The sequence below is a fragment of the Sphaerisporangium aureirubrum genome (assembly GCF_042658925.1).
In the GTDB taxonomy this organism is placed as follows: domain Bacteria; phylum Actinomycetota; class Actinomycetes; order Streptosporangiales; family Streptosporangiaceae; genus Sphaerisporangium; species Sphaerisporangium aureirubrum.
This window is the reverse complement of record NZ_JBHSRF010000022.1, coordinates 1-115343: the sequence shown is the minus strand read 5'-3', so window position 1 is coordinate 115343 and position 115343 is coordinate 1. Positions and strand designations below refer to the sequence as shown.

The 115343-nt window shown below is 71.5% G+C and carries 99 protein-coding genes and 1 tRNA gene (1 of these 100 running past the window's edge); 30 read left to right on the top strand and 70 right to left on the bottom strand.

Annotation, left to right across the window (positions count from 1 at the left end; genetic code table 11):
• On the bottom strand, positions 1 to 251 hold the 5' portion of the coding sequence (locus ACFP1K_RS17330; protein WP_380754002.1) for an ATP-binding protein. Its footprint begins 199 nt before the window's first position; the window shows 251 of its 450 coding nt (coding positions 1-251); the start codon lies at positions 249 to 251; its stop codon lies off the left edge, out of view.
• 237 nt (positions 252 to 488) lie between these two features.
• On the bottom strand, positions 489 to 1268 hold the full coding sequence (locus ACFP1K_RS17325) for a SigB/SigF/SigG family RNA polymerase sigma factor (protein WP_380753999.1): 780 nt from the start codon (positions 1266 to 1268) through the stop codon (positions 489 to 491).
• Positions 1269 to 1453: 185 nt separating this feature from the next.
• Between ACFP1K_RS17325 and ACFP1K_RS17320 the strand changes: the two genes are divergently transcribed.
• Entirely contained in the window at positions 1454 to 1861 is a 408-nt protein-coding gene (locus ACFP1K_RS17320; RefSeq protein ID WP_380753996.1) for an STAS domain-containing protein, read from the top strand.
• A gap of 56 nt (positions 1862 to 1917) precedes the next feature.
• Here ACFP1K_RS17320 and ACFP1K_RS17315 read toward each other — a convergent pair whose 3' ends face one another.
• Positions 1918 to 2640, bottom strand: a complete 723-nt coding sequence (locus tag ACFP1K_RS17315) for an ANTAR domain-containing protein (protein ID WP_380753993.1) — start codon at positions 2638 to 2640, stop codon at positions 1918 to 1920.
• 138 nt (positions 2641 to 2778) lie between these two features.
• On the opposite strand from ACFP1K_RS17315, the gene ACFP1K_RS17310 reads away from it, so the two are divergent.
• Complete coding sequence (locus ACFP1K_RS17310; protein ID WP_380753990.1) at positions 2779 to 4665, top strand: SpoIIE family protein phosphatase; 1887 nt, start codon at positions 2779 to 2781, stop codon at positions 4663 to 4665.
• Between the two features lie 155 nt (positions 4666 to 4820).
• On the top strand, positions 4821 to 6005 hold the full coding sequence (locus tag ACFP1K_RS17305; protein WP_380753988.1) for a glycosyltransferase: 1185 nt from the start codon (positions 4821 to 4823) through the stop codon (positions 6003 to 6005).
• 84 nt (positions 6006 to 6089) lie between these two features.
• On the opposite strand, the gene sthA is transcribed toward ACFP1K_RS17305, so the two are convergent.
• Positions 6090 to 7493: a Si-specific NAD(P)(+) transhydrogenase gene (gene sthA / locus ACFP1K_RS17300; RefSeq protein WP_380753985.1), complete on the bottom strand. Its 1404-nt coding sequence runs from the start codon at positions 7491 to 7493 to the stop codon at positions 6090 to 6092.
• A gap of 172 nt (positions 7494 to 7665) precedes the next feature.
• Between sthA and ACFP1K_RS17295 the strand changes: the two genes are divergently transcribed.
• Complete coding sequence (locus ACFP1K_RS17295) at positions 7666 to 8748, top strand: glycoside hydrolase family 16 protein (RefSeq protein WP_380753983.1); 1083 nt, start codon at positions 7666 to 7668, stop codon at positions 8746 to 8748.
• A 58-nt stretch (positions 8749 to 8806) separates the two neighbouring features.
• On the opposite strand, the gene ACFP1K_RS17290 is transcribed toward ACFP1K_RS17295, so the two are convergent.
• Positions 8807 to 9880, bottom strand: a complete 1074-nt coding sequence (locus ACFP1K_RS17290) for a PucR family transcriptional regulator (protein WP_380753980.1) — start codon at positions 9878 to 9880, stop codon at positions 8807 to 8809.
• 95 nt (positions 9881 to 9975) lie between these two features.
• Between ACFP1K_RS17290 and ACFP1K_RS17285 the strand changes: the two genes are divergently transcribed.
• On the top strand, positions 9976 to 10893 hold the full coding sequence (locus ACFP1K_RS17285) for a proline dehydrogenase family protein (RefSeq protein WP_380753978.1): 918 nt from the start codon (positions 9976 to 9978) through the stop codon (positions 10891 to 10893).
• A gap of 19 nt (positions 10894 to 10912) precedes the next feature.
• Positions 10913 to 12547 (top strand): L-glutamate gamma-semialdehyde dehydrogenase, encoded by a 1635-nt coding sequence (gene pruA, locus ACFP1K_RS17280; RefSeq protein ID WP_380753975.1) that lies wholly within the window; start codon positions 10913 to 10915, stop codon positions 12545 to 12547.
• 3 nt (positions 12548 to 12550) lie between these two features.
• Here pruA and ACFP1K_RS17275 read toward each other — a convergent pair whose 3' ends face one another.
• Positions 12551 to 14206 (bottom strand): thiamine pyrophosphate-binding protein, encoded by a 1656-nt coding sequence (locus ACFP1K_RS17275; RefSeq protein WP_380753973.1) that lies wholly within the window; start codon positions 14204 to 14206, stop codon positions 12551 to 12553.
• Positions 14203 to 14976 (bottom strand): cyclase family protein, encoded by a 774-nt coding sequence (locus tag ACFP1K_RS17270; RefSeq protein ID WP_380753971.1) that lies wholly within the window; start codon positions 14974 to 14976, stop codon positions 14203 to 14205. The genes ACFP1K_RS17275 and ACFP1K_RS17270 overlap by 4 nt, the downstream gene beginning before the upstream one ends.
• A gap of 203 nt (positions 14977 to 15179) precedes the next feature.
• Between ACFP1K_RS17270 and dhaK the strand changes: the two genes are divergently transcribed.
• The 3 genes from dhaK to ACFP1K_RS17255 are packed head-to-tail and all read left to right on the top strand — an operon-like array spanning position 15180 to position 17191.
• Complete coding sequence (gene dhaK, locus ACFP1K_RS17265; RefSeq protein WP_380753968.1) at positions 15180 to 16175, top strand: dihydroxyacetone kinase subunit DhaK; 996 nt, start codon at positions 15180 to 15182, stop codon at positions 16173 to 16175.
• Positions 16176 to 16181: 6 nt separating this feature from the next.
• A complete protein-coding gene (gene dhaL, locus ACFP1K_RS17260) occupies positions 16182 to 16817 on the top strand; it encodes a dihydroxyacetone kinase subunit DhaL (RefSeq protein ID WP_380753966.1) in 636 nt (211 codons plus the stop codon).
• Positions 16814 to 17191, top strand: a complete 378-nt coding sequence (locus ACFP1K_RS17255) for a PTS-dependent dihydroxyacetone kinase phosphotransferase subunit DhaM (RefSeq protein ID WP_380753963.1) — start codon at positions 16814 to 16816, stop codon at positions 17189 to 17191. The genes dhaL and ACFP1K_RS17255 overlap by 4 nt, the downstream gene beginning before the upstream one ends.
• Here ACFP1K_RS17255 and ACFP1K_RS17250 read toward each other — a convergent pair.
• From ACFP1K_RS17250 to ACFP1K_RS17230, 5 genes are all read right to left on the bottom strand, one after another.
• Complete coding sequence (locus tag ACFP1K_RS17250) at positions 17188 to 17655, bottom strand: hypothetical protein (protein WP_380753961.1); 468 nt, start codon at positions 17653 to 17655, stop codon at positions 17188 to 17190. The two genes, ACFP1K_RS17255 and ACFP1K_RS17250, sit on opposite strands and share 4 nt — an antisense overlap.
• A gap of 80 nt (positions 17656 to 17735) precedes the next feature.
• Positions 17736 to 22145, bottom strand: a complete 4410-nt coding sequence (locus tag ACFP1K_RS17245) for a DNRLRE domain-containing protein (RefSeq protein WP_380753958.1) — start codon at positions 22143 to 22145, stop codon at positions 17736 to 17738.
• 329 nt (positions 22146 to 22474) lie between these two features.
• Positions 22475 to 23080, bottom strand: coding sequence for a rhodanese-like domain-containing protein (locus ACFP1K_RS17240; protein WP_380753956.1), 606 nt, complete (start codon positions 23078 to 23080; stop codon positions 22475 to 22477).
• Positions 23081 to 23367: 287 nt separating this feature from the next.
• Positions 23368 to 24036: a pyridoxamine 5'-phosphate oxidase family protein gene (locus tag ACFP1K_RS17235; protein WP_380753953.1), complete on the bottom strand. Its 669-nt coding sequence runs from the start codon at positions 24034 to 24036 to the stop codon at positions 23368 to 23370.
• 95 nt (positions 24037 to 24131) lie between these two features.
• Positions 24132 to 24386 carry a Smr/MutS family protein gene (locus ACFP1K_RS17230; protein WP_380753950.1) on the bottom strand — a complete coding sequence of 85 codons (255 nt, stop codon included), beginning with the start codon at positions 24384 to 24386 and terminating at the stop codon, positions 24132 to 24134.
• Positions 24387 to 24743: 357 nt separating this feature from the next.
• On the opposite strand from ACFP1K_RS17230, the gene ACFP1K_RS17225 reads away from it, so the two are divergent.
• The 3 genes from ACFP1K_RS17225 (at position 24744) to ACFP1K_RS17215 (ending at position 29413) form a co-directional block, all read left to right on the top strand.
• Positions 24744 to 28052 (top strand): S8 family serine peptidase, encoded by a 3309-nt coding sequence (locus ACFP1K_RS17225; RefSeq protein WP_380753947.1) that lies wholly within the window; start codon positions 24744 to 24746, stop codon positions 28050 to 28052.
• Between the two features lie 99 nt (positions 28053 to 28151).
• Positions 28152 to 28484: a PadR family transcriptional regulator gene (locus ACFP1K_RS17220; RefSeq protein WP_380753944.1), complete on the top strand. Its 333-nt coding sequence runs from the start codon at positions 28152 to 28154 to the stop codon at positions 28482 to 28484.
• Between the two features lie 5 nt (positions 28485 to 28489).
• A complete protein-coding gene (locus tag ACFP1K_RS17215; protein WP_380753941.1) occupies positions 28490 to 29413 on the top strand; it encodes a hypothetical protein in 924 nt (307 codons plus the stop codon).
• Positions 29414 to 29480: 67 nt separating this feature from the next.
• Here the strand turns inward: ACFP1K_RS17215 and ACFP1K_RS17210 are convergent, their stop codons facing one another.
• Positions 29481 to 29984 (bottom strand): RICIN domain-containing protein, encoded by a 504-nt coding sequence (locus ACFP1K_RS17210; protein ID WP_380753938.1) that lies wholly within the window; start codon positions 29982 to 29984, stop codon positions 29481 to 29483.
• A gap of 166 nt (positions 29985 to 30150) precedes the next feature.
• On the opposite strand from ACFP1K_RS17210, the gene ACFP1K_RS17205 reads away from it, so the two are divergent.
• Both ACFP1K_RS17205 and ACFP1K_RS17200 read left to right on the top strand, forming a co-directional pair.
• Entirely contained in the window at positions 30151 to 33216 is a 3066-nt protein-coding gene (locus ACFP1K_RS17205; RefSeq protein WP_380753935.1) for a helix-turn-helix transcriptional regulator, read from the top strand.
• A 34-nt stretch (positions 33217 to 33250) separates the two neighbouring features.
• Positions 33251 to 33769: a GNAT family N-acetyltransferase gene (locus ACFP1K_RS17200; RefSeq protein ID WP_380753932.1), complete on the top strand. Its 519-nt coding sequence runs from the start codon at positions 33251 to 33253 to the stop codon at positions 33767 to 33769.
• Here ACFP1K_RS17200 and ACFP1K_RS17195 read toward each other — a convergent pair.
• A complete protein-coding gene (locus tag ACFP1K_RS17195; RefSeq protein WP_380753929.1) occupies positions 33766 to 35253 on the bottom strand; it encodes a hypothetical protein in 1488 nt (495 codons plus the stop codon). The two genes, ACFP1K_RS17200 and ACFP1K_RS17195, sit on opposite strands and share 4 nt — an antisense overlap.
• A gap of 308 nt (positions 35254 to 35561) precedes the next feature.
• On the opposite strand from ACFP1K_RS17195, the gene ACFP1K_RS17190 reads away from it, so the two are divergent.
• From ACFP1K_RS17190 to ACFP1K_RS17180, 3 genes are all read left to right on the top strand, one after another.
• Positions 35562 to 35750: a hypothetical protein gene (locus tag ACFP1K_RS17190; protein WP_380753926.1), complete on the top strand. Its 189-nt coding sequence runs from the start codon at positions 35562 to 35564 to the stop codon at positions 35748 to 35750.
• The gene (locus ACFP1K_RS17185) at positions 35741 to 35938 is read left to right on the top strand and encodes a DUF397 domain-containing protein (protein WP_380753923.1); all 198 of its coding nucleotides are present in this window, start codon (positions 35741 to 35743) and stop codon (positions 35936 to 35938) included. Before ACFP1K_RS17190 ends, ACFP1K_RS17185 begins: the two co-directional genes overlap by 10 nt.
• Before the next feature lie 163 nt (positions 35939 to 36101).
• Positions 36102 to 36818: a hypothetical protein gene (locus tag ACFP1K_RS17180; RefSeq protein ID WP_380753920.1), complete on the top strand. Its 717-nt coding sequence runs from the start codon at positions 36102 to 36104 to the stop codon at positions 36816 to 36818.
• Here the strand turns inward: ACFP1K_RS17180 and ACFP1K_RS17175 are convergent.
• Together ACFP1K_RS17175 and ACFP1K_RS17170 are read right to left on the bottom strand one after the other, a co-directional pair.
• Entirely contained in the window at positions 36815 to 37669 is an 855-nt protein-coding gene (locus ACFP1K_RS17175) for an SAM-dependent methyltransferase (protein WP_380753917.1), read from the bottom strand. The genes ACFP1K_RS17180 and ACFP1K_RS17175 overlap by 4 nt on opposite strands.
• Positions 37670 to 37812: 143 nt before the next feature.
• Positions 37813 to 38400 (bottom strand): putative glycolipid-binding domain-containing protein, encoded by a 588-nt coding sequence (locus ACFP1K_RS17170; protein WP_380753914.1) that lies wholly within the window; start codon positions 38398 to 38400, stop codon positions 37813 to 37815.
• Between the two features lie 144 nt (positions 38401 to 38544).
• Here ACFP1K_RS17170 and ACFP1K_RS17165 point away from each other — a divergent pair, with 144 nt between their 5' ends.
• On the top strand, positions 38545 to 39147 hold the full coding sequence (locus ACFP1K_RS17165) for a TIGR03086 family metal-binding protein (RefSeq protein ID WP_380753911.1): 603 nt from the start codon (positions 38545 to 38547) through the stop codon (positions 39145 to 39147).
• Here the strand turns inward: ACFP1K_RS17165 and ACFP1K_RS17160 are convergent.
• From ACFP1K_RS17160 to ACFP1K_RS17145, 4 genes are all read right to left on the bottom strand, one after another.
• Positions 39135 to 39947, bottom strand: a complete 813-nt coding sequence (locus ACFP1K_RS17160; RefSeq protein ID WP_380753908.1) for a maleylpyruvate isomerase family mycothiol-dependent enzyme — start codon at positions 39945 to 39947, stop codon at positions 39135 to 39137. The two genes, ACFP1K_RS17165 and ACFP1K_RS17160, sit on opposite strands and share 13 nt — an antisense overlap.
• A gap of 21 nt (positions 39948 to 39968) precedes the next feature.
• Entirely contained in the window at positions 39969 to 40175 is a 207-nt protein-coding gene (locus tag ACFP1K_RS17155) for a hypothetical protein (RefSeq protein WP_380753905.1), read from the bottom strand.
• Entirely contained in the window at positions 40172 to 40600 is a 429-nt protein-coding gene (locus ACFP1K_RS17150) for a CBS domain-containing protein (protein WP_380753902.1), read from the bottom strand. Before ACFP1K_RS17150 ends, ACFP1K_RS17155 begins: the two co-directional genes overlap by 4 nt.
• Positions 40601 to 40730: 130 nt before the next feature.
• On the bottom strand, positions 40731 to 41717 hold the full coding sequence (locus tag ACFP1K_RS17145; protein ID WP_380753899.1) for a cation diffusion facilitator family transporter: 987 nt from the start codon (positions 41715 to 41717) through the stop codon (positions 40731 to 40733).
• 140 nt (positions 41718 to 41857) lie between these two features.
• Here ACFP1K_RS17145 and ACFP1K_RS17140 point away from each other — a divergent pair, with 140 nt between their 5' ends.
• The 4 genes from ACFP1K_RS17140 to ACFP1K_RS17125 all read left to right on the top strand — a co-directional run bounded on the left by ACFP1K_RS17140 (position 41858) and on the right by ACFP1K_RS17125 (position 45253).
• The gene (locus ACFP1K_RS17140) at positions 41858 to 42352 is read left to right on the top strand and encodes a MarR family winged helix-turn-helix transcriptional regulator (RefSeq protein ID WP_380753896.1); all 495 of its coding nucleotides are present in this window, start codon (positions 41858 to 41860) and stop codon (positions 42350 to 42352) included.
• Entirely contained in the window at positions 42349 to 42795 is a 447-nt protein-coding gene (locus ACFP1K_RS17135) for a DUF6157 family protein (RefSeq protein ID WP_380753893.1), read from the top strand. The genes ACFP1K_RS17140 and ACFP1K_RS17135 overlap by 4 nt, the downstream gene beginning before the upstream one ends.
• A 140-nt stretch (positions 42796 to 42935) precedes the next feature.
• Positions 42936 to 43616: an LppX_LprAFG lipoprotein gene (locus ACFP1K_RS17130; protein WP_380753890.1), complete on the top strand. Its 681-nt coding sequence runs from the start codon at positions 42936 to 42938 to the stop codon at positions 43614 to 43616.
• Positions 43616 to 45253 (top strand): MFS transporter, encoded by a 1638-nt coding sequence (locus ACFP1K_RS17125; RefSeq protein ID WP_380753887.1) that lies wholly within the window; start codon positions 43616 to 43618, stop codon positions 45251 to 45253. The genes ACFP1K_RS17130 and ACFP1K_RS17125 overlap by 1 nt, the downstream gene beginning before the upstream one ends.
• A 28-nt stretch (positions 45254 to 45281) precedes the next feature.
• On the opposite strand, the gene ACFP1K_RS17120 is transcribed toward ACFP1K_RS17125, so the two are convergent.
• Positions 45282 to 45722: a VOC family protein gene (locus ACFP1K_RS17120; protein ID WP_380753884.1), complete on the bottom strand. Its 441-nt coding sequence runs from the start codon at positions 45720 to 45722 to the stop codon at positions 45282 to 45284.
• A gap of 245 nt (positions 45723 to 45967) precedes the next feature.
• Between ACFP1K_RS17120 and ACFP1K_RS17115 the strand changes: the two genes are divergently transcribed.
• The gene (locus ACFP1K_RS17115; RefSeq protein WP_380753881.1) at positions 45968 to 46615 is read left to right on the top strand and encodes a DUF1707 SHOCT-like domain-containing protein; all 648 of its coding nucleotides are present in this window, start codon (positions 45968 to 45970) and stop codon (positions 46613 to 46615) included.
• 636 nt (positions 46616 to 47251) lie between these two features.
• Here the strand turns inward: ACFP1K_RS17115 and der are convergent.
• From der to ACFP1K_RS17060, 11 genes are all read right to left on the bottom strand, one after another.
• Positions 47252 to 48676, bottom strand: a complete 1425-nt coding sequence (gene der, locus ACFP1K_RS17110) for a ribosome biogenesis GTPase Der (protein WP_380753878.1) — start codon at positions 48674 to 48676, stop codon at positions 47252 to 47254.
• A gap of 1 nt (position 48677) precedes the next feature.
• A complete protein-coding gene (cmk, locus tag ACFP1K_RS17105) occupies positions 48678 to 49334 on the bottom strand; it encodes a (d)CMP kinase (protein WP_380753875.1) in 657 nt (218 codons plus the stop codon).
• Positions 49335 to 49445: 111 nt separating this feature from the next.
• Positions 49446 to 50504 (bottom strand): prephenate dehydrogenase, encoded by a 1059-nt coding sequence (locus ACFP1K_RS17100; RefSeq protein WP_380754013.1) that lies wholly within the window; start codon positions 50502 to 50504, stop codon positions 49446 to 49448.
• 92 nt (positions 50505 to 50596) lie between these two features.
• Positions 50597 to 50956 (bottom strand): chorismate mutase, encoded by a 360-nt coding sequence (aroH, locus tag ACFP1K_RS17095; RefSeq protein ID WP_380753872.1) that lies wholly within the window; start codon positions 50954 to 50956, stop codon positions 50597 to 50599.
• A 49-nt stretch (positions 50957 to 51005) separates the two neighbouring features.
• Positions 51006 to 52961: a pseudouridine synthase gene (locus ACFP1K_RS17090; protein ID WP_380753869.1), complete on the bottom strand. Its 1956-nt coding sequence runs from the start codon at positions 52959 to 52961 to the stop codon at positions 51006 to 51008.
• 98 nt (positions 52962 to 53059) lie between these two features.
• Entirely contained in the window at positions 53060 to 53677 is a 618-nt protein-coding gene (gene scpB / locus ACFP1K_RS17085) for an SMC-Scp complex subunit ScpB (protein ID WP_380753866.1), read from the bottom strand.
• On the bottom strand, positions 53667 to 54554 hold the full coding sequence (locus tag ACFP1K_RS17080) for a segregation and condensation protein A (RefSeq protein ID WP_380753863.1): 888 nt from the start codon (positions 54552 to 54554) through the stop codon (positions 53667 to 53669). Before ACFP1K_RS17080 ends, scpB begins: the two co-directional genes overlap by 11 nt.
• Before the next feature lie 66 nt (positions 54555 to 54620).
• The gene (locus ACFP1K_RS17075) at positions 54621 to 55526 is read right to left on the bottom strand and encodes a ParA family protein (protein WP_380754010.1); all 906 of its coding nucleotides are present in this window, start codon (positions 55524 to 55526) and stop codon (positions 54621 to 54623) included.
• Between the two features lie 111 nt (positions 55527 to 55637).
• Positions 55638 to 56564: a site-specific tyrosine recombinase XerD gene (locus ACFP1K_RS17070; protein ID WP_380753860.1), complete on the bottom strand. Its 927-nt coding sequence runs from the start codon at positions 56562 to 56564 to the stop codon at positions 55638 to 55640.
• Positions 56565 to 56582: 18 nt separating this feature from the next.
• Complete coding sequence (locus ACFP1K_RS17065; protein WP_380753858.1) at positions 56583 to 57233, bottom strand: NUDIX domain-containing protein; 651 nt, start codon at positions 57231 to 57233, stop codon at positions 56583 to 56585.
• Positions 57230 to 58900 (bottom strand): CTP synthase, encoded by a 1671-nt coding sequence (locus ACFP1K_RS17060; protein WP_380753855.1) that lies wholly within the window; start codon positions 58898 to 58900, stop codon positions 57230 to 57232. The genes ACFP1K_RS17065 and ACFP1K_RS17060 overlap by 4 nt, the downstream gene beginning before the upstream one ends.
• Before the next feature lie 222 nt (positions 58901 to 59122).
• Between ACFP1K_RS17060 and ACFP1K_RS17055 the strand changes: the two genes are divergently transcribed.
• From ACFP1K_RS17055 to ACFP1K_RS17045, 3 genes are all read left to right on the top strand, one after another.
• Positions 59123 to 60019 carry an acyltransferase gene (locus ACFP1K_RS17055; RefSeq protein ID WP_380753853.1) on the top strand — a complete coding sequence of 299 codons (897 nt, stop codon included), beginning with the start codon at positions 59123 to 59125 and terminating at the stop codon, positions 60017 to 60019.
• Positions 60020 to 60113: 94 nt separating this feature from the next.
• The gene (locus ACFP1K_RS17050; protein ID WP_380753851.1) at positions 60114 to 60716 is read left to right on the top strand and encodes a DUF4126 domain-containing protein; all 603 of its coding nucleotides are present in this window, start codon (positions 60114 to 60116) and stop codon (positions 60714 to 60716) included.
• Positions 60717 to 60809: 93 nt separating this feature from the next.
• The gene (locus ACFP1K_RS17045; protein WP_380753848.1) at positions 60810 to 61397 is read left to right on the top strand and encodes a Uma2 family endonuclease; all 588 of its coding nucleotides are present in this window, start codon (positions 60810 to 60812) and stop codon (positions 61395 to 61397) included.
• 7 nt (positions 61398 to 61404) lie between these two features.
• Here the strand turns inward: ACFP1K_RS17045 and uvrB are convergent, their stop codons facing one another.
• The 11 genes from uvrB to polA all read right to left on the bottom strand — a co-directional run bounded on the left by uvrB (position 61405) and on the right by polA (position 78009).
• Positions 61405 to 63513, bottom strand: coding sequence for an excinuclease ABC subunit UvrB (uvrB, locus tag ACFP1K_RS17040; RefSeq protein WP_380753846.1), 2109 nt, complete (start codon positions 63511 to 63513; stop codon positions 61405 to 61407).
• Between the two features lie 49 nt (positions 63514 to 63562).
• A complete protein-coding gene (locus ACFP1K_RS17035) occupies positions 63563 to 64732 on the bottom strand; it encodes an SLC13 family permease (protein ID WP_380753843.1) in 1170 nt (389 codons plus the stop codon).
• A 114-nt stretch (positions 64733 to 64846) separates the two neighbouring features.
• Positions 64847 to 65449, bottom strand: coding sequence for a dephospho-CoA kinase (coaE, locus tag ACFP1K_RS17030; RefSeq protein ID WP_380753841.1), 603 nt, complete (start codon positions 65447 to 65449; stop codon positions 64847 to 64849).
• Positions 65442 to 65933: a GNAT family N-acetyltransferase gene (locus tag ACFP1K_RS17025; protein WP_380753838.1), complete on the bottom strand. Its 492-nt coding sequence runs from the start codon at positions 65931 to 65933 to the stop codon at positions 65442 to 65444. The genes coaE and ACFP1K_RS17025 overlap by 8 nt, the downstream gene beginning before the upstream one ends.
• A gap of 203 nt (positions 65934 to 66136) precedes the next feature.
• Positions 66137 to 67612: a 30S ribosomal protein S1 gene (rpsA, locus tag ACFP1K_RS17020; RefSeq protein WP_380753836.1), complete on the bottom strand. Its 1476-nt coding sequence runs from the start codon at positions 67610 to 67612 to the stop codon at positions 66137 to 66139.
• Positions 67613 to 67834: 222 nt separating this feature from the next.
• A complete protein-coding gene (locus ACFP1K_RS17015) occupies positions 67835 to 68977 on the bottom strand; it encodes a polysaccharide deacetylase family protein (RefSeq protein ID WP_380753833.1) in 1143 nt (380 codons plus the stop codon).
• Positions 68978 to 69088: 111 nt separating this feature from the next.
• The gene (locus tag ACFP1K_RS17010; RefSeq protein ID WP_380753831.1) at positions 69089 to 70333 is read right to left on the bottom strand and encodes a glycosyltransferase; all 1245 of its coding nucleotides are present in this window, start codon (positions 70331 to 70333) and stop codon (positions 69089 to 69091) included.
• 245 nt (positions 70334 to 70578) lie between these two features.
• Entirely contained in the window at positions 70579 to 72642 is a 2064-nt protein-coding gene (locus ACFP1K_RS17005) for a glycosyltransferase family 39 protein (protein ID WP_380753829.1), read from the bottom strand.
• Between the two features lie 339 nt (positions 72643 to 72981).
• Positions 72982 to 74472: a sensor histidine kinase gene (locus ACFP1K_RS17000; RefSeq protein ID WP_380753826.1), complete on the bottom strand. Its 1491-nt coding sequence runs from the start codon at positions 74470 to 74472 to the stop codon at positions 72982 to 72984.
• A complete protein-coding gene (locus ACFP1K_RS16995; RefSeq protein WP_380753823.1) occupies positions 74465 to 75202 on the bottom strand; it encodes a response regulator transcription factor in 738 nt (245 codons plus the stop codon). The genes ACFP1K_RS17000 and ACFP1K_RS16995 overlap by 8 nt, the downstream gene beginning before the upstream one ends.
• A gap of 104 nt (positions 75203 to 75306) precedes the next feature.
• Positions 75307 to 78009, bottom strand: a complete 2703-nt coding sequence (polA, locus tag ACFP1K_RS16990; RefSeq protein ID WP_380753820.1) for a DNA polymerase I — start codon at positions 78007 to 78009, stop codon at positions 75307 to 75309.
• A 69-nt stretch (positions 78010 to 78078) separates the two neighbouring features.
• On the opposite strand from polA, the gene ACFP1K_RS16985 reads away from it, so the two are divergent.
• Entirely contained in the window at positions 78079 to 78498 is a 420-nt protein-coding gene (locus ACFP1K_RS16985; RefSeq protein WP_380753817.1) for a PaaI family thioesterase, read from the top strand.
• 159 nt (positions 78499 to 78657) lie between these two features.
• Here the strand turns inward: ACFP1K_RS16985 and ACFP1K_RS16980 are convergent, their stop codons facing one another.
• From ACFP1K_RS16980 to ACFP1K_RS16970, 3 genes are read right to left on the bottom strand one after another with little or no spacing between them, the layout of a single operon-like run.
• Positions 78658 to 79461 (bottom strand): amino acid ABC transporter ATP-binding protein, encoded by an 804-nt coding sequence (locus tag ACFP1K_RS16980; protein ID WP_380753814.1) that lies wholly within the window; start codon positions 79459 to 79461, stop codon positions 78658 to 78660.
• Between the two features lie 4 nt (positions 79462 to 79465).
• Entirely contained in the window at positions 79466 to 80317 is an 852-nt protein-coding gene (locus ACFP1K_RS16975; protein ID WP_380753811.1) for an amino acid ABC transporter permease, read from the bottom strand.
• 4 nt (positions 80318 to 80321) lie between these two features.
• Positions 80322 to 81134: an ABC transporter substrate-binding protein gene (locus tag ACFP1K_RS16970; protein ID WP_380753808.1), complete on the bottom strand. Its 813-nt coding sequence runs from the start codon at positions 81132 to 81134 to the stop codon at positions 80322 to 80324.
• A gap of 204 nt (positions 81135 to 81338) precedes the next feature.
• On the opposite strand from ACFP1K_RS16970, the gene ACFP1K_RS16965 reads away from it, so the two are divergent.
• Positions 81339 to 81881 carry a DUF4352 domain-containing protein gene (locus tag ACFP1K_RS16965; RefSeq protein WP_380753805.1) on the top strand — a complete coding sequence of 181 codons (543 nt, stop codon included), beginning with the start codon at positions 81339 to 81341 and terminating at the stop codon, positions 81879 to 81881.
• 66 nt (positions 81882 to 81947) lie between these two features.
• On the opposite strand, the gene ACFP1K_RS16960 is transcribed toward ACFP1K_RS16965, so the two are convergent.
• The 5 genes from ACFP1K_RS16960 to ACFP1K_RS16940 all read right to left on the bottom strand — a co-directional run bounded on the left by ACFP1K_RS16960 (position 81948) and on the right by ACFP1K_RS16940 (position 90290).
• Positions 81948 to 85763, bottom strand: coding sequence for a type I polyketide synthase (locus ACFP1K_RS16960; RefSeq protein ID WP_380753802.1), 3816 nt, complete (start codon positions 85761 to 85763; stop codon positions 81948 to 81950).
• A gap of 84 nt (positions 85764 to 85847) precedes the next feature.
• Positions 85848 to 86888 (bottom strand): ketoacyl-ACP synthase III family protein, encoded by a 1041-nt coding sequence (locus ACFP1K_RS16955; RefSeq protein ID WP_380753799.1) that lies wholly within the window; start codon positions 86886 to 86888, stop codon positions 85848 to 85850.
• A 26-nt stretch (positions 86889 to 86914) separates the two neighbouring features.
• On the bottom strand, positions 86915 to 87193 hold the full coding sequence (locus ACFP1K_RS16950) for a phosphopantetheine-binding protein (RefSeq protein WP_380753796.1): 279 nt from the start codon (positions 87191 to 87193) through the stop codon (positions 86915 to 86917).
• The gene (locus tag ACFP1K_RS16945) at positions 87190 to 88257 is read right to left on the bottom strand and encodes a ketoacyl-ACP synthase III family protein (protein ID WP_380753793.1); all 1068 of its coding nucleotides are present in this window, start codon (positions 88255 to 88257) and stop codon (positions 87190 to 87192) included. Before ACFP1K_RS16945 ends, ACFP1K_RS16950 begins: the two co-directional genes overlap by 4 nt.
• 719 nt (positions 88258 to 88976) lie before the next feature.
• The gene (locus tag ACFP1K_RS16940) at positions 88977 to 90290 is read right to left on the bottom strand and encodes a cellulose binding domain-containing protein (RefSeq protein ID WP_380753790.1); all 1314 of its coding nucleotides are present in this window, start codon (positions 90288 to 90290) and stop codon (positions 88977 to 88979) included.
• A gap of 630 nt (positions 90291 to 90920) precedes the next feature.
• Between ACFP1K_RS16940 and ACFP1K_RS16935 the strand changes: the two genes are divergently transcribed.
• Positions 90921 to 91139 (top strand): hypothetical protein, encoded by a 219-nt coding sequence (locus tag ACFP1K_RS16935; protein ID WP_380753787.1) that lies wholly within the window; start codon positions 90921 to 90923, stop codon positions 91137 to 91139.
• 305 nt (positions 91140 to 91444) lie between these two features.
• Here the strand turns inward: ACFP1K_RS16935 and ACFP1K_RS16930 are convergent, their stop codons facing one another.
• The 6 genes from ACFP1K_RS16930 to ACFP1K_RS16905 all read right to left on the bottom strand — a co-directional run bounded on the left by ACFP1K_RS16930 (position 91445) and on the right by ACFP1K_RS16905 (position 97261).
• A complete protein-coding gene (locus ACFP1K_RS16930; protein ID WP_380753785.1) occupies positions 91445 to 92161 on the bottom strand; it encodes an ABC transporter ATP-binding protein in 717 nt (238 codons plus the stop codon).
• Positions 92151 to 92933, bottom strand: a complete 783-nt coding sequence (locus ACFP1K_RS16925; RefSeq protein WP_380753783.1) for an ABC transporter ATP-binding protein — start codon at positions 92931 to 92933, stop codon at positions 92151 to 92153. The genes ACFP1K_RS16930 and ACFP1K_RS16925 overlap by 11 nt, the downstream gene beginning before the upstream one ends.
• Positions 92930 to 94075: a branched-chain amino acid ABC transporter permease gene (locus ACFP1K_RS16920; RefSeq protein WP_380753781.1), complete on the bottom strand. Its 1146-nt coding sequence runs from the start codon at positions 94073 to 94075 to the stop codon at positions 92930 to 92932. The genes ACFP1K_RS16925 and ACFP1K_RS16920 overlap by 4 nt, the downstream gene beginning before the upstream one ends.
• Entirely contained in the window at positions 94072 to 95040 is a 969-nt protein-coding gene (locus tag ACFP1K_RS16915; protein WP_380753779.1) for a branched-chain amino acid ABC transporter permease, read from the bottom strand. The genes ACFP1K_RS16920 and ACFP1K_RS16915 overlap by 4 nt, the downstream gene beginning before the upstream one ends.
• 93 nt (positions 95041 to 95133) lie before the next feature.
• Positions 95134 to 96327, bottom strand: a complete 1194-nt coding sequence (locus ACFP1K_RS16910) for a branched-chain amino acid ABC transporter substrate-binding protein (protein ID WP_380753777.1) — start codon at positions 96325 to 96327, stop codon at positions 95134 to 95136.
• A gap of 343 nt (positions 96328 to 96670) precedes the next feature.
• A complete protein-coding gene (locus ACFP1K_RS16905; protein ID WP_380753775.1) occupies positions 96671 to 97261 on the bottom strand; it encodes an ANTAR domain-containing response regulator in 591 nt (196 codons plus the stop codon).
• Positions 97262 to 97310: 49 nt separating this feature from the next.
• Here ACFP1K_RS16905 and ACFP1K_RS16900 point away from each other — a divergent pair.
• Positions 97311 to 97383, top strand: a tRNA-Leu gene (locus tag ACFP1K_RS16900).
• 134 nt (positions 97384 to 97517) lie between these two features.
• Here ACFP1K_RS16900 and pyk read toward each other — a convergent pair.
• The 13 genes from pyk to ACFP1K_RS16835 all read right to left on the bottom strand — a co-directional run.
• Positions 97518 to 98951 (bottom strand): pyruvate kinase, encoded by a 1434-nt coding sequence (gene pyk / locus ACFP1K_RS16895; RefSeq protein ID WP_380753773.1) that lies wholly within the window; start codon positions 98949 to 98951, stop codon positions 97518 to 97520.
• Between the two features lie 316 nt (positions 98952 to 99267).
• Entirely contained in the window at positions 99268 to 100941 is a 1674-nt protein-coding gene (locus ACFP1K_RS16890) for a S8 family peptidase (RefSeq protein WP_380753770.1), read from the bottom strand.
• A gap of 239 nt (positions 100942 to 101180) precedes the next feature.
• Positions 101181 to 102665, bottom strand: coding sequence for a glutamate synthase subunit beta (locus ACFP1K_RS16885; RefSeq protein ID WP_380753767.1), 1485 nt, complete (start codon positions 102663 to 102665; stop codon positions 101181 to 101183).
• Between the two features lie 16 nt (positions 102666 to 102681).
• Positions 102682 to 107196, bottom strand: a complete 4515-nt coding sequence (gene gltB, locus ACFP1K_RS16880; protein WP_380753764.1) for a glutamate synthase large subunit — start codon at positions 107194 to 107196, stop codon at positions 102682 to 102684.
• A 273-nt stretch (positions 107197 to 107469) separates the two neighbouring features.
• Positions 107470 to 108132: a hypothetical protein gene (locus ACFP1K_RS16875; protein WP_380753761.1), complete on the bottom strand. Its 663-nt coding sequence runs from the start codon at positions 108130 to 108132 to the stop codon at positions 107470 to 107472.
• 7 nt (positions 108133 to 108139) lie between these two features.
• The gene (locus ACFP1K_RS16870; RefSeq protein WP_380753758.1) at positions 108140 to 108946 is read right to left on the bottom strand and encodes a hypothetical protein; all 807 of its coding nucleotides are present in this window, start codon (positions 108944 to 108946) and stop codon (positions 108140 to 108142) included.
• Positions 108947 to 108977: 31 nt separating this feature from the next.
• Positions 108978 to 110315, bottom strand: coding sequence for a prolipoprotein diacylglyceryl transferase (gene lgt, locus ACFP1K_RS16865; protein WP_380753755.1), 1338 nt, complete (start codon positions 110313 to 110315; stop codon positions 108978 to 108980).
• A gap of 11 nt (positions 110316 to 110326) precedes the next feature.
• Positions 110327 to 111094 (bottom strand): DsbA family protein, encoded by a 768-nt coding sequence (locus tag ACFP1K_RS16860; RefSeq protein WP_380753752.1) that lies wholly within the window; start codon positions 111092 to 111094, stop codon positions 110327 to 110329.
• 14 nt (positions 111095 to 111108) lie between these two features.
• Positions 111109 to 111741: a MauE/DoxX family redox-associated membrane protein gene (locus ACFP1K_RS16855; RefSeq protein WP_380753749.1), complete on the bottom strand. Its 633-nt coding sequence runs from the start codon at positions 111739 to 111741 to the stop codon at positions 111109 to 111111.
• Positions 111742 to 112018: 277 nt separating this feature from the next.
• Complete coding sequence (trpA, locus tag ACFP1K_RS16850) at positions 112019 to 112813, bottom strand: tryptophan synthase subunit alpha (protein ID WP_380753746.1); 795 nt, start codon at positions 112811 to 112813, stop codon at positions 112019 to 112021.
• Between the two features lie 33 nt (positions 112814 to 112846).
• Positions 112847 to 114034 (bottom strand): tryptophan synthase subunit beta, encoded by a 1188-nt coding sequence (gene trpB / locus ACFP1K_RS16845; RefSeq protein ID WP_449329154.1) that lies wholly within the window; start codon positions 114032 to 114034, stop codon positions 112847 to 112849.
• A gap of 53 nt (positions 114035 to 114087) precedes the next feature.
• The gene (gene trpC, locus ACFP1K_RS16840; protein ID WP_380753744.1) at positions 114088 to 114918 is read right to left on the bottom strand and encodes an indole-3-glycerol phosphate synthase TrpC; all 831 of its coding nucleotides are present in this window, start codon (positions 114916 to 114918) and stop codon (positions 114088 to 114090) included.
• 188 nt (positions 114919 to 115106) lie between these two features.
• A partial coding sequence (locus ACFP1K_RS16835) for a DUF2752 domain-containing protein (protein WP_380753741.1) occupies positions 115107 to 115343 on the bottom strand: 237 nt, incomplete at its 5' end.

Below are 115343 nucleotides of genomic sequence, written 5' to 3'. Positions count from 1 at the left end.
ACGCGGAGCCAGGCTTTGGCGGTGCCGTGGGTGACGGCGTTGGTGGCGACCTCGTTGACGGCCACCAGGTAGTCGCCGATGTCTTTCTCGGGCATACCGGCGCGGCGGGCCTGGAACGCGGCGAAGTCACGGACGTCCGGGAGGTCCCCGACCCGGAAGGTCATCTCCGAGACCGCGTTGCCGAACGCAAGCGGCCGGTCGGCCCCCCCGTCCACGCGGAAACGGGGAGGCGGGACCTGGTCCTCGTTCACCCGATAACCGCCTCCAAGAGCGATCAACCACGCTAGGGCGTGACCCCGATACCGCCCACGTACATCGACGAAGATACCTCCCCATACCGGAGCGCCTGTGAAGGTACCCTTCGCGTTACCCCTGCTCGCCGTTCAGTGCCCTGGATTCTGTTGGTTAATCGGGCGCCCGCCGCCGTTCAGTGCCCTGGATCCGGCCCTCTAATCGGACGAGGCCCGGATCCAGGGGAAACGATCTGGTCAGGCGGCGACGAGCTGGGTGCGGAGCTGGTCCAGCACCTTGCGCAGGATCCGCGAGACGTGCATCTGCGAGATGCCGAACTCGGCGGCGATCTCGGCCTGGGTGAGGTTGCCGTAGAAGCGCAGGAGCAGGATGTTGCGCTCCCGCTCGGGCAGCCCGTCGATGAGCGGCTTGACGGCCTCGCGGTCCACGAGGGTGCTGAGGTCGTCGTCCTCGTCGGGGATCACGTCGCCGAGCGCGGCGGCGTCGTCGTCGGCGCCCATGGGGGCGTCCAGCGACAGCGTGCTGTACGCGGCGGAGGCGTCCATGGTGAGGAGCATGTCCTCCTCGGAGATCCCCATCCGCTTGGCCAGCTCGGCCACGGTCGGGAAACGGCCGAGCTCCTGGGTGAAGTCGGCGACCAGGCGGTTCAGCTCGGAGCGGCGCTCCTGGTACAGCCTTGGTACGCGTACCGCCCAGGTGCGGTCGCGGAAGTGTCGCTTCACTTCACCTGTCATGGTGACCATGGCATAGCCTCTGAAGCTATGCCCGAGCTCGGCGTCGAATCCGTTGATCGCCTTCATCAGGCCGACGTAGGCCGCCTGAAGCAGGTCCTCCATGGGCTCGCCCCGGTGGAGGTACCGGCGGGCGATCTCGCGCGCCATGGGCAGGTGCATCTCGACGATCATCTCGCGGAGCCGGGTCCTGCGGGACTCGGTGGTGGCGGGCTCGGCGAGCTCGCGCAGAAGGTCCTCGGCGGTGACGTCGGTCTGGGGGAAGGTGCGGTCCTCGGCAGCCATTGCTGCTCTCCTCTTATGCCCTGCGGCGAGGCTGGACCGGCCCGAGATATGCAGAGCCGGCATCGCCTCGCGTACTACTGTCGAGACGAGGCCCTCTGCTGGACCTCGGATCCAGTATTGCCCGAAAATCAAGAGTATTGCTACCCCCCGGGCAACAGTAATGTTGCGATTGACCCCCGACGGGGGTGGCGCCATGCGCCAGGCAAGCGGCGAGGAGGCGCGTGGTGACCGTTCCAGACAGGGCAGGTGCAGCCCTGACCCTTGAGTCGAGGGTCGCAGAAGGGGTGCCCGTGGTTCTGGTGAACGGCATCCTCGACGCGACCACGCGTACGCAGTTCACCGACCGCCTGGCGGAGATCACCGACGAGCACGGCGCCGACCTGGTGCTCGATCTGTCCGGTGTCACGTTCATGGACTCGCGTGCCCTCGGCCTGATCGTGCACCACTGGCAGCGCACCATGGCCGCGGAGGGCCATTTCGCGCTGGTGGGCGTGCAGTACTCCAACTCGCGGGTGATGTGGGTGACGGGCCTGGCCCAGCGGCTCCCGCTGTACGACACACTGGAGGAGGCGCTGGCGGCCTTCCGGGGCTGAGGGCGGCCTCCCCCGCCGGGGCCGGGGCTTCGGAGCGAGGGCGGCCCGCCGGATGCTCAGGGCGCGGGCGCGGCGCCGCCGTGCTTGCTCTGGTGCTCGCTGACCAGCAGCCGCGCGAGGTCGGCCACCTTGACCTGGTGGTGCTGGGACAGGCGGCGCAGCTCGTCGAACGCCGCCTCGGCCGAGCAGCCGCTCGCGTGCATGATGATGCCCTTGGCCTGGTCGATCACCGACCGGCCCGCGAGGGCCTCCTGCAATTGCGCGGCGTCGGTGAGCACGTCGTCGTAATCGGAGATGTTGGCCAGCGCGACGGTGAGGTGCTCGGTGAACAGCGCCGACAGCGGGCCGGCCGAGGCGAGCGAGAAGGCGCCGGGCCGCACGGCGTACAGCCCGAGCAGCAGGATCGCGCCGTCGATGCGGATCGGCAGCACCAGCGTGGACCGCACGCCGTGCCGGACGGCGATGGCGGCGTAGCGCGTCCAGCGGCTGTCGAGCAGCACGTCGTGGATCAGCACGTCCCGGCCGGTGGTGAGCGCCTCGGCCGAGGGGCCCTCGCCGAGGGCCTGTTCGTGATCGACCAGCGCGATGAGGTCGCTGTGTGAGGCCGCCAGCATGAGGCGTTCGTCCCGCCGCAGCTCGACGGTGCCGCCGGCGCAGCCGGGCACGCCCACCGCCACGGCCGCGGTGATGCCCCGCAGGACGCTCTCGATCGACGTGCCCTCGGTCACGCGGCCGAGCGCGGCCAGATCGCGGGCGAGCGCCGGACTGAACATGGTCATCGTCTCCATACGCCGCTACCGCTTCCCTCGGTTGCCAGGTTAAGTCCCTGCGGCGGATGCTCGACGATGGGAGGGTGACGGTTGACGTACCGTCTAGCGGGGAGCCGCACCCCTCACAGCCGTACAAAGGACCCCATCTTGACCGACCCGACCGATCTTCCGGCCCTGGAACAGTCGCTCAGCGACCTGACCGAACGTATCGCGTCCCTGCGCGACGCGCGGGCGGCGTACCCGGACGACCCCGGCCCCACCGCGGACGCCGCCCTGACGGAGCTGGAACTCGCCCGTGACCTGCTGCAGACGGCGCTCGGGGGGTCCCGGCGCCGGCCGGGAGGCAAGGACAGCGGCGCCAACCGCGAGCTGAAGCTGCTGCGCACGCTCTACCGCGCGCTGCCGGTGTCGGTCGCCGTGCTGGACTCCGCGGGCACGGTGCGGCGGGTGAACGCCGAGACCGCCCGCCTGCTCGGCAGCCCGGACGGCTACCTCACCGGCCGCGCGTTCCCGCTGCTGGTGGACGTCTCCCGCCGGGCCGCGTTCCGCTCCCACCTGACGTCGGTGCTGCACACCGGCGAGCCGGCGGCGTTCCCCACCCGGCTGACCCACCAGGGCCGCGCCCACGACGTGCGGCTGGTGCTGACCCGGCTGCGCATGCCGGGCGAGCGGCAGGAGATGATCGCCGCGATCGCGCTGCCGATCGAGGTGCGGGTGCCGGACTCGGCGCGTGACGACGTCCACGAGCCGGGTCCCGAGGAGTCGGTGGTGGTGGCCGCGGCCCGCCGCAGGGAGCTGATGTCGCAGCTCACCCGCCTGCTGCTGGACGAGGAGAGCCTGAGCGAGCCGGTCGCGCTGATCAGGGCGGGACGCCTGCTGGCATCGCACACCGCCGACTGGGTGCTGGCCGACGTGGTGCGCGACGGCGTCACGCGGCGGTCGCTGGTCATCGGCCCCACCAACCAGCCCACGGGCCGCCTGGTCGGGGCCCTGGAGGGCATGGAGCCCGCCGCCGCGCCGCTGGTGGCCCGGGCGCTGACCGGCCAGGGCGGGGTGGTGCACGAGATGGTGGAGGACGACTCCCTGCTCGGCGCGCTGCCCGACGGCTCCCCCGTGCTGCACGCCATGCGGGCCGGTTCGGTGCTCAGCGTCCCCATCGTGGCGGGCGAGGAGACGCAGGGCGCCATCACGCTGGTGCGGCTGCGCGACCGCCCGCCGTTCGGCCTGGCCGACCTGGCGCTGATGGAGGACGCGGGCGCCCACATCGGCCTCGCGCTGCGCGCGCAGCGCATCTTCCAGGGCCGTTCGATGGCCGCCGACACGCTGCAGACGGGCGTGCTCCCCCGCACGGTGCCCGACATCCCGGGGTTCGAGGTCGCGGCGGCCTACCACCGGGGCGCGGGCCCGCGGGCGATCGGCGGCGAGTTCTACGACGTGTTCCGCATCAAGGAGGGCTGGGGTTTCGCGGTCGGCGGCGTGGTCGGCCAAGGCGAGGAGGCCGCGTCGGTGACCGCGATGATCCGCGGCGGCCTGCGGGCGCTCAGCGTCGCCGAGGGCGACCCGGGCGTGGTGGTCGCCCGGCTCAACGACGCCCTGGTGACGCAGGACACCGGCATGTTCGTCATGGTGGCGGCGGGGTTCGTCCGCACCGGCGGGCGCGCGGGACGGGTGCGGCTGGCCTCGGCGGGCAACCATCCGTCGGCGGTGCTGCGGGGGGACGGCGGGGTGCGGTTCACCGCGGGCGGCGGCATGCCGCTCGGCATCGAGACCGGCGCGGACTTCCCGGTGGAGGAGGTGGCGCTGGCGCAGGGCGAGACGCTGGTGCTGTACTCCGACGGGCTGGCCGGATCACGCGGCAGGGCCGGTCAGGCGGAGCTGGCGTACGGCGAGGGGCGGCTGACCGAGGTGCTGGCGCGCTGCACGGGACAGGCCGCCGCGGCCGTGGTCAAGGCGGTGGACGACGACCATCAGGCGTTCTGCGGCGGGCAGGTGCTGGACGAGACGACGGTGTTCGCGCTGCGCAGGATCCGCTGATCGTCGGTAGATGGTTTCCCGAATTTTTTTTCCGCAAAGGGGTTTGCAGCGCTCGGTAGATCGGTACACTCAGTCACGTATCTCTCCGTGCCTAAGACGCAGGCACAACTCAGAAGCACTTCGGCCGTCCTGGCCTGATTCCCCTGAGGTGTGCCGTGAAGATCGCCATCGTCTCCCTGCACGAGCTGCCCGCCGACATCCCGGCCATCGCCCGCGAGTTCCCCGGCGCGCACAAGATCACCCTTTACACCCGTCGTGACTCCGCCGACCGCAAGCAGCGCGTGAAGGCCTCCAACAAGGTCGTCGTCGAGTACATCCCGGCGGGTCCCCTGGAGGAGCTGGCCGAGCACGACCTGACGCCGCACATCGCGCAGTTCAGCGCCCACCTGGCGCAGCGGTGGCGCAAGGACCGCCCGGACGTGGTGCACGCCTACTCCTGGACCGGCGGCCTGGCCGCCGTCGCCGCCGGCGAGGGCCTCGGCATCCCGCTGGTGCAGAGCTTCCCCACCCTCGGCAGCTCCGCGCGCCGCCGGGCCACGGCCCGCAGCGCCGCCGCCGACCGCGCCACCGCCGCCCGGGTGCGGGTGGAGCGGGCGATCGGCCGCCGCGCCGACGCCGTGGTCGCCTCCTGCGCCGCCGAGGCCGCCGAGCTGATCAGGCTCGGGGTGCCGCGCGGGCGCATCGTGGTCGTGCCGCACGGCGTGGACGTCGAGCGCTTCCGCCGCCAGGGCCCCTCCGCCCCGCACGGCGAGCGGTACCGCCTGCTGCACGTCGGCCCGCTCACCCCCGAGGGCGGCGCCGCGGTGGCGATCCGCGCGCTGGACGGCATCCCCGACGCCGAGCTGGTCGTCGTGAGCGACCAGGGAGGCGACGAGGAGCACATGGAGCGGCTGCGCATCCTGGCCAAGGAGGCCGGGGTGGAGGACCGCGTCACGCTGCTCGGCCCCGTGCCGCCGAACTCACTGCCCAAGATCATGCGCGGCGCCGACATCGTTCTGTCCCTGCCCGCCACCGCCCCCGAGGGCAAGGTGGTGCTGGAGGCCATGGCGTGCGGCGTCCCGGTGATCGCCACCGCGGTTGGCGCGCACGTCGACTCGGTGGTGGACGGCGTCACCGGCCTGCTGGTCCGCCCAGGCGACCCGGCCACCCTGGCGCTGCGGGCGCGCCGCCTGCTCGGCGACCTGACCCGGCGCACGGCCATGGGGTTCGCGGGCGCCGACCGGGCACGCTCGCGGTACTCCCTGGAGCGCATCGCCCGCGAGCTGGTCCGGGCCTACGAGCACGCCACCGGTCAGGGTCAGCCCCCGGAGGCCATCGACGAGGAGTCCGAGGCCGCCTGACCCCCCGAACGACGAGAGGCCGCCGGGTCCTGGCCCGGCGGCCTCCGTCATGTCTGCGCCCTGGTCCGACGCCCCGCGGGCGGCTCACTCGGCGAAGCGCGCCATCCGGCGGATCTTGTTCATCGCGTCGAGGGCGGCCACCTTGTAGGACTCGGCGAGGGTCGGGTAGTTGAACACCGCGTCGACCAGGTAGTCCACCGTGCCGCCGCAGCCCATCACGGCCTGCCCGATGTGCAGCAGCTCGGTGGCCCCGGTGCCGAAGACGTGCACCCCGAGCAGGGCGCGGTCCTCCGGGGACACCAGCAGCTTCAGCATCCCGTAGGTGTCGCCGATGATCTGGCCGCGGGCCAGCTCCCGGTACCGGGAGACCCCGACCTCGAAGGGGATGTGCGACGCGGTCAGCTCGTCCTCGGTCTTGCCGATGAAGCTGATCTCCGGGATGGTGTAGATCCCGATCGGCTGCTGGTGCGACAGCGCCTTGATCGGCTCGCCGCACGCGTGGTGGGCCGCGATGCGGCCCTGCTCCATCGAGGTGGCGGCCAGCGACGGGAAGCCGATGACGTCGCCCACCGCGTAGATGTGCGGCACGGCGGTGCGGTAGTGCTCGTCCACCGAGATCCTGCCGCGGTCGTCGGCGGCCAGTCCGGCCGAGTCCAGGCCGAGCCCGTCGGTCATGCCCTGGCGGCCGGCCGAGTACATCACGGTCTCGGCGGGGATCTTCTTTCCGCTCTCCAGCACGGCGACGCAGCCGCGCGCCCGCCGCTCGACGGCGGCGACCGTCTCGCCGAACCTGAAGGTGACCGCGAGGTCGCGCAGGTGGTACTTCAGCGCCTCGACCACCTCCAGGTCGCAGAAGTCGAGCATGCGGTCGCGCCGCTCCACCACGGTGACCTTGGTGCCGAGGGCGGCGAACATGGAGGCGTACTCGATGCCGATGACGCCGGCGCCGACCACGACCATCGAATCCGGCACGCGCTCCAGCCGCACCATGCCGTCGGAGTCGACGACCGCGCGGTCGTCGAACTCGACGGTGGCCGGCCGGGCGGGCCGGGTGCCCGTCGCGACGATGATCTTGTCGGCGGTGACCTTGAGTTCCTTGCCGCGCTCGTCCACCACCTCGATGGTGTGCGGGTCGAGGAACCGGCCGAGGCCGTGCAGCACGGTGACCCGGTTGCGCGTCAGCTGGCTGCGGATCACGTCGACCTCGCGCCCCACGACGTGCGCGGTGCGGGTGGTGAGGTCGGCGATCGTGATCTCCTCTTTCAGGCGGTAGCTCTGGCCGTACATCTCACGCTGGTTGAGGCCGGTGAGGTAGAGCACCGCCTCGCGCATCGTCTTGGAGGGAATGGTGCCGGTGTTGATGCAAACGCCGCCGATCATGTCGCGTCGTTCGACCATCGCCACGCGGCGTTCCAGTTTGGCTGCCGCGATGGCGGCTTTTTGACCTCCGGGCCCGGAGCCCAGTACAAGAACCTCGAAATCGGACACAACGTTAAGTGTGCGGCTAACGACGGAATACGTGAAGCTGTGCGATCGGCCACCGGGTGAACAGCGGTTTTCGTATCGGCCACCGAAAGCGGCGCGGAGAATTCACCGCCGGGCTCAACACCGAATCGCGATACCACTGTGATCTGAGCGCGTCACTTGCTTTCATGGGCGCATGTCGATTCGTAGCGCACACGTGATCGTCGCGGCGGCGACGACGTTGAGCCTGTGCCCCGGCCCGGGGATCGACGGGCAGGACTCCGGCCGCCCCGCCGGCCGGGCGCACGCGAAGGAGGCCGCGCCGAGCTACCCGCCGCACGCGCCTCCGGTGTACGGCCGCCCGTGGGAGCGGCGGGGCGGGGAACGCGACCCCGGCACTCCCGACGAGCCGCCGCCCCCGGTGGGGGGCTGGATCCCCGGCGGCCCGCCCCTGTCGGGCTCCCCCGACCGCTGGCCCTCCCCGACGGGACGGCCGGCCTCCCCCTCCCCCCGCCGGACGCCCCCGGCGCCTCCCTCCGCGACCGCCGCGCCGTCGGCTCCCCCCTCCGCTCCTCCCCCGTCCGGCGGCCCCCCGCCCCAGGCCGACGCCACGTGGGGCACCCCCGTCCTCGTGGAGAACTTCGACGGCACCCAGATCGACCGGAGCCGCTGGGAGGTCTACCACTCCCCCGACGCCCAGGTGAACCCGCGCACCTCCGAGGCCACCACCGTCCACGACGGCACGCTGCACATGATCGGCGGCTTCTACGGCGGCAAGGACCTGTCCGGCGGCGTGGCCAACCGGCTCAGCCAGACCTACGGCCGCTGGGAGGTCCGCTTCCGCGGCGAGACCGGTGCCGGGTACTCCCTGGTCACGCTGCTGTGGCCGAGCAGCGACACCGGTGAGTACGCCGAGATCGACTTCGCCGAGGTCATCGACCCGACCCGGCAGACCGGCGGCATCTACGTCCACCGCGGCCAGGCGCCCCAGGCGCAGAGCCAGATGCGGGCCGACTTCACCAAGTGGCACACCGTGGCGGTCGACTGGCTGCCCGGCCGGCTGACGTTCTGGCTGGACGGCCGTCAGGTCTGGAACTACACCGGGCCGCTGGTCCCCGAGCAGCCCATGCAGCTGACCCTGCAGAACGACGTGGTGTGCAACGAGTGGTCGCCGTGCCGCAACGCCTCCACCCCGAAGACGGTCTCCATGTGGGTCGACTGGGTCCGAGTCTTCCGCGCACCGGGCGGCGCGGCCGGCGGCGGCGCGGCCCTGAGCTGACCGGTGCGGGCGGGTCCCGAGCAGCCCCGAATCGACCGGGGCCGTGCCTGGTTCGCGATCAGGCCCGTCCGGGCCCGCCGAGCAGCCCCGCGGCCTTCAGGGCCAGGTGCAGGGTGAGCCTGTCCTCGCCCCGGGCCAGGTCCAGGCCGGTCAGGCGCCCGGCCTTGGCGAGCCGGTAGTACAGCGTCTGCCGGTGCACCCCGAGCGCGCCCGCGGTCTCCCTGGCGCGCCCGCCGTGGTCGAGGTACTCCTCGACGGTGCGGGCCAGCTCGGCGTCCAGCGGCCGGGCCGGGGCGGCGAGGTCGGCCAGTTCGGCGGCCGACAGGCGCACCAGCAGGCGGTGCGCCCCGAGCGCGGCCCACTCGGCGACCGGCGCGAACGCGGGCACCCGCTGGGCCGCGCGCAGCGCCAGCGTCGCCTCGCGCCAGCTGCGCCACACCTCGTTCCAGTCGTCCCGGGGCGCGCCGACCCCGGCGGCCGTGCCGTACATCGCCTGGACGGCCTCGGCGACCGCGCGGGCCTGCCCGGCGGGGGCGAGCACGGCGGTGACCGGGTCCCCCGCGTCGGCGATCACGCCGCGCGGCAGCGTCCACAGCGGCACCACCCGTCCGTAGGCGCTGTGCACCGCCACGGCCGCCACCGGCAGGGGGAGGTCCAAGCCGGACGCGGCGCGCATCTCGGGGTCGGCCGACAGCAGGTCCCGCAGCCGGGCGCCGAGGTCCTGGCGGCTGCGCGCCTCCCTGGCCAGCGCCGCCGCGGCCCGCTCCACCAGCGGCGCCGCCCGCGCCAGCCGCTCGTCGTCCAGCTCCCCGGAGTCCAGCAGCCACAGGTACCCGTACGTCACCCCGCCGTGCCGCAGCGGCACGCACACCCGGGCCAGCACGCCGAGCCCCTTGTCGGCGGGGATGCGCACCGGCCCCGCGGCGGCGGCGATGCCGTACCCCTCGAAGTAGGCGCGCACCTCGTCGGAGGCCCGGCGGCGCAGGATGGACTCGCGCCGCACCGTGTCGATCTCGCCGTCGATGTCGCCGCTGTGCGCGGCGTAGGCGAGCAGCTGGAACGCCCGGTCCTCCAGGGTGGCCGGGGCGCCCAGGATGCGTGCGATCTCCTCCACGAGCTCCTGCAAATCCACAAGCGCCATTGTCATACATCTGTATGAACCGGGTAGCCGTGGAGCGTGGCGTCTGTCGATGGATGCCGCTGAACTGCGGATTTAGGCTGGTGAGCATGCTCGGTTCGGTTCTTCTCGCGGCGTCGCGCAGCCCTCTTGCCCGCCGCGCGGTCTCCGGTTTCCCGGTCACCCGGCACGTGGTGGACCGGTTCGTGGCCGGTGAGGACGCGGGGGACGCGCTCACGGCGGTCCGGCGTCTCACCGGCATGGGCCTGACGGTCACCCTGGACCACCTGGGCGAAGAGACCCGGGACGCCAAGGCCGCCGCCGAGACCGTCAAGGCGTACATCACGGTGCTGGACGCGTTCCGGCCGCTCGGGCTCGGCACGCGGGCCGAGGTGTCGGTCAAGCTTTCGGCGGTCGGGCAGGTGCTGGACGACGCCATGGCGCTGGACCACGCCAGGGAGATCTGCGCCGCCGCGCGGGACGCCGGCACCACGGTCACCCTGGACATGGAGGACCACACCACGGTCGACGCCACGCTGTCGACGCTGCGCGCCCTGCGCGCGGACTTCCCCGCCACCGGAGTCGCCGTCCAGGCGTGCCTGCGGCGCAGCGAGGGCGACCTGCGGGACCTCGCGCACGAGGGGTCGCGGGTGCGCCTGGTCAAGGGCGCCTACGCCGAGCCCGCGAGCGTGGCCTTCCGGCGCAAGCACGAGGTGGACAAGGCGTACGCCCGGTGCCTGCGCGTGCTGATGGAGGGGAAGGGCTACCCCATGGTGGCCACGCACGACGACCGGCTGATCGGCGTCACCGAGATGCTCGCCGACCGCGTCGGCCGGGAGCGCGACTCCTTCGAGTACCAGATGCTGTTCGGCATCAGGACCGACAAGCAGGAGGCGCTGGCCCGCGCCGGGTCCACGGTCCGCGTCTACGTGCCCTACGGCGACGACTGGTACGGCTACTTCATGCGGCGCCTGGCCGAGCGCCCGGCCAACGTCGCCTTCTTCCTGCGTTCACTCCGCTCCAAGTGAAGTCCAAGTGAGGTCTGCCATGGATGCCGTTAGCAACGTCCCGGTCCCGGCCAACGAGCCGGTGCACGGCTACGCCCCCGGCAGCGCCGAGCGGGCCGCCCTGGAGAGCCGCGTCAAGGAGCTGTCCGGCGCGGCCACCGAGCTGACCATGACCATCGGCGGGGAGCGGCGCATGGCGTCCGGCCCGCTGATCGACGTGGTGCAGCCGCACAACCACGCCCACGTGCTCGGCCGCACCGGTGACGCCTCGGCGGACGACGTGCGGTCCGCGATCGACGCGGCGCTGGCGGCGGCCCCCGCGTGGCGGGCCCTGCCGTTCGACGAGCGCGCCGCGATCTTCCTGCGCGCGGCCGACCTGCTGGCGGGGCCGTGGCGGGCGACGCTGAACGCCGCGACCATCCTCGGGCAGTCCAAGTCCGCCCAGCAGGCGGAGATCGACGCGGCCTGCGAGCTGATCGACTTCCTGCGGTTCAACGTGGCGTTCGCCCGGCGGATCCTCGCCGAGCAGCCGATCTCGTCGCCCGGCGTGTGGAACCGCATGGAGTACCGGCCGCTGGAAGGCTTCGTGCTGGCGATCACGCCGTTCAACTTCACCGCCATCGCGGCCAACCTCCCGGCGTCCGCGGCGCTGATGGGCAACGTCGTGGTCTGGAAGCCGTCGCCGACCCAGCAGTTCGCCGCGCACCACACCATGCGGCTGCTTGAGGAGGCCGGGCTGCCGCCGGGCGTCATCAACATGGTCACCGGCAACGGCGCCGGGGTGTCGGAGGCGGCGCTCACCCACCGCGACCTCGCGGGCGTGCACTTCACCGGCTCCACCCCGACCTTCCAGCACCTGTGGGCGACCGTCGGCGCCAACATCGCCGGGTACCGGAGCTACCCGCGGCTGGTCGGCGAGACCGGCGGCAAGGACTTCGTGGTGGCCCACTCCTCGGCCGACCCCGGTGTGCTGGTCACCTCGCTGATCCGCGGGGCGTTCGAGTACCAGGGCCAGAAGTGCTCGGCGGCGTCCCGGGCGTACGTGCCGCGGTCGCTGTGGTCGCGGATCCGCGACGACCTGGTGGGCACGGCCGAGTCGCTGACCGTGGGGGACGTGGCGGCCGACCTGTCCACGTTCATGGGCGCGGTGATCGACGCGCGGGCGTTCGCCAAGAACAAGGCGGCCATCGACCGGGCCCGCGCCACCGGGTCCGTCGAGGTGCTCACCGGCTCCTACGACGACTCCTCGGGGTACTTCGTGCGGCCCACGGTGCTGACCGGCACCGACCCGGCCGACGAGATCTTCGTGAAGGAGTACTTCGGGCCGGTGCTCGCGGTGCACGTCTACGACGACGACCGCTTCGAGGCGGTGCTGGACCAGATGGAGAGCGTGTCGCCGTACGCGCTGACCGGCTCGGTGATCGCCCGCGACCGGTACGCCGTCGAGAGGGCGTCCGAGCGGCTGCGCTTCGCCGCGGGCAACTTCTACGTCAACGACAAGCCGACCGGCGCGGTGGTGGGCCAGCAGCCGTTCGGCGGCGCCCGCGCCTCGGGCACCAACGACAAGGCCGGGTCGATCTACAACCTGATCCGCTGGACCAGCCCGCGCTCCATCAAGGAGACCCTCGCCCTCAAGCCGGTCACCGAGCCTTACCGGGGCGACGTCCCGATGTAGCGATCAGTGCCCGCGGAACGCCTCCTCCAGCCACCACGAGCCCCGGTCGGCGACGACCTTGGCGTGGATCAGGAGGGGGCGGTCGCGCGGGCCGTCCAGCCAGGTGGAGACCGGCCCCAGGTCGGCGGGCTCGGTGACGGTGACCGCGGCGCAGCCGAAGCCGCGGCCGATGGCGGCGAAGTCCGCCGGGGGGAAGCGCACCTGGTCCAGGGGGTGGCCGCCCGGGGCGAAGTGGTGGACCTCGGCGCCGTAGGCCTCGTCGTCGTAGATCACGATCACCATGGGCAGGCCCAGGCGGACGACGGTCTCCAGCTCGGCGGCGCCCATCAGTGCGCCGCCGTCGCCGAGGGCGGCCACCGGCAGGCGGTCCGGGCGGGCCAGGGCGGCCCCGACGGCGGTGGCCAGGCCCAGGCCGATCGACTGGAAGGCCTGGGTGAAGCAGAAGCCGTTCTCGTCGGGGACGGACAGGAACATGGACGGGTAGCCCATGAAGTTGCCCGAGTCCACCGACAGGACCCGCTCGGCGGGCAGCAGGTCGTCCAGGGCGATCGACAGCGTGCGGGGGTCCACCCGGCCGCCGCCGGTGGTGTCGGCGTACGGCACGTCGCGCCAGGCCACCTCGCGGGCGATCCGGGCGGCGAGCTCCGGGGTGCGCCGGCTCTCGGGATGGCCGGCCTCGTCCAGCAGGGCGGTGACGGCGCGGGCCGTGGCGGCGGTGTCGCCCGTCACGGCCAGGTCGGCGCGGTGGTGGGCGCCGATGGCCGCGGCGTCGAGGTCCACCTGGACGACGGTGGCGGACGGGTCGACCAGCGCGCCGTGCCGGGTGGTCCACATGTTCAGCGCGCAGCCCCAGGAGACCACCACGTCCGCGCCGCGGATCAGCTCGGCGGCCAGCGGTGAGGCGAAGCCGCCGCTGACGTCCAGGTTCCACGGGGAGCCGTTGAACAGGCCGCGGGCGACCGCCGAGGTGGCGAGGAGCGCCCCGGCCCGGTCGGCCAGCCCTTCTATCTCCCGCCTGGCGCGGCGGGCGCCGCGCCCGGCGATGAAGACCGGCCTGCGGGCGCCCGCCAGCACTTCGGCCAGTGCGCCGGCCGCCGCGGCGGACGGCTCGGCCGCGGCCTCTCCCCCGGGCGCGAACTCCCCGCTCACGGCCGGATGCGCGTCGTCCGGGGTGGATGCCTCCTGGCCCTGCACGCCGAGGGGCAGGTTCAGCAGGACCGTGCGGCGTCCGGTGGCGGCGAGGCGGTAGGCGCGGACGGCGTCGGCGACCGCCGTGGCGGGTGACTCCACGCGGGTCGCCACGGCGCCGACCGCCTCGGCCAGGGCGCTCTGGCCGATGTGGAAGTTGGAACGAGGCTCGGCGGCCTCGGCGGCCAGCACCAGCAGCGGGGTACGGCTCTTGGCGGCCTCGGTGATCCCGGTGAGCGCGTTGGTCAGGCCGGGGCCCTGGTGGACGGTGACCACGCCCACCTCGCCGCTCAGCCGGGCGTAGGCGTCGGCCATGGTGGCCGCGCCGCCCTCGTGCCGGGCGGCGACGAACCGGGCCCCGTGCTCCACCAGGGCGTTGGTCACGTGGAAGTTGCCGCTGCCGACCACGCCGAACACCGTCCGGACGCCCAGGCCCGCGAGGGCCGCGCCGACGGCACGTGCGACGATCATCGCTCGACGAGCGCCAGCACCCGGACCGGGCTGCCCGAGCCGCCCACGATGGGCAGCGGCGGCGCCACCACGACCGCGCCGGTCACCGGCAGCCGGTCCAGGTTGCGCAGCTGGGTCAGGCCGTACTTGCCCGCGCCGAGCAGGAACGAGTGGCACGGGAACGCGGGGTCGAAGGAGTGTGCGGCCCCCGCGTCGGTGCCGACCGTCTCCACGCCGAGCCCGGCGATCGGCGCCTCCTCGGCCAGCCACCTGGCGCACTCCACCGAGATGCCGGGGGTGTGCGGCCCGGTCTCGTCGGCGTTGAGGAAGGCACCCTGGTCGTGCGCGCGGGTGTCCCAGCCGGTGCGGTACAGCAGCCAGCCGCCTTCGGGGAGCGGGCCGTTGGCGCTCTCCCACTGCTTGACGTGCTCGATCTGGAGCAGGAAGTCGGGGTCGGCGGCCACCCGGCCGGCGAAGTCGAGCACGACGGCGGGGCCGACGAGGCGGGCGGGCGGCACCTGGGAGACGTCCTCGCCGTCCCGGCCGGTGACCCAGTGGATCGGGGCGTCGAAGTGGGTGCCGGTGTGCTCACCGGTGGTGATGTCGTTCCAGTACCAGGCCGGGCCGCGGTCGTCGTAGCGGCTGATCTCGGTGAGCCGGAACGGCACGGTGTTGCCGAAGGGCTCGGGCAGCATCAGGATCGGTGTGGCCTCGCTCAGCGGCGCGGTGAGGTCGACCACCTCGATCGCGCCGCTCCGGATGCCCTGGACAAGATCGCTCAACACCGACATGCACGCCTCCGCTTCGTGGTGACCCGCCCCGATCCTCCCGCGCGGACGGGATTCCCGCCACCATCCGGCGTCACTCGTGCATCATCGGCACCAACGCGGCTGCTTCCGGACACCGGGGCACGGTGCGCCCGGGTGCTTGCGGGATGCCGCGAACGGGGAGAGATTTGCCGGAGGACGACCGTTCCGGCCCGAAGGCGAGGTCTATGAAGAAGCTCATCAACGACGCGGACTCTGTGGTCACCGACGCCCTCGCCGGGCTCGCCGCCGCCCATCCCCGGCTGCTCGGCGTCGACCTCGCCACCCGGATCGTCTACCGCCGCCAGGGCGCGACACCCGGGAAGGTGGGGCTGGTGTCGGGGGGCGGCTCCGGCCACGAGCCGCTGCACGCGGGTTTCGTGGGGTACGGCATGCTGGGCGCCGCCTGCCCCGGTGAGATCTTCACCTCCCCGGTGCCCGACCAGATCATCGAGGCCACCACCCGGGCCGACGGCGGCGCCGGGGTGCTGCACGTCGTGAAGAACTACACCGGGGACGTGCTGAACTTCGAGATGGCCGCGGAGCTGTGCGCCGAGGAGGGCCTGGAGGTGGCCACCGTCCTGGTCAACGACGACGTGGCCGTGAAGGACTCGCTGTACACCGCCGGGCGGCGCGGCACCGGCGCCACCGTGTTCGTCGAGAAGATCGCCGGGGCGCTCGCCGAGTCCGGCGCGTCCCTGGCGGAGGTCGCGAAGGTCGCCGGGGAGGTCAACGCGCGCAGCCGGTCGTTCGGCGTGGCGCTGGCGGCGTGCACGGTGCCCGCGGCGGGCAAGCCGACGTTCGAGCTCGACGAGTCGGAGATCGAGCTCGGCATCGGCATCCACGGCGAGCCCGGCCGCAGCCGCGCGCCCGCCGCGCCGCTGCGCGAGGTGGTGCGGATCGCCATGGACGCGGTGCACGAGGACATGCCGCTGTCCGGCGAGGTGCTGGTGATGGTGAACGGCATGGGCGGCACGCCGCTCATCGAGCTGTACGGCGCGTTCGCCGAGGTCGCCGCGTACCTCGCGGAGAAGGGCGCTACGCCGGAGCGCAGCCTGGTCGGCAACTACGTGACCAGCCTGGACATGCAGGGCTTCTCGGTGACCGCCTGCCTGCTCACCGGCGAGCTGAGACGCCTGTGGGACGCGCCGGTGGAGACCGCGGCCCTGCGCTGGGGCCGCTGACCGCCCATGGACGCCGCGTTCTTCACCGCCTGGATGACCCGGACCGCCCTCGGCGTCGCCGCCGCCCGCGACGAGCTGACCCGCCTGGACGCCGCCATCGGCGACGCCGACCACGGCACCAACCTCGACCGCGGCTTCACCGCCGTCCGCGAGGCCCTGGCCACCCCGCCCGCCACCCCCCGCGAGGTCCTCACCACCGCCGGCACCACCCTGATCCGCAAGGTCGGCGGTGCCTCCGGCCCGCTGTACGGCACCGCCCTGCGCCAGATGGCCGCCCGCCTCCCCGCCACCGCCGAGGTGACGCTCGCCGACCTGGCGGACGCCCTGACCGCCGGGGCCGACGGTGTGCGCCGGCTGGGCGGCGCCGCCGAGGGCGACAAGACCATGGTCGACGCCCTGGCCCCCGCCGCCCGCGCCCTGGCCGCCGCCGCCGGCTCCGGCGCCACCACGGAGGAGGCCCTGGACGCCGCGCTGCGCGCCGCCGAGGAGGGCGCCCGGGCGACGATCCCCCTCCAGGCCAGGAAGGGCCGCGCCAGCTACCTGGGCGAACGCAGCGTGGGCCACATGGACCCCGGCGCGGCCTCCACCACCCTGATCCTCGCGGCCCTGCGGACGGCCTGCGCCGAGGCGGCGAAGCCATGACGGTCGGCATCGTGCTGGTGTCCCACAGCGCCACCCTGGCCGCCGAGGCGGTGGCCATGGCCGCTCAGTTCGGCGGCCCCGGCGTCCCCGTGGCCGCCGCGGGCGGCACCGACGACGGCCGCCTCGGCACCAGCGTCGACAAGATCGCCGCCGCCATCCGCGCCGTGGACCAGGGCAGCGGCGTCCTGCTGATCCCCGACCTCGGCAGCGCCGTCCTCACCGCCCGCGTCCTCGCGGAACCCGACTACATCGTCGTGGCCGACGTCCCGTTCATCGAGGGCGCCGTGGCCGCCGTCGTCATCGCCGCCACCGGCGCCGGCCTCCCGGCCGTGCTGGCCGCCGCCGAGGAGTCCAGGATCCAGCCCAAGTTCTAGCCCTGGGGCGGCCAGAACTGCAGGGTGAACAGGTCGGCGCGGTAGGCGTCGTCGGGGAAGCCGGGTTCGCGGGCGTTGACCAGTGGTTTCCAGCGGACGCGGAGGTTCCAGGTGGTGGCGGGCCGGCCCAGGTCGAAGGGGGTGCCGTGGTCGACGAAGCCTTCGGAGGAGCTGACCGAGGCGATGCGGCCCGTGGTGAGGTGGACCTCGCCGGTCCAGGTCTTCTGCCAGGTGGGGTCCCGCGGTGGGGGCGCGGTCCAGAGTTCGTAGCGGACGTAGGCCTGGGCGTCCCACTTGGCGTGCAGTGTCACGCCGTTCGGGCCGATGTCCATCCATTCGCCGGGACCGGGGGGCTCCACCATCCACGGGTCGGGCGTGTCCGGCGAGCCGTCTTCCTCGGCCCCCACGTCGTGGACGCCGCGCAGGTCCTCGACGGGCTCCTCGTCGGTGAACGCGGCGATCATCTCGGCGATCGGAGACCATCCTTTCCTCGGGACGGGGGACCCGGCCCGGAGTCGCCCGGGCCGGGTCCTGGTTCAGCTGGTCAGTCGAGGTCGACCCAGAACTTGTCCCAGGCGATCATCCGGTTGTTGTAGTACCAGGCCTGGAGCACGTTTCCGTACCTGCGGTTCTCGTCGCCGGGAATCAGTCTGACGGAGAAATTGTGCCGGGGTTTGGCGTACGCCGCGCCTTCCCAGGTGGACGCGAACGGGAACTCGTCGCACCCCTTTCCCTCCTTCTCCGCCTTGGGGATACTGGCGAACTCCTTCGTGCACGCCACTTGCGCCGACGCCTGGTTCGCCTTGCGGTCGAGCTCGTACGGCGTGCGGGTGATCGGTCTCTGCGGACTGCCGCCGGGGATGTTCTTCGGCCCCACGACGTCGGGGACCGTCCGTCCTCCCGGCAGCGGATACGTGACGGCTCCGGGGGTGAGCGCCAGCTTCACGTGGTCGTACATGTTGGGGAACGAGACGCCCTTGGGGTTCACGTCGTTCCTCGCCCACCTCAACGCCATCACGTTGTTCGTGTTGACGCATCCGCCTCCCTGCTTGTTGTGCCACCTGACCGCCGGCGACGTGTCGCAGCGCACCGTGTCGGAGTTCACGGAGCGGAAAGTGAAGAGCAACTGGTTGCGGATCGAGCTGGCGTGGGTGATCGTGCAGGTGCCGAGCCGGTGGTAGCCGTTCTGCCGGGTGGACCCGAAGCGCTCGGTGATCTGCCACTGCTGCGAGTTGGCCGCCCATTGGGCCGGGGTGTAGTGACCGGTCGCGCCGGTCGCCGGAGCCGACCGCGGGCAGGCGCCGGAGTTCCCGGGGCTGTCGGGGTCGCCGATCAGGGTGGTCATCGCGATCTGGGCGTCCGCCAGGATCCCGGACACCGAATCAATGAACAGGTGTTTGGTCAGCTCGAACTCGCGGCTCTGCTGTTCCGGGCGGACGCGGTACATCATCCGTCCCTTGACCTCGGAGATCTTCACCGGGCCCAGGTACTTGCGCCACGTCCACTTGATCATGCGGCAGTACGCGAAGCGGTTCTTCACGTACCCCTCGCGGCTCTTGGTCCGCGGGTCGTTGAGGCACTCGGTGTAGCCGACGTCGTTAGGAGCCGTGGGCCCCGTCGGCAGGACCGCGCGGAAGGCGTTCGCGTCGGGTGTCTCGGCGGCGGCGACCCGCGCCGGCCCGGTGGCGGGCGCCTTGCCGCCGTCGGCCGTGGCTCGTGCCCGTGCGGCGGAGCGCGCCTTGGCGGGGTCCGCCATGGCTCGCCGGGCGGTGAGCATGGACCAGGTGGTGAACATCCACGTGTGCGGCGTCATGACGTTGTTCGCCGTGTCGCGCGCGCCGCTGACCGTCACGTCGTAGATGCCGTCCAGCGGCTCGGACGGGGTGAAGGTCAGGACGGTGCGGGCGGCGTTCATCGTGGTGGTGCCGGCGACCTCCTCCTCCAGGATCCAGTCGTACAGCGACACCTGCGCGCCGGTGACGGCCTCGCTGAACCGCGCCGTCACCGCCACGTTGGACGGCACGTTCTCGGCCCCGTCCGCCGGGGTGACCTCGACGACGGCGGGCCGCGTCGTGTCGGGGCCGCCCGTGGAGGTCGGCGTGGGGGTCGGGGTCGGGCCTGATCCGCCGTCGCCGTAGGTGACGGTCAGCACGGGGCCCGGCTCGCCCGGCAGGTCCGAGCGGGAGGAGGCGTACCCGCGGTCGTACGCCGAGGCGGTGGACCCCTCGTCGACTCCGCGCAGCATCAGGCCCTGGTTGGCCGCGCCGCCCGCCCACGCCTTCACGATGTCGGTGACCGCCCAGCTCCAGCCGGCGCCGGAGGGGGCCTGGCCGCCGGAGCATCCGTCCGGATCACGGGCGGTGACCTCGCCGGTGGTGGTGCTCGCCGGCTTGTTGCCCCACGTCAGGCCGTTCACCGTCCAGGTGCCGGTGATCTGCTGGGCCTTGATGCCGGACGCGGCGGTGCCGCAGCCGTAGGACTCGTTGTTGTACAGGCTCAGCTCGGCGGCCGTGACCGTCTTGCCCGCCAGCGCGGAGGTGTCGAACTTCAAGTAGCTCCGCTCGAAAATCCGGTTGCTGCCGCTGCCGTAGACGCCCGCCCAGAGGGTGTCGCCGCTCGTGTCCTTGGTGCCCGCGCTGTCGATCCAGAGATTCGACTGCAGCGGCAGGGTGATCGTCTGCGAACCGCCGCCGCCCGGGTCCGGCGGCGGGCCGGTCTCCGGGCCGAGCAGTTTCAGCTGGTCGGCGTACACGGTGACCGGGGCCGCCGGGTCGACGGGGACGGTCAGCCTGATCTGCGCGGTGACCGCGTTCTGCGGCGGCGCGATCTCCTCCTCGGCGTCCACGGGCTGCCAGGAGCCGCCGGTCAGCTCGTGGTCCTCCACACTCGACCCGGCGAGGGTCCCCGCCGCGTCGAACCAGTCGACGCCGTACCGCACGGTGACGGGGCCGGACGCGTGTACCCGGCCGGTGACCGCGTACATGTTGTTCCACCGGACGGGGATGCCCGCCTCGGAGCGCAGCACCGTTTCGGTCGCCCCGGCCGCCGGGACCACCTTCGCGGACGCGGTGCCGTCATCGGCCTGTTCCACCGACCGTTCCAGGGTGCCGCCCGTGACGGTCCACGGTGCCGTACCGTCCTCGAAGGACGGGTTGGCGTTGAGCACCTGGTCCAGCGCGGGGTACGTGGGCTCGGGGTTCGGTGTGGGATCCGGGCCCGGGTCCGGCGGGCGGGGCGGGTCGGCCGCGCCCTCCTCCAGCTCGGCGTCCGTCAGGCCGGGCGGGATGTAGGCGTCGATGAGCGGGACCTCCGCCGAGACGCCCGCGGCGGCGGCCTCCTGCTGGGCCTGCTCCCAGGGGACGGCACGGGCGGGCGGGGTCTGGTCCTGGTAGACGTTGCCCGCGTCGGCGTACGCCTTGTCCTCGGCGTAGGAGTCGGGGAGGTCCTGGTCGGCGGGTACCTCGCGGCCGACGGTCAGGGTCTCGGCGGGGGTGTAGCTGATGATCAGCACGGGGCCGCGGGGGTTGCCGGCCGGGACGTCGTAGCCGCCGTACTCCGAGGAGCGGTACCAGCGCCAGTTGGTGGCGACCGACTCGCTGACGGCGGAGAGCTGGACGCCGTAGTCGCCGGCGCCGTCCATCCATGCCTGCACCATGGGCTCGATGGAGTACCAGAGTTCGCCTTCGCCCTCGGGGCAGCTCAGGCCGTAGGCGCCGCGGGTGGCGAACTGGCCGCTGGTGGTGACGGGCGGCTGGGAGTTCACCGTCATGTTGGCGATGTTCCAGTCGCTGGTGACCCGGCGGGCGACGACCCCGGCGGTGGCGGTGTCGGAGCAGGTGTTGGTGTCGTGGTTCCACAGGCGCAGGTCGGCGTTGTCGACCGTGCCACCCTCCAGCACCGTGCCCCGGATGTTGAAGCGGATGTACCCGCGCCAGGTGACCGATCCGCTGTTGGACTTGCCGGCGATGATCCGGTCCAGCCCTCTGTTGCTGGAGCTGTTGGGATAGCTGGTGCTGACGAAGGTGTCCCCGTCGATGCCGGTCCCGGTCCAGGTGTCCAGCGGCGCCAGCAGCGTCACCGGGTACGTCACGGCCGGGTCGGCGAGGAACGCGGCGTCCGGTTTGAGGGTGATCCTGCCGCCGTCCACCGCCACGGCGGCGTCGCCGATCCGCCCGGCGTCCGGCCGGGCCATGGCCGCCGCGTCCAGCAGCTGCGCGCCGGTGACCGGCGCCACCGTCTTGCCGTCCCCGCCGAGCAGGGCGGCCTTGCCCTTGGCGTCCTTGCCGTACTTCATGCCTTTCGGCAGGTCCACCGACATCGGCACGCTGAGCTTCCCGGCCGGCCGCTGCCTGATCACGATCTTCTGGGTGAACCCCGTGGGCGTCGCGGTCACCACCAGGTCGACCCCGGCGCCGTACGCGGACGCGTACACGGCGGAATTCCCGTTCAATTGCGGAACGGGAAGTCTTCCCGCCGGGAATATACTCGCCGCACCTTTCTCGCCGCCGATTTTGACGAGGGCTCCGTCCCCGCCCGCGGACAAAGCCAGCTCTCCCTGAACCGCCTTGGGCCGGACGATTCCGCCTTCCAGCACCAGCGTGGTGTCCACGGGTGTCCAGGAGCCATTCCTCCGCACCCGGATCGGGCTGGAATGCACCTCGCTGTACAGGGTCGTGCCATCGGGATTCGCGTAGGTCGTCGACGTCTCGGTCCGGTACGCGGGGATCTCCACCCGCCTGTTCAGCCGCTTCGCCTCCTGCTTGGCCGGCCCCGCGGGATCCAGGGGATCGACCCCCTGAACAGGCGTGGGACTCGGCGGCGGCCCCGCGGCCGCCGCTTCCCAGCCGACCCCGGTCAGCAGTGACGCCCCCACGGCGCCCGCGACCACCCCGGCCCAGACCCTCCTGGACCAACCCCCGGCGCCCGGAGGGACCAAGTTCTCGCTGCTGCTCACATAGCACCTCGAATCACATGAAATCCACCGGATTCGAGGCAAAGGTAGCCCGCGCACACAGAAACAGAAATGTGAAAATAATCACTAAAACAAAACCGGATCAGCGGGTAACGAAGAACGCTTGTTCACGATCCCCGCCGAAAACCCGCTCGCAACGCTGAAAATATGCCGATCGGCAAATACATCCGGCGGAAATAAATGTGCCGGATAACTATCCACACGTCAATAGGCCCCCCTTGCCGGATGCCAAGGGGGGCCTGGGTGGCGCGAGGGGACCGGCGTGTCAGCGAGTGATCGCGGTGACGGTGACGGCCTTGCTCGGGGCCGGCTCAGGCATCCGCCCCCGCCGGGGTGCGGCGCAGGCGGACGAGGGCGGCGTCGACGTCCACGCCGCCCGCCTGGTTGTAGGGGAGCTTGGACAGCAGCAGGCCCATGCCGCAGGTGTCGGTGAGGGCCGCGAACGTCAGGCCGGCACCGATGAAGGCGGCCAGGAACACGGCGACCGGCACCCAGAGGCTCGCCACGACCGAGGCCAGCACGATGCTTCCCGCGACGAGCCGCACCTGCCGTTCCAGCGTCCACCGCGGCCGGCCGCGGTCGACCGGTGCGCCGGAGGCGATCCAGGCGTTCATGCCGCCGTCCAGGACGGCGACGTCCGCCAGCCCGGCGTCACTGAGCGCCGACCGGGCCCGCTCGGCGCGGTTGCCGGTCTGGCAGATGAGCAGCATGCGGCCGCGGGCGTCGTTGACGATGCGCCCCAGGTGGGCGTTCACCTGGTCGAGGGGGAGGTTGACGGCGCCGTCGATGTGCGCGGTGTGGAACTCGGCCGGGGTGCGGACGTCCACGACGAGGACGCCGGGGTCGGCGGCGATCTGTGCGCGGGCCGAGGCGGGGTCGATGAGGGACAGGGAATTCGTGCTCCCGTTCAGCTCCATGACACCACGATACCCCCTATATCCTATAGGTAATAGGGGATATGTGGCCCGTCCATCGCGCAGCGGCCGGTCGCGGGTGGGCGGGTATCGTGGATGGCGAGGAAGCGATCGAACGCCTGAACGCCTTCGACCCGCGGGTGCCGCGCCAGGGGCGGGCACCACAGAGGCGGGTGCTGCGCACGGCCGACCGCTTCCTCGCCTTGTGCGTCGGCCGTGCGAATCCTCGTCTCGTACGCCGGTCGTGCGAATCCTCGTCTGGCACGCCTGCGGCGCGGGGCCTCGGCGGGCTAAGGGGTGTCGCCGGGGAGGGGGAGGCGTTCCGGCTGAACGTAGAGGGTCTTGGCGTAGCCGGGGCCGTAGTAGCGCTGGAGGTCTTCCAGGGATTCCGTGGTCTGCGGGAGGCTCTTGAGGATCTGGGCGTGGGGCGGGAGGGCGTCGGGGTCCCAGGTCTCGGGGACCCAGAGGTTGGAGCGCATGAAGGCCTTGGCGCAGTGGAAGAAGATCTGCTCGATCTCGACGACGAGGGCCAGGGCGGGGCGGTGGTTCTTGACGACCATCTGGTCGAAGAAGGGGGCGTCGCGGACCAGGCGGGCGCGGCCGTTGATCCTCAGGGTCTCCGTGCGGCCGGGGATCAGATAGATCAGGCCGACGTGGGGGTTCTCCAGGATGTTGAAGAAACCGTCGACACGGCGGTTGCCCGGGCGGTCGGGGACGGCGATGGTGTGGTCGTCCAGGACGAGCGTGAAGCCGGGCGGGTCACCCTTGGGCGAGACGTCGCAGGTGCCGTCGGCGCCGGCGGTGGCGATGAGGCAGAACGGCGAGAGGGACAGCCATTCCTTGTCGTTGTCGTGGAGGGCGGTCCGCTCCTTGGTCACGGCGCGGGGCACGGGGGCGCCGATCAGGTCGCGCAACTCGTCCTTGGAAGTGATCTCCTCGGTCTGGGGGATGACCGTCACGGCACGTCTCCATCCGGGTGGGGGCGGGGAACCACCTCCACCCTAACCGGGGCGCCGCCGGCGCAAATAGCCGCCCTCGCCAGGGGTTTCGCTGATCATTTCCACCGGAAGTAGACGAACAGGCGGCCGTGGTTCTTGGCGTCCTTGTCGATGCGGTGGTACAGGGCTTTGATCTCTTTCTGGTCCAGGAAGCGCAGCACCTTCTTCTTGAGCTGACCGGAGCCCTTGCCGGGGATGATCTCGACCTCAGTGGCCTTGATCCGGACCGCCTCCTGGATGATGTCGCGCAGGGCACGGTCGATCTGATCGCCCCGGTTGTAGATGTCGTGCAGATCGAGCTTCAGCTTCACCCGGCAGATTCTAGCCACCCCGGTTTGGAACGTTCTTCTAACTGCACCGATCACACCGATTAACCGGAACGTGTCCATATTTGGTCACATATTGCCGCAGTTCAGTCCTTGTCACGATCTAGGCGGCGACTGGCATCGCATCTAGACTCCCTCACGTGCTGGGTCGCTCATGGAGAGGGCGGCCACGCACGTGTCGCCCGACGGGGAGGGCGGGGTCATCTTCCCGTGCCCGTCGACGGGTGGCGACTCCTCCATGCCCTGGTGGCGGCGAGTCCCAGCGGCTCTCCAGGAGGTGTCGTGCCAAGCAAGCCCTTGCCCACTTTCTTATCCAGAACACGCCGTATGACGGCGGTGGGCGTGAGTCTCGTAGTCGTCGGTGTGATGAGCCCGGCCGCACCCGCGTCCGCGGAACCGACCCCGAGTCCCGCGACCGCCTCGACCAGCAAGTGGAAGGCGACCCCGCTCAGCGTGGCCGATGTCGTCCAGGGGGCCAAGTCCCCGAGCGGCAAGCTGGCCAAGAGCGACACGGCGCTGTTCAAGGCCACATCGACCAACCCCGTGAACGTCGTCGTCAAGCTCGACTACGACTCCCTCGCCGGGTACAAGGGCGGCCTGAAGGGACTGGAGGCCACCAGCCCGCAGGCGACCGGTAAGAGCCTTGACATAAAGAGCTCGGCCGCCAAGGAGTACACCAAGTACATCGAGGGTGTCGAGAACAAGTTCCTCGGCCAGCTGGGCGCGCGCGTCCCGGGCGCGCGGGCCGGCCAGAAGCTGCGCACCGTCTTCGGCGGCATCGCGGTACGGCTCCCCGCCAACAAGGCGGCCGAGCTGCTGAAGATGCCCGGCGTGGCGGCCGTGCAGGAAGACAAGATCCAGAAGCTCCTCACCGATTCCAGCGGGGACTTCATCGGCGCGCCCACCATCTACAACCAGCTGGGCGGCAAGGCCAAGTCCGGCAAGGGCGTCATCTACGGCAGCCTGGACTCCGGCGCCTGGCCCGAGCACCCGTCGTTCGCCGACCCGGGCACCCTGCCCGCCGTCCCGCCCACCAAGGACGGCACTCCCCGCGTCTGCGACTTCGGCGACAACCCGCTGACCCCGGCCACCGATGTCTTCGTCTGCAACCGCAAACTGATCGGCGGCGCGCCGTTCCTGGACACCTACAACGCCGTGTTCGGCGGCGAGGTGTACCCCGACAGCGCCCGTGACTCCAACGGCCACGGCACCCACACCTCGACCACCTCGGCGGGCGGGCCGGTCGCCAACGCCAACCCGCTCGGCATCAACCGCGGCCCCATCGCCGGCATCGCCCCCGCGGCTGCCGTGTCGGTGTACAAGGTCTGCGGCGCCGAGGGCTGCTTCCCGTCCGACTCCGCGGCTGCCGTCGCGCGGGCCATCCTGGACGGCGTCCGGGTGATCAACTTCTCGATCTCCGGCGGTAGCGACCCCTACAGCGACCCGGTCGAGCTGGCGTTCCTCGACGCCTACGCGGCCGGCGTGTTCGTCTCGGCCTCCGCCGGCAACTCCGGCCCCGGCGCGGCGACCACCGACCACCACAGCCCGTGGGTCACCACCGTCGCCGCCTCCACCCAGAGCCGGACCTTCCGCTCGACGGTGACGCTCACCGGCACCGGCGGCGCCACCGCCACCGTGTCCGGCGCCACCATCACCGCGGGCGTCCCCACCGCGACGCCGATCGTCTCGTCCTCGGCGGCGCCGTACTCCGACCCGCTGTGCCTCAGCACACCGCCGGCCGGCCTGTTCACCGGCAAGATCGTCGCCTGTCAGCGCGGCCCGAACCGCGTGCTGAAGGGCTTCGCGGTCAAGCAGGGCGGCGCGGTCGGGATGATCCTGTACAACTCCACCCCGCTCGACATCATGACCGACAACCACTGGCTGCCGACGGTGCACATCGACCAGCCGGACAGCACCACCCTGGTCAACTTCCTGGCGGCCAACCCCGGCGCGACCGCGAAGTTCGCCCAGGGCGCCAAGACGACGTGGCAGGGCGACGTCATCACGTCGTTCTCGTCGCGCGGCCCGGCCGGCGACTTCCTGAAGCCGGACGTCACCGCGCCCGGCCTGCACATCCTGGCCGGTGGCACCCCGACGCCGGAGTCCCCGCTCGAGGGCCCGCCCGGGAACCTGTTCCAGGCGATCGCCGGAACCTCGATGTCCTCGCCGCACGTGGCCGGAGCGGGTGCCCTGCTGTTCGCGCTGCACCCGGACTGGACGCCCGGCCAGGTCAAGTCGGCGCTGGAGACCACCGCCAAGACCGCCGGCGTGAAGAAGGAGGACCGGGTCACCCCGGCCGACCCGTTCGACTACGGCGGCGGCCGCATCGACCTGACCAAGGCGGGCGACCCCGGCCTGACGCTGGACGAGACCGCCGCGAACTACGCCGCCTCGGCGGCCGACCCGCTGAACCGGATCGACCTGAACGTGCCGTCGGTGAACGCGCCGACCATGCCGGGCATCATCACCGCCAAGCGCACGGTCAAGAACGTCACCAACAAGACGCTCACCTACACCGCCACCGGCAAGGCGCCGAGCGGGGCCAGCATCGTGGTGGTGCCGCCGCTGTTCACCGTCAAGCCCGGCAAGAGCGTCAACCTGACCGTGGCGATCACCGCTCCCGAGGTCCCCGACGGGCAGTACTTCGGGCAGGTGGACCTCAAGCAGGTCGGCGGCAGCCGTGACCTGCACCTGCCGGTCGCGTTCTTCCGCCAGGAGGGCGCGGTGCCGGTCGACCAGACCTGCGCCCCGAGCACCATCCCGAAGAACACCGGTGAGTCCACCTGCACCGTCACGGTGCAGAACACCACGCTGAACGACACCTCGGTCACCGCCCTGTCCACCCTGGACAGCAAGCTGCGCCTCAACAGCGTGACCGGTGCCACCAAGGTCGGCTCGCAGATCGCGACCGTCACCAAGGACCTGCCCGGCCGCCAGCCGGACCGGCCGGAGATCGCCCCGGGCACCAGCCCCGCCGGCTACCTCCCGCTGGACCTGTTCGGCATCACCCCGGTGCCCATCGGGGACGAGCAGGCGCTCAACTTCAACGTCCCCGGCTACGTGTACGCGGGCACGACGTACAACCGCATCGGCGTCACCTCCAACGGCTACTCGGTCGCCGGTGGGACGACGAGCGCGGCGGACGTCGACTTCATCCCGCAGACCCTGCCGGACCCGACACCGCCGAACAACACGCTCGCGCCGTACTGGACCGACCTGGACGGCACCGGGACGCCCGGCGTCTTCGCCGCCACGCTGACCGACGGCGTGGACACCTGGCTCGTGCTGGAATGGCGGGTCAACCTGTGGGGCACCAACAACCTCAAGGTGTTCCAGCAGTGGATCGGTGTCAACGGCGCCGAGGACATCACCTACACCTACGACCCGGGCAACCTCCCCGGCGACCCCGGCGCGGCCTACGGCCTGACCGTCGGCGCCGAGAACGCCGAGGGCTCGGCCGGTGACCAGATCTCCGGCCCGCCGGTCGAGGACTACCGCGTGACCAGCACCCCCGGCGCCCCCGGCGGCACGCTCACCTACACCATGAAGGTGAAGGGCGTTACCACCGGAGTCGGCTCGATCACCACCGCCACCTCCACTCCACAGGTGAAGGGCATCACCCTGGAAGTGGACAAGATAACCGTCCAGTAGCACGCCCAGGCGGGGCCGGTCACCGACCGGCCCCGCTTTTTGCCCTCTTGCTCATTCTCACTTAGTAAGTGAAACTGAGTACGAGCGGAGGGGGGAGCCATGGGCCGTCGCCAAGCAGAGCTGGGACGCTTCACCGACGTCGCGTTGCTCGTGCTGATCAGCCTGGCCGAGGACGCCAAGCACGGATACCGGATGATCCAGGACATCGAGGCGTTCTCCGGAACCGTCCTGGAGCCCGGCACGCTGTACGGAGCGCTGATGCGCCTGGAGGACCGCGACTGGATCGAGGCCCTGCCCATCGTCGACCGGCGGCGGCCGTACCGGCTGACCCCGGCGGGACGGGAGGCCCTCAGCGAGCAGCTCGCAACGCTGCGCCGGGTGGGCGAGACCGGCGTGAAGAGGATCGGGCCCGCGGCCCTGGGGCCGGCGTGATGGCCATGCGACGGCTCGCGGCCGTGGTGCTCCGGCTGTACCCCCGTACCTGGCGGGCACGCTACGGGGACGAGATGCGGGACCTGATCGCGTCGCGGCCCGTGCGGATCCACACCCTGGCGGACCTCGTCCTCGCGGCGGCCGACGCCTGGGCGCACCGGCGCATGATCACGGCCCCTGGCCGCCGGGGACCCGCGCCCGCGCCGTCCGCGCAGAAAGGGTCCATCATGATCTTCGTGCTGGGCACGTTCGCCCTGACGCTCCTCTGGAACCCCGGCATCCGGCACGTTCCCAGCCTGGACGGCGGGTGGGCGGCGGCCTCCGCCGCGGGACCGCTCGCCGACGTGCTGGCCTCCGTGGCGGCGGCGGCGTTCGACGCCGCCGCCTACCTCGCCGTCCTCGCGTTCCTCCCGCCCGCCGCGCAGGCCGTCGTGAACGCCGCGCGCAGGCCGCACCCGGCGACGGCCGCCGTGCTGCTGGCCGCGCCCTTCCTCGCCCTCGGCGCCCTCGGCCCGGTCTACCTGCAGATCAGCATGTCGCGCTTCGACGTGGGCTTCCCGGTGGGACCGCTCGGCAACGCCATCACAGGAGGCTTCTTCGCCCCGATGGTGATCGAGGTCGGCCTGTTGCTGTACCTGCTGACGCGGGAGGCGCCCGGACTGTCGTGGGGCCCGCGCCTGATGGCCTACATCCACGTGGCCTGCGCCGCTCTGATCGTGGGTGGCTGGGTGCCGTCCGCGGTGCTGGTCGGCATGGGCGCTCCGGGCGAGTCCGCCCGGTTCTTCACGACCGTCGCGGCGAGCGCCCTGTGCAGCGTCGCCATCGCTCTCGCGGGCGCCGCCGTCTCGCTGCGGTTCACCACCGCACGCCCGGCGGCGGCCCCGAGCCCGGCGACGGGACTGAGCGGCGGGGCCGGGCGGCAGGGCTGAGCGGCGGCGGGTGAACGCGGGAAGGGTCCCGCGGACGTCTCCGCGGGACCCTTTTCCGTTTGTCGTGTCAGCTGCCGAAGCCGACGAGCCACGACTGGTTGGTGCCGCCGTTGGGGTACCAGCCGATGACCGGGGAGCCCGCGCCGCCGTTGCCGCTGACGTCCATGTAGACCGCGCTGTCGGCGTTCCAGATGGCGTGGGCGGTGATGGAGTTGGGGGTCAGGTCGGTGTTCCAGAGCTGGTTGCCGGTGCCCTTGCAGCGCCACTGCACCAGCTGGGTGCCGGGGCCGTTGGTCTGGAGGCACTTGCCGCTGCGCTGGTTGACGATCTGGTACGCGGCGCCGACCGGCTGGAACGTCCACACCTGGTTGTTGCCCGACCGCGACCAGACGATGACGCCGGCGCCGTCGCCGGTCTGGGCGTGGTCGACGTCCAGGTAGAGGAACGGGTTGGACAGCGGCACCACCCGGATGGTGAAGGTGCTGGCCGCCTGGGCCGGGCCGGAGGTGGCGGCGAGCAGGGCCGCGACGGTCAGGGCGCCGATCGCCATGGCCTTTCCGATAACGCGCATTTCAGTTGCCCCCTTTGGGGTATTCCCCCGTGGTAGATGTGCTTGGCGTGTGAAATGAACGTTATTGAGTAAGGCAGGGCCGGCACTTCGGGCAGCCACCCTAATTAAGCCTTTTGTCATACCTCAGATCTGTACAGTGCGGTCCTTAGGGTGCCAGGGTGACGGCATGCGCGCGACGGTCGTCAGCCCGGTCTTCGTCGGGCGGCAGGAGGAGTTGGCGGTCCTGTCGGCGGCGGCGGCCGCGGCCCGGGCGGGGACCCCCGGCTTCGTGCTGGTGGGCGGTGAGGCGGGGGTGGGCAAGACCCGCCTGGCCGAGGAGGCCGCGTCGGCCGCCGAGGAGGCCGGGATGCGGGTGCTCACCGGTCACTGCGTGGAACTCGGCCCCGAAGGCCTGCCGCTCGCGCCGCTGGTGGACGCCCTGCGCGCCCTGACCCGGTCGGCGTCGCCCGAGGAGCTGAACCGCTGGCTCGGACCCGCCCGCGACCCGCTCTCCCCGCTGCTCTCCGTCGTCGAGCCGGTCGCCGGGCAGGGGACGGGACAGGCCGCGCAGCTGCCCGAACTGGTGCTCGGCATGATCGAGCGGCTCGGCGCGGCCCGGCCGCTGATGCTGGTGCTGGAGGACCTCCACTGGGCGGACCACTCCACCCTCGGCCTGCTGGCGTACCTGACCCGGGCGCTGCGCGACGTGCCCGTCCTGCTCGTCGCCACGTACCGCTCGGACGAGATCGACCGCAGGCACCCCCTGCGGCCGCTGCTGAGCGGGTGGGTGCGAATGCGGCAGGCGCGCCACCTGGAACTGCCGCGCTTCGGCCGCGTCGAGGTGGAGGTGCAGGTGGCGGCCATCCTCGGCCGTCCCCCCGGCACCGACACGGTCGACCTGGTCCTGGACCGCTCCGAGGGGAACGCGTTCCTCATCGAAGAGATGGTGGGGATCGTCCGCGACGGGGGCGACGCGGCGGGCCTGTCCCCCTCGCTGCGGGACCTGCTGCTGGTCCGCGTCGAGGCCCGCTCGGATACGGCGCGGCGGCTGCTGCGCGCGGTGTCGGTGGCCGGGCGGCGGGTGCCGGAACGGCTGCTCGCGGCGGTCGCGGGGATGGAACCGTCCGCGTTGTTCGAGGCACTGCGGGAACTGGTCGAGAACCACCTGCTGCTGGTCGACGAGGGCGGCCAGGGCTACGAGTTCCGGCACGCCCTGGCCAGGGACGCGGTGTACCACGACATGCTGCCGGGGGAACGGGCCGGATGGCACGTCGCGTACGCGCGGGCGTTGTCCGCCGACACGGGTCTCGCCGCCGAGCCGTCCGGCGTGCCCGCGGCGCTGGCGCACCACTGGCTCGCGGCGCTGGACCTGCCGGCCGCGCTGCCCGCGCTGCTCGCCGCCGCGGAGGCGTCGGCGGGGTACGCGCCGGCGGAGCAGCTCACGCATCTGGAGCGGGCGCTGGAGGTGTGGCCCCGGGTGCCGGACGCGGCGGAGCTGACCGGCACCGACGTCATCGAGGTGCTGGCGACGGCGGCCGAGGCCGCCCTGCGGGCCGGGTCGGTGGACCGGTCGCTGGCCCTGCTGAAGCAGGCGCTCGCCGACCTCGGCGAGGACGGCTCGGCGTCCCGGCGGGCGCTGCTCATGGAACGCCGCGCCCGCGCCCTGCGCGACCTCGGGCAGCCCGAGGAGGACATCGCGCTGCTGCGTTCCGCCCTCGCGCTGCTGCCGTCCGAGCCCTCCGAGTACGCCCACGCCGTGCTGCTGACGTCGCTGGCCCGGGCCCACCTCGCCGAAGGCATGTCCGAGCACGTGGCGGAGATCGCCGCGCGCGCCGTGGCCGTCGCCGCCGCGGTGGGCGCGCACGTCGAGCACGCCGAGTCCCTCGTCACGCTGGGCAGCGCGCAGGCGGCCCTCGGGGACACCGAGCCCGGCATGCGGATGATCGACGAAGGGCGGCGGCTCGCCGAGCGGATCGGGGCCGTGGAGACCACGATGCGGGCGTGGAACAACCACAGCGACCTGCTGGAGATGCTGGGCCTGCACCAGGAGGCGATGGACAGCGCCACGCAGGGGCTGAAGCTGGCCCGGCGGACCGGTCACACCCGCCACTCGGGCACCTACCTCGCGGGGAACCTGGTGGAACCGATGATGCGGCTCGGGCGGTGGGGGGAGGCCGAGCAGGCCATCGCGCAGGCGCTGCGCGGCGAGCCGGAAGGGTTGTTCGCCGCGACCCTGCTGGACCAGTCCGCGCAGCTCGCCGTGCTGTCCGGGCGGCGGGAGGAGGCCACCCGGATCGCCGGGCGCGCCGTGAGGCTCGCGAGCGGCTCCCGTGACCCGCAGTTCCACCAGCCCCTGGCCTTCACCCTGGCCGAGGCCCACCGCCTGGCGGGTGACCTGGACGAGGCCCTCGACACGGTCATGGACGCGCTCGCGGCGGACAACTCCCTGTGGCTCGGCCGCTACTCGTGGCCCCTGGTCTGGCTGGGTACCCGTATCGCCGCCGACCGCGCCCTCCTCGCCCACGCCCGCCGCGCCCCCGTCCCCTCCCCCGCCGACCCCCTGGCGTCCATCGCCGCCACCGTCCCCACGGTCACCACCCCCGCCCGCGGCTACGCCCTCCTCACCAAGGCCGAACGCACCCGCATCGTCCCCGGCCCCGCGTCCGGCGGCACCCCCACCTCTCCCGGCCCCGGCGGCGTGGACGGTCCTGACGGCACCCCCTCCTCTCCCGGCTACGTGGACGCTCCCGGCTCCCCCCTCGGCGGGCTCTGCCCGGAGTGGCAGGCCGCGGTGGCCGCATGGCGGGGGGCCGGGGAGCCGTACCTGCTGGCGTACTGCCTGTTCCGGCTCGCGGAGGCACTGTGCGCGGTGGGTGAGCGGCGCGGCGCGGGCGACGCGGCCGAGGAGGCGGCCCGGCTGGCCGGGGACCTCGGCGCGGCACCTCTGTCGGCCGACATCGGGGCCTTGGTCCGCCGCGCCCGGCTCGCCTTCACGCCGGGCGCGGCGCCCGCGGAGCCGCCCGCCGGGCCGTCCGCGGCGGATCCCCTGGAGCGGTTCGCGCTCACCGACCGGGAGCGGGAGGTGATCGTGCTGCTGGCCGACGGCCGGTCCAACTCCCAGATCGCCACGTCGCTGTTCATCAGCCCGAAGACGGTGAGCGTCCACGTCTCCAACATCCTCGCCAAGCTGGGCGTCACCGGCCGGGTCGAGGCGGCCGCCATGGTGCACCGCCTCTCGGGTCCCCACCTGTGAGAAGGCCCCGTCCGCGCCGGTAAGGTACCGAGCCGTGGCCGAGGGGATGTCGTTGTCGTTCAGCCGCGCGGGCGAGGGGGACGCCGCGGCACTGGTCGCCCTGCGGGACCAGGCCGCGCGGTGGCAGGCCGCCCGGGGCATCGTCCAGTGGCGGCCCGGTGACATGGGGCTCGGCCACTTCCTCAAGCGCATGGAACTCGGCGAGGTGTGGCTGGCCCGCGCGGACAGGGGCGCACTGGCCGGCGCCTGGGAACTGTGGTGGGACGACCCCCTGACCTGGGGCGCCCAGCCGCCGTCCGCCGGTTACATCCACCGCCTCATGGTCGACCGCTCCGCCGCTCCCCCGGGTTCCGGCCGGGTCCTGCTCGCCGCCGCGGAACGGCGTATCGCCGAGTCCGGCCGCACGCTGGCCCGCCTCGACTGCGCCGCGAGCAACGCCCGCCTGCGCCGCTACTACACCGACGCGGGCTACACCGAGGCCGGCGAGCAGCCCTTGCCCCGCGGCTCCCGCTACCCGGTCACCCTCTTCGAGAAGCGGCTGCGCGAGGGCTAGCCGGAGGACGGCGGCGGCGAGGAGACGGTGGGCTCGTCCGTCGCGCCCGTGGAGGGGGTGGACGTCCCCGCGGTGGTCGGGCTCGGCGCGGGAGTATCGGTGGTCGCAGGTGTCGGGGTGGGTGTATCGGTCGGCGTGTCCGTCGGGGTGAGCGTGCCGGTGGGTGTGGGCGACTCCGGCGGGGACGGCGAGGTCACCTGCCCGCAGCCCGCCCCTGTCGCGGGGTCCGGGGTGACGTCCCCGGTGGGCGTCACGTCCGGGCCCGGCGTAGCACCCGGGTCCGGGGTCGTGTCCGGTCCCGCCGTCGTACCCGGGTCCGTCGCCGCGCCCGGGTCCGTCGCCGTCGCCTCGGGAGTGGCGTCCGCCGTGGGCGGGCCGCTGGGAGAGGGCGCGGGGGTGGGGTCGGTGGGGGGCAGGCAGGCGGGTGGGAGGATCAGGAGCTCGGCCGGGTGCTGGAGCGGGGGGCGCGAGGGTGCCGGGACGGCGACGCATTTCTGCGGGACCTCGACGCCCGCCCTGGTGATGGCGATCGACCGGAGCCTGCTGTCCAGCGTTCCCGTCTGCAGCGAGCCGCCGAACAGGCTGTAGGCCAGCGCGTACTCCTGCTCCTGCGACGTCAGCGCGTACACCGCGCGCACCTTCGTCCCCGCCGTCTCCATCCGCCGCCACAGCGACTCGGCGGCCGAGGTCAGGAAGATCCCCGCGCCGTGCGCCACCGCCGGGAACGGGTTGACCAGCAGGTCCGGCCACGCCCGCTCCAGCAGCGCCGCGTTCCGGCGCACCCGCAGATCGAGGATGCGCGTCGTCTGGACCAGCTCGTCCCCCGCCCGCGTCTCGGTCACCACGCTGAGCTGCCGCGGAACCGTGTCCGCGTCGAACCGCAGCACGTAGGACACCGCCAGCGTGCCCTCCCACCCGCCCTTCAGCCCGAGCAGCGAGGGCCCGTTGCCACCGGACCCGGCGGCGATCGTCCCGCGCCACGCCCTGGCCACCGACATCCCGCTCCCCGGGTACACCGTCAGCTCGGCCGCCGTGCTCACCTCTCCCCCGACCCGCAGCCCGGCCAGCACCCCCACGCCGATCTCACCGGTCCCCGCGACGGTCGCCCCCAGCTCCACGGTCATCCGGTTCCACCCCGCCGGCGGCCACGTCCGGTCCAGCACCGCCCGCATGGCCCCCTCGTCAGGGCTCTCATAGATGAACCCCACCCGCGCTCCCCCCACCACCGACGCCTCCACCCCCCTGGTGAACTCGGTGGACCACCGCCCCGCCACCTGCGGCAACTTGACCCCCACCTGCGCCCCCGCGTACGCCCCACCCCCGAGCCCGTACGCCAGCGCCGCCGCGTACCGCGGCTTCCCACCCGCCGGATCCTTCAACATCGCGAACCCACTGGCCGCCGACAGCGCGACCGTCACCACCGCGGCCTTGAAACCGATCGTGTCACTGTCGACCTTGTTGCTCACCTGGCACTGAAACGCCATCACCTCAGGCTCCGCCGGCTGACACTCAGCAGGCGTCGCGAACAGAACAAGAGCCATCAGAAGTCGACCGGCGACACGTGGATTCACCCGTCCATGCTCCGGCCCACGACCGTGCCCCACATGAGTACCCGCATACTCAACACGCCACGGTCGGCACCTGGCGTCCCGGCCGACGACACCGGCGACACCGGGAATGGGGGGCGGCGCGGGGATGCGGTGGGGCGGCGGTGCAGGGATCCGGGATGCGGGGATGCGACAGTGCGCGTCGGCGTCGGCGTCAGTGCCTCGCCGGGATGATGGGTGCATTCATGATCGCCGAGCTGACGGACAACCGGCCGACGACCATTCATGTGGACTCTTCCGCCACCGGCCATGTCACAAGCGACCGCGACACCGTACTGTCCCTACAAAAGCGGTACGAAACGATACGGCTGTGGGCCCACCCCGAGCGCATATCTCTCAAGATGATCGAGGAAGCGAGGCAGGAATGGACGTGAGCGCCGCCCTTTGGCAAAAGTCATCATTCTCCGGCGGCAACGGCGGTCAGTGCGTTGAGGTCGCCACCAACCTCCCCCGCGTGATCGCCGTGCGCGACAGCAAGCATCAGAACGGCCTGGCGCTCCTCGTCGACCCCACCGAGTGGCAGGCCTTCGTGAGCAGCGTCAGGAGGGGTGAACTCGATTAACGATCCCGCGCGACGTCCGATTCGTCGCATTCGTTAACTACGAACCTTTCGGTCGTTTTTGTCGCTAATGACGTCTCCTGGAAAATGCCCTCATGGTCACGATATGTGCGGGAAGATAACCCGACTACTAGATCGAACCCGAGTGCGCAGACCTGGAGATTGAATGACGGCCCAGCAGATCCTCGGCATCGTCGCCTGCGTTCTGGTATTGGTCGCGGCAGGCATCTTCTTCGCCCTGTGGCGGAAACACCACCGGGCGGGAAATGGTACGAAGTTCTGGCAGTCAATGGAGCGACTTCAATTCGTGGTCGGAGTGATAACCGGGGGTACCGCCTTGGTTCTGTCCGTCGTCGCCCTCTTTCTGGCGACGGAGGCCGGTACAGCCCCTCCCCGGACGCCGGAGGCGGGGTCGTCCTCTCCGCCGGTGAGCGGTGCGCCGGGGGACCCGCGGGTGGTGCTGTCCGGACGTGGCTTCGCGCTCGGGCCGCCCTCGTCTTTTCCCAAGCCCGAGACGGACAAGATCGACCTGGACAGCGGGTACCGGGGATACGGCCCGATCGTCGAACAGTGGGGCGTGGACTCCCAGCCCGACGCGGGCGGCCGGACGGAGATCATCATTGAGGACACCCAGGTCCACACGTTCGACTCCGACGAGCGGACCGTGGCGCTCCTCTCCCGGGGTGAGCCGGGAGACTACGCCTCCTGCAAGATTGCCCTGGCCCGGGAGGACGGCCGTGTCGCCCGCGTCTCCCTCGGCGATCTCGGGGTGGGGTCGCGGATGTGCGTCAGCACCGACGAGAAGAGAGTCGCGCTGGTCACCGTCGACGCCGTTTCCAGCGGGCCGGTCCTGACGATCAGCTACACGACCTGGGCCGGTTAGGGCTTGCGGGCGAGGCCGCCGACGATCGTGTAGTAGGTGGAGCCCTGGTGGACGAGGTCCTCGGGGTCGGGGCGCCATTCCGACAGCGGGACGAGGCCCGGGTCGACCATCTCGAAGTCGCCGAAGTAGGCCTGGATCTCGTCCTGGGTGCGCCAGCGGCCGGTGCCCAGTTTCTCGTTGCAGATCCGCTCGGATTCGAGGACCTGCTTGGAGACCTCGGGGTGCGCCTCGCCGGGGTTGAAGAAGTGGGAGACCGCCAGGTAGCTGCCCGAGGGGAGGATGTCGCGGAAGCGGGCGGCGATGCCCTCGGGGTCCTCGTTGTCGCCGAGGTGGTGCAGGATCGCGAAGAGCAGGAGGCCGACGGGCTCGTCGAAGTCGATGAACGCCTGGACCTTCGGGTCGTTCAGGATCGACTCCGGCTCGCGGATGTCGGCCTGGATGACCGTGGTGGTGTTGTTGGTGGCAAGCAGGGCCCTGCCGTGCGCGAGCACGATCGGGTCGTTGTCGACGTAGACGACGCGGGTAAGCGGGTCGACGGCCTGGGCCACCTCGTGCACGTTGCCCTGGGTGGGCAGGCCCGATCCGATGTCCAGGAACTGGCGGATGCCCGCCTCGGCGGTGAGGTGGCGGACCACCCGGCGCAGGAAGCCGCGGTTGGCGTGACCGGTTTCCGCGGCATTGGGATCGATCTTGAAGACCATCTCGGCGATTTCCCGGTCGACGGCGAAGTTGTCCTTGCCGCCCAGGAAGTAGTCGTAGACGCGCGCGATGCTCGGCTTCGAGGTGTCGACCTCGGGGGGGATGCGGTCTTCAGACTTCGTCCAGCTCCAGTCTTGCCCTGCTCCAGACACCGGCTGTCCCTGTAAATAGTCTTCCAGCGAACGGAATCCACACCATAGTAGATCTTATCCCCCGGGTGACCCGAAGAGGATTTTTGCAGCACCGGGTCATGACTACGGGTCAGGACAAATGTGTTGGTTCATATCGAACCATGTCATATCGCACGCACGGCTATGCCGGGATAGTCCAGCACCAGGCCGGATTCGTCGTAGGTCAGGCGGCAGGCGAAGCCGAACGCCGGGGAGAAATAGTCGTAGCGCCGGCCGGGGTCGGCGGTGCGGACGTACTGCTGCTCCAGCCGCTCCACGGTGAGGTCCAGGGCTCGCACGTAGGCGGCGGGGGCCTGGACCTCGGCGCCCACGGGGAGGGTCAGGCGGTGGACGGGGAAGGTGTTGGTCATGGCGGAGGACTCGAGGTCCACGTCCAGGCAGCCGTCCAGGTGGGGGGCGTGCTCGCCGTTCACCCGCCAGCGACCCTCGCCGTCGGACTCCAGGATGGTGTGCCGGGTGCCGGTGGAGGTGCGGCAGGTGACGTGGGCGGTGCGGGTGGCCCAGGCGGGGGTCAGGTCGATGCGGTACTCGACGATCCAGGTGTGGCCGTCCTCGACCGCGGTGGTGCAGCCCTCGACGCGGTGGCCGCCGGGCAGCGGGTGGAAGTAGGCCACCTCGAAACCCGTGCGTGCGTCCAGGTGCCGCCAGGCGGCGGTGAGCGGGGGCGGGGCGAAAAGCGTGGTGCCGGTCATCTCCTGATGCTGCATGGAACTCGGGGGAAGTGCGGGCCGTCGTTGCCGGGCATGGAAACCGTTCCGTACGGTGCCCTCATACGATCATCATCACTCCGTCCGGGTTCGCGGCGTCGGAGCGGTTTCCAAGGAGAGGACGAATCCATGATCGATCTGGGGCCGGCGGCGCGGGAGATCGTGCGGCTGCTGGACGGGGTGGGCGACGACCTGACCGGGCCCACGCCGTGTCCGGGCTACTCGGTCGCGGCGTTGCTCGACCACATCATGGGCCTGTCGCTGGCCTTCGCCTGGGGAGCGCGCAAGACGCCGCACGAGGAGCGGGAAGGCGACGTCTCCGCGCCGGGGAAGGCCACCGCCGAGCACCTCGACCCCCGGTGGCGGGAGGTGCTGCCTGGGCGGCTCACCGCCCTGGCGGAGGCGTGGCGGGAGCCGGGGGCCTGGGAGGGGATGACCGAGGTGGCCGGGGTGACGATGCCCGGGGAGATGATGGGGATCGTGGCGCTGGACGAGGTGGTGCTGCACGGCTGGGATCTGGCGCGGGCCACCGGTCAGTCGTTCACCTGCGACCCGGCGAGCACGGAGGCGGTGCTCGCGTTCACCGCCGCCACGGCCCAGCCGGACCAGGCCGCCGGCCGCGAAGGGCTCTTCGGGCCGGTGATCGAGATCCCCGGGGACGCCCCGGCGTTCGACCGCCTGCTCGGTTTCGCGGGACGCGACCCGGGCTGGCGGCCTGCTCAGGCGGCGTAGGTGCGCAGGTGACGCAGGGCGGTGGCGGCGTGGGGGCCTGACGTCTTCAGGCCCGACGCCTCCGAGGCGAGACGCTGGGCGGCCACCCGGCAGAAGGCCGCGGCAGGGCCGGTGATGCACGACTCGGCGTCGGGGGGGCCGAAGCTCCAGGTGGCCGTGCCGTCGGGGGAGGTGAGTTCGCAGCAGACCTCGTGGGCGGGCTCACCGGCCAGGGCGAGAGCGTAGGGCAGGGTGCGGTGCGCCAGCCAGGCGACGTGGCGCAGGCGGGAGGTGTCGGGGAGGTCGATGCCCAGCGGGACGGTGATGTCCAGGGCATGGGCCCAGTGCTCGGCGAGGCGGGTGGTGGCCAGCGCGGCGGGACGCATGGGGGCGGCCACCCACGGAAGGCGGCGGTGCGGGTCGGCGGCGCGCAGGGCGGCCATCGCGGCGGCGCGGGCCGTGCGCCAGCGCGCGAAGACGGCCGCGGGCTCGGCGCGCTCGTCCCGCACCAGGCGGTCCATCAGCTCGTCCACACCGACCCTGGACACCGGCCCCGCGCCGGACGCCGGGGCTGCACCCGTGCCGGACGTCCGGGCCGCGCCAGGCTCCTCGCCGGGGCCGCCGAACACCGGGAACCCGTCCGCGCCGGGACCGGCCACGCTGACCGTGACGCCCTCCTCCCCCTGGGCCAGATGCAGGACGACGTCGGTCACCGACCAGCCCTCGGCGGACGACGGGGACAGCCACTGGGCGGGGGTCAGGCCCGCCAGTACGGACTCGAACCGGTCCTGCTCCGCCACCAGATCATCAAAGATCACCATGACGCCGACTCTGCCACATCGTCAGTGGAGGCGACGGGGAAGATCGTCCTGGACGGCGGCGACGCCGGGGAGGTGGGACAACGCGGGACGGCCGGCGGGTGATTCGAGCACCACGACGACGCGGTCCGGCGGCAGCTCGCGGACGAAGACCGCGCCGGGGATCTCCGCCAGGCGGACGCGCAGGTCCGCGGCGGGGACGGAGAGCGTGAGGATGTAGGAGGTCCTCACCCGTGGAGGTAGCCCACCAGGTGGGCCTTCTCGGCCTCCAGCTCCTCGATGGCGCTCTTGACGACGTCACCGATGCTGACGATGCCCGCCAGGTGACCTTCGTCCACCACGGGAACGTGGCGGATGCGGTGGTCGGTCATTATGTGCCGGAGGTCCTCCACATTGGCGTCGGGACCGCAGGTGCGGACGGTGGCCGTCATGATGGCCGACACGGGCTTGGTCAGCACGGCGGGGCCGCTCTGGTACAGGTGGCGGACCACGTCGCGCTCGGAGACGATGCCCGCGATGGACTCGCCGTCCTCGGAGACGACCACCGCGCCGATGTTCTGCTCGGAGAGCAGGGCCAGCAGGTCGGTCACGGTCGACTGCGGCGGCACGGTCACCACCGCGCCCCCTTTGCGTCGCAGGATCGAGCTGATGAGCATTTGGCACCACCTCGTACACGGTTGTGCGGGACCGGAAAGGGTATCTCCTGACTTCCCCACCCGATGCCGTCGTTAAGCCTCTGAACCGGCAAAGCGCTGTGGTGAAACCTGACGCAGGGTATGCGCTCGGTCAGGGGGCCCCGCCGTCCGCCTCCGCGGCGCGGCGCCGGGCCGCCCGCCCGGGGGTGGGGTCGAGGAAGACGTGGCTCACCTCGGGCCACCTGCCGGTGATCGCGCGCTCCACCCGGTCGGCGGCCTCCTCCAGGCGGTCCCCGGTGTACTCGTGGCCGAAGTCGACCTTCGCGGCGACCAGGATGTCGCTCGGCCCGAGCATCATGGTGAGCAGCTCGACGGTCTCCACCACCTCGGGCCGGGAGTCCAGCTCGGCGCGGATGGCGTCCCGGAGCATCGGCGGGGCCGCCTGGCCGATGAGCAGCGAGGCGTTGGCCCTGATCAGGTACAGCGCGATGCCGAGCAGCAGCAGGCCGATCAGCACGGACGCGGCGCCGTCCCACAACGGCGACCCGGTGAGCTGGTACCCGAACAGCCCGCCCGCCGCGATCACGATGCCCGCCAGCGCGGCGGCGTCCTCGAACAGCACGGCCTTGACCGCCGTGTCCGAGGTGATCGCCACGTAGTCGCGCGGGCTGACCCGCCAACGGCGGGCCTCGCCGCGGATCTGCCGGAGCGCCCGCAGGAACGACACGGTCTCCAGGACCACCGCGACGGCCAGCACGACGTAGGACACCGTGAGGTCGGCCAGCTCCTCGCCGTACAGGATGGTCTGCACGCCGTGGGTGATCGAGAACCCCGCCCCCACCACCAGCGTCGCCCCGGCCGCCATGAGCGCCCAGAAGAACGCGGACTTGCCGTGGCCGAACGGGTGGGAGTCGTCGGCCGGACGCGCCCCGCGCCGTACCGCGAGCACCAGCAGCAGTTCGGTCGCGGTGTCGGCGAAGGAGTGGGCGGCCTCGGACAACATCGCCGCCGAGCCGCTGAGGAGACCGGCGGCCACCTTGGCCACCGCGATCACCAAGTTGACCGCGGCCGCGATGACGACGGTGAGCAGGCTCTCGGAGCCCTGCGAATCCTGCTCTTCCTGCCGGTTTTCGCTCATTTGCCGGTCCCTTCCCCGGCGTCCGGCGGCCTACCGGCGACGGAGGGAAAGTTTTCCCCCGTGGCTGACGGCCTGTCTGCCGGGGAGTTCACATGGATCCGCCGGTCAGGATAGGCCCCACGGGATATAGATTCACCACCATGAGCACGGCGGAACCCGACGACCTCGACCCCAACTGGCTGTCCTCTGGGGAGCAGCGAGCCTGGCGGATGCATCTCGCCGCCCACAAGCTCCTCGAACACCGGCTCGACCGGGAACTTCAGGAGTTCGGGTTGTCGCTGAACGACTACGAGATCCTTGTCAACCTCTCGGAGAGCCCCCTCCATCGCATGCGCATGAGCGACCTCGCCGACGCGACCATCCAGTCGCGCAGCAGGCTGTCCCACCAGATCGCCCGCATGGAGGCGGCGTCGCTGGTCAGCCGGGAGAGCTGCCCGGACGACCGGCGGGGCACCTTCGCGGTGCTGACCGAGCACGGCTGGGACACCATCCAGCGGGTGGCGCCCATGCACGTGGCCAACGTCCGGTACCACCTCATCGACCGCCTCACCCCCGAGCTGGTCAAGGCGCTGGACGTCGCGTACACCCCTGTCGTCGCGCACCTGCTGCGCATTCGCGCCGAGGAGCGCACGTGAGCGGGCCCCCGCGTCACGAGGCCGTGGGGCTGAACTACTACGACACCCTCATCGCCGTCTCCGACGACTGCCCGGCCGGCCACGCCGAGGTGCCCACCTCGCGCACCGGCAGGCCGACGATCGCCATGGTGCAGTACGCCATGCTCTCCGCCGGCCCCGGCGCCCTGACCCAGGAGGACGTGCTCTTCGAGACGTGGCTGCGGCGGCAGGAGCCCGAGCCCGCCGCCGGCGAGCGTCCGCGGCTGCGGCACGAGTTCTTCTCCAGGTCCCAGGCGTGCCTGCGGGCGTCGCCGCTGCCCAAGCGGCACGGCTGGGGGCTGCTGTTCGACGGGGAGGGCCGGGTGCGGCTGTGCCCGGTGGAGTCGGAGGAGTACCGGCGGATCGTCGCCGGGGAGGTCCCCGGCGTGACCGTCGTCAAGGCGATGCGTACCCGCCGCGGGTGACTTGTCCCTGTTTCACCGAACCGATACCGGCGAACACCTCTGCGGATGGGGTGCCGGTGGCTAGCATCCGGGCTGTGCACACGTCGCTCGCCGGGACCCGGGTCCCCGTACGTCCGCTCCGAGGGTCACCGTCCGCTCACATGGCCGTGGCCCTCGGGTGGCTGCTCGCCGTGGTACTCGCCGTCGCGGCGTGCACGTCCCCGGCGCCCGAGGCCGGGGCTACGCTGCCGGACGGCGGCGAGCTGCTGCGCAAGTCCGCGCAGGCCATGGGGTCGGTGAAGACGGTCGGGTTCACCATCGAGACCGAGGGCAAGCCGCCCGTGCCGGTGCAGCACGCCGAGGGGTCGCTGACCAAGGAGGCGGACGCCGAGGGCACCATCCGCATGAACGTCTTCGGCACACTGCAGGAGATGGCGTTCGTGCTGATCGGCGACAAGGTGTACTTCAAGGGTCCGACGGGCGGGTACCAGACGATGACGCGGCAGCAGCTGGCCGCGCTGTACGACCCGTCGGTGATCCTGAACCCCGACAAGGGGGTCGCCCATCTGCTGTCCACCGCGTCCGGCCCGAAGACCGAGGCCGAGGAGTCCGTGGACGGCGCGGCGGCGTACCGCGTCGCGGCGAACCTGTCCCAGCCGGTCGTCGCCGCGCTCATCCCGGGCGTCGACCAGGCCGTGGCCGCGAAGATCTGGGTCGACAAGGCGAACGGGCGGCTGCTGAAGGCGAGTCTGCCGCTCGGGGACGGCGCGACCGCCGGGACGGTCACCGTCACCTTCACCGACTACGACAAGCCCGTCGAGATCACCGCCCCCGCCACCTGATGAGCACTCCCGGCCCGGACCCCGAGTCCCTGTCCACCGTCGAGTCCCGGCTGCCCGGGGACACCCAGGCGACCGTGGAGTCCCGCCTGCTGCCCGGCTCGCGCGCCGGGGCCGCGCGGCGGGCGGCGCTCGGCGTGGGCGGGACGGCGGTGCTGCTGGCCGCGCTGGACGCGTACGTCGTGGTCACCGTGCTGGTGGACATCGCCAGGGACGCCGGGGTGCCGCTCAACCGGCTGGAGCGGGTCACGCCCGTGGTGACCGGTTTCCTGCTCGGGTACGTGGCCGCGATGCCGTTGCTCGGCCAGCTGTCCGACCGGTACGGCCGCCGCCCGCTGATCCAGGCGTGCCTGGCCGGTTTCGCCGCCGGTTCGGCCGTCACCGCCCTGGCCGGTTCGATCCCCATGCTGACCGCCGGCCGCGCGCTCCAGGGCATCGCCGGCGGCGCGCTGCTGCCCATCACGATGGCCCTGATCGGCGACCTGTGGGACGAGCACGCCCGGCCGCTGGCGCTCGGCGCGGTGGGTGCGGCCCAGGAACTCGGCAGCGTCCTCGGACCGCTCTACGGCGCGGGCCTGGCCGGGGTGATCGGCTGGCGCGGCATCTTCTGGGTCAACCTCCCCTTGGCTCTCGCCGCCGCCGTCGCCGTCCACCGCACGGTCCCCCCACCTGCCCCCCCGCCGTCCTCCGGCACGGAAGCGGGCCGGGCGCGGGGGCGGGTGGATCTCGTGGGCGGGCTGTTGCTCGCGCTGGCGCTCGGGGCGCTGGTGGCGGGGCTGTACAACCCCGAGCCGGACAAGGCCGTGCTGCCGCCCTGGGGGGTGCCCGCGCTCGTGGGCGGGCTGGTCGCGGCGGTCGCGTTCGGGGTGTGGGAGGCGCGGGCGCGGACCAGGATCCTGGACCTCACCGGGGTGCGCCGGGGCCCGTTCCTCGCCGCGCTCGGCACCAGCCTGCTGGCCGGGGCGGCGCTGATGGTCACGCTGATCGACATGCAGCTGGTGGCGCAGACGCTGCTCGGCACGGACGCCGTGGGCGGCGCGCTGGTGCTGGCGAGGTTCCTCGTGGCCCTCGCGGTGGCCGCCTTCCTCGGCGGCGTCCTGGCCCGGCGCTTCGGCGAGCGGGCCGTCGCCGTGGCCGGCCTCCTGATCGCGACCGCCGGTTACCTGCTGATCTCCCGCTGGCCCCTGGACCCGGCCGCCGCCGTCCACCCCCTCGGCGTCCCCCGCGTGGACGCCGACCTGGTGATCGCCGGCCTGGGCCTGGGCCTCGTGATCGCCCCCCTGTCGTCGGCCGTGCTGAGGGTGACCCCCGCCGACCGCCACGGCGTGGCATCCGCCTCCATAGTGGTGGCCCGCATGATGGGCATGCTCCTAGGCGTGGCCGCCCTCTCCGCCTGGGGCTTCCACCGCTTCCAGTCCCTCACCGCCGACCTGGACACCCCCCTCCCCTTCGGCGTCGACCCCCCCGAATACGCCCGCCGCCTCGCCGCCTACACGGCGAAGGTCAACGAGGCCCTCCACACCGAATACACCGAGATCTTCCTGCTGACCGCCGCCCTGTGCGCCTTGGCCGCCCTCACCGCTCTGGCGCTCCCCCGCCGCCCGGACTCTCTTGACCGTGCGGAAGGCGCGGCCTCATAGATGGCGAGACGTGGTACGGCGATTGCCTTCAACTGAGCTGTTCGGCCAGTCCGACGACGATGGCCTCGGGGCCGCGGACGTAGCAGAGCCGGTAGCTGTCCTCGTACTGCGCCAGCTCGCCGACGAGCTCGGCGCCGTGGGTGCGCAGGCGGGCGACGACGTCCTCGATGTCGTCGACGGCGAACATGATGCGACGGATGCCCAGCGTGTTCGCCGGTGCGTCCTGCGGCTCGGCGCCGATCGCCTTCGGCGTGTGGAACATCGCCAGCTCGATCCGGCCGTGGCCGTCCGGGGTCCGCAGCATCGCGACGTCCTGCCGGACGTCGTCGATCCCGATGACACGCTCCACCCAGCGTCCCTCGATCGGCCCCTTGCCCTCCAGCACCATGCCGAGTTCGACGAAGAACGAAATAACGGCGTCAAGGTCGTCGACAACGATGAGGACGTTGTCCATGCGCTGGATCGTCATGCTTGTTCTCCTTGGTGTGATGCGGCCACAGCGACCGCATCTGCCCCTGAGACGGAACCGCCAAGCCGTTCTCGACATTCACCACGACATCTTGGTGCGGCGTTCGCCGGGCCGGCGGTTCTGCCGGGCCAAGCAGAGGATCAAGGTCCTCGGCACCCGGGATCCAGGTCGCGATATGGCGTTAGTCTTTACTCACGCCGCTGCCTGCGTCGCGCGGAAAGGTTCGACAGGACCAGGACGGAAGCATGTCGGGAGAGATTTCGCCCACCGGGAAGCCCTCCGGCTCGTCGCCCGAGCTGCGGGCCTCGCACGCGGACCGGGACCGGGTGGTGGATGTGCTGCGTGTCGCGGCGGGGGACGGCCTGCTGACCGCGGACGAGTTGGACGAGCGCCTGGAAGCCGCCCTGTCGGCGCGGACTCTGAGCGAACTGACCGTGCTCACCGCTGACCTGCCGTCGGCCACGGCCGGCGCGGCCGGAGCAGAGGTCAAGGACGTGGTCCGGATCGAACAGGTCCACAGCGGCGCGATCGAGCGCGTGGGGCGCTGGGTGGTACCGCGGCGGCTGGAGCTCGCGGTGACGTTCTGCGAGGTGACGCTCGACTTCACCGAAGCAGTGATCACCCACGACACCTTGCGGATCGACGTGGGCATGACGGGGAAGACCCTGACGCTGGTCACGAGGCCGGGCATCGTGATCGACACCGATGGCCTGCAGCTGGTGCACAGCGGGGTCAAGTACCGTCGGATTCCGATGCACCCTGATGCGCCGGTCACTCTACGGGTGGAGCTGGTCGGCCAGAAGGTCCACGGCCGCGTGGTGGTGCGGCCCCCGCGCCGGACGTTCGGGCAGTGGCTGCTGCGCAGGCCCACGTCCCTTTCTGCGGGCGGTTGAGTCCATCGTTGTGATCTGTCCCGGCGAGGGCGGTCGCCGGGGTCTCCTACGCCGACCCTGCCCAGCATTAAGAGCATCTATGACGATCACCGCGCGACTGGTGTTCAAGGTGCCGCCACGGCCATTGGTGTTGGCGGGGTCGCCGGGCTCGGATCAGCGCCGCGGTGCCCGAAACCGTCGGCCCCCGCTAACGTGACCGCTTCAACGACTTGTCGTCTGCTTCATCAAGAAGAACGCCGTTGGCGACGCCGAGTTCTGTCCTGCCGACCAGGCCCGGAACAGGTAGTCCCGGGTCAGTGCGGATGTGGCGCGCAGGGGTAAGCGGTTGATGCTGGAGTGGAGGAGCCAAGACGGCGGGAGGGGACGGGCCGGCAGGCTCGGGGGTGCGGGGGTGTCCCCCGCTCGAACACAGCCCTTGCGTCCTTCGCGCGAAGCGCGTCCTCCGCAAGGACCATTCCCCCTGGCGTTCAGCGCTCCCGGGTTTCCCGCCGTACGGCGGCGCCGTATTCGCCGTACCACGTCCCGCCGACCCGGCGCCGATTCCCCTCCCCCGGGGCGGGGGCACCGGCCGCACGGCACGGGCGGCCTTGCGGCCGGTGCCGTGCGGCGTGGTGGACTTGAGGCGTTCCGGTGGGGTTACTTGCGTTTGGGGGCGCCGCGTTTTTCGCGGATTTTCATGGTTACTTCTACGGGGGAGCCGGCGAAGCCGAATTCTTCGCGGAGGCGGCGTTCCAGGAAGCGGCGGTAGGTGTCCTCCAGGAAGCCGGAGGTGAAGAGGACGAACTTGGGGGGTTCGGTGGTGGGTTGGGTGGCGAAGAGGATCTTGGGTTGCTTGCCGCTGCGGACGGGGGGTGGGGTGGCGGCGAGGATGTCGGAGAAGAAGGCGTTCAGGCGGCCGGTGGGGACTCTTGTGCTCCAGGAGTCCAGGGCGCGTTCGATGGCAGGGACCAGGCGGTCGACGTGGCGGCCGGTCTTGGCGGAGATGTTGACGCGCAGGGCCCAGGGGACGCGGACGAGCTGGCGGTCGATCTCCTTCTCCAGGTAGTAGCGGCGGTCCTCGTCGACGAGGTCCCACTTGTTGAACGCGACGACCATGGCGCGGCCGGACTCGATGACCATGCTGATGATGCGGAGGTCCTGCTCGGTGAGCACGTCGGAGGCGTCGATCAGGACGACGGCCACCTCGGAGCGGTCGAGGGCGGCCTTGGTGCGGACCCCGGCGTAGAAGTCGGCGCCCTTGAGCTCGCGCTCGCGGCGGCGGATGCCGGCGGTGTCGACGAAACGCCAGGTCTTGCCGCCGAGCTCGACCAGCTCGTCCACGGGGTCGCGCGTGGTGCCCGCCACGGGGTCGACCAGGACGCGCTCCTCCCCGACGAGCTTGTTGAGCAGGGAGGACTTGCCGACGTTCGGCTTGCCGACCAGCGCCACGCGGCGCGGGCCGCGCTCGGCGCCGAAACGCTGCGGCGGCGCGTCGGGCATGGCGTCCAGCAGCAGGTCCAGCAGGTCACCGCTGGCCCGGCCGTGCAGCGCGGACACCGGGCGGGGCTCGCCGAGGCCGAGGGACCACAGCGACGCGGCCTCCAGCTCCATGCGCTGGTCGTCGACCTTGTTGGCGGCCAGCACGATCGGCTTGCCCGCGCGGCGCAGCACGCCGGCGACCGCCTCGTCGGCGTCGGTCACGCCGACCGTGGCGTCCACGACGAAAAGGATCACGTCGGCCAGCTCGACCGCCACCTGGGCCTGCTCGGCGATGCGCAGCGCCATGCCGCTCGCCTCGGGGTCCCAGCCGCCGGTGTCCACCAGGGTGAACCGGCGGCCACGCCACAGACCCTCGTAGGTCACCCGGTCGCGGGTGACCCCGGGCACGTCCTCGACGACCGCCTCGCGGCGGCCGATGATGCGGTTGACCAGCGTGGACTTGCCGACGTTCGGCCGCCCCACGACGGCCACGACCGGCATCGGGCCCGAGTCGGGCTCCTCCGGCGAGAGGTCGCCGTCGTCCTCGAATTCCGCGAGATGGTCGGCGATCCAGCCGGTCTCCTCGGAGTACTCCTCCGTCACGTCACGTCCGTTCTTTAACAAGTCTCAGCACCTCGGCGATGACCTCTTCGAGGTTCAGCTCCGTGGTGTCCAGCTCGATCGCGTCGGCGGCCATCACCAGCGGGTCGGCCTTGCGGGTCGAGTCCAGGGTGTCCCGGCGGGCCATGGCGGCCCGCTGAGCCTCCACCGTCGTACCGGTCAGCTCGGCCGTGCGGCGCCGCGCGCGGGCCTCCGGGCTGGCCGTGAGGTAGACCTTCACCGGCGCCTGCGGCGCCACCACCGTGCCGATGTCGCGGCCCTCGACCACGATGTCCCCGCTGCCGATCAGGGCCCGCTGCTCGGCCACCAGCCGGGCGCGCACCTCGGGGACGGCGCTCACCGCGGACACCGCGGCGGTGACCGCGGCGGTGCGGATCGCGGCGGTGACGTCGGCACCGTCCACGGTCACGGAGGATTCGTCCGGGGTGACGCCGAGGGTCAGCTCGGGCTCGGCGGCGCGGGCGGCGATCTCGGCGGGCGAGGTCAGGTCGACGCCGTGGTGGAGCATCCACCACGTGATCGCGCGGTACATCGCCCCGGTGTCGAGATAGCGAAGCCCGAGGGCGCGCGCCACGCCGCGCGACGCACTCGACTTGCCCGACCCCGAAGGGCCGTCCATGGCGATGACCAGTGCGGTCACGGCATCTCCCTCTGCGTCCCGATTGAGTTGTCCGCACACGAGGGTACCGGGAATCGATCCCTGCCCGGGCATCGAAGGCCCCCGTCACCGGGACGCCGCCGGCGGCGGGTCCTACGGGACGTGCCACCCGTGGGCGCGCAGGGCGGCGGCCAGGGTCTGGGCGGCCTCGGGCTGGACGGACAGCTCCACCGCGCCGAGGGGCAGGCCGGGGGTGTGCTCCAGCCGGACGTCCTCGATGTTGACGCCCGCGTCCTTGGCCACCTGGAACAGGCGGGCCAGCTCGCCGGGACGGTCGCCCACCAGGGCCAGGACGATCACGTACGAGCTCTGCGGGCCGCCGTGCTTGCCGGGGATCCGGCCGCGGCCGGCGACGCCGCGCCTGAGCAGGTCGGCGACCGGGGAGATGGCGCCGCCGTCGTCACGGGAGACGGCGCGCAGCGCGTTCGCGGCGGCGGCCAGGTCGTCGGAGACGGCCTGCAGCACGTCGGCGACCGGGCGGGCGTTGCCGGACAGGATCACGCTCCACAGGCGGGGGTCGCCCCCGGCCACCCGGGTCACGTCGCGCACCCCGGGCCCGGCCAGGCCGAGCGCCGCGTCGGACGCCTCGGCCAGCCGCGCCGCGACCGCGGCCGCGGCCACGTGCGGGGCGTGCGACACCAGCGCCACCGCCTCGTCGTGGGCGGCGGGGTCGATCAGGACGGGGTTGGCACCGCACATCTCGATGAGCCGCAGCAGCGTGCGGACGGCCTCGGGGGCCGTCGAGTCCCCCGGGCAGTACGCCCAGGGGCGGCCGAGGAACAGGTCGGCGCGGGCGGCGACGGGCCCGGAACGTTCCCGGCCCGCCATCGGATGTCCGGCGACGTAGACGCCGAGGTCGCAGCCGAGCTGCACGGCCTGGGCGATGGGCAGGGCCTTGACGCTGGCCACGTCGGTGTAGAACCGGGCGGCCTCGATCTTCTGGAGGTCCAGCAGCCACTGCGCGACGAACGGCGGCGGCACCGCGATCACCGCGAGGTCCACCGGCTCGTCGTCGCGCGCCCACTCCCAGCCCGCGCCGAGCTCGCGCGCCAGGCGCACCGAACCGGCGTCCTGGTCGGCGAGCTTGACGGTGACGCCGTGCTCGCGCAGGGCGAGCGCGATGGACGTGCCGATCAGCCCGGTGCCCACCACGAGGACGCTGCCGAGGCGGGCCGGGCCGGAGTCCCCCTCGGCCGGGACGAACTGGGCGGGTGCCTGGCCGTGGCCGGCTCCGGGGGACGTGGTCACTGGGCTATGTCCACCCGCAGGGCGACCGCCCCGCGGAGGTAGACATGCTGGATCTGCGCGCGAGGGCGGTCCAGCTCCACGTGGGCCATGAGGCGGACCACGCGGGGCAGGGCGCCGGGGACGTCGATCTCGCTGGCGCAGATCAGCGGGACGTCGTTGAAGCCGAGCTTGCGGGCGGCGAGCGCGGGGAACTCCGCGGTGAGATCCGGCGTGGACGTGAAGATCACGCTGATCACGTCGTCGGTGGTCAGACGGTTGCGTTCCATCACCTCGGTGACCAGCTCGGCCACCCCCAGCAAGATCGCCTCCTGATCGTTGGAGTCGATCTGGATCGCACCCCGGATCGCCCGTACCATGTCTTTCCCCTCGCGCGCCGCCGCCCGGACAGGTCCTGTTGCGGCCAGGTTACATTCCCACGGACGCGTACAGGTCCCCGACCTCGTTGACGGTGAGAGTCCGCATCGTCCCCGGCTTGAGGCGGCCGAGCTTCACCGGGCCGAACTCGATGCGGGCCAGGTCGATCACCGGGTGCCCCGCCTCCTCCAGCATGCGCCGGACGATGTGCTTGCGGCCCTCGTGGATCACGATCTCGACCAGCGCCTGCTGGCCGTGCTCCTGCACGATGGAGAACTCGTCGGCCTTGGCCAGGCCGTCCTCCAGCTCGATGCCCTTGCGCAGGCGGCGGTTGAGGTCGCGCGGGATGGGGCCGGGGACCTTCGCCCAGTACTTCTTGCGGACGCCGAAGCTCGGGTGGGTCAGCTTGTGGGCCAGCTCGCCGTCGTTGGTCAGCAGGATGAGGCCCTCGGTCTCGGTGTCCAGCCGGCCGACGTGGAACAGGCGCTCGGGGCGCTCCACCACGTAGTCGTGCAGGGACGGGCGGCCCTCGGGGTCGGACATGGTGCTGACCACGCCGATCGGCTTGTTGATCGCGAAGTACACGAGGTCGGGCGTGGTGGGGATGCGCTTGCCGTCCACGTGGATGACCTGCTTGGCCGGGTCGACGCGGGCGCCGAACCGGCGGACGACCTGGCCGTCCACGGTGACGCGGCCCTCGCCGATCATCTCCTCGCAGGCGCGGCGGGAGGCCACCCCGGCCGAGGCCAGGACCTTCTGCAGCCGCACGCCGTCGGGGACCTCGGTGGTGTCGCGCTCGTCGGTGTAGTCCTCGGGGAAGAACTCCGCGTCGCGCAGGGGCTGACGGGCGGTCTTGAACGCCCCGCGGGACGTCGCGCCGCCCCGTCCGGCCCTCGGCGCCTGCGGGCGCCCGCCGCGGCCGGACGCGCCGGTCGTGGTGACGCGCCCGGTGCCGCCGCGGCCGTACCTGCCGCGCGAGCCGGCGGCCTCGCCGATGGTGCGCACCTCGTCCCGGCGGGAGTCCCGCCGGTCGCCGCCGTACGAGGGACGGGAGTCGCGGGACGAGCCCCCGCGGTCGTCGCTGTAGGAGGAGCGCCCGCGGTCGTCGCGGCGGTCACCGCCGGAGGGACGGTCGCCGTACGGACGGGGCCGGTCGCCGAAGGAACGGCCACGATCGTCACCGTAGGAACGGCCACGGTCGCCGCCGGAAGGACGGTCACCGTAGGAACGGCCACGGTCCTCGCGGGAGTCACGGCGGTCACCGCCGGAGGGACGGTCGCCGTACGGGCGAGGCCGGTCGCCGAAGGTACGGCCACGGTCGCCACCGGAAGGACGATCGCCGTAGGAACGGCCACGGTCGCCACCCGAGGGACGGTCACCATAGGAACGGCCACGGTCAGAGTCACGGCGGTCGCCACCGGAGGGACGGTCGCCGTACGCACGGGGCCGGTCGCCGAAGGAACGGCCACGGTCGCCACCGGAAGGGCGATCGCCGTAGGAACGCCCGCGGTCGCCACTGGAAGGCCGGTCGCCGAAGGAACGGCCCCGGTCGCCACCCGAAGGACGGTCACCATAGGAACGGCCACGGTCGCCACCCGAAGGACGGTCACCGAAGGAACGGCCCCGGTCACCGCCGGAAGGACGGTCACCATAGGAACGGCCACGGTCGCCACCCGAAGGGCGATCGCCGAAGGAACGGCCCCGGTCACCGCCGGAAGGACGGTCGCCAAAAGAACGGCCGCGGTCGCCGCCCGAGGGACGGTCGCCGTAGGAGCGGCCGCGGTCCTCACGGGGAGAATCGCGGCGGTCGCCGCCGGAGGGGCGGCGGTCGTCGCGGGAGAAGCTCCGGCCGTCGCCGCCGGAGGGGCGGTCGCGGTCGCCGGAGGGGCGCTCGCCGTAGGACCGGTCGCGGTCCTCACCGCCGCGACGGTCGTCGCGGCGGTCCGCCGAGCGGGGGCCGCCCCGGGAGGGGCCCTGGGCGCCGGTGCGGGAGCCGCCCCGGGTCACGTACGCCCCACCGGAACGTCCTGCGGACCCGCCACGGGGGCCCTGGGCGCCGCCGCGCCCTCGACCGCGTCCATCACCGGACGGGGTGCCTTTTCTGATCACTTCTGCTGCTCCTCTAAGTTGTTCAGGTCGTCGGGGAGGAACGGGGCGAGCGCGGGCAGCTCGTCGAGGCTCCGCAGCCCCAGCCTCTCCAGGAAGAAAGAACTCGTGCGGTACAGGACCGCCTGGCTCTCGGGGTCGGTGCCCGCCTCCTCGACCAGCCCGCGGGCGGTGAGGGTGCGCATGACACCGTCGCTGTTGACGCCGCGCACGGCGGCGACCCTGGCCCGGCTCACCGGCTGGCGGTAGGCGACCACCGCCAGGGTCTCCAGGGCGGCCTGGGTGAGCCTGGACTGCTGCCCGTCGCGGACGAACCGCTCCACGACGGCCGCGCACTCGGCGCGGGTGTAGAGGCGCCAGCCGCCGGCGACCTCACGTAGGTCGAACCCCCGGCCCGCCTCCGTGTATTCCCCGGACAGCTCGCGCAGCGCCTCGGCGACCTCACGGGAGGGCCGCTCCAGCACCTGGGCCAGGGTGACCTCGGCCACCGGCTCGTCCACGACCAGCAGGATCGCCTCCAGCGACGCCCGCAGCGCCGGCTCGGCCGTCACATGGACGTCCGCGCCGTCGGCGAGGGCCGCGCCGTCGGTCAGGTGCTCGGTGTCGTCAGGGCTCATCGTCCGCCTCTTCGCCGTCCCGGCCGGTCGCGCCGGAGCCGTCCTCGCCCGTCCGCCCCGTGCCGGGCGCCAGGCTCTCGTCGTAGTCGTCGGTGACCGCGACGTCGCCGTCGTCGGCACCGGTCCAGGTCACGTGCAGATCGCCGAGCGGCTCGATCTGTTCGAACGACACCGCCGACTCCCGGAACAGCTCCAGGATGGCGAGGAAGCGTGCGATGACCTCGAAGGTGCCCGCACAGTCGGCGGTCAGGGCCCGGAACGTCGCCCTGCGCACGCGCCGGAGCCGTTCGACAAGAATAGCCGCTTGCTCGCGGACGTTGGCCACGGGCTGATAGATGTGCGCGGTGGAGACGGTGGGCGGCAGCTTGGGGGTGAACACCCGGCCCGCGATCCGCGCGAACCGGTCGGGACCCACCCCGAGCACCAGCTCGGGCAGCAACCCGGCGAACTGCGGCTCCATCGGCACGACCCGGGGGAAGCGCAGCGCCTCCTCCGCCATCAGCCCGGAGAAGACCTTCGCCACCTCCTTGTACGCCCGGTACTGCAGCAGCCGGGCGAACAGCAGGTCGCGGGCCTCCAGCAGCGCCAGGTCCTCTTCGTCCTCCACCTCGCCGGTCGGCAGCAGCCGGGCGGCCTTCAGGTCGAGCAAGGTGGCCGCGACCAGCAGGAAGTGGCTGGTCTGGTCCAGGTCCCACTCGGGGCCCCTGCCGCGGATGTAGGAGATGAACTCGTCGGTCACCTGGTGGAGGGAGACCTCGGTGATGTCGAGCTTGTGCTTGGCGATCAGCCCGAGCAGCAGGTCGAACGGCCCCTCGAAGACCTCCAGGTGCACCTGGAAGGCATCGGAGCGGGCCGCGGCCGCCGGCTGGTCTGTCACCTCCTCATTGTCGCGCACGGGTACGCCGATCCGCGTCACCCGAGGTCACGCGGCCGCGGGAGCGTCTCAGGCCTGCTCCGCCGACCAGCGGGCGAGCACCTCGCGGGCCAGCTCGCGGTAGGCGGTGGCGCCCATGGACGCGGGGTCGAACTGCGTGATCGGCTCGCCGGCCAGGGTGGCGTCCGGGAACCGCACGGTGCGGTTGATCACCGTGTGGAACACCTTGTCGCCGAACCCCTGCATGATCGTCGAGAGGACCTCGCGCGCGTGGAGGGTGCGCGGGTCGTACATCGTGGCGAGGATGCCGTCGATCTCGAGGTTCTTGTTCAGCCGCTCCTGCACCTTGGTGATCGACTCCATCAGCAGGGCGACGCCGCGCAGCGCGAAGAACTCGCACTCCAGCGGCACGATCACGCTCTGCGCGCAGGTGAGGGCGTTGACGGCCAGCAGGCCGAGCGACGGCTGGCAGTCGATCAGGCAGATGTCGTAGTCGGCCAGCAGCGGCTCCAGCGAGCGGCCCAGGGCGTACTCGCGGGCGACCTCGTTGACCAGCCGGATCTCGGCGCCGGACAGGAAGATGTTGCTGGGCAGGAGGTCCATGCCCTCGACGCTGGTGCCGAGCAGGACGTCGTCGACCGTGACGTCCGGCTCCTCCATGATCAGGTCGTAGACCGTGGCCTCGAGGGGGCGGGGGTCGATGCCGAGACCCACCGACAGGGCGCCCTGGGGGTCGAAGTCGACGAGGAGCACCCGCTGGCCGCACTCGGCCAGAGAGGCGCCGAGATTGATCGTCGTGGTGGTCTTGCCGACGCCGCCCTTCTGGTTGACCATGGCCACGACCCGCGCGGGCCCGTGGGTGGTGGGCGGGACAGGGTCGGGGAAGACGGGACGCGGACGGCCGGTGGGACCCAGAATTCCCTCGCTCCTGGGGTCGCCCCAGCTACCGTCCGGGCCTCCAGTGAGCTCCCGCATGGACGTGTCTGTGGTCGTCACCAGTTGAACCTCCCTGACGGTCCCGAACCGGACCGTCCGGACGGACACTATGGGGTCGGCACGTATGCGGCAAGGCGACGCGCCAGTGGGCTATGAAGTTGGCAGCGGGGCACAGGGATGGGCCGCCGCGTGCGCCGCGCGGAGCCGGTCGACCCCGGCCGGCGTGTAGACCTGAGTGGTCGTGACCGACGCGTGGCCGAGCAACTCCTGGACAACCCTAACGTCCACCCCGTCGTCAAGGAGGTGAGTTGCGAACGAATGCCGCAACATGTGAGGCGACACGCCCACCAGGCCGGCGCGCTCGGCGGCGGCCTGGAGCACCTCCCAGGCGCCCTGCCTGGTCAGCCTGCCGCCGCGGGCGTTGAGGAACAGCGCCGCGGTGCCGCGGCCGTGCGCCCAGATCACCGGCCTGGCCAGGGCGAGGTACGCGCTCAGCGCCTCGCCCGCGTACCGGCCGAGGGGGACGGTGCGCACCCGGCCGCCCTTGCCGGGCAGCCGCACCCGCAGGGGGTCGACGTCGTCGACGGTCAGCCCGACGGCCTCGGAGATGCGGGCGCCGGTGCCGTACAGCACCTCCAGCAGGGCCCGGTTGCGGTGGGTCAGCGGCGAGTCCGCCGGGCCGGCCGCCGCGATGAGGCGCTCCACGTCGGCGACCCCGATGGCCTTCGGCAGGCTGGGCGGCCTGGCCGGCGGGTGGACGTCGCGGGCCGCGTCGTGCGCGCAGAGCCCTTCGCGCACCGCGAAGCGGTGGAGCCCCCGCACCGCCGAGACGGCGCGGGCCGCCGAGCCCGCCGCCAGCGCCCGGTGGCGCTCGTCGCCCGCCCGCAGCGCGGCCAGGAACGTCTCGACGTCGCCCTCGTCCACGTCGGCCAGTGAACGGCGCCCGAGCGACCCGAGGTGCCCGAGGTAACGGGACAGGTCGCGGCGGTAGGAGGCCAGGGTGTTGGCCGCGAGCCCCCGGTCGGCCGCGAGGTGGGCGAGGTAACCGTCGATCACGGCCTCGGCGTGGGGGCTCAAAGGGCTCCGGACCTCCTGTCAGGCCTCCTCGGCGTCGGGGGGACGCAGGGCGGTGAAACCGTCCGACGAAGCGGCGTACGCGGCGAGGATACCGGCCACGGCCGGGGAATTGTGGATCAATCCGCGCAGCGCCCTGGACACCGCGTCGGCGAGTGGAACCCACACCACCGGCATGTCCGTCTCCTCGTTCTGGGGCACGAAGTCGAGCTCGCCGGGGGCGAGTTCCGTCAGGTCGCGGGCCAGGAAGATCCGGATGCGCTCGTCCGACATGCCGGGGCTGGTGAGGATGTCCAGCAGGGTGTGCCAGGTCTTGGCGCGGTAGCCCGCCTCCTCGGCGAGCTCGCGCGCCGCGCAGTCCACCAGCGGCTCCCCCGGCACGTCCCTGATGCCGGCCGGGAGCTCCCACAGCAGCTTGCGGGGCGGGTGGCGGTACTGGCGCAGCAGCAGCACCCGGCCCTCGTCGTCCAGCGCGAGCACGGCTACCGAGCCGGGGTGCCGGACGTAGTCGCGGTCGGCGGCGCCGTCGCCGGGCATGCGGACCTTGTCGGTGGCCACCGCGATCACCCGGGCGCGGAAGTGCTCGGCGCTCGCCAGCACCTCCCACGACTCCGGCACATCGGTGACGTCCTCGGCGGTCAGCCCGTGCGGGGCCCTCGCGTCGGGGCTCACGCGGTCCGCCCGGCCTTGGCCTCGGTCTCCCGGATGTCGGCGTAGTTCTGCGCGGCCTCGATCAGGCCGTTGAACAGCGGGTGCGGACGGGTGGGGCGGGAGCGGAACTCCGGGTGGGCCTGGGTGCCGACGAAGAACGGGTGGACGTCGGGGTCCAGCTCGGCGTACTCGACCAGGCGGCCGTCCGGCGACAGGCCGGAGAACACCATGCCGACCCGCTCCAGGGGCTCGCGGTAGGCGTTGCCCACCTCGTACCGGTGGCGGTGCCGCTCGTCGGCGTGGGTGGAGCCGTACAGCCTGCGGACGATGGAGCCGTCCGACAGCTTGGCCGGGTACAGGCCGAGGCGCATGGTGCCGCCCATGTCGCGCTCGCCCGCCACCACGTCCTCCTGGTCGGCCATGGTGGAGATGACCGGATGGGGGGTGTCGGGGACGAACTCGGTGCTGTTGGCGTCCTCGATGCCGGCCAGGTTGCGGGCGGCCTCGATGACCATGCACTGCATGCCGAGGCAGATGCCGAGCAGGGGGACGCGCCGCTCGCGGGCGTGCCGGACCGCGCCGACCTTGCCCTCGATGCCGCGCACCCCGAAGCCGCCGGGGATCAGCACGCCGTCCACGCCGTCGAGCTCGCGGGCGGCGCCCTCTGGGGTCTCGCAGTCGTCGCTCTTCACCCAGCGGATGTTGATCCGGGCGTCGCGGGCGAACCCGCCGGCGCGCAGGGCCTCGGTGACCGACAGGTAGGCGTCGGGCAGGTCGATGTACTTGCCGACGAGGGCGATGGTGACCTCGGTGGCGGGGCGGTGCACGCGGCGCAGCAGCTGGTCCCACTCCTGCCAGTCGACGTCGCGGAACGGCAGGCCGAGGCGGCGGATGACGTACGCGTCCAGGCCCTCGGAGTGCAGGACCTTCGGGATGTCGTAGATGCTCGGGGCGTCCATCGCCGAGACCACCGCGTCCTCGTCGACGTCGCACATCAGGCTGATCTTGCGCTTGAGCGAGGTGGTGATGGGGCGGTCGGAGCGGCAGACGATCGCGTCGGGCTGGATGCCGATGCTGCGCAGGGCGGCCACCGAGTGCTGGGTGGGCTTGGTCTTCAGCTCGCCGCTCGGGCCGATGTACGGCAGCAGCGAGACGTGCAGGAAGAAGACGTTGTCCCTGCCCACCTCGTGGCGGACCTGGCGGACGGCCTCCAGGAACGGCAGCGACTCGATGTCGCCGACCGTGCCGCCGACCTCGGTGATCACCACGTCGACGTCGGGGGAGGCCATGCCGCGGATGCGGTCCTTGATCTCGTTGGTGATGTGCGGGATCACCTGCACCGTGTCGCCGAGGTACTCCCCGCGCCGCTCCTTGGCGATCACGTTGGAGTACACCTGACCGGTGGTCACGTTGGCCGAGCCGTGCAGCTCGGTGTCCAGGAAACGTTCGTAGTGGCCGACGTCGAGGTCGGTCTCGGCGCCGTCGTCGGTGACGAAGACCTCACCGTGCTGGAACGGGTTCATCGTTCCGGGGTCGACGTTGAGGTAGGGGTCCAGCTTCTGCATGGTGACCCGCAGGCCGCGAAGCTTCAGCAGGCGCCCCAGGCTGGAGGCGGTGAGCCCTTTACCGAGACTGGAGGCGACGCCTCCGGTGACGAACAGATGCTTTGTTGGTGCGGCGCTGCGCAAGGAGGGTCTCCCGTGGTCCGTCGTGTCGCGGCCGTCCGGCGAGCGGCCGCGTGTCCACGGGCTCTCAGAATATCAAAGGCGGCCTGCGAAGTGCCCGAACACTTCCCGGGCCTCCGTTCCCAGCATGCTAACCACGGGGTAACTTTTCCGATTATGTCACCCCGTGAGGTAATACGCCGGTTCGCTGGCGCCCTGGTACACCGTGCGTGGTCCGTCCTGCGGGTGGCCGGTGCGGTCACGCCGCGGACCCCCGCACGGTACCGCTTCCGGCGGCTAGGCGAAGGGGCCTGCCTGGCCTTCCCCCAGGGCGCGATCTTCGGGGAGGCGTGGATCGAGATCGGCGACCACACCCTGGTCGGCGAGCGGGTGTCCATCTCGGCCGGCATGGGTCCCGGCGTGGACCTCGGGCCGCACTCCCTGGTCCGCGTCGGCGCCCGCTGCTCCATCGGCCGCGGCAGCCACATCGTCGGCCATCACTCGATCGACATCGGCGACGACGTCTTCACCGGCCCGTACGTCTACATCACCGATCAGAACCACGTGTACGACGACCCCGAGACGCCCATCGGCCGCCAGTGGCCCCGCAACAACCCCGTCTCCATCGGCGCGGGCTCGTGGCTCGGCACCGGCGCCATCATCCTCCCCGGCACCCGCATAGGCCGCCAGTCCGTGGTCGCCGGCGGCGCCGTGGTCCGCGGCGAGTTCCCCGACCACTGCGTGATCGCCGGCGTCCCCGCCCGGGTGGTCCGCCGCTACTCCCCCGGCTCCGGCTGGCACGCCCCCCTCCACGACGCTTCCATGCACGACGCCCCGCTACGGGGAACCTCCCTGGACGACGCCCCCCGGCGGGGCACGCCCCTGGACGACGGCCCCCTGCGCGACGCCTCCCCGCTTCCACGGGACGCCTCCCTGCTTCCCGCACCCCGGCACGACCCCTATCCGCACGACGCCACCCCGCCCGGCGCCCCGGACCCCCGTCCCGGCGCCTCCGTGCCCCCTGGCGACCTCCCAGCCCCTTCCCGGCTGGACGAGGTGCCCCTCGCCACCGAGGACGGCTGGGAGGGGCCTACGGCCCTCCCGGGGCCCGGCGCCCTCCGGACCCTGCGCCCCGGCGCCTGAAGGCCTGAAGGCCGTCCGGACGGCCGGGCGGGAACGCGGACCGCCCCCTCCTTCGTTCCGTCATCAAGACGATCTCGAAGGAGTGAAGCATCCGATGCTGGCGGCGCTGACCGGTCTCGGCCTGTCCACCGCGGCGGGACTGAACGCCTACATCCCGCTGCTCGTGGTGGGCCTGGCCGCCAACCTCACCGACGCCGTGAAACTCCCCGACGGCTACGCGTGGCTCTCCAACGGCTGGGTCCTGGCGATCATCGCCGTCCTGCTGACCGCCGAGTTCGTCCTGGACAAGGTCCCGGTGGTCGACCACGTCAACGACATGATCCAGACCGCCGTGCGCCCCGCCGCCGGCGGCGTGGTCTTCAGCGCCACCCAGGCCGCCTCCCAGCTGGACCACTCCACCTGGATGACCCAGAACCCCTGGCTCGGGTGGGTCCTCGGCGTAGGCGTGGCCCTGGCGGTCCACATCATGAAGTCCACCGCCCGCCCCGTCGTCAACGCCACCACCGCCGGCATGGGCGCCCCCGTGGTCAGCACCGCCGAAGACGCCGGCTCCCTGGGCCTGAGCCTGCTCGCCGTCTTCTTCCCTCTCCTGGTGATCGCCGCCCTGGCCCTCCTGGCCCTCCCCGTCTGGTGGGTGATCCGCCGTCGCCGATCCCGCCGCACCGCCCGTACCCAACGACTCCCGCACCCTTCATGATGGATTCTGCGGACGCGACCTCAGGGTGACGAAGCGTGGCATGATGGTGATGCTGTGTAACGCCCTCTCTTGGAGAGGAAGGAGATCATCGGGATGACGACGGCGCTCCCCGAGTGGTTCTACCCCGGTCCAAAGGGCGGATGGACAGCAGACATGCTGGACCACCTTCCGCCTGACGCGCCGAAGCGTGTCGAACTGATTGACGGCTCTCTCATCGTGATGTCCCCCCAGACACGGTTCCACGCCCTGATGATCCGCCTCCTCATGCATCCGGAGCTCGGCATACGACCTCCCGGCTACTTGGAGGTGATCCAGGAGATGACCGTCACCCTCGGCCTCAGGCAGCGTCCCGAGCCTGACGTCCTGGTGGTCACCAAGGAGACCGCCGACAACCTTTCCCGCACCTCCTACCGACCCGAGGAGGTCCACCTGGTCGTCGAGATCGTCTCCGCGGAGTCGGTGGAGCGGGATCGGATCACCAAACCCATCAAGTACTCCAGCGCGGGCATCAGGTTCCTGTGGCGCGTGGAGCTCGAAGACGACCACCCGGTGGCCTACACCTACGAGCTGGACCCCGCCGTGAAGGCGTACGTCCCCACGGGCATCCACCGGGGCCGCCTGCGCACCCACATCGGTTTCGACGTGGACATCGAGCTGGACTTCCTGAAGCTCCTGGCCTGACCTTCGTTCAGTGCACGCCGGCTTCGCGCATGTCGCGGAGTTCGCGTTTGAGGTCCTTGATCTCGTCGCGGAGGCGGGCGGCCACCTCGAACTGCAGGTCGGTGGCGGACTGGTGCATCTGGTCGGTCAGGGACTGGATCAAAGACTCCAGCTGGGCACGGGGCATCTCGCCGGCGATGGCCTTGGCGTGCTGGCCGGTCTGGCGGGCGGCGTAGCCGGGGACGGGGGCCTTGCCGCGGCTCTGCTGACGGCCGGCACCGAGGAGCTTGTCGGTGTCGGCGTCCTCCCGGGCCAGGGTGTCGAGGATGTCGGCGATCTTCTTGCGGAGGGGCTGCGGGTCGATGCCGTTGGCCTGGTTGTAGGCCACCTGCTTGGCGCGGCGGCGGTTGGTCTCGTCGATCGCGCGTTCCATGGACGGGGTGACGCGGTCGGCGTACATGTGGACCTGGCCGGAGACGTTGCGGGCGGCGCGGCCGATGGTCTGGATCAGGGAGGTCTCGCTGCGCAGGAAGCCCTCCTTGTCGGCGTCGAGGATGGCGACCAGGGAGACCTCGGGGAGGTCGAGGCCCTCACGAAGGAGGTTGATGCCGACCAGGACGTCGTACTCGCCGAGGCGCAGCTCGCGCAGCAGCTCGATGCGGCGCAGGGTGTCGACCTCGCTGTGGAGGTACCGCACGCGGATGCCGAGCTCCAGGAGGTAGTCGGTGAGGTCCTCGGACATCTTCTTGGTCAGAGTGGTGACCAGCACCCGCTCGTCGCGGTCGGCCCGCTCGCGGATCTCGTGGACCAGGTCGTCGATCTGGCCCTTGGTCGGCTTGACGACCACCTCGGGGTCGATCAGGCCGGTCGGGCGGATCACCTGCTCGACCACGTCGCCGCCGCTGCGGCCGAGCTCGTACGACCCGGGGGTCGCCGAGAGGTAGACGGTCTGGCCGATGCGATCCAGGAACTCCTCCCACTTCAGCGGGCGGTTGTCCATCGCGGACGGCAGGCGGAAGCCGTGGTCGACCAGCACCCGCTTGCGGGAGGCGTCGCCCTCGTACATCGCGCCGATCTGCGGGACGGTCTGGTGGGACTCGTCGAGCACCAGCAGGAAGTCCTCGGGGAAGTAGTCGAGCAGGGTGTGCGGCGCGGTGCCGGCCCCGCGGCCGTCGATGTGCCGCGAGTAGTTCTCGATGCCGGAGCAGGAGCCGATCTGGCGCATCATCTCGAGGTCGTAGGTGGTGCGCATGCGCAGCCGCTGGGCCTCCAGCAGCTTGCCCTGCTTCTCCATGGTCGCCAGCGACTCCGCCAGCTCGGCCTCGATGTCGCGGATCGCCCGCTCCATGCGCTCGGGGCCCGCGACGTAGTGGGAGGCCGGGAAGACGTACATCTCCTGGTCCTCAGTGATCACCTCGCCGGTGAGCGGGTGGAGGGTGGCGAGCTTCTCGATCTCGTCGCCGAACATCTCGATGCGCACGGCCAGCTCTTCGTACTGCGGGATGATCTCGATGGTGTCGCCGCGCACCCGGAAGGTGCCCCGGGTGAAGGCAAGGTCGTTGCGGGTGTACTGCATGTCGACCAGGCGGCGCAGCAGCCGGTCGCGCTCGATCTCCTGGCCGACCTTGAGCCGCAGCATGCGGTCGACGTACTCCTGCGGGGTGCCGAGGCCGTAGATGCACGACACCGAGGCGACCACGACGGTGTCGCGGCGGGTGAGCAGCGAGTTGGTCGCCGAGTGGCGCAGGCGGTCCACCTCGTCGTTGATCGAGGAGTCCTTCTCGATGTAGGTGTCGGTCTGCGGGACGTACGCCTCGGGCTGGTAGTAGTCGTAGTACGAGACGAAGTATTCGACGGCGTTGTTGGGGAGCATCTCGCGCAGCTCGTTGGCGAACTGGGCGGCGAGCGTCTTGTTGGGCTGCATGACCAGGGCGGGGCGCTGGAGCCGCTCGATCAGCCACGCCACGGTGGCGGTCTTGCCGGTGCCCGTGGCACCCAGCAGGACGTTGTCCTTGTCGCCCGCCTTCAGGCGGCGCTCCAGATCGGCGATCGCCGTCGGCTGGTCCCCGGACGGTGTCATCTCGGTGACGACCTCGAAAGGTGCCACCCTGCGCTGCAAATCGGTTACCGGCCTCACGTCTCCATAACCTACGCCGCCCCACCGACAATTCCGCCGCCTTCGCCGGCTACCCCGCGGTGAGCGACAGGGCCGCGACGGCGGCGGCGACCGCGGCGACCGCCAGGCAGGCCCCCGTGACCAGGAACGTCATCGGCCGGACCCGCACCCCGTGGCGGCGGCACGTCTCGAACCACAGCAGGGTGGCCACCGACGCCCACGGCGTGATCACCGAGCCGGCGTTGACGCCGATCAGCAGGGCCAGCAGGTCGTCCCGCCCGCCCGGCGGGATCACCCGCTCCCCCGCGTAGTAGGCGGGCAGGTTGTTCACGACGTTGGCCAGGCCCGCGCCCGCCGCGGCCGTGCGGTAGCCGCCGTCGCCTGCCAGCGCACGGGTCAGGTCGTCGAGGCCGTACCGGCTGAGCGCGGGCACCACGAGGAACAGGCCGACGACGAAGGCGACGAGCTGCCAGGGCACCAGGCCCCAGGTGAGCTTCGAGCGGTCGCGCCAGGCGAACGCCGCGACCAGCGCCGCCGCGGCGGCGACGGCCACCGCGGCGATGGGGGCGCCCGCCAGGACGGCCGCCACGAACACCACGCAGACCGCGGCCGCCGTCCAGAACAGCGCCGGGTCGCGCACCGGGGCGGGCGGCGGGGGGTGGTAGCCGTCGGGGGTGTCCCGTGCGCCGCGCCGCCAGAAGAAGATCCACAGCAGCAGCGCCGTCACCGCGAGGGCCGCGGCCTGGGGGGCCCACATGCGGGCGGCGAACCCATGGGTGGACAGTGCCAGCCTGCCCTCGGCCAGCAGGTTGGTGAGGTTGGACACCGGCAGCAGCAGGCTGGCGGTGTTGGCGAGCCAGATCGTGGTCATCGCCAGGGGCAGCGCCGGGATGTCGGTCCGGGCCGCCAGCGCCAGCAGCACCGGGGTCAGCAGCACCGCGGTGGTGTCGAGGTTCAGGAACATCGTGATCAGCGCGGCGAACGCCACGCACAGCGCGAACAGAGCCCAGTACCTGCCCCGCCCGGCGATGGCGAGCCGGGCGGCGAGCACGTCGAAGACGTCCGCCTCCTTGACCAGCTCGGCGAAGACGATCACCGCCGTGAGGAACACCAGCAGCGGCCCGACCCGGCCGAGGTCCGCCACCGCCTCCCGCCACGGCAGCACCCCCGTCGCCACGCACAGCAGGCCCACGACGAGGACGGCGACCCGCACCAGGTCGAGGGACGTCAGACGCCGCACCACTGCTCCCGGCCCGTCCCCGGCCCGGCGGCGCGGCAGGGCGCCTGGAGCGTTCCGGGCCTGGCGGTTCGGTGGAGGGCCCGGTGAGGGGCCCCGGTGTCGTGGAGCACTGGGCTAACGGGCCTCGCGGCGGGACAGCAGGCTCTGCCAGACCTCGCCGGCGCGGGCGTCGAGCTCGTCCAGGGGGCCCTCGTTGGGGATGACGATGTCGGCGACGGCCAGGCGGTCCTCGCGGGTGGCCTGGGCCTTGATGCGGGCCAGGGCGTCGTCCTCGGTCATGCCGCGCAGGGTGGTGAGCCGGGAGAGGCGGACGTCGTCGGGGGCGTCGACGACGATCACCACGTCGTACATGGGGGCCAGGCCGTTCTCGGCCAGCAGGGGGACGTCGTACACCACCACGGCGTCCTCGGGGGCCTGCCGCTGGAGCTCGGCGACGCGCTCGCCGACCCGGGGGTGCACGATGGCGTTCAGGCGGGCCAGGCGCTCCGGATCGGCGAAGACGACGCGGCCGAGCTTCTCGCGGTCGAGCGCGCCGTCGGGGCGGAGCATCTCGGGGCCGAACTCGTCGACGATCAGCGCCAGGCCGCTCGTGCCCGGCTCGACCACCTCTCGGGCGATCTTGTCGGCGTCGATGACCACGGCGCCGAGCGCGCCGAGACGCCTCGCGGCCTCGCTCTTGCCCGACCCGATCCCGCCGGTCAGCCCCACCTTAAGCATGGACGGAAGCGTAGCCCGTCGGGGTGGGCACGGTTTTGCGGAGGTGGATGAGGGTGAGGTGGGGGTGGAGGCGCTCGCGGCGGGTCTCGTGGTAGCCCTGGCGGCGGTACAGCCGGAGGTTGGCCTCGGAGAGATGGCCGGTGAAGAGATCGAAGGCGTCGGCGGGCGGGGACATCTCAGCCTCGATCGCCCGCAGTAACGCGGTGCCGAGCCCCTTGCCCTGCCGGTCGGGCACGACCGCGAGACGGCCGATCACGGCGGTGGTGCCGGTGAGCCGCCCGCGCACGCTGCCGACGACGCGCCCGCCGTCCAGGGCCTTCAGCACCACGGCGGTCTCCACGGCCTCCCGCATGCCCGCAAGGGACTCCACGAGCGGCGGGATGAACGGGTCGCCGTACAGCTGCGCCTCGCCGACGTAGGCGGCCCGCTGGACGGTCAGAAGCTCTCCGGCGTCCTCGGGCCGGGCCCGTTCGATCAGCGTCACCCGGCCACTGTAGGGCACCCGCCCGGCATCACGGCGGGGGGTGTCGCGCAGGGCCCGCGAATGGGCGCGCAGGGCCCGGGAGTAAGCGCAAAGGGCCCGGAAATGGGCGCGAACGGTCCGGAAATAATGGCGCGAAAGGCCCGGAAATGGGGCGAGGACCCCGCGGATCGCGGGGTCCTCGCCGGTGAAACGGTGCTCCAGGGTCAGCTCTGGCCGCCGGCCAGCTTCTCCCGGAGGGCGGCGAGCGCCTCGTCCGACGCCAGGGCGCCACCGGCCGGAGTGGCACCGGTGGACGACGACGGCGGGGTCTCGCCGGAGTAGGACGACGGAGCAGCCGCCTGGGCCTCCTCGGCGCGAGCCTTCTCCACCTGCGACTTGTGGGCCTCGAAGCGGGTCTGGGCCTCGGCGTACTGCCGCTCCCACTCCTCGCGCTGCTTCTCGAAGCCCTCGAGCCACTCCCCGGTCTCCGGGTCGAAGCCGTCGGGGTAGATGTAGTTGCCCTGCTCGTCGTAGTTCGCCGCCATGCCGTACAGCGTGGGGTCGAACTCGACGTCGGCGCCGATCGCGCCCTCGTTCGCCTGCTTCAGCGACAGCGAGATGCGACGGCGGTCGAGGTCGATGTCGATGATCTTCACGAAGATCTCGTCGCCGACCTGGACGACCTGCTCGGGGATCTCGACGTGGCGCTCGGCCAGCTCGGAGATGTGGACCAGGCCCTCGATGCCCTCCTCGACCCGGACGAACGCACCGAACGGCACCAGCTTGGTGACGCGCCCGGGGACGACCTGGCCGATCTGGTGGGTGCGGGCGAACTGCTGCCAGGGGTCCTCCTGCGTCGCCTTCAGCGACAGGGAGACCCGCTCGCGCTCCATGTCCACGTCGAGCACCTCGACGGTGACCTCCTGGCCGACCTCGACGACCTCGGAGGGGTGGTCGATGTGCTTCCAGGACAGCTCCGACACGTGAACCAGGCCGTCGACCCCACCGAGGTCGACGAATGCGCCGAAGTTGACGATCGAGGAGACGACGCCCTTGCGGACCTGACCCTTCTGGAGGGTGTTGAGGAACGTCTGGCGCACCTCGGACTGGGTCTGCTCGAGCCAGGCGCGGCGGGACAGGACCACGTTGTTGCGGTTCTTGTCCAGCTCGATGATCTTCGCCTCGAGCTCGCGGCCGACATACGGCTGCAGGTCGCGCACGCGGCGCATCTCGACCAGCGACGCGGGCAGGAAGCCGCGCAGACCGATGTCGAGGATCAGGCCGCCCTTGACGACCTCGATGACCGTGCCGGTGACGATGCCGTCCTCGTCCTTGATCTTTTCGATCGTGCCCCAGGCGCGCTCGTACTGAGCACGCTTCTTGGAGAGGATGAGACGGCCTTCCTTGTCCTCCTTCTGAAGGACAAGCGCCTCGACGTGCTCCCCGACCTCGACGACCTCGGCCGGGTCGACATCGTGCTTGATCGAGAGCTCGCGCGAGGGGATTACGCCCTCGGTCTTGTAGCCGATGTCGAGCAAGACCTCGTCTCGATCGACCTTGACGACGGTGCCTTCGACGATGTCGCCGTCATTGAAGTACTTGATGGTCTCGTCGATCGCGGCGAGGAAGGCCTCCTCGGAACCGATGTCGTTGACCGCTACCTGCGGGGTGTTCGAGGTGGCCTCAGTGCTGCTCGTCATGTGTGGAATTGCTCCGAACGCGGACAGATGTCGATGTGGCGGGCGCGCAGCAGGCCCTCTGTCGCTCAAGCCGAGGATGGTCAGCATGACCCATGGTCGACATGACCGAGCGCGAGCCCGCTCCGTCCGAGGCGCACGCAGGCCCACAGCGCAGCGATCAGCATATGCAAGCACGCGGGGCCCGGTCAATCCGGCGCCCACCCGCACAACCGCCGCAAGACCTCAGTAGACGACGGTCAACCGGCCAAGCTTTGCCTGGATCTTACCGCGAAATCGTTGTGGCATGGAGATGTGGCCGGGGTCACCGTCCGATGTGTAGCGCTCTCGGGGGTGCGCGTCAAGCCACTCTAGCCAGTGCTGGGAGCACCATTTACGACATTCTCCTTTTTTGCCATTGGACTGGATGCGCGGGATGTCGAAGCGGTCGAAGCTCTTCGCGTAGGGCGAAACCGACGGCTCGGCTCCGGCCAGGAAAACGGCGTCGAAGTGGTACTTGGTGCCGTCCCAGGAACCCTCGTGCGACACCGAGCGCTTCCTCGGCCTGCTGCCGTACGGCAGGGCGAAGGTCTTGGACGGCGGGGCGCCGAGGCTCTTCAGGAGGCGCTGCTGGCGGACGATGGCCTCGCTGACCCTCTTCTTCGTCAGGCGGCGCAGATCCGGATGGCCGTAGGTGTGGTTGGCGACCTCGAAGCCGTGGTGGGTGAGCCACTGGACGGCGGCCCTCTGCCCCGGGCGGTCGGGAGAGCCGAACGGGTCGCGGTTCACCCAGAACGTGGCGACCGGGCGGAACGCCGGGTAGCGCTGGGCGACCTCCAGGATGATCCGCACGGCGGTGTCCGGCACGGGGAGGCCGTCGGCGCCGAGGGCGAAGTGGGAGGGGTTGCCGTCGTCGAAGGTCAGCACGACCGGATGGGCGCCCGCCGGGATGTCGATCTTTCCCGCGGCGAACTCCGCGGCCGTGACGGGCACGTAGCCGCCCTTCGCGAGGTTCTCGAGTTCGGCGCGCAACTGGCCCGGGGTCCGGTCGATGTTCGCGATCCGCTTGCGGAGGATGCGGTGGTACATGATCACCGGGACCAGGCCCAGCTCGTTCGCGCCCACCTCCCGGGCCCACTCCGGGGTCGCCTTCACCGCCGGCGGCGCCTGGACCCGGCTCCGCGGCGGCGGCGTCTCCTTCTGGACCGGTCTGGCTTCCCTCTCCGCCGGACGCCCGAAGGGCAGCACGAGCAGCGCCACGACCGCGACGATCATCACAGCGACGTTGATGACGGCGATGACGTGCGTCAGTCCGGGTGCGCTCCGCACAGTTGCTCCCTGAAGATTCTCCTCGACGATCTTCTCCCAGGACAGCCTCAAGCGCCCCAAGCGGCGCCAGCGTACACGTCCAGCATGTACCGGCATTTGCCGAAGTCGTAAGCTCAAGCCGCCCATATGACCCACGGCCCCGCCGCGCGGGAAGCGGGCCGCGGGGCGCCCTCACCCGGCGCCGGCGCCCGCCCGCCGGACGGGCTTCGCGCCGCGGGCCCAGCTCCGTAGCAGGAGGAAGCGCAGGGCCGTGGTGACGAGATTGGCGGCCGTCAGCACGCCGAGTTCCAGCGGCCGGCCGGGAGCGGGGACGAGGGCGTGCAGCGCGGCGAGCGAGGCGCCGGTGAGGCCGAGGCCGGCGGCGAACAGAGCCAGCCCCTGGGCGTGGTGCCGCCACAAGCCGGCCGGGCCGCGCACGCCGAAGGCGAAACGGCGGTTGAGGGCGGTGTTGCCCACCGCGGTGACGAGCAGGGCGGCGAGGTTGGCGATCTGGGCGCCGGTCTGCGCGCGCAGCAGGGCGTACAGCACGAGGTAGGCGAGGGTGCTGGCCAGGCCCACGGCGGCGAACCGTACCACTTGGCCGGCCAGGCCGGCGGGCACGCCCGGCACGGGCCGCGGGGCGCGTCCCAGTTGCTCGCGCAGCAGCGCCAGGGGCAACCGGCCGGTGGCGAGCGTGGTGGCCAGCCGGGCGACGCCCCTGAGGTCGGCGACGGCGGTGCGCACGATGTCGACCCTGCTGTCGGGGTCGTCGACCCAGTCGACCGGGACCTCGTGGATGCGCAGGCCGGCGCGCTCGGTGAGGACGAGCAGCTCGGTGTCGAAGAACCAGCCGGTGTCCCGCACCAGGGGCAGCAGCCGCGCGGCCACGTCGGCGCGGACGGCCTTGAAACCGCACTGCGCGTCGGAGAAGCGGGCCGACAGCGTGCCGCGGAGCAGCAGGTTGTAGCAGCGGGAGATGATCTCGCGTTTGGGGCCGCGCGTCACCCGGGCGCCGCGGGTGAGCCGCGAGCCGATCGCCAGGTCGGAGTGCCCGGAGATGAGCGGGGCCACCAGCGGCAGCAGCGCGGCCAGGTCGGTGGACAGGTCGACGTCCATGTACGCGAGCACCGGGGCGTCTGAGGCCGACCAGGCGTGTTTGAGCGCCCGGCCCCGGCCCTTGGCCGCCAGCCGCAGGAATCGGACCTCCCGCAGTTCGGCGGCGAGCGCGGCGGCGATCCGGGGGGTGCGGTCGTCGCTGGCGTTGTCGGCGATCGTGATGCGGAAGGGGTAGGGGAACGCGTGCGCCAGGTGCTCGTGCAGGCGGCGCACACACGGTTCGAGGTCGTCTTCCTCGTTGTGAACGGGCACCACGACGTCGAGTACCGGCGTGCGCTCCGCCGCTCCGGCGTACGCGGCGGCGAGGGCTGGAATGCTCATGGACCCAACGTCACGGGGCGGGCTGTCAGGGCCTTGTGGCGGCGCTGTGGCCCGGCTGTGAGGCCCGCTGGACTCCGTCCGGCCGTGAGGCCCGCTGGACTCCCCCCGGCCGTGAGGCCCGCTGGACTCCCCCCGGCCGTGAGGCCCGCTGGACTCCCCCCGGCCGTGAGGCCCGCTGGACTCCCCCGCGTGGCGGAAAGGGATAGGGCGGCTCCCGTGGGAGCCGCCCTATCGCCGGGGGACCGTCAGGGGGCCGTGCCGGGCGCGGTGAGGTCGTAGACGGTGACGCCGTCGACGACGGTGGCCTGGAACGTGGCCGCCACCCAGGCGGAAATCTGGGCGGCGGTGCCTCCGCCCCCCATGGGCCCGCGATCGCCGCCGACGAAGTAGTGGATCTCGCCGTCGGCGACGTACCGCTGGAACCGGGCGAGGGTGGGTGAGGGGTCGCTGCCGTTGAAGCCGCCGACCGGCATGACGGGACGGCCGGTGGCCAGCTGATATCCCGAGGCGTTCTGCGATCCGACCGCCGCCGCCACCCAGGTGTAGGCACCGGCGTCCCTCCGGAGCAGCTCGGTCAGGGCCGCGCCCGGGGTGGTCCCGTTGAGCAGCCCGCCCATGCCGCCACCCCGCCGCACACCGGCGGGCGGCATGCCGCCGGGCCACCCGCCACCTTGCGCGGCCCCGCCGCCCTGCGCGACCCTGCCGTCCGGGGCACCCTGCGCCGACCCGCCCCGGCCGTCCGGCGCGCCCTGCGCGGCACCGCCCCGGCCGTCCGGCGCGCCACGCGCCGGGGCGCCCGGGGGCGCGCCGCCGGGCCCGCGGGCCGTGGCGGGACCGGCCGACGGTATGGAGCCGCCGTGCGGGGTGGCGGCGGTGTCCAGCGCGTACGCGCCCGGTCCGGCTAGTACGGTGGCTAGAGCCAGCGCCGCGCCGGCGAGGACCGTGCGTGGGGGTAGCCACCGGGAGGCCGCCAGGGCGAGCGCCGCGAGAGCGCCGCCCGCGAGCACCGCCCAGCGCAGCCACGGGACGAACCCGGCGCTGCGCCCGAGCAGCTCCCAGGACCACCAGGCGCTCAGCGCCACGACGGCGGCCGCGACGGGCGGGGCCCACGCGTCGTCCCACCGTCTCCGCAACGTCACCGCGCCCATCCCGGCCAGCGCGGCGACCGGCGGGGCCAGGGCCACGGTGTAGTAGGCGTGGAAGATGCCCCCCATGAAGCTGAACACGCCGGCGGTGACCAGCAGCCAGCCGCCCCAGAGCAGGAAACCGGCGCGGGCGCGGTCCGTGCGCGGCGTACGGGCGGTCACCGCCAGGCCCACGGCGAGCAGGACGAGGGCGGCGGGCAGCAGCCAGGCGATCTGGCCGCCCTGCTCGGCGTCGAACAGGCGCGTCCACCCGGTCTGGCCCCAGCCGCCGCCCGGCCCGCCGCCCACGCTGCCTGTCTCGTCGCCACTCAGCCTGCCCAGGCCGTTGTAGCCCAGCGTCAGCTCCAGGAGGCTGTTGTGCTGCGAACCGCCGATGTAGGGGCGCGCCGACGCGGGCACCAGCTCGACGGCGGCGACGTACCACCCTGCCGAGACGACCAGCGCCGCCCCCGCCGCCAGGAGCTGGAGAACGCGCCTGCCGGCCCTGGGCGGCCCCGCGACGAGGTAGACCAGCGCGAACGCCGGGACCACCAGCAGCGACTGGAGCATCTTGGCCAGGAAGCCGAGACCCACGAAGACACCCGCCCACACCAGCCAGCGGGTGGCGCCGCCCTCCACGGCGCGGACGAGCGCGTACGCGCCCGCGACCAGGAGCAGCACCAGCAGCGCGTCGGGGTTGTCGAAGCGGAACATCAGCGCCGCCACCGGTGTCAGCGCCATCGCCGCACCGGCGATCAGGCCGGCCGCCGGGCCGTACCAGCGGCGCACGGTGGCGTGGAGCAGGCCGGTCGCGGCGACCCCCATGAGCGCCTGCGGCACGAGGACGCTCCAGGAGTTCACCCCGAACAGCCGGGCCGACAGAACCATCACCCACAACGAGGCAGGCGTCTTGTCCACGGTGATCGAGTTGGCGGCGTCCGAGGAGCCGAAGAAGAACGCCGTCCAGTCCTGCGACCCGGCCTGCGCCGCCGCCGCGTAGAAGGAGTTCCCCCATCCGGAGGCGCCGAGATCCCACAGGTACAGCGCGGCGGTGGCCAGCAGCAGCGCCGGCAGGGCCAGCCGTTCCCAGGGGCCGCGCCCCGGCGGGCCGGGGCGCGGCCCTCCGGGCCGCGCCGGACCGGGCGGCGGCCGGTCCACCGGCGCCGGGGACAACGTGGAACTCATCGTCTGCGTCCTTTCGTTCAGGCCTACCTCGAACCGTCGGCGACCGGCCTGTCCGCCTCTTGTGCCGAAGCTGTGCGCCGCCTGTGAGCCCGCTTCCCTCGGACGGAGACGCGCCGGCCGGACGCGTGCGCCCCGGCCCGCACCGCCCCGTGGTCGGCGCCCGCGAGGATCCCCTCGGCCCGTTCCGCCGCCCGCCGCGTGTCCGGCGACTCCGCGAGCACGCAGCAACGCCAGGCCGGCGGCCGCACGGCAGGTCTCCCCCGCGGCGTGAACGCCTCAGGCCGGTCTCCCCCGCGACATGGACGCCTCAGGCGCCGGTCTCCCCGCGGCGTGAACGCCTCAGGCGTCGGTTTCCCGTCCGGTGTCCGCCAGTGGTAGCAGGACGGTGAATCGGGTGCGGCCCGGCGCGCTCTCCACCGCGACGCTGCCGCCCTGGGCGGTCAGGACGGCGTGCACGATGGCCAGCCCTAGGCCGGTGCCGCCGGCCGCACGGGAACGGGAGCCGTCGGCGCGGGCGAAACGTTCGAAGATGTGCGGCAGCAGGTCGGCCGGGATCCCCGGGCCGGTGTCGGCCACCCGCAGCACCGCCTGCCTTCCGCGCGCGGCCACGCCGACCGTGACGCGGGTGCCCTCGGGGGTGTGCGCGCGGGCGTTGGCGAGCAGGTTGGTCAGCACCTGCTGCAGCCGCGCCGGATCGCCGAGCACCGTGACGGGGTCCTCGGGCATCTCCAGGCGCCAGTCGTGCCGGGGGCCGGCGGCGTGAGCGTCACCGACCGCGTTGACCGTGAGCATCGAGAGGTCCACGGCCTCGTGCGCCAGGGGCCGGCCGGCGTCCAGCCGGGCCAGCAGCAGCATGTCATCGACCAGGCCCGTCATCCGCCGGGCCTCGGACTCCACCCGGCTCAGCATGTGCGCCACCTCCGGCGGCAGCGAACGCCCGGCGCGCCCGCCGAGCTCGGCGTAGCCGCGGATCGCCGCGAGCGGCGTGCGCAGCTCGTGGCTGGCGTCGGCGACGAACTGGCGTACCTGCGTCTCGCTGGCGTGCCGCACCTCCAGCGCGTTGCCGACGTGGTCGAGCATCAGGTTCAGCGCCGCGCCCACCTGGCCCACCTCGGTGCGCTCGTCGGCGTCGTCCTCGGCGACCCGCTGCGGCAGCTCCACCTCGCCGCGGTCGAGCCTCATCCGCGACGCGCGGGTGGCCGTGGCCGCCACCCGCGACAACGGCCGCAAGGCCCTGCCTATGATCACGACGCCGATGTAGGCCACCGCTCCCAGCGCGATCACCGTCACCCCGGCCACCACCGCGGCCACCAGGTACAGCGTCTCCCGGGTGTCCGCCAGCGGCAGCCCGGTGACCAGGATCGCGCCGTCGGGCATGGTCCGCGCGACCAGCCGGTACTCCCCCAGCTCACCGAGGTCGCGGCTGCGCGGCGCCCCGTCCGCCGGCAGCGCGAGCAGCGTGGCGCCGAGGTGGCCGACGTCCGGCCGCGGCTGCCCGTCCTCCACCAGGACGTCGGCCGCGGCCACCGTGCCGTGGCAGATGCGCGCCGCCAGGGTGCCGATGACCTGCCCCGGCGGGAACTCCCGGTCCCGGGGCCGCACGCAGCCGGGTCCGGGAGGGGACGACAGGTCGAAGGAGCGCGGCGCGCGGTTGGCCGCCGCGCGCAACTGAGCGTCCACGCGGTCGTAGAGCACCTTGTTCAGTGTGATCTCGGCGGTCACGCCGACGATCAGGAGCGCCGGCACCAGCAGGGCGACCATGGCCGCCACCAGGCGGGTCCGCAGCGACCGGGGCCGCGCGCCCCGTCTTCCCGGCGCGGGCTCACTCACCGGGCCGTAGGACATACCCGGCGCCGCGCATCGTGTGGATCATGGGATTCCGGCCCGCGTCGATCTTCTTGCGCAGGTACGACACGTACAGCTCGACCACGTTCGCCTGGCCGCCGAAGTCGTAGTTCCAGACCCGGTCCAGGATCTGCGCCTTGCTGAGCACGCGGCGCGGGTTGCGCATCAGATAGCGCAGCAGCTCGAACTCCTTGGCCGTCAGGGAGATCGGCGTGCCGTCGCGCCGCACCTCGCGGCTCTCCTCGTCCATGACGAGGTCGCCGACCGCCATCCGGGAGCCGGACCGGCGCTGCGAACGGGACGCCCGGCGCATCAGCCCGCGCAGCCGCGCCACCAGTTCCTCCAGGCTGAACGGCTTGACCACGTAGTCGTCGCCACCGGCCGTCAGCCCGGCTATGCGATCTTCCACCGAATCCCGCGCGGTCAGGAACAGCACCGGCACGTCCGGCGACTCCGCGCGCAGCCGCCGCAGTACCTCCAGCCCGTCGATGTCGGGCAGCATCACGTCGAGCACGACGGCGTCGGCGCGGAAGTCCCGGGCCACCCGGACCGCGCTGAGACCGTCGGGGGCGCTGCGCACCTCCCAGCCCTCGTAGCGCAGCGCCATGGCCAGCAACTCGGCCAGGGTCGGCTCGTCGTCCACGACCAGCACCCGCACCGGGCCGCCGTCCGGGCGCCGCGGCCCGCCGCGGGAATCCACGTCAGCCATCGTCATGGGCCCATCGTGACCGGCGAGGCTGTGCGCCCCCTCAGCCTCTCCTGAAGGCCACCTGTGATTCCCGCGTCCCGGCGGCCCGGTGGAGGGCCGCCAGGGCTCCGTCAGTGGCCGGCGGTCTCCCAGGTGCCTCCGGTGCCGGTGGAGACCGACAGCGGGACGCTCAGGGGGTAGGCGGCGCACATCTGGTCGGTCACCAGGGTGCGCAGGGTGTCGAGCTCGCCGGGGGCCACCTCGAAGACGAGTTCGTCGTGGACCTGGAGGAGGGTCCGGGAGCGGAGGCCCGCTTCCTTCATGGCCCTGGTGACGTCGAGCATGGCGACCTTGATGATGTCGGCGGCGGAGCCCTGGATGGGGGCGTTCAGGGCCATGCGTTCGGCCATCTCGCGGCGCTGGCGGTTGTCGCTGGTCAGGTCGGGGAGGTAGCGGCGGCGGCCCAGGATCGTCTCGGTGTAGCCGTCGAGGCGGGCCTGGTCGACGATGGCGGCGAGGTAGTCGCGGACGCCGCCGAACTCTTCGAAGTATTCCTCTTTCAGGGCGCGGGCCTCGGCCACGGGGATGTTCAGCTGGCCGGAGAGGCCGAAGTCGGACAGGCCGTAGGCCAGGCCGTAGTTCATCGCCTTGATGCGGGCGCGCAGTTCGCCGCCGACCTGCTCGGGCGGCAGGTCGAACACGCGGGCGGCGGTGGCCTGGTGGAAGTCGTGGCCGGACTCGAAGGCGGCGATCAGCGAGGCGTCCCGCGACAGGTGGGCCATGATGCGCAGCTCGATCTGGCTGTAGTCGGCGGTGAGCAGGCATTCGTAGCCCTCGCCGACGACGAAGCCCTGCCGGATGCGGCGGCCCTCGGCGGTGCGGATCGGGATGTTCTGGAGGTTGGGCTTCTCCGACGACAACCGGCCGGTGGCCGCGATGATCTGGTTGTACGTGGTGTGGATGCGCCGGTCGTCGCCGATCTCCTTGATCAGGCCCTCGACCGTGACCTTCAGGCGGGTCTGGTCGCGGTGGCGCAGCAGGATGGTCGGCAGCTCGTTGTCGGTCTGGGTGGCGAGCATGGCCAGCGCGTCGGCGTCCGTGGTGTACCCGGTCTTGATGCGCTTGGTCTTGGGGAGCCCGAGCTTGACGAAAAGGATCTCCTGGAGCTGCTTGGGCGAGCCGAGGTTGAACTGCTCCCCCACCACCCGGTGGGCCTCTTCGACCGCCTGCTTGACCGCGGCGCCGAACTCGGCCTCCAGGCCCATGAAGTAGTCGCGGTCGGCGGCGATCCCGGCGCGCTCCAGCTCCGCCAGGACCCGCACGAGCGGCAGCTCCACCTCCTGCATCAGGCGGGTGCCCCCGCGCGGCTCCAGATGGGCCTCCAGGGCGTCCGCGAGCTCGCGGACGGCGTCGGCCCGCACCGCGAGCTCCTCGGCCGCGTTGTCCTCGGGGTCGTCGAACAGGGCGGCCTGGCCGCCGTTGTCGGCCTCGGCGCGCAGCTCGCGGTGGAGGTAGCGCAGCGCGAGGTCGTCCAGCGGGAAGGAACGCTGCCCCGGCATCGCCAGATAGGCCGCGAGCGCCGTGTCGCAGGTGAGCCCGCGCAGGTCGAGCCCGTGGGCCCACAGGGCCAGCAGGGGCCCCTTGGCGTCGTGGAGGGCCTTCGGGACGCTCTCGTCGGCCAGCCAGGCGCCGAGCGCGCTCTCGTCGGCGGGGGTGAGGGCGGTGAGGTCGACGTAGGCGGCGCGGGCCGGGCGCCCCTCGCCGCCGGGGACGGCGATGGCGAGGTTGTCCATGCGGCCGGTGCCGCTGCCCGAGGTGCCCTTGACGGCGAGCCCGGCGCGCCCGGCGGGCACCGCGGCGAGCCACGCCGCCACCTGGCCGGGCCCGAGCGTGGTGACCTCGACGGAGAAGCCCTCGTCGGCCTCGGGCTCGGCCGTGCCGATGCTCTGGTAGAGCCGGTCGCGCAGCACCCGGAACTGGAGCGTGTCGAACAGCTTGTGGATCTCGTCGCGGTCCCACTGGCCCATGGTGAGGGCGCCCGGCTCGACGTCCAGCGGGACGTCGCGGCGCAGCTCGGTGAGCTGGCGGTTGTGCACGACCTGGCCGAGGTGCTCGCGAAGTTTGTCGCCGACCTTGCCCTTGACCTCGTCGACCCGGTCGACCAGGGCGGCGAGGGAGCCGAACTCCTTGACCCACTTGGCGGCGGTCTTCTCCCCCACGCTCGGGACGCTCGGGAGGTTGTCGCTGGGGTCGCCGCGCAGCGCCGCGAAGTCGGGGTACTGCTCGGGGGTCAGGCCGTACTTCTCGACGACGGCGGGGGGGTCGAAGCGGGTCATGTCGCTGATGCCGCGGCGGGTCATCAGCAGGGTGACCCGGTCGTTGACCAGCTGGAGCGCGTCGCGGTCGCCGGTGACGATCAGGACGTTCATGCCCTGCTCGCCGGCCTGGTGGGCGAGCGTCGCGATGAGGTCGTCGGCCTCGTACCCGGCCAGCGAGAGGTGGGGCACGCGCAGCGCGTCGAGCACCTCGAAGATCAGGCTGACCTGGCCGCGGAAGTCTTCGGGGGTCTCCTGGCGGTTGGCCTTGTACTGCTGGTACGACTCGTGCCGGAACGTGGGCTCGGACCGGTCGAAGCACACCGCCACGTGGGTCGGCTTCTCGTCCCGCAGGACGTTGATCAGCATCGAGGTGAAGCCGTACACCGCCTCGGTGTGCTGGCCGTCGGTCGTGGTGAGGTTGGCGTCCTTCAGCGCGTAGAACGCGCGGTACGCGAGCGAGTGCCCGTCCAGCAGAAGCAGACAGGGCCGGGCGGGGGTCGGATCCGTCTTCGGCACACCCGCAGCCTAGTCTCCTGGTACGACAGAACGGCTCCGTTGTTGCGCACTGGAGGCATCCCCTTGACCATGACGAACCCCGAGGACCTGGACGAAGGCGAGATCCGGGCGGGTCGGCACCTCGGGTCCCTGGCCGACACCATGGGCATCGAGATCACCGAGATCACGGCCCAGCGCGTGGTGGCGCGGATGCCGGTCGCGGGCAACACCCAGCCGCTCGGCCTGCTGCACGGCGGCGCCTCCTGCGTGCTCGCCGAGACGATCGGTTCGATGGGCGCCATGACGCACGCGGGGCCGGGGCGGATCGCGGTCGGGATCGAGATCAGCGCCACCCACCACCGGTCGGCCACCTCCGGTCACGTCACCGGCGTGGCGACCATGGTGCACGGCGGGCGCAACCTCGCCACCTACGACATCCAGATCACCGACGCCGACGGACGGCGGGTCTGCACCGCCCGGCTCACCTGCATGCTCCGTGACAGTGCGTGATATTTAAGGGAATTCGGTCCGGCTTTGTGACTCTCTTTGCACAGGAGCCACAAGGATCGCTAGCGTTGTGAGGCCAGGGCCCGTGGGTGGTCGAGTAGACAACGTGTGCGGCCGGGGAAGCCATACATGGCCCCAAAGTCACCCACGGGCTCCCTCCGGCTAGCCGGTCGCGCCGGGCGCCTCGTCGCTCGGCGCTCCCGGTCCGCCGACCCCCTCGCCGATGTGCCCGGGGTCGAGCACGCGGCTGAGGAACGACCGCGTGCGGGCGTGCTGCGGCCGCCCGATCACCTGGTCCGGCGGGCCCTCCTCGACGATGACGCCGCCGTCCATGAAGACGACCCGGTCGGCCACCTCACGGGCGAAGCCCATCTCGTGGGTGACGACGAGCATGGTCATGCCGTCGTCGGCCAGCGCCCGCATGACGGCCAGCACGTCGCCCACCAGCTCGGGGTCCAGCGCGGAGGTGGGCTCGTCGAACAGCATCAGGCTGGGGTTCATGGCGAGCGCCCGCGCGATGGCCACCCGCTGCTGCTGGCCGCCGGACAGCTGGGCGGGGAAGTCGTCGCACTTGGCGGCGACGCCGACCTTCTCCAGGTTGCCCCGCGCGACGCGCTCGGCCTCGGCCCGGCCGCGCCGCAGCACGCGGCGCTGGGCGATCATGACGTTCTGCAGGACCGTCATGTGCGGGAAGAGGTTGAACGACTGGAACACCATGCCGAGCCGTCGCCGCGCCGCGTCCAGGTCGACGTCGGGGTCGGTCAGCTCGACGCCGCCCACGGTCACGGTGCCCTTGGTGGGCTGCTCCAGCAGGTTGACGCAGCGCAGCAGCGTCGACTTGCCGGAGCCGGAGGGACCGATCACGCAGACGACCTGGCCCTCGTCCACGGTGAAGTCGATGCCCTTGAGCACCTCCAGCGAGCCGAAGGACTTGTGCAGGTCGCGGATCTCGACCGCGTGGCTCATCAGGTCACCGTCCCTTTCCCTGGCGCCGTTCCAGGCGGCCGGCGAGGTAGCCCAGCGGGATGGTGACGAGCAGGTACGTCAGGCCGACCACCAGGATCGGGGTGGCGTTGCTCGTCGTGGACGCCAGGTCGTTGCCGAACTTGGTCAGCTCGACGTACTCGCCGCTCACTCCGAGGAACAGCACCAGGGAGGAGTCCTTGAGCAGGGAGACGAACTGGTTGGTGGTGGGGGGGATCACGATCCGGATGGCCTGCGGGATGACCACCGAGATCATCGACCGGGAGTGGGACATGCCGAGGGACCTGGCGGCCTCGGTCTGGCCCCTCGGGACCGCCTGGAGGCCCGCACGCAGCGTCTCGGCCATGTAGGCCGCGCTGACGATGGTGAGGCCGAGGATGCCCTGGCCGTACGTGCCCCCGGGGACCTGGAAGCCGGTCAGCGCGAGGGGCAGGAACAGGATCATGAGGAAGATCAGCAGGGCCGGGAGGCCGCGGAAGATCTCGATGTACACGATCGCGATCCAGCGGTACGGCCGCACCGAGGACAGGCGCATCAGCGCCAGCAGGAGGCCGAGCAGCGACCCGAACACGAAGCCGCCGACCGTGTAGATGATGGTGTTCACCAGGGCGACCGTGAACACCTCGGGGAACGCCTGCTCCGCCACGTCCAGCTTGGCGAAGTTGACCGCCAGGCCCTCCCAGTTGACGAAGAACGCGAGTGCGACGAGCGCGCCGGCCAGCACGATGTACTGGACGCCGCGGCTGATCCGCTGCCGCTTGCGGGGACTGAGCCGGGACCGGCCGGGCGCGGGCCCGGCCGGTCCAGAAGGTCCGTCCGTCGTGGACTGGTCCGTCATCGGATCAGGTGCCCAGCTCGCCCGGCTTCTTACCGAACCACTTCATGTAGATCGCGTCGTAGGTGCCGTCGGACTTGGCCTTGGCGATCTCCTCGTTGATGATCTTGAGGAGCTCGGTGTTGCCCTTCTTCAGGCCGATGCCGTACTGCTCACCGGTGTCGAGGCTGGCGATCAGCTCGAACTTGTCGGCGATCTCCGGCTTCTTCAGCCAGGTGAGCACGACCGGCAGGTCCTGGACGATCACGTCCGCCTGGCCGGACTGCAGGCCCAGCAGTTCCTTGGGCGAGTCGGCGAACTCGGTGGGGTTGAGGCCCTTCTCCTTGACGTAGTCGAGGCCCGTGGTGGAGGCCTGCGCGCCGAGCTTGAGGCCCTTGGCCTTCACGTCGTCCAGCGACTTGGCACCGGTGCCCTTCTTGGCGAGCAGGGCCTGCGTCGCGTCGAAGTACGGGTCGGAGAAGTCGATGTTCTGCTTGCGCTCGTCGGTGATGGTCATGCCCGCCGCGGCCACGTCGCACTTGCCCGCGTTGAGGGCGGCGCCGCTCTTGATGACCGCGAAGTCGATGTCCACGATCTCCTGCGGGACGCCCAGCCGCTTGGCCGCCAGGTCGACCATGTCGACGTCGAAGCCGACGACCTTGTCGCCCTGCTTGAACTGGAACGGCTCGTAGGGAAGGTTGGTGCACGTCGTGAGCTTGCCGGGAGTGACGAACTTGATGCCCGGGGCGGAGGCCCCTCCACTGCCGGCGGAGGCGCTGGCACCCGTGGTGGGCTCATCCGATCCGCCGCCGCAAGCGGAGAGAAGGCACGTAGCGCTCACGACTAGTGCCCCGATTGATGTAATACGGCGACGTCTGGACCAGAAGACCACAACGTCCTCCTCTTTAGCTCAATGTCGGAGTTAAGTTAAGTTACCGTAACCTTGGCCATGGTCCCGCACCTGGTCACCAGGGGTATTACCGGAAAGAAACGATCGCACAACAGCTGGAGCGGCCTGGGGCTCCCGGCGGTTAGTGTGCGATGCGTGAGGTCACCCTGGGGCCTGTGCGCCTTACTCGTCCTGCCGCTGCTCGGGGGGTGCTCCGGCGAGCCCGCCGCGGCCCCGGCGCCCGCGCCGCGCACCTACCTGATACCCGCCGAGACCGCCCGGCCCGACGAGACCGTGATCAAGGCCGCGCCCGTGGTGGACGGGCAGATGCGGTTCCGGGTGCTGGGATACAACGACGGGATGCCGAGCATGTTCGGCAGCCACGCCGAGTGGAACGCCAAGGGGCAGTACGCCCGGGTGCGGATCATGATCGAGAGCACCGACCGGACCAACCAGAAGTTCGACTCGAAGCAGCAGCTCCTGGTCGCGTCGGACGGCCGCACCTTCCACACCGACATCCAGGGCCAGGCCATCAAGCGGCAGCCGGACGAGATCCCGGTCGGCTCCTTCGTGAAGATGCAGTTCGACCTCTGGTACGACGTCCCCAAGGACGCCAGGATCGTCGCCATCCGTTTCTTCGGCGACCCGCCCCTCGGCGCGATCGGCCCCTCCAAGGGCGCCGAGGTCCGCCTCCGCTGAGCAACCAAAGAGCCCCTGCCTGACGGCAGGGGCTCATGGTCATGTGTTCACGCCTCCGCGAGCCGGTCAACCCCCGATCGCGGGCATGGCCTCGAGAACGGGATCCGCCGCGGCGGCCGGTCTCGTCGTCGTGAGCAGATCCACCAGGTGGCCCGCGATCGCGTTGATGGTGGGCTGTTGCCACAGCAGGGTCGCGGGGAGACGGCAGCCGAAGCGCTTCTCCAGACGCCGCCTGACCATGACGGTCATCACCGAGTCCAGCCCCTGTTCCACGAGGGGACGCCGGACCGCGAGGTCCTGCGGGGCGAGCCTCATCACGGCCGCGATCTCCGCGCGGACCTCGACCAGGGCGTACTCGCGCAGTTCCTCCGGCGTCAGGCCGGCGAACGCCTCCGCGGGCTCCCGGAGCTCCTCCTCGGCCGCCGCCGGCGCGTCGATCACCGGATAGCGGAGGCCCGACAGGTGCCCCACCACCCGGCCGCCGGCGTCGGCGATGAGCGCCAGTACCGTGTCCTCGCCCGCCGGGTCGAGGGCCGCCTCGATGATCACCGTCTCCGGCGGCGTGCCGCTCAGCGCCACCTCGTCGATGTGCACGACCATGCGTAGCACCGGATCGCCGGGGAACACGCAGGGAGCCACGGACATCACCGCGTCCATCGCCGGTGCCCAGGTCGGCCGCGCCCCGGCGGGCTGCCAGGTGCGGACCGTGGCGCGCAGCACCCCGTCCGCGCTCAGCAGCGTCTCGATCGTCCAGTCGAAGCCCGTCGAGGGGACGCCGACGGCGGCCAGCCGCTCGTGAACGAATCCGGTGTCGATCGGGGTGAGGCCGGTCGCGCCGGCGTCCGGCAGCACGCCGGGCATCGCCCGGCCCGGAGCCGCCCCGTCGCCGGGATCCGTCACGGTCGCCGTGACGTGAACCAGCCAGGCGGGTTCCGGCTCGCCGGGGGCGGCCGGCGTACGCGCCGCGAGCCGTATCCCGGGAGGCTCGTGGACGACCTGGATCTGCCTGCGTTCCGCGGTCATCAGCGGATGCATCATCTCCACGCCGGTGAGGGTGCCGCCCTCGTCCGCGATCGCGTCCAGGAACGTGTTGACCAGCACGGCGGCGGGCACGATCTCGACCCCGCCGAGGGCGTGGCTGCCCGGGTAGGGCCGGTTGGCGTCCTCCAGGCTGGTCCGCCACACCCGTGTCCGGCTGCCCGCGAGGCTCGTCCCGGCTCCGAGCAGGGTGTGGGAGTGCACGTCGTGCCCCCGGTTGTCGCCCTCGCCGTTGTAGCTGTCACGCCAGTGGCGGCGGTGCTGCCAGGGGTACGGCGGCAGGGCGGCCAGGCCGCCGTCCGGCTGCAGACGGCTCCAGTCCACACCGACGCCGTGGCAGTGCGCCGTGCCCACCGCGGCGAGGAAGGTCGCCCGCTCCGGCTGGTTGCGGCGCAGTGACGTGCCCACGAACACGTCCTCGAACCCGGTGTCGCCGAGCGTCTCGTTGATGGAGTGCGCGACCACCGGGTGCGGGGAGATCTCCAGGAACGCGCGGTAGCCGTCCTGCGCGGCGGCCGTCGTCGCCGCGGCCAGCCGTACCGGCTCCCGGAGGTTCGCCGCCCAGTACTGGCTGTCGAGGACGGGCGTCGACCGGGGGTCGGGCAGCGCGGTGGTGTACATGGGAATGCGGGGCGCGCCGAACGAGAGATCGGCGGTGGCCGCCGCCAGTTCGACGGCCAGGGGGTCCATCTGCGGGCTGTGGAAGGCGACGTCCGACGCCACCCGGCGTACCACGATGCCCTCGGCAGGCCACTCGTTCACCACCTCCTCGACGGCGGCGACGTCCCCGGACAGCACGGTGGAGCCGGGAGCCGACGAGATCGCGGCCACCAGGTCGGTGCGGCCGGCCAGCCGCTCGGCCGCCTCCTCGAAGGGCAGGCCGACCATCACCATGGCCCCCTTGCCCTCGGCCTCGCGCAGCAGCCTGGACCGGCGGCAGATCAGGCGCGCGCCGTCGGCGACGCTCATCGCGCCGGCCGTCACCGCCGCCGCGATCTCGCCGACGGAGTGACCGATGACGGCCTTGGGGGTCACGCCGTGCGCGTTCCAGAGCCTGGCGAGGCCCAGCTGCATCACGAAGATCATGGTCTGTTCGCGGTCGATCCCGTCCAGGTCGCCCTCGGCCAGGATCTTCCGGGGAGAGAAGCCGATCTCCGCCAAGAAGATCGGCTCCACCTCGTCGACCAGGGACGCGAACTCCGGCTCCGTGGCGAGCAGCTCCCGTCCCATCCCGCGCCACTGGCAGCCCTGCCCGGCGAACACCCAGAGCGGCCCGGGGCCCGGCTCGGGCAGCACGTCCCCGGTGAGGACGGACTCGGCCGGCAGGTCCTCCGCTAGCCTGCGCAGGCTAGCCGTCAGCTCGTCCCGGTCCGCCGCGATCACGACGGCCCGGCGGCCCAGATGCGAGCGCCGGATCGCCAGCGTGTGCCCAGCCGAAGCCAGGTCGAGTCCCTGGCCGGGGATGGCGAGCCGGTCGGCCAGCGTGCCCGCGTACTGCCGCAGAGCCGTCTCCGAGGCGGCCGACAGCGGGAACAGCCGCTGCCCCGTCCCCTCGCCGCGGGGCTCGTCCGGAGCCGGAGGAGCCTGCTGGAGCACGATGTGCGCGACGGTGCCGCCGTACCCGAAGCTGGAGACGCCCGCCCGGCTGGGGTGGTCGCGATCCGGCCAGTCCGATCGCTTGGTCACCACGCGAAGCCCGGAGGTCTCCCACGAGATGGCGGGGTTCGGGGTGGTCAGCACGCTCGGCGGGATCTCGCCCCGGTCGAGGGCGAGCACCGCCTTGATGATGCCGGCGATGCCGGCGGCGCCTTCGAGGTGGCCGATGTTGGACTTGACCGAGCCGATGAGGCACGGGTCGCCCGCGGGCCGCCAGGTGCCGTACACCGAGCTCAGCGCGCCCGCCTCCAGCGGGTCGCCCAGCCGGGTCCCGGTCCCGTGCGCCTCGATGTAGTCGACGGTGGCCGGGGAGATGCCCGCCTGCCGGCACGCCCGGACCATCACGTGTTCCTGGGCCTCGCCGCACGGCGCCATGATGCCGTTGGTGTGCCCGTCCTGGTTCACGGCGCTGCCGATGACGAGCGCGAGGACCCGATCACCGTCGCGGCGCGCGTCGGACAGCCGCTTGAGCACGACCACGCCGCAGCCCTCACCGCGTCCGTATCCGTCGGCCATGGCGTCGAACGACTTGGACCGCCCGTCGGGGGCCAGGGCTCCGGCGGCGCCGAGGGTGAGGGTCTCGCCCGGGGTCACCAGCAGGTTGACCCCGCCGGCGAGCGCGACGTCGCTCTCTCCGAGCCGCAGGCTCTGCGCGGCCAGGTGGAGCGAGACCAGCGACGCCGAGCACGCGGTGTCCACCGCCATGCTGGGCCCGCGCAGGTCCAGGGAGTAGGAGATGCGATTGGCGACGGCGCAGGTCGCGGCGCCGATCCCGGTCCACGCCTCGATCTGGGGCAGGTCCTCCAGCAGGCGGCGGCCGTAGTCGTCGGTGCAGATCCCGATGAACACCCCGGTGTCGGTGCCGGCCAGATCGCGCGGAGGCAGGCCGGCGTGCTCCAGGGCCTCCCACGCGGTCTCCATCAGGATCCGCTGCTGCGGATCCATCAGCTCGGCCTCCCGGGGCGACAGGCCGAAGAACTCCGTGTCGAAGCCCTCGATGTCGCTCAGGAAGCTGCCGTTGCGCACGGCATGGCGCAGAGCGGCCGCGTATTCGGGGCTGCGGTTCTCGTAGGAAAGCCAGCGTTCGGCGGGCAGCGGCCCTGTCGTGTTCCGGCCCGCGCACAGCAGGTCCCAGAACTCGTCCGGTGAGTCGGCGTCGCCGGGGAAACGGCACCCGATCCCGATCACCGCCACCGGTTCCGTCCGGACTCCGCTCGGACTATCGACCATCGCGTTCGTTTCCCTTCAAGGACGACGTTTCACAGCCACGTTTCAGGACCATGAGGGCGTATCGAGAATCTTGATCACGGCGCTGGAGACGGTGACCCCAGGGCCGGTGCCGAGCATCAGCAGGTGGTCACCGGGGCCCAGTTGCCCGGTCACGAGCAGCCGGTCGAGGGCGAGGACCTGGTCACTGGCCCCGCAGTGGCCGATGGTGCGGCCGTAGTCCCAGGTCGATCGGGACATCGGCAGGTCGAGCGCGGCCATGCAACGCTGCTCGACGATCTCTTCGGAGTAGTTCATGAAGGCCACCCGGGTGAGATCGCGGGCCTCGATCCCGCTCTCGGTCAGCGCGCGCTCGACGACCTCCATCAGCGCCCGCTGGATCTTGAACAGTGCCGCCGTGCTCTCGCCCCGGGGCATGACCTGCTGCCGGAACTGCTCGTTCCTGGCGCCGAAGCTCATCCGGCGCCCGACGGTGACGCCGGGAGGGAACAGGGGTTCGGTGCCCCGGTGCAGTTCCTCGGCCTCGGTCACGGTCACGGTGCAGACCGACATCAGGCGCGCGAAACCCGCGCCCTTCGTGAGCACGAGCGCGCTGGCGGCGTCCCCGCCGATATAGCCGGGACCCATCCGCCAACGGTCCATCAACGGGGTGCCGTAGTTGTCGGCGGCGACCAGCAGGGCGGCCTGCCGGCCGGGAGTGGCGTCCAGGTAGCTCGCCGCGAGCTCCAGGCCGATGAACATCCCGTTGCAGCCCTGCCGGATCTCGGTGGCCAGGACGTCCCCGCCGACCAGATGGCGCTGCAGGTAGGCGTGCGGCGGCCAGCCGTCCGGACCCTGGTGCCACGTCGAGGCGTAGAGAAGGAGATCGAGGTCGGCCGGTGCCCGCCCGCTGCGCTTGAGCGCGCTCTGCGCGGCGTGCAGAGCCATCTCCGGAGCCGGTACGTCACCGGCCACCGCCGCCCCGGCCAGGTTGTGCAGTTCGACCTCTTCGGCCGGGTACCAGCCTTTGGCGACGGCCTTCTCGACGCTGACCGTCCTCGGGAGGAAGGCTCCCACTCCGCTGATGTAGGTGTCCGCCCACTGCATGACTCTGCCCTCACTGGCTCGGACGGCTAGACGAACGACGCCGGTTCGAGTTCTTTGATCATCGCGGCGATGGTCGCCACGTCCTTGAAGTTCTCGGGGTCGAGCTTCGCGGCGGGGATCGGGACGCCGATCTCCCGCCGGATGAAGTTCAGCAGGCGCGCCGTCCGCAGGGAGTCCAGAAGGCCCGACAGCAGGAGCGGGGTCGTCTCGTCGACCTTCAGGTCGACATCGTCGGTGACCAGGTTCTCCTGAATGAAGGCGACCAGCCTGTGAGCGATCTCGCCGGTGTTCCGTACGGTCGTCATGCCGAGTGCCCCTCTCGTGCCGCGGGCCGCGTCACCGGAGAGGGCGCGAGGACCCTGAACGCGGCCGCGGCGACCGACGTTCCCGAACCGAACCCCACCATCAGCAGGTGATCTCCTGGTACGAGCCCACCGGTCGCGACCAGGTGCTCGAAGGCGATGAACTGGTCGACCGCGCCGCAGTGGCCGACGCGCCGGCCGTAGTCCCAGGTCGTCTGGTCGACCCCGATGCCCAGCCAGGACATCTGCCCGTCCAGGTCCTCGCGGCGGCCGTGGGGGAACGCCACCCGGGTGATGTCGGCCAGCTTGATCCCGGCCTCGTCCAAGGTCTGTTCCACCTGTTGCATCATCGTCTTCTGGATCTTCAGGTGGATCCCGGTGCCCTGCTTCTTGAGCAACCTCTGGCGGAACTCCTCGTGCCGGTCTCCGAAGCTCAGCCCTCTCCCGATGGTGGCGTCCGGGGGGAACAGGGGGTAGGCGCCGTCGTTGACGGCGTCGGCCTCCGGGATCGTCGTCGCGTTGACCGAGAGGAGCTCGGCCATGCCGTAGTCCTTGCCGAGGAGGAGCGCGCACGCGGCGTCGCCTATCACCGCGCCGGGCGTCATCCGCCAGCGGTCCACCAGCGGGGTGCCGTGGTTGTCGGCGGAGACCACCATCGCCGTCTGGTGGGCCGGGTCGGCCTGCAGGTAGCTCGCCGCCAGCTGGAGCGAGCTGATCATTCCGACGCAGCCGCTCCGGATCTCGTACGCCGGCACGTGGCCGCCGAAGAGGTGCATCTGCAGGTAGTGCTGGGGCTGCCAGCCGTTCGGACCCTGGTGCCAGACCGACGGATAGAGCAGGAGATCGAGGTCACGCGGGGAGGACTCGCACCAGCGGTCGTAGGCGTCCTGGACCGCGCGGCGCGCCATCTCGGGCGCGGACACGTCGCCGGCCACCGCCGCGCCGATCTGCTGGAACTGCTCGACCTCCTCGGCCGGGTACAGCCCGTCCCGGACCGCCTGCTCGATGCTCACGGCGTCCGGCACAAAAGTGCCGAGGCTTCTGACGAACATGTTGGATGTACGCACGCGTCCCCTAACTCGTGGACGATCGCCACACCTGCCGGCACGGCGAGAAGAGGCACCGCCGAACCGGCGGAGCACCATGGAGTACGGCGTCATCAGGACGCCGACGGGGTTTCCGGACAGGCCGCAGCCATGGGGCCTTCCGGCAGCGGGTCAGGCGAGCGAGGTGGGACGGGCGACACCCGTATCGTGCGTTCACATAAAGGCACCCGCTACAGAGCAGGGACGCGGTTTCTTATCGTGAAACGCAGCGAAATCGCGGTACGGGATGTCGAATAGCTCGCAGCCGACCAACGAAAAAAGTCGTGAAAACGGAGCCGACGGTCAGGCGATGTTCAGGCTGGTTGTTCCGCAGTCCCCGCCGACCGTCGAAGTGCTTGAAACCAAATGCCGTAACATGCTCCTCTCTCTCGTCGGCCGTCACACAGGCAAGGATAGGGGCTGACCATCGAGTAAAGCAATATGAGCGTCCGAAATCTGAACAACGTCATTGCGTGATCGGAGTTCGGCGGAACGTGTTTGAGTTATGAAATGAAAATTTCCGCTCCGAGCTGCGGTTTCTCCGCCTGGATGGTTACGGATGCGTTTCCACGGCGCCCGGAGAACCACCGGTCCGTCGCCATTCATCGGAGGAATCCGGCTCAGCCGTTGCCGGTCCGTCCGTCGCACGGACCGGCAACGCGCTAACTACCGCACTATCTGCGGGACAGACAGACGTGTCGTCAGCTGGGCACCTTGGTACAAACGATTCCGTTGAGTTTGAACTCGGCCGGCGTGACGCTCGTCCCGTTCGCCTGGAAGCCGAAGCTCGCGGCGGAGCCGGGGCCGATATAGGCGTTGGTGCCGGCGTCGCGTGCGAGCACCGCGGTGCCGGTCTGGGTCACCGTGGCGTTCCAGGCACTGACGATCTGCTGACTGCCCGGCCAGGTCCATTGCATGGCCCAGCGGTCGATGGGGGTCGTCCCGGTGTTCGTCATGGTCACCGTGGCGTTGAAGGCTCCGCTCCAGGGACTGGGGGCGTAGGCGACGTTGCAGGAGTTGCCCAGCTTGAGTGCGCCGCGCAGCCAGGTCTCGAAGTTGACCCAGGTGGGGTTGGGCGAGCCGGCCACGGTGGTCCCGGAGCAGTTCGTCGTGGTGTAGGTGGTCTGGGTGCCGTAGCGGGCGGGGTCCATCACCCAGCTCAGGCCGTGGTCCGCGCCGGGAATCGAGATGAACTGGGCGTTGCCACAGCTGGTCTTGATCTTGTTGTAGAGCAGGACGCTCTGCCCGTGCGGTACCAGGAAGTCGGCCTGGCCGTGCAGGAACATCAACGGCGGGTCGTTCTGGTCGACGTAATTGATCGGATTGGCCAGAGCCGTCTGGGTGGGACAGGTCTGGATGGCGCAACCGATCAGGAGGGATTCGGGGGAGGCGGGAGAGTTGTGGTCCAGCCCACCGGTCGGCAGGTTCTGCGCGTTCATCTGCAGGAAGTCGGTGGGGCTGAAGAAGGCGAGCCCTCCCTGCACGGCACTGGAGACGCCGGTCGTGCCGACGGTGCCCTCCAACGACGCCACGCCGCCGGTCAGGGTGGCCATCTCCGTCAGCCAGCCGCCCGAGGAGTCGCCCATCATGGCGATGCGATTGGGGTCGATCTGGTAGGTGGCGGCGTTGGCGCGCAGAAAGCGGATGGCCGCCTTGATGTCGTGCACCTGGGCCGGGAAGACCGCCTGCGTGCTGGACCGGACACTGACGCCGGCCACCGCGAACCCCTTGGGGTTGAAGACGGCGGCGATGGCGTCCGCGCCGACCTTGCCGTCGTCGCTCGACCACGCCGAGCCGCTGTGCCAGATCAGCAGCGGCCGGGGGGTGAGGCCGCCCGTCGGCAGGTAGAGGTCGAGCAGATGTCCCCTGGAGCCGGCCGGCGACGCGGGCGCGTAGGCGATGTCGCTGATCACCGCGGCGTGGGCCGGCGGCGCGAAGGATAACGACAGGCCGACGGTGGCCAGCATGGTCATGACCATGCCGGCGATCGCGGACCTACGGATACGAGCATGCATGGTGGTGCGCCTCCGGTACTCGGGGTGATCGCCGCTACCCAGGTGGTGGCCGTCCAGATCTCCCCCGGTCCGGGGCAGCCGCGATCAGCACGCGAGCCGTAGCGCCTGTTGAGAACGTACGTCCCGTTTCAAGTCCTGGCCTTGCATCGATATGGGCGAGGCGACGATATGACAGGTACGCGACCAGGGTCAAAGTATTCGTCGGATCGGTCCATTTCTGACAGCAGGTCCTCAGTCTGAACAGGGAAAAGCGGCCCATCTGGGACCGAACGCGACAAACGCCAAGAAAGTTTCAGCACCGATGGCCGACGACCCGGCCATACCGGCGTTTCGGGACATGACCGGCCACAGTGCCCGGAACAGCGGGAGGAGGGCAGTGATGATCACAAATGGCATGATCATGATATGGGACATCTGGAGATCCTTAAATCAGGCAGACCGGGAATTAATGTCAGCCTTGAATCGCACAATCATCGTGAAACATGTGCCGCCCTCATCTAAACACCGCGATCGCCGGCCCGCCCTTCGCCGACGGCGACTCTCCGTGCCTGTCACACGGTCGTGACAATACTTTCTGACACAAAGGGTGATATCTTGACCGCCATGATCTGCCCAGTCGCAGGAGGATGAATGCGCAAGGCACGCGCGGTTCTCGTCTCGGCCGTTCTGGCCATCGGAGTGTCGTTATCCATCGGCGCCGCCCCGGCACAGGCCGAGTCGCTGAACGGCATCTACCGGCAGTATTCGGAATGCCAGCGGGTCGGAAGCTACGGCGACGACCAAGGCTGGTGGGACAACTGGCGATGCGAGTGGAAGAGCCAGTATTACTACTACTTCCTCTACTCGTGACACCGTGAACGGATGCGCCCCAGGCTCGGACGGCGAGCCTGGGAGCGCGCCACAGGCCGGCGGGACGCCACCCCGCGCCCGCGGCTCGTGGCCTCCCGCCGTTCACCTCGGAAGACTTCGTTCCCGCCCCGGCTCCGCAGGGGATTCCCCGGGGACATGAAACCGCCCGGCCGGGTCGCGTCCCGGCCGGGTCTGTCGTTCAAGAGCCCGCCCGGACGGGACCGCTGTTCAGACCGGGCGGATGTCTCGTCCGGCCGCCTCACCGGGATCGCGTCCCGGAGAGGCGGCCGTCTTGCCGGACCCCGTCAGTGGGTGCCCAGTTCGCCGCCGAGGTAGGCCTCCCGGACCTGGGGGTCGTTGAGGAGGTCGGAGGCGGGGGCGGACTTGACGACGCGGCCGGTCTCCAGAACGTAGGCGCGGTGCGCCAGCTGGAGGGCCTGCTGGGCGTTCTGCTCAACCAGGAGCACGGTGGTGCCGCGGTTGTTGATCTCCTTGATGATGGTGAAGATCTGGGTGACCAGCATGGGGGCCAGGCCCATCGACGGCTCGTCCAGCAGGAGGACCTTCGGACGGCTCATCAGGGCGCGGCCGATGGCGACCATCTGCTGCTCCCCGCCGGACATCGTGCCGCCCGCCTGGTTGCGGCGTTCGGCCAGGCGCGGGAACAGCTCGAAGACCTCGTCGAGATCCTTGGTCAGGTCGCCCGAGCGGGTGTAGGCGCCCATCAGGAGGTTCTCGGTGACGGTCATGCCCGGGAAGACGCCGCGGCCCTCGGGAGACTGGCCGATGCCGGCCAGCACCCGCTTGTGGCCGGGCATCTTGCTGATGTCCTGGCCGTCGAACACCACGCTGCCCGAGGTGAGCGGGCGCAGGCCCGAGATGGTCTTGAGCGTGGTGGTCTTGCCGGCCCCGTTGGCGCCGATGAGGGTGACGATCTCGCCCTCGTCGACCTGCAGGGACACGCCCTTGATCGCCTCGATCTTGCCGTAGTGGACGCGGATGTCGCTGATTTCAAGAAGCATCGGCGGGAGCCCCCAGGTACGCCTCGATGACCCTCGGGTCGTTCTGCACCTCGGCGGGGAGGCCGTCGGCGATCTTCTGCCCGAAGTCGAGCACGGCGATGCGGTCGCTGATGCCCATCACCAGTGCCATGTCGTGCTCGATCAGCAGGACCGTGCGACCGGCGTCCCTGATCTTGCGGATGAGCCCCTGCAGGGACTCCTTCTCCGCGGGGTTCATGCCCGCCGCGGGCTCGTCGAGCAGCAGCAGCTTCGGCTTGGTGGCCAGCGCGCGGGCGATCTCCAGCCGTCGCTGGTCACCGTACGGGAGGTTCTTGGCGGTCTCCTCCCAGCGGTTGCCGATGCCGACGAACTCCAGCAGCTCCCGCGCCAGTGCCTTGCCGTCCCGCTCCTCGTGGCGGTGCCAGGGCAGCCCGAGGGCCGCGCTGAACATGCCGGCGCGGTGGTGGGCGTCCGCGCCCACCATGACGTTCTCCAGGGCCGACATGTTGTGGAACAGCCGGATGTTCTGGAAGGTGCGGGCGAGGCCACGCTTGGTGACCTTGTAGCGCTTCATGCCGTCGATGCGGTCGCCGTCGAAGACGACCTGGCCGGCGGTCGGGCGGTAGACGCCGGTGACCACGTTGAACACCGTGGTCTTGCCGGCGCCGTTCGGCCCGATCAGCGCGAAGATCTCGCCCTCGTTGACCGTCAGGTCGACGTCGCGCAGCGCGACGACGCCGCCGAACTGCATCTTGACGGTCTCCAGCCGCAGAAGCGGACGCGTCTCGCTCATTTGGCTGCTCCTTCGGCTGCGTGGGTCTCCGGCCCGGCGACCTCGGCCCCGAGGCTGCCCATGCCGCCCGTGCCCTCGGCCAGTTCGGCTTTTCGGCGCCGGGACGGCAGGAGGCCCTCCGGCCGGAAGATCATCAGGACGACCAGTGCGCCGCCGAACACCATGATGCGGTAGTCGGACAGGCCGCGGAACCGCTCGGGCAGCCAGGCGACCAGGAACGCGCCGAGGATGACGCCCGGCAGGTTGCCCGAGCCGCCGAGCACGACCGCCGCGAGGATGGTGGCCGACAGCATGAACATGAAGTCGTTCGGGTTGATCGAGATGGTCTTGCCGGCCCAGACGACCCCCATCGCGCCGCCGATGGAGGCGCCGATGGCGAAGGCGAGGAGCTTGAACTTGAAGGTCGGCACGCCCATGACCTCGGCGGCGTCCTCGTCCTCGCGGATGGCGGCCCACGCGCGGCCGACCCGGCTCTTCTCCCACCGCTTCACGAAGATGATGATGGCGGTGGCCACCACCACGAGCAGGTAGTAGTACGGCCGGGGGTCGAGCACGCCGTAGTGGAAGACGTCCACCCCGAAGATCATGACGCCGTCGAGACTCGGCGGGTGCGGGATGCCCGCGATGCCGCGCGGCCCGCCGATGGCGGGGGTGTTCTCGGCGGTCTGCCGGACGATCTCACCGAAGCCGAGCGTCACGATGGCGAGGTAGTCGCCGCGCAGCCGCAGGGTCGGCCCGCCGAGCACGACTCCGGACACGGCCGACAGCACGACGCCGACGACCAGGATCTCCCAGAAGTTGAGCCCCAGCTCGGTGCCGAGCAGCGCCATGGAGTAGCCGCCGATGGCGAAGAACGCGATGTACCCGAGGTCCAGCAGGCCCGCCTGGCCGACCACGACGTTCAGGCCGATCGCCAGGACCACGAACGTGCCGATGGGGAAGAACAGCACGCTCGCCCAGTCGGTGTACGGCGACATGAACTGCCCGATGGAGTCGGAGGGCAGCAACAGGGCGATGACGAACAGTGCGGCGTAGACGATCCAGCGCTGCCAGCCGGGCGCGTCGGCCCAGCGGTCGCGGATGCCGTCGGTGAACGCCGAGACGGCGTTCCTGCCATTGGTGATCGTGGTGTTGGTGCTCATGCGCGCGCCCGCTGGAGGGATTCACCGAGGATGCCGGTGGGCCGGAACATCAGGACCAGGACGAGAACCGTGAACGCGATGACATCCTTCCATCCCGAGCCGAAGATGGCAGCCCCGTAGTTCTCGATGAGCCCGAGGAACAAGCCGCCGACCAGCGCTCCGCGTAGGTTGCCGATGCCGCCCAGCACCGCGGCGGTGAACGCCTTGATGCCGAGCAGGAAGCCGATGGAGAACTTCGTGACCTCGAACTGCAGGATGAACAACGCGCCCGCGATGCCGGCCATCAGGCCGCCGATCAGGAACGTGATCCGCACGATCTTGTCGATGTCCACGCCCATCAGGACCGCGGTCTCGGGGTCCTGGGAGGTGGCGCGGATGCCACGCCCGATCTTGGTGCGGTTGACCAGCAGGTCGAGCAGGATCATCATGCCGACCGCCGCGACGAAGATCAGGATCTGGTCGACCCGGATCTGCGCCCCGCCCAGCGTGAACAGCACGTCCTTGTCCATGATGCGCGCGACGCCCATCTGGTTACGGCCCTGCTGCGGACGGTTGAAGACGTGCGGGATGATCACCAGGGCGAAGAGCTCCTGGAGGAACAGGGAGGCGCCGATGGCCGAGATGAGGGCGGCCAGGCGCGAGGCGCCGCGTTTGCGCAGCGGGCGGTAGGCGATGCGTTCCAGCAGCATCGCGGAGCCCGCCGAGGCGGCCCCGCCGACCAGCAGCATGAGCAACAGCCCGCCCACCAGGGCGAGGCCGGTCAGCGGCTGGGTGATGCCGAACGTCATGACCACGAAGGCCGACGCCATGGTGCCGATCATGAAGATCTCGGAGTGAGCGAAGTTGATGAGTCGCAACACGCCGTAGACCATCGTGTAGCCCAGGGCGACCAGGCCGTAGATCGAGCCCAGGATGAGGCCGTCGATCGTGTACGGCCAGAACGAGCCGAGAAGATTATCGAACACGAGGTTTCGCTTTCAGGGAGCCGTCACGGGACACGGACGGGGGCGGGAGCGCACGTGGCGTTCCCGCCCCTCTCACTTCTGTCCGATGAACTGTCAGCCGTCGAGCTTGGCCGTCGTGGTGTCACCGAGCAGGCCGATGACGCCGGCCTTGACCTGGTACATGTAGATCGCCTTCGCCGAAGGCTCACCGGTCGGGTCGAAGCTGATGTGCTTGGAGATGCCGTCGAAGTCCGACTTGCCGACCGCCTCGTTGATGGCGTCCGGCGTGGTCGCGCCCGCGCCGATCACCTTCAGGAAGGTGGTCATCGCGTCGTAGCCCTCGGTGGCGTAGACCAGCGGGTCGGCGCCGAACTTCGCCTTGTAGTCCGTGGCGAACTTCTTGACCTTCTCGTCGGCCTCGTCCGGGGTGGGGATGCGGCAGGGGCAGCCGATGAGCGCGCCCTCGGCCTGCTCGGCGCCGGCGCCCTCGACGATGCCCTTGTCCAGCGAGCCGTCGCCGGAGAAGAACTTGGCCGTCACGCCCTTGTCCCTGAGCTGCTTGAGCAGCTTGCCGGCCGCGGCGTAGTAGCCGCCGAAGAAGATGGCGTCCGGCTTGGCGGACGACACCTTGTTCACCGTCGAGGAGTAGTCGGTGGCGTTCGGGTCGAGCGCGTCGCTGGTGACGGCGACACCCTTGGTCTTGAGCTGCGCCCGGACCGCGTCGCCGATGCCGAGGCCGTACTCGGACTTGTCGTCGATCACGAAGGCGTTCTTGGACGCGGCGGCGCCGGCGATGAAGTCGGCGATGGCCGGGCCCTGCACGCCGTCGTTCGGGACGACGCGGTGCCAGTACTTCCAGCCGTTCTTGGCGAGGTCGACGTTGGTGGCCGAGGCGGAGATGTTCGGGATCTTCGCCTCCTCCAGCACCGGGACGGCCTGCTTGGACTCACCGGAGAACGCGGGGCCCACCATGGCGACGATCTTGTCTGTCTTGATCGCCTGCTGGCTCAGGGCCACCGCGGTGGTCGCGTCCGCGCGGCTGTCATAGGGGACCAGCTCGACCTTGACCTTGGGGTTGGTCGCGTTGTACTCGTCAACGGCGAGCTGGGCGCCGTTGCGCGGCGGGATGACGATGCCGGAGTTCTCACCCGACAGGTCGCCCATGAAGCCGATCTTGAGCGTGGTCGGCGCGGCGGAGGATCCACCACCGCCCGCCTCCGGCTCGGAGCCGCCGCAAGCGGCGAGACCAACGGTTAGTGCCACACCGACGGCGAGCACGCCCCCGAGGCGAGCAATCTTGGGCCGCAAGGTTGCCTTCCTTTCGCCTGATCCCACGTCGGGATCGGGTCCACAGAGCCCCCCTGGCGGATACGACCAGGGGTTGTTGACGGCATTACACCCAGCTCAAGTCACAGGTCGGTACAGAGAGACCCCACGTTACCGCTTCGTTATCACACCGGTCCTCTTCGGCGATCGAGCAGAAAAGTAAAGGTCACATCCGAGGCAAGGGGCCCTGTTCGGCGAGGTCCGGGCACGACCGGCACCGCCTTGACCGGCCGCGCCCCGCGGGTTGACTCGCCCGGGTCGGCACGGCGGAGGCGTCCGGCGATCAGGAAGTCCTCCGATGTCCGGGGTCCGGCGCCGGCTCGGCTCAGGAGCCCTCTTGGGCGGCGGCCTCGGCGACGACGGCCTGGGCGACCTGGCGCATGCTCATGCGGCGGTCCATCGAGGCCTTCTGGATCCAGCGGAACGCCTGCGGCTCGGTCCACCCGTGCTGGGCCATCAGCAGGCCCTTGGCCCGCTCGACGAGCTTGCGGGTCTCCAGCCGCTCGCCGAGCGTGGACACCTCGCGCTCCAGCGCCGCGATCTCCTCGTGCCTGCTGACCGCCATCTCGATCGCCGGGACAAGGTCGGACTTGGTGAACGGCTTGACGAGGTAGGCCATGGCGCCGGCGTCCCTCGCCCGCTCCACCAGGTCGCGTTGGGAGAACGCGGTGAGGATCAGGCAGGGGGCCACCCGTTCCGACACGATGCGCTCGGCGGCGGAGATGCCGTCCAGGATCGGCATCTTGACGTCCAGGATCACGAGATCCGGCCGGCGCTCCATGGCCAGTTTGATCGCCGTCTCGCCGTCTCCCGCCTCACCGACGATGGCATAACCCTCCTCTTCCAGCATCTCCTTCAAATCGAGGCGGATCAGGGCCTCGTCTTCCGCGATCACCACTCGCCGCTGCGTACTCACGACCAAGAGAGTACCGACGTCCGCTAGATTAGGGACACGCGCGGCGAGCGCCCCGATAGACCAACGGCAGAGTCAATGGCCTCAAAATCCATCAAGTGTGGGTTCGAATCCCACTCGGGGCACCGACCGGCGGATCCGCCGGATCCAGCGGCGCCCGCCGGGCCGCCGGGGCCGCGGCAGGCGCCGGCCCGCCGGCGCGGACAGCGAAACGGCCACCACCGGGACCCGCCCGGGGTGGCCGTCGCCAAAGAGGCGGTCAGGCTCCGCTTGAGGACACCGCCGAGCCGATGGTGTGCACGCGCAGCGCGTTGGTGGAGCCGTGGGTTCCGGGCGGGGAGCCCGCCACGATGACGACCTTGTCGCCCTTCTCGCAGCGGCCGGCCGACAGCAGCGCCGACTCGACCTGGCGCACCATGTCGTCGGTGTGGTGGACGAACGGCACCTCGTAGGTCTCCACGCCCCAGGTGAGGGCGAGCTGGCCGCGGACCTCGGAGGCCGAGGTGAAGGCGAGCAGCGGGATCGGCGAGCGGTAGCGCGCCAGCCGCCGGGCGGTCTCCCCCGACATGGTGTACGCGCACAGCGCGCGGGCCCCGACGATCGCGCCGACCTCGGCCGCCGCGCGGGCGATGGCGCCGCCGATGGTCTCGGGCAGGCGGTCGAAGGTGTGGGTGGACTGCAGCGACTCGGCCTCGGCGGCCAGGGCGATGCGGTCCATCGTGGCGACCGACTCGATGGGATAGCTGCCGACCGAGGTCTCGCCGGACAGCATGACCGCGTCGGCGCCGTCCATGACGGCGTAGGCGACGTCGGAGGCCTCGGCGCGGGTGGGGCGGGGGGCGCTCATCATCGAGTCGAGCATCTGGGTGGCGACGATGACGGGGTGGGCCTTCTCGCGGCACATCTCGATGGCGCGGCGCTGCACGATCGGCACCTGCTCCAGCGGGAGCTCCACGCCGAGGTCGCCGCGGGCGACCATGATGCCGTCGAAGGCGTCGACGATCTCGCGGAGGCGCTCGACGGCCTGCGGCTTCTCGATCTTGGCCAGCAGCGGCAGGTGCACGCCCTCCTGGTCCATGATGCTCCGCACCAGGGCGGCGTCGTCGGGGCTGCGCACGAAGGACAGGGCGATCATGTCGAAGCCGGTGCGCAGCGCCCAGCGAAGGTCCTCCTCGTCCTTGTCGGTGAGGGCGGGGGCGGACACCGCGACACCGGGGAGGTTGAGGCCCTTGTTGTCGGAGATCATGCCGCCGACGATGACCTTGGTCACCACGCGCTGCTCGTCGACGGCGGTGGCCTCCAGGACCAGGCGGCCGTCGTCGACCAGGATGCGGTCCCCGGGGCGCACGTCGGCGGGCAGGCCCTCGTACGTCGTGGAGACCAGGTCGCGGTCGCCGGGGACGTCCTCGGTGGTGATCGTGAACATGTCGCCGAACCCGAGCCGCACCGGGCCCTCGGCGAACCGGCCCACCCGGATCTTGGGGCCCTGGAGGTCGGCCAGGACGCCGACCCCGATGCCGAGCTCGGCGGCGGCCTCCCGCACCCGCCCGTGCACTTCTTTGTGGAGCTCGTGGCTCCCGTGGCTGAGGTTGAACCGCGCGACGTTCATGCCCGCGGAGATCAACTCTCGCAGGCGCTCCGGAGAGGAGGTGGCGGGCCCCAGTGTGCAGACAATCTTCGCTCGACGACTCACAAGTCCTACCCTAATTGGTACAGACCACTGGATGGCGGGGAAGTCCCTGGCTACCACCCGGAATCCCCCGAGATCCCCCTTGCGACGATCCCCCATCCGGCGGCGGCCCGGCGTGGCGGCGCGGCCGGATGGACCCCGTGCGGGCCCCGGTCACGACCGACGCGACTCGGGCGACCCAGGTCCACGTTCGTGTTCGTGCGTCTCTCAGGATAAACGCCCCGTACACCTGGGGGTGGCGTGTCCCCCAAGCCGCCCGCGGGCGTTCATTTGTCCGTCACCACCCGGCGGGGCCGCGCGGGCCCCGCCGGGCGGCGGTTCAGCCCTTGGCGGTGGCGGCCCGGTAGGCGTCGACGATGCCGTGGCCGTAGAAGCCGTTCTTGGCCGCCGAGCCCACGCACAGGTGCGTCTCCTCGGTGGCGGGGTAGCGGGTGGAGCCGGTGGCCGGGCACGCGGTGTGGCGCGCCGTGGCGTACAGCAGCTTCTCGACCTTGGCGGGGGCCAGGGTGAGGCCGCCCTTGCCGGGCTTGCCGAAGCGGGCCACCAGGATCGCCGCCACGCCCGCGGCGTGCGGCGAGGCCATCGAGGTGCCGGAGAGGTACTGCCAGTAGGCGCACGAGCCGTGGTGGCACTCGCGCACCACCGAGGACGTGGACGGCCTGCCCGCGGCGTCGATGAGCTTCTGGGCGCGCAGCGCGCGCTTGGGGGCCGGGCCGAGGATCTCGCGCGCCACGCCCTTCAGCGAGGTGCCCGTGTCGGTGGAGTCGCCGCCGGGGGCCGCGAGGTCGGTCTGCTCGTTGCCGTAGTCGGAGTACCAGGCCTTGCGCTTGCTCGGCCCGATCGCGGACACCGAGATGACGCCGCGGGACTCGGCGGGCACGTTGATGCAACTGTTGTCGATGGTGCGCTTGCGCTCGGTCCCCTCGGGGTACCCCGGGCTGGTGTCGTCCACCAGCGGGTGGCCGAGGTCGGTGGACTCGTTGCCGAGCGCGCTGATCAGCGTGACGCCGTGCGCGCGGGCGTAGTCGAGGGCGCGCTGCACGCCGGTGACGATGCCGGCCTGCTGGAGCTGCTCGGCCCGCGAGTCGGCGGGGTTGGCGGCGCAGTTGAAGGTCCACGGGTCGACGAAGAAGCTCATGTTGACCACGTCGACGCCCGCGTCGCCCGCGTAGGTGAGGGCGTCCAGCACCGGCTTGAGGAAGAAGAAGCCCGAGTCCATGCCGGCCCGGATGTTGACCAGCCCCACCCCGGGGGCCACCCCGGCCATGCCGATGCCGTTGATCGGCGCGCCGATGGTGCCGGCGACGTGGGTGCCGTGCCCGTCGTCGTCGACGTCCGCGGGGTCCTTGCAGTTCTTGTACTCGCAGGGGCCGTCGAGCGTCTTGCCGTTCGGGTCGCGCGGGCGGTCCACCACGAAGTTGCGGCTGCGGGCGCGGTCGAAGTTGGCGGCGATGTCGGGGTGGGAGCCGTCCACGCCGGTGTCGATGATGCCGACCAGCACCTTCTTGGTGCCGCGGGCCTTGGCGTAGGACCCGCGCGCGTCGGCGCCGATCATGCGCATGTCCCACTGGCGCCCGGCCAGCGGCTCGCCGGCCGCCGTCCCGGTGAAGGCCTTGGACGACACCTGGGCGGACGCGGCGGTGTCCCCGGACGTACCCGCGGCCACCGGCAGGATCGGCAGCGCCTCGGGCGCGGTGGCCCACTGGGCGGAGGTCAGCGCGGCGGCCGAGCCGACCCTGCGGTTGGCGGTCACGCCGACCACGGACGGGTCGGCGCCCACCCGCTCGGCGAACGCCGGGCCCGCGCCGCGCGCGATCACGTACCCGAGCCGCGCGTCGGCGCCCCTGGCGGAGCCGCCGCCGGCCTCGACGGCGCGCAGGGCCTCCCGCTGCCGCCCCTGGGCGTAGAAGACCAGGTAGTCGCCGCTCTGGGCGGCGACTGCCGTCTCGCCGGCGCGTGGCGCCGGGGAGGCCGTGACCAGCGAGCCCGACATCAGGCATCCCGCCACGAGTGAGCCCGCCATCACGACCGGAACGGCGGCGCCAACGCCCCGCCTGTGCCCCCGCACCATCGACCCTCTCCTCATTCCTCGCCCAGACGAACGAGGCAGCATCATTCTGTGAATCGAGGATCAAAGCAAGTTGCGCAGAAATCCTCCGGCGTTCGCTCCTTTATACACATATGTGATGACAGCCCAGGCGGGAAATCACATAACCCCAATAAACCGGGCGATCACACCAGTGGCCGCGCCGTCGGGGGAATGGCCACGGGCAGGGCGCTCTGACCGGTGAGGTAGCGGTCGACCCCCGCGGCGGCGGAACGGCCCTCCGCGATGGCCCAGACGATCAGCGACTGGCCGCGGCCCATGTCCCCGGCGACGAAGACGCCCTCCACACTCGACATGTACGACGTGTCGCGGGCCACGTTCCCCCGGGCGTCGAAGAACGCCGCCGGGTCGGCGGCCTCGGCCGCCAGGTCCGTCAGCAGCGCGCCCTTCTCCGGGCCCACGAAGCCCATGGCCAGCGTGACCAGCTCGGCCGGGATCTCCCGCTCGCTGCCGGGCACCTGGCGGAACCCGGCGGCCGGGCCCTCCACGTCGACCAGCCGCAGCGCCCGGACGCGTCCCTCGTCGTCGGCGACGAAGCCGGTCGTGGACACCGCGTACACCCGGTCGCCCGCGCCCGCCTCGAGCTCCTCGTGGGCGCTCTCGGTCTTGAACAGCATCGGGTACGTCGGCCAGGGCTGGACGTCCGGCCGCGCGCCCGGCGGCTTCGGCATGATCTCCAGCTGCGTGATCGAGGCCGCGCCCTGGCGCACCGCGGTGCCGATGCAGTCGGCGCCGGTGTCGCCGCCGCCGATCACCACCACGTGCTTGCCCTTGGCCGACACCGGCGACTCGGCCAGGTCGCCCTCCTGCACCTTGTTGGACAGCGGGAGGTACTCCATGGCCTGGTAGACGCCGGCGTGCTCGCGGCCCGCCACCGGCAGGTCCCGCCAGGCGGTGGCGCCGCCGGCCAGCACGACCGCGTCGAACTCCTCGCGCAGCTGTGCCGCCGTGACGTCCACGCCGACGTTGACGCCGGTGCGGAACTCGGTGCCCTCGGCGCGCATCTGCGCCAGGCGCCGGTCCAGGTGGCGCTTCTCCATCTTGAACTCGGGGATGCCGTAGCGCAGCAGCCCGCCGATCCTGTCGGCGCGCTCGAACACCACGACGTCGTGCCCGGCCCGGGTGAGCTGCTGCGCGGCGGCCAGCCCGGCCGGGCCGGAGCCGATCACGGCGACCCGCCTGCCGGTCCTGGTGGCCGGCGGCTGCGGCGTCACCCAGCCCTCGGCGAAGGCCCGGTCGATGATCTCGACCTCGACCCGCTTGATCGCCACCGGGTCGGAGTTGATGCCGAGCACGCACGCCGACTCGCACGGAGCCGGGCACAGGCGCCCGGTGAACTCCGGGAAGTTGTTGGTGGCGTGCAGCCGCTCGATCGCCTCGGCCCAGTCGTCCCGGTAGACGAGGTCGTTCCACTCGGGGATGAGGTTCCCGAGCGGGCAGCCGTTGTGACAGAACGGGATGCCGCAGTCCATGCAGCGCGCGGCCTGCCGGGTGAGGGCGGGCGCGGGGAAGTCCTCGTAGACCTCACGCCAGTCGCGGATGCGGACGTCGACCGGGCGGCGCGCCGGCAGCTCGCGCGCGTGCGCCAGGAAACCCTTGGGGTCGGCCATCGGTGTACCTCCCTTGTCAGCCGTGCGAGGCGGCCATGACCGCCTCGTCGATGTCCCGGCCCTCGGCGCGCGCGACCGCGGCGGCCTCGAGCACCCTCTTGTAGTCGGTCGGCATGATCTTGCCGAACCGCGTCAGCGTGCCGTCCCAGTCGTCCAGCAGCGCCTTGGCCACCGTGGAGCCGGTCTCGGCCAGGTGGCGTTCCACGACGTCGCGCAGGAACTCCGAGTCCTGCTCGGTGAGCTCCTCGACGGCGACCATCTCGCGGTTGACCCGCACCGGATCAAGGTCCAGCACGTAGGCGACGCCGCCCGACATGCCGGCCGCGAAGTTGCGTCCGGTCGCGCCGAGCACGATCACCCGGCCGCCGGTCATGTACTCGCACCCATGGTCGCCGACGCCCTCCACCACGGCGGTGGCGCCGGAGTTGCGGACGCAGAACCGCTCGCCCATCACGCCCCGGACGAACGCCTCGCCGGACGTGGCGCCGTACAGGCCGACGTTGCCCGCGATGACCTGCGTCTCGGCGCTGAACGGCGCGTCGGGGTGCGGGCGCACCGTGATCCGGCCGCCGGACAGGCCCTTGGCGAGGTAGTCGTTGGCGTCGCCGGTGAGCCGCAGGGTGATGCCCTTCGGCAGGAAGGCGCCGAAGGAGTTGCCCGCCGACCCGGTGAAGGTGACGTCGATGGTGTTGTCGGGCAGCCCCGCCCCGGCGTACCGGCTGGTCACCTGGTGGCCGAGCATGGTGCCGACCGTGCGGTTGACGTTGCGGATGGGAAGGTCCAGCGTCACGCGGTCGCCGTACTTCAGCGCGCCCTCGGCCAGCTGGATCAGCGTGTTGTCCAGCGCCTTCTCCAGGCCGTGGTCCTGCGCCACGGTGCGGTGCAGCGGCGTGCCCTCCGGCAGCGACGGCACGTGCAGGATGGGCGACAGGTCCAGTCCGGACGCCTTCCAGTGGTCCTCGGCGGCCGTGGTGTCCAGGATCTCGGCGTGCCCGACGGCCTCCTCGATCGAGCGGAAGCCGAGCGCCGCGAGGTACTCGCGGACCTCCGCGGCGACGAACTCGAAGAAGTTGACCACGAACTCCGGCTTGCCGGCGAACCGCTTGCGCAGCTCGGGGTTCTGCGTGGCCACGCCGACCGGGCAGGTGTCCAGGTGGCAGACGCGCATCATCACGCAGCCGGACACCACCAGCGGCGCGGTGGCGAAGCCGAACTCCTCGGCGCCGAGCAGCGCGGCGACCATCACGTCACGGCCGGTCTTGAGCTGGCCGTCGGCCTGGACCACGATGCGGTCGCGCAGGCCGTTGAGCAGCAGGGTCTGCTGGGTCTCGGCCAGGCCGAGCTCCCACGGCGCGCCCGCGTGCTTGATCGACGTCAGCGGCGAGGCGCCGGTGCCGCCGTCGTGGCCCGAGATGAGCACGACGTCGGCGTGGGCCTTGCTGACCCCGGCGGCCACGGTGCCGACCCCGACCTCGGCGACCAGCTTGACGTGCACGCGGGCCTGCGGGTTGGAGTTCTTCAGGTCGTGGATGAGCTGGGCGAGGTCCTCGATCGAGTAGATGTCGTGGTGCGGCGGCGGCGAGATGAGGCCGACGCCGGGCGTGGAGTGCCGGGTCTTGGCGATCCACGGGTACACCTTGTGGCCGGGCAGCTGGCCGCCCTCGCCGGGCTTGGCGCCCTGGGCCATCTTGATCTGCAGGTCCGCCGCGTTGACCAGGTACTCGCTGGTCACGCCGAACCGGCCGGAGGCCACCTGCTTGATGGCGCTGCGCCGCGCCGGGTCGTGCAGGCGGTCGGGGTCCTCGCCGCCCTCGCCGGTGTTGGACTTGCCGCCGAGGCGGTTCATCGCGATGGCGATGGTCTCGTGCGCCTCCAGGGAGATCGACCCGTAGGACATCGCGCCGGTGGAGAATCGCTTGACGATGCTCTCGACCGGCTCGACCTCCTCCAGCGGCACCGGCGGGCGCACGCCCTCGCGCAGCCGGAACAGGCCGCGCAGGGTCATGAGCTTCTCCGCCTGCTCGTCCACCAGCCCGGTGTACTGCTTGAAGATCTCGTACCGCCGGGTGCGGGTGGCGTGCTGGAGCCGGAACACCGTCTCGGGGTTGAACAGGTGCGGCTCGCCCTCGCGGCGCCACTGGTACTCGCCGCCGACGTCCAGGCGGCGGTGGGCGTTCTCGGCGCGCGGGTAGGCCCGCAGGTGGCGCAGGCGCGCCTCCTCGGCCAGCACGTCGAAGCCGACGCCGCCGAGGCGCGAGGTGGTGCCGACGAAGCAGGCGTCGACGACCTCCTGGCCGAGGCCGAGCGCCTCGAAGATCTGCGCGCCGGTGTAGGAGGCCACCGTGGACACGCCCATCTTGGACATGATCTTCAGGACGCCCTTGCCGTACGCCTTGATCAGGTTGCGCACCGCGGTCCTCGGCTCCAGGGTCAGCTCGCCCCTGGCCGTCATGTCCTCGACGGTCTCGATCGCCAGGTACGGGTTGACCGCGGAGGCGCCGTACCCGATGAGCAGCGCCATGTGGTGGCACTCGCGGGCCTCGCCGGTCTCGACGACCAGGCCCACCCGGGTGCGGGACTTCTCGTGGATCAGGTGGTGGTGCACCGCGCCGGTGAGCATCAGCGACGGGATGGGGGCCAGGCGGGGGTCGGAGCCGCGGTCGGTGAGCACGATGATGCGCGCCCCGCCGCGGATCGCCTCCGAGACCTCGGCGCAGATCTCCTCAAGACGGTGCAGCAGCCCTTCGCCGCCGCTGGCCACCTCGTACAGGCCGGAGACCACGTGCGGCTGGAAGCCGGGCAGCGCGCCTTCGTCGTTGATGTGGATGATCTTGGCGAGCTCGGCGTTGTCGATCACCGGGTACGGCAGCACCAGGCGGCGGCAGGACGCCGAACCGGGGGCCAGCAGGTTGCCCTCCGGGCCGATCGTGGTCTGCAGGGACGTGACCAGCTCCTCGCGGATCGCGTCCAGCGGCGGGTTGGTGACCTGGGCGAACAGCTGGCTGAAGTAGTCGAACAGCAGCCGGGGCTTGTCGCTCAGCACGGCGACCGGCGAGTCGGTGCCCATCGAGCCGATCGGCTCGGCGCCCGAGCGGGCCATCGGGGCGAGGATGATCCGCAGCTCCTCCTCGGTGTACCCGAAGGTCTGCTGCCGCTTGACCAGCGCCTCGTGGGTGACGATCGGGCGGTCGCGCTCGGGAAGCTCCTCGAAGCGCACCAGGCCCGCGTGCAGCCACTCGCCGTACGGCAGCTCGGCCGCCAGCTCGGCCTTGATCTCGTCGTCCTCGATGATCGTGCCGCGGGTGGTGTCGACGAGGAACATCTTGCCGGGCTGCAGCCGTCCCTTGCGGACCACCCTGGACGGCTCGATGTCCAGCACGCCGGCCTCCGAGGCCAGCACGACCAGGCCGTCGTCGGTCACCCAGAAGCGGCCGGGGCGCAGGCCGTTGCGGTCCAGCACCGCGCCGACCAGGGTGCCGTCGCTGAACGTGATCGACGCCGGGCCGTCCCACGCCTCCATCGAGGTGGAGTGGTACTCGTAGAACGCGCGCCGCGCCGGGTCCATCTCGGCGTGGTTCTCCCACGCCTCGGGAATCATCATCAGCACCGCGTGCGGCAGGCTGCGGCCGCCGAGGTGCAGCAGCTCCAGGCACTCGTCGAACGACGCGGTGTCGGAGGCGTCCGGGTCGCAGATCGGGAAGAGCCTGGCCAGGTCGCCGGGGATGAGGTCGGTGGCCAGCATGGCCTCGCGGGCCCGCATCCAGTTGCGGTTGCCCTTGACCGTGTTGATCTCGCCGTTGTGCGCGACGTACCGGTACGGGTGGGCCAGCGGCCACGACGGGAAGGTGTTGGTGGAGAAGCGCGAGTGGACCAGCGCGATGGCGCTGGTGTAGCTCTCGTCCGACAGGTCGGGGAAGAACGGCTCCAGCTGCGGCGTGGTCAGCATGCCCTTGTAGACGATGGTCCGGCACGACAGCGAGGGGAAGTAGACGTCCACCTCGTGCTCGGCGCGCTTGCGCAGGCAGAAGACCCGGCGGTCCAGCGTTACGCCGCTCTCGCCGTCCGGCGAGCCGACGAACAGCTGGTGGAAGGCCGGCATGACGGCGCGGGCGCTCGGCCCGGCGTGCGCGGTGTCGACGGGGACCTCACGCCAGCCGAGGACCGTCAGGCCCTCCTCCGCGGCGATCTCCTCGATCATGCGGACGCCGATCGCGCGGGCCTCCTCGTCGACCGGCAGGAAGGCGATCCCGGCGGCGTACGACCCGGCCGGGGGAAGGGGGAAGTCGACGTTGGCGCGCAGGAAGGCGTCGGGGATCTGCGTCAGGATGCCGGCGCCGTCGCCGGTGTCCGGTTCGCTACCCTTGGCCCCTCGGTGATCGAGATTGCACAGCGCCGTCAGGGCCTTCGCGACGATGTCGTGGCTGCGACGTCCTTGTACGTCGGCGACCATCGCGACACCGCAGGAGTCGTGCTCCTGCGAGGGGTGGTATAGGCCCTGGGGCTCGGGGAGACCGAGGCGGGCAGCAGGCATTGAATCCCTCCCGTCGTCTTCGTCTGCTTCGTCGGTATTGGCGAGTGCAGGCAAGAGGGACGACGTTGGCCCTGCTGCTGTATGAGGTGTGTAGAGACTACCGCACCCTGCCGGAATACTGCCCGCCAGGGGGGAATCGCGAACATTCACCATGTGGATGGGCTCTGTGGTGGCCTCATCATGCGTCCCCGGCCGAACCATGGAACGAACCACAGGTAAACGTTATTCCACCGGATTAGGTCCTTAACCCTTCATATTCCGGTCCGTACCAGGTCAAGAGCTCTCTCCCCCGGCCGCGTCCAGCACCCGGCGCTGCGCGAATCCGCCCAGTGTGTCCAAGGCCACCTGCGGGAACGCGAGGTCCGCGGCTCCCGCGCCGGCCGCGCCGACCCAGTTCACCACCACGAAGTGGCCGAGGGCGCGGGCCTGAGCCCGGCTGCGGGCCGGGTCGAACGACGCGGACTGCCCGGGGGCCGGGCGCAGGAAACCGCCACGGCGCGCGGGGTTCAGCGCCGCGACCAGGCGGTCGGCCGCCGCGCCGTCCGGCAGGTCGAACACGGCGTACTGCCCGGAGAGCAGGCCGTCGCCGCTGACGTAACCCGCCCGCACCACCCGCGCGCACCCCGCGGCGGCCGCGGTGACCCCGCTCCCCCACAGCGCGCTCCCGCAGTCGGCGGACGCCTCGGTGCCGCGGCGCTCCATGGTCACGCCCTCGGCGGTGAGGCGCGCCGACGGCGGGCCGAACACCTCGGCCACCGTCAGCGGCCGGGGATCGGAGCTCCGGGAGGTGATCGGCGCGTACAGCGCCGAGGTGGGCTCGCCGCGGAACGCCGCCGGGCTCGGGCCGGTCTCGGGGCGGGTGACGGCGAACAGCGCCGCACCGCCCCCCGCCAGCACCGCGAGGGCGGTCACGGTGATCCACACGCGGGCGGACATCGGCCGCCTACCCGGCCGCCGGGGAGGATGACGGTCCGGTCACCGCGACCACACGGCGGTAGACCGCCTTCTCACCGGCCCGGACGGCAAGAGTCAGCGTGACGAAGTCGTCCTTCGCCGTCGGCTCGCGGCCGTCGGCCCTGGCCACCCAGACGAACCCGGCGTAGTGCCCCATCGCGTACCCGCTGCCCTCGGCGTAGCCGTCGGTGCCGAACGCCGCGGCGTCGGACTCCAGCGCCCGCACCCAGCCGCCCCCCCGGTAGAGGGTGGCCATCTGCTGCACGAAGTCGCCGGCGGCCTTGGCGTTCGCCATGTTGAACAGGGTGTACTGCGCGACGTACCTGCGGTCGGCGCTGAGGTACAGCCCGCGGACCGCCTGGGAGCAGCCGGTGCCCGCCAGCCGGGCCAGGGCGCTGCCGCCCCACATGGCGGGGGCGCAGGAGTCCAGCCGGCGGTTCAGCAGCTTCAGGGTGAGCTTGTCGCTCCTGACGGTCTTGACGGCGAAGACCTCCTCCGCGCGCAGCGGCGTGCGGTCGGCCGCGCGGTCGGCTATCGGGCCGAACAGCGCGGGCGACGGCCACGCCTGGTACTCCTCGGGGTGGGGCAGGCCGATGTCGGCGGCGGAGCCCTGCTCGGGAACGGGATCGCGCACGCCGAGACGGCTGACCACGAAGGTCAGGGCGGTCCCGCCGATCAGCACCACCAGGATCACGACCACCGCCGTCAGGATGCGCTGCTGCCGCTCGTTCAGTCCCCGCTCGGACAGAGCGGGGACGTCGAACGAGGCTTTGCGCCTCTTGCTGCGCGCGCTCACCGAACGCCGGTACCCCTGATACCGCCCCTCGTCATCGAGTGCTCGCCTCCGGGCCGGCCGCCCGGGCCGGCACCTCGCCGGCGTCCGCCTGGTCCGCCGGATGCGCCGGGTCGGCCGACTCGCCGTCACCGAGCACAGGCCCCACCACCGGCCCCTGGCCGGTCTCGGACCCCACGTCCGCCTGGTCCGCCGGATGCGCCGGGTCGGCGGACTCGCCGTCGCCGAGCACCGGCCCCACCACCGGGCCCTGGCCGGTCTCGGACCCCACGTCCGCCTGGTCGGCGGGGTGCGCGGGGTCGGCCGGGTCCTGGTCGAGCACGGGGATCGGCGCGGGGCCGGGCTTGCCGTCCGCGTCGCCCTTGTCGCCCGCGTCCTCCGCGTCGCCGGGGCCCGCCGTCTCGCCTGTCTTCCCGGTCCCCCCGGGGCCGTCCCCGGTGTCCTCCGGGGCCCGCTCGGCCTCCGCGGCCTTGGAGAGCAGCACCTGCTCGATCTCCTCGGCGTCGGCCTGGTCGGCGCCGTGGGCCTGGTCGGGCGCCTCGTCGTCGCCGATCTGCGGGACGACGATCTCCGGGGTGGTCTTGTCCCTGGTGAGATAGATGTACACCAGGGCGCCGATGAAGATGACGATCGAGGTCCATTGGTTCAGCCGCAGGCCGAGGATCTCGTGCGCCGGGTCGACCCGCAGGCCCTCGATCCAGAACCGGCCGAGGGTGTACCCGGCCACGTACACCGCGAACAGGCGGCCGTGGTGCAGGACGTACCGGCGGGCGACCAGCACCAGCACCGCGGCGAGCGCCAGGTCCCACAGGGACTCGTACAGGAACGCCGGGTGGTAGGTGGACACGCCGGGGATGGTGCCGGGGCGCCCGGGGTCGATCTCCAGACCCCACGGCAGGGTGGTCGGGCCGCCGAACAACTCCTGGTTGAAGTAGTTCCCCCAGCGGCCGATGGCCTGGGCCACCGCGATGCCTGGGGCGACGGCGTCGGCCACCGCCGACAGCGAGATGCCGCGGCGGCGGCAGGCGATCCACACGCCGACGGCGCCGAGCGCGATGGCGCCCCAGATGCCGAGCCCGCCGTTCCAGATGTACAGGGCGTCGATCGGCCGGTTCGGGGCGTCGGGCGCGAAGTACAGCTGCCAGTCGGTGATGACGTGGTAGAGCCGCCCGCCGACCAGGCCGAACGGCACGGCCCAGACGGCGAGATCGGTGATGGTTCCCGGCTCGCCGCCGCGGGCGCGCCAGCGGCGCTCGCCGATCCAGACGGCGGCGATGACGCCGAGCACGATGCAAAGAGCGTACGCCCGCAGGGGGATCGGTCCGAGGTACCAGACCCCTTCGGACGGGCTGGGAATGGAGGCCAGGGGCATGTCAGGTGACGTTACCGCGTCCCGGCCCGCTTCGCGGCATCAAGCACCGCCTGGCGCAGCGCCGACGGCGAGAAGGCGACCTTGTTGTTCATCTCCGCGCCGTCCAGTCGCAGCGTGGGAGTGCCCTGGGTGACCAGGCGAGCGTCGATGACCTTCTTGGTGAACGCGGCCTGAGCCTGAGCGTGTTTCACGGACGTCACGCACGCGGAGAAGCCCGGGGCGGTCACCCCGGAGTCCTTGCCCCACGCGATCAGATCGGCGATGGCGAAGCCCTTGGAGGTCTCCGGCGGCTGCTCCTTGAACAGCCGGTCGTGGAAGGCCATCCACTGCCTGCCGTCCGGGACGCACCGGGCGGCCGAGGAGGCGCGCATGGTGTTCCCGCTCGCGGGCTCCTCGCTGAAGATGGTGATGGGGTGGTACACGACCTTCACCAGCCCCTCGGCGGCCATGTTCTTGACGGTGGCGGCGCTGGCCCGCTCGAAGGCCTGGCAGGCCGGGCACTGGAAGTCCTCGTAGATGTCCAGGACGGGCTTGCTCACGCCCGCGCGCGCCATGACGACCGTGCCGTCGCCCTGGACGGCGATCGGGGCGAGGTTCGCCGTGGGGGCCTCCGACATGCCGGACTGGACGTACCACCAGCCGCCGCCGAGCACCGCGAGCACCGCCGCCGCGGCGGCGGAGACGGTGATCAGCCGCCTGCGCCGGTCCCGGCGGCGGTCCGCCTCACGCTGGGTCTTGATCCGCTCGCGGGCGGAGAGCTCTCTCGCGGCCTTGCTCATCAGGGGTTCTCCCTTCACACCGGGCTCGGCGCGCCCAGCCCGTCGCCATCGTCACCTTCGGCACCGCCACCGCCGCCCGCGACGCGAGGTTCACGGCTACCGACCAGGCCGAGGGCCGAGTCGAGCGAGAAGCGCCCCGGACCGAACCAGAGGATCCAGGCACCCAGCAGGAAGAGCCCCGCGTCGCGCAGGAGCTCCCAGAGGTAGCTCGGATCCTGTCCGGCGCCGAGCTGCCCGCCACCGCCGAAACAGCCGCAGTCGATGCGCAGGCCGCGCGCCCACGCGGAGGCGATGCCGACCACGAAGGCCAGCATGAGCAGCGCGGAGACCGCACCCGCCGCACGCGTGAGAAGCCCGACGACAAGCAACACCCCTACGACGATCTCGATGATCGGCAGGCCGTAGCCCACCGCGGTGGCGACCGATTCCGGCAGCAGCTCATAGGCCTTGACGGCCTGGACGGACAGCGCCGGCGTGCCGATCTTCAACCAGCCCGCGACGATGAGCACCCCGGCCACCACGAGCCTGGCGACGGTCGTCACCCAGGGTACCGCCTGCAGCACGGTGCGTGATCTCATCGGCACGACCCCATCGGTGTCATCGATGTCTCCTTGTTCAGCCAGGTCCCGGCACGGGACGGCCGTCACCGCGCCGAGGGGGTGCCGTCCGGCCGTCCACATGAGCCCGCGTCAGCGAGCCGCCACCCGGCGCTCTCGCCGTAGGCTACCGGCTGCCCAGCCCATCACGACCCCGATAAGCGCCGGGTAAACGATCGTGTCCACCCACGTCCGGGAACACCCGGAGGGTGATCGGGCCCATCCCGCCGGAGCGGATCGCCCCTGGCTGTACGCCAGGTGCGCCTCGGCGTGCCGCGCGTCGAATGTGCGTCCCGGAGCCCCGCGCCGGACGGTGCGGGGCCCTGGGTCAGGCGCGGACGCCCGTCGCCAGCTCGTCCGCGAGTTCGCGGACCGCGTCGAGGCCTTCGGACTCGCTGGGGGCGTCGAGGATGCGGCGGATGAAGGCCGAGCCGACGATCACGCCGTCGGCGTAGGCGGCCACCTCGGCGGCCTGGGCGCCGGTGCCGACGCCGAGACCGACGCACACCGGGAGGTCGGTGTGGGCCTTGGTGCGCTTCACCAGGCCCTCGGCGGCGGAGCTGACGCTGGTGCGTGCGCCGGTGACGCCCATCAGCGAGGCGGCGTACACGAAGCCGGTGCAGCACTCGGCGACGGCCCTGATGCGCTCGTCGGTGGAACTGGGGGCGACCAGGAAGACGGTGTCGAGGCCCGCGCCCGCGGCGGCCGCACGCCACGGCCCGGCCTCCTCGGGGGTGAGGTCGGGGGTGATGACACCCGCCCCGCCCGCCTCGGCGAGCTCGCGCGCGAAACGCTCGGTGCCGTAGCGGTCGATGGGGTTCCAGTACGTCATGACCAGCACCGCGGCGCCGGACGCCGCCACGCCCTCGACGGTGCGCATCACGTCGGCGATGCGGGTGCCGTTGGTCAGCGCGCGGTGCACCGCGTCCTGGATGGTGGGGCCGTCCATCAGCGGATCGGAGTAGGGCAGGCCGATCTCGATGACGTCACACCCGGCCTCCACCATGGCTGTCGCGGCGGCGACGGCGCCCTCCTTGGTGGGGAAGCCGGCCGGGAGGTATCCGATGAGCGCGGCGCGCCGGTCGGCCTTGGCCTTCTCGAACACCGTCTGCAGAGTCGTCATGTCAGGTTGTCCCGTTTGCCAGGTGGGCCGAAATCACAGGTTGAAGTACTTCATCGCGGTGCCCATGTCCTTGTCGCCGCGGCCGGAGAGGTTGACCAGGATGGTCGCCTCGGGGCCGAGCTCCCGGCCGAGCTTGGCGGCGCCCGCCAGGGCGTGCGCCGACTCGATGGCCGGGATGATGCCCTCGGTGCGGGCGAGCAGAGAGAACGCCTCCATGGCCTCGGCGTCGGTGACGCCGTGGTAGGTGGCGCGGCCGGAGTCCTTGAGCCAGGCGTGCTCGGGGCCGACCCCGGGGTAGTCGAGGCCCGCGGAGATCGAGTGGGACTCGATGGTCTGGCCCTCGTCGTCCTGCAGGACGTAGGTGCGCGAGCCGTGCAGCACGCCGATCGAGCCCTCGGTGAGCGTGCAGGCGTGCTCGCCGGACTCGACGCCGTGGCCGGCGGCCTCGTAGCCGTGCAGCGCGACATCGGGGTCGCCGATGAAGGCGTGGAAGACGCCGATGGCGTTGGAGCCGCCGCCGACGGCCGCGCAGACGGCGTCGGGCAGCCGCCCGGTGAGCTCCAGGACCTGGCGGCGCGCCTCGACGCCGATGATGCGCGCGAAGTCGCGGACCATCTCGGGGAAGGGGTGCGGGCCCGCCACGGTGCCGAAGAGGTAGTGGGTGGTGTCGACGTTGGTCACCCAGTCGCGGAACGCCTCGTTGATGGCGTCCTTGAGGGTGCGGCTGCCGTTGGCGACCGGGACGACGGTCGCGCCGAGGAGCTTCATGCGGGCGACGTTCAGCGCCTGGCGCTCGCAGTCGACCTCGCCCATGTAGACGACGCACTCGAGGCCCATCAGCGCGCAGGCGGTGGCGGTGGCCACGCCGTGCTGCCCGGCGCCGGTCTCGGCGATCACGCGGGTCTTGCCGAGGCGCTTGGTGAGCAGCGCCTGGCCCAGCACGTTGTTGATCTTGTGGGCGCCGGTGTGGGTGAGGTCCTCGCGCTTGAGCAGCACGCGGGCGCCGCCCGCGGTCTCGGCGAACCTGCGGACCTCGGTGATGGTGGTCGGCCGGCCGGCGTACGTGCGCAGCAGGTGGTCGAACTCGCGCAGGAAGCCCACGTCGGCCTTGGCCTCGGCGTACGTGCGCGCCACCTCGTCCAGGGCCGGGATCAGGGCCTCGGGCACGAAACGGCCGCCGAAGACGCCGAAGCGGCCGTGGATGTCGGGGTCGTCGCCCAACGGGCCGCCGCCGGCGAGGTCGGCCGCGGTGATCAGGGGGCCTTCTGCGATCGTCACTGCTGCCTCTCAGGTCCGGGTCCGTTGTCGAGCCGCGACGCGGGGTGGGCGCCCGCGGTGACCAGATCGACCACGGCGGCCCTGGGGTCCTTGCCGGTGACCAGGCTCTCCCCGACGAGCACGGCGTCGGCGCCGGCCCTGGCGTAGGCCAGCAGGTCATGCGGGCCGCGGACGCCGGACTCGGCGATCTTGATGACGCCGTCCGGGATCTTGGGCGCCAGCATGGAGAATATCTCGCGATCGACCTGAAGGGTCTTCAGATCGCGGGCGTTCACTCCGATGATCTTGGCTCCGGCGTCCAGGGCGCGGGACAGCTCGTCCTCGTCGTGCACCTCGACCAGCGGCGTCAGGCCGATCGACTCGGCGCGCTCGATCAGGGAGACCAGGGCGTTCTGGTCGAGCGCCGCCACGATGAGCAGCACCAGGTCCGCGCCGTAGGCCCGCGCCTCCCACAGCTGGTAGGAGGTGACCACGAAGTCCTTGCGCAGGATGGGGATGTCGACGGCCGCGCGCACCGCGGCGAGGTCGGCGAGGCTGCCGCCGAACCTGCGGCCCTCGGTCAGCACGCTGATCACGTGCGCGCCGCCGGCCTCGTAGTCGGCGGCGAGCGCCGCGGGGTCCGCGATGGCGGCCAGCGCGCCCTTGGACGGGCTGGAGCGCTTGACCTCGGCGATGACCGACACCTTGTCGCCGCCGAGGGCGGCGTACGCGTCCCTGGCCGCCGGGGCCAGCCGTGTGCGGTCCTTGAGCTCCGCCAGCGACACGGACCGCTCGCGCTCGGCGAGGTCGGCCCGCACCCCTTCCAAGATCTCGTCGAGCACGCTCACTTGATCTCCTCGCTTGGCTCGCTCACCCGAACAGGGTCCCCTCCGGTCGACGCCCGCGGGCCTTGGACGCCTCACCCGCGCGATCGGCTCGATCGACTCGGGGGCCTGATCCTCACCCGACCTTGCCCTGCCGATGGTATCGGGCTAATCACCGTCACCTCGCCACAGGGGTGGCCGACCGGGAAAAGTTAGGGGGCCAGGAAAGCCGCGAAAGGCAGATTCCTCACAACCCAGTAGACAATGAGAAGTGCCAGGAAGCCCCATATCCACACCCCCCCGAGACGAGGCACCCGCATCCCCCGCCCCCGCCACGCCCGGACCACCCAGTCCCCCCACCAGAGCAGCAGCAACGGGATCATCACCACCAGAAGCGGATTGAACCCCACCGCCGCCCCCACGTCCCCCCGCGTGAGCGCGTGCACCGC

Coding starts and splice junctions, on each gene's coding strand:
- ACFP1K_RS17325 (WP_380753999.1), bottom strand. CDS start 1,268: ATGGCTGCCGAGGACCGCACCTTCCCCCAGACCGACGTCACCGCCGAG.
- ACFP1K_RS17315 (WP_380753993.1), bottom strand. CDS start 2,640: ATGACCATGTTCAGTCCGGCGCTCGCCCGCGATCTGGCCGCGCTCGGC.
- ACFP1K_RS17295 (WP_380753983.1), top strand. CDS start 7,666: ATGTCGATTCGTAGCGCACACGTGATCGTCGCGGCGGCGACGACGTTG.
- ACFP1K_RS17285 (WP_380753978.1), top strand. CDS start 9,976: ATGCTCGGTTCGGTTCTTCTCGCGGCGTCGCGCAGCCCTCTTGCCCGC.
- pruA (WP_380753975.1), top strand. CDS start 10,913: ATGGATGCCGTTAGCAACGTCCCGGTCCCGGCCAACGAGCCGGTGCAC.
- ACFP1K_RS17275 (WP_380753973.1), bottom strand. CDS start 14,206: ATGATCGTCGCACGTGCCGTCGGCGCGGCCCTCGCGGGCCTGGGCGTC.
- ACFP1K_RS17270 (WP_380753971.1), bottom strand. CDS start 14,976: ATGTCGGTGTTGAGCGATCTTGTCCAGGGCATCCGGAGCGGCGCGATC.
- dhaK (WP_380753968.1), top strand. CDS start 15,180: ATGAAGAAGCTCATCAACGACGCGGACTCTGTGGTCACCGACGCCCTC.
- dhaL (WP_380753966.1), top strand. CDS start 16,182: ATGGACGCCGCGTTCTTCACCGCCTGGATGACCCGGACCGCCCTCGGC.
- ACFP1K_RS17255 (WP_380753963.1), top strand. CDS start 16,814: ATGACGGTCGGCATCGTGCTGGTGTCCCACAGCGCCACCCTGGCCGCC.
- ACFP1K_RS17250 (WP_380753961.1), bottom strand. CDS start 17,655: ATGATCGCCGCGTTCACCGACGAGGAGCCCGTCGAGGACCTGCGCGGC.
- ACFP1K_RS17240 (WP_380753956.1), bottom strand. CDS start 23,080: ATGGAGCTGAACGGGAGCACGAATTCCCTGTCCCTCATCGACCCCGCC.
- ACFP1K_RS17220 (WP_380753944.1), top strand. CDS start 28,152: ATGGGCCGTCGCCAAGCAGAGCTGGGACGCTTCACCGACGTCGCGTTG.
- ACFP1K_RS17215 (WP_380753941.1), top strand. CDS start 28,490: ATGCGACGGCTCGCGGCCGTGGTGCTCCGGCTGTACCCCCGTACCTGG.
- ACFP1K_RS17210 (WP_380753938.1), bottom strand. CDS start 29,984: ATGCGCGTTATCGGAAAGGCCATGGCGATCGGCGCCCTGACCGTCGCG.
- ACFP1K_RS17205 (WP_380753935.1), top strand. CDS start 30,151: ATGCGCGCGACGGTCGTCAGCCCGGTCTTCGTCGGGCGGCAGGAGGAG.
- ACFP1K_RS17195 (WP_380753929.1), bottom strand. CDS start 35,253: ATGGCGTTTCAGTGCCAGGTGAGCAACAAGGTCGACAGTGACACGATC.
- ACFP1K_RS17190 (WP_380753926.1), top strand. CDS start 35,562: ATGATCGCCGAGCTGACGGACAACCGGCCGACGACCATTCATGTGGAC.
- ACFP1K_RS17185 (WP_380753923.1), top strand. CDS start 35,741: ATGGACGTGAGCGCCGCCCTTTGGCAAAAGTCATCATTCTCCGGCGGC.
- ACFP1K_RS17180 (WP_380753920.1), top strand. CDS start 36,102: ATGACGGCCCAGCAGATCCTCGGCATCGTCGCCTGCGTTCTGGTATTG.
- ACFP1K_RS17170 (WP_380753914.1), bottom strand. CDS start 38,400: ATGACCGGCACCACGCTTTTCGCCCCGCCCCCGCTCACCGCCGCCTGG.
- ACFP1K_RS17165 (WP_380753911.1), top strand. CDS start 38,545: ATGATCGATCTGGGGCCGGCGGCGCGGGAGATCGTGCGGCTGCTGGAC.
- ACFP1K_RS17160 (WP_380753908.1), bottom strand. CDS start 39,947: ATGGTGATCTTTGATGATCTGGTGGCGGAGCAGGACCGGTTCGAGTCC.
- ACFP1K_RS17150 (WP_380753902.1), bottom strand. CDS start 40,600: ATGCTCATCAGCTCGATCCTGCGACGCAAAGGGGGCGCGGTGGTGACC.
- ACFP1K_RS17145 (WP_380753899.1), bottom strand. CDS start 41,717: ATGAGCGAAAACCGGCAGGAAGAGCAGGATTCGCAGGGCTCCGAGAGC.
- ACFP1K_RS17140 (WP_380753896.1), top strand. CDS start 41,858: ATGAGCACGGCGGAACCCGACGACCTCGACCCCAACTGGCTGTCCTCT.
- ACFP1K_RS17130 (WP_380753890.1), top strand. CDS start 42,936: ATGGCCGTGGCCCTCGGGTGGCTGCTCGCCGTGGTACTCGCCGTCGCG.
- ACFP1K_RS17125 (WP_380753887.1), top strand. CDS start 43,616: ATGAGCACTCCCGGCCCGGACCCCGAGTCCCTGTCCACCGTCGAGTCC.
- ACFP1K_RS17120 (WP_380753884.1), bottom strand. CDS start 45,722: ATGACGATCCAGCGCATGGACAACGTCCTCATCGTTGTCGACGACCTT.
- ACFP1K_RS17115 (WP_380753881.1), top strand. CDS start 45,968: ATGTCGGGAGAGATTTCGCCCACCGGGAAGCCCTCCGGCTCGTCGCCC.
- aroH (WP_380753872.1), bottom strand. CDS start 50,956: ATGGTACGGGCGATCCGGGGTGCGATCCAGATCGACTCCAACGATCAG.
- scpB (WP_380753866.1), bottom strand. CDS start 53,677: ATGAGCCCTGACGACACCGAGCACCTGACCGACGGCGCGGCCCTCGCC.
- ACFP1K_RS17075 (WP_380754010.1), bottom strand. CDS start 55,526: ATGCGGGAGCTCACTGGAGGCCCGGACGGTAGCTGGGGCGACCCCAGG.
- ACFP1K_RS17050 (WP_380753851.1), top strand. CDS start 60,114: ATGCTGGCGGCGCTGACCGGTCTCGGCCTGTCCACCGCGGCGGGACTG.
- ACFP1K_RS17045 (WP_380753848.1), top strand. CDS start 60,810: ATGACGACGGCGCTCCCCGAGTGGTTCTACCCCGGTCCAAAGGGCGGA.
- coaE (WP_380753841.1), bottom strand. CDS start 65,449: ATGCTTAAGGTGGGGCTGACCGGCGGGATCGGGTCGGGCAAGAGCGAG.
- rpsA (WP_380753836.1), bottom strand. CDS start 67,612: ATGACGAGCAGCACTGAGGCCACCTCGAACACCCCGCAGGTAGCGGTC.
- ACFP1K_RS17010 (WP_380753831.1), bottom strand. CDS start 70,333: ATGAGCATTCCAGCCCTCGCCGCCGCGTACGCCGGAGCGGCGGAGCGC.
- ACFP1K_RS17005 (WP_380753829.1), bottom strand. CDS start 72,642: ATGAGTTCCACGTTGTCCCCGGCGCCGGTGGACCGGCCGCCGCCCGGT.
- ACFP1K_RS16995 (WP_380753823.1), bottom strand. CDS start 75,202: ATGACGATGGCTGACGTGGATTCCCGCGGCGGGCCGCGGCGCCCGGAC.
- ACFP1K_RS16985 (WP_380753817.1), top strand. CDS start 78,079: ATGACGAACCCCGAGGACCTGGACGAAGGCGAGATCCGGGCGGGTCGG.
- ACFP1K_RS16980 (WP_380753814.1), bottom strand. CDS start 79,461: ATGAGCCACGCGGTCGAGATCCGCGACCTGCACAAGTCCTTCGGCTCG.
- ACFP1K_RS16975 (WP_380753811.1), bottom strand. CDS start 80,317: ATGACGGACCAGTCCACGACGGACGGACCTTCTGGACCGGCCGGGCCC.
- ACFP1K_RS16955 (WP_380753799.1), bottom strand. CDS start 86,888: ATGCAGTGGGCGGACACCTACATCAGCGGAGTGGGAGCCTTCCTCCCG.
- ACFP1K_RS16950 (WP_380753796.1), bottom strand. CDS start 87,193: ATGACGACCGTACGGAACACCGGCGAGATCGCTCACAGGCTGGTCGCC.
- ACFP1K_RS16940 (WP_380753790.1), bottom strand. CDS start 90,290: ATGCATGCTCGTATCCGTAGGTCCGCGATCGCCGGCATGGTCATGACC.
- ACFP1K_RS16935 (WP_380753787.1), top strand. CDS start 90,921: ATGCGCAAGGCACGCGCGGTTCTCGTCTCGGCCGTTCTGGCCATCGGA.
- ACFP1K_RS16930 (WP_380753785.1), bottom strand. CDS start 92,161: ATGCTTCTTGAAATCAGCGACATCCGCGTCCACTACGGCAAGATCGAG.
- ACFP1K_RS16925 (WP_380753783.1), bottom strand. CDS start 92,933: ATGAGCGAGACGCGTCCGCTTCTGCGGCTGGAGACCGTCAAGATGCAG.
- ACFP1K_RS16920 (WP_380753781.1), bottom strand. CDS start 94,075: ATGAGCACCAACACCACGATCACCAATGGCAGGAACGCCGTCTCGGCG.
- ACFP1K_RS16890 (WP_380753770.1), bottom strand. CDS start 100,941: ATGTCGGGCTCGCTGGTCACGGCCTCCCCGGCGCCACGCGCCGGCGAG.
- ACFP1K_RS16885 (WP_380753767.1), bottom strand. CDS start 102,665: ATGGCCGACCCCAAGGGTTTCCTGGCGCACGCGCGCGAGCTGCCGGCG.
- gltB (WP_380753764.1), bottom strand. CDS start 107,196: ATGCCTGCTGCCCGCCTCGGTCTCCCCGAGCCCCAGGGCCTATACCAC.
- ACFP1K_RS16875 (WP_380753761.1), bottom strand. CDS start 108,132: ATGTCCGCCCGCGTGTGGATCACCGTGACCGCCCTCGCGGTGCTGGCG.
- lgt (WP_380753755.1), bottom strand. CDS start 110,315: ATGCCCCTGGCCTCCATTCCCAGCCCGTCCGAAGGGGTCTGGTACCTC.
- ACFP1K_RS16860 (WP_380753752.1), bottom strand. CDS start 111,094: ATGAGCAAGGCCGCGAGAGAGCTCTCCGCCCGCGAGCGGATCAAGACC.
- trpA (WP_380753746.1), bottom strand. CDS start 112,813: ATGACGACTCTGCAGACGGTGTTCGAGAAGGCCAAGGCCGACCGGCGC.